This is a genomic window from Variovorax flavidus, assembly GCF_030317145.1.
GTDB lineage: Bacteria > Pseudomonadota > Gammaproteobacteria > Burkholderiales > Burkholderiaceae_C > Variovorax > Variovorax flavidus.
Genome location: NZ_JASZYE010000001.1, coordinates 224376 through 337385, shown reverse-complemented (window position 1 = coordinate 337385; position 113010 = coordinate 224376). Strand labels below are relative to the sequence as shown.

The following is a 113010-nucleotide window of genomic DNA, read 5'->3' as shown; positions in this document are numbered from 1 at the left end:
CGGCGACGTCGTCCGGCAGCCAGAAGGCGCCGTCTTCGATGCCGGGAATGCTGTTGAGGTGATGGTTGAGATAGCCCAGCGAACTGCGCCGACCCGCAACGTGGATCAGATCGTTGGCGCGGCCCAGCAGACGGAACCGGCGCGCGTCGACCAGTTCCAGCACGTCGGCCATCGGCGTCGGTTCGGGAATGAAGTCGCCTTCGAAGATGAAGCGCTCGGTGCCGGCGGCGTCGTGTTCCGCATGCACGCGGATCTCGCCGAAGGTCTCCCAGACTTCGCTTTGCGTCGGACGGCGGGTCGCGACCTGTCCGGATTCGGTGCTGCCGTAGATCTCGATCAGCGCGCCACCCATGGCCTGCTCGGCCTGGGCCGCCAACTGAGGCGAAAGCGGCGCGGTGGCCGACAGGATCAGGTCCACGGGCGGCAGATCGATGCCGGACAGCAGCAGCGTCTTCAGGTGGAACGGCGTCGTCACCAGCGCTCGCGGCTGCGGTACGGACGCCAGCGACTGCGCGACGTCGGCAGGGAAAAACGGCCGGCCGCTGTCGAAAGCGGCGCCGCCCAGCAGCGCCAGCAAGGCGGAAGACTCCAATCCATAGCTGTGCTGCACCGGCACTGTCGCCACCAGCGTCAGCCCCGCGAGCGAAGGACGCCCGAGCAGCCTGGACAGCCGCCCGACCGCCGCCGCGACGTCGCCGACCAGCGTGCCCCAGGTCTTGGCATGCGGCTGCGGTGCGCCGGTCGAGCCCGAGGTCAGCAGGCTGACGGCGTGCATGTCGCGATCGATCAGGGGCACGGCCGGGTCGGGCGCGGCGGCCGCGGCGGGCCGGCTTTCGACCAACACGCGCGGCAGGCCGGGTGTTTCGACATGCTCGTCGTCGGTGATCGCGAAGGCCGGATCGCCGATTTCATGCAGCCGGGCGAGCGTGTCGGGTCGCGCATCCGGCGGCAGGAGGCTCGTTTCGCCGCGCACCAGCGCGGCTGCAAGGCCCACGGCAAAGGCATAGCGGTCGACGCAGAGGTTGACGACCGGGCCGCCCGTGTGCAGTTCAGGCGCGAAGCGCGCGACATCGGCAAGGAATTCGCGCGCGCTCACCGGCACGCCGGCGCGCCACGCCAGGGGCTGGTCCAGATCGCGATCGGCGAGCAGCGGCAGGGAGGGTTTGAAACTCACCGTGGTGTCCGGTTCAACGCCGGGCGGTGCGATCGACCGGCGCGCTGTAGAAGGCTCGCACCGCGTCGACGAGGCGGGTGCGCTCGAATTCCGGATGCAGCCGATAGCGCACCAGGTACTCGCCGACGAAAAGCACGCCGATCATTGCCGGCGTCAGCAGGTTCGCCAGCACCGACCAGGCGGCGAAGGAGAGGTTCGCGTACACCACGACCGAGGCCACCGCCATCGTGGCGAAGTAGAGCGTCCAGACGAGCGTGACTTGCGAGGTATAGGTCAGCATGGCGGGCGACAGCGGATGCACGCGCTCGGCAAACTGGCCGATGAGCGACAGCCGCCCACCACGCAGCGAACCGCCGAACCAGCCGCAAAGCAAGACGTTGATGCCCACGTGCTGCAACATGTAGAGCCGGTTCGGATCGCCCGCGTCGCCACGCAGCACGAGCGCAAACAGGAGCACGCCCGCCACCCCGGCAAGGGCCAGACCCCAGCGGCCGAAGCGGCTACCGGCGATGCCCAGGGCGGTCAGCCACAAGGGCCCCAGCAGCACGGCCAAGGCCCACGGCTCCGCCGCGTGGTAGAGCATCATCCAGTGGGAAACACAGGCATAGGCCACCCCCGCGAGCAGCAGGAGCGCCATGCGCCATCGGGACATGGATCAGGAAGCGCCGCGATTCTGCGCGACGTGCGCCGCAAGACTGCGCAGCGACGAGAAGATCTGCTGGTTGCGCTCGTCGTCGGAGCGCAGCTGGAACCCGTACTTGCGGGAGACTTCGAGCGCCACCTCCAGGATGTCGATGGAGTCGAGTCCGAGCCCTTCGCCATAGAGAGGCGCGGTCGGCACGATGTCGGATGGCGCGACCTCCAGATTGAGCGATTCGACGAGGAGGACCGCCAATTCATTCTCGAGGGTTGACTGTTCTGACGCGTCGCCAGCGGCGGGAACGGGAGATTGAGCGGTCGATGACAAGAGAAAACTCCGGGAACGTGAGGGGAACTATCGCACGGGGTCGGAATTATAGAAGGCGGCCTTCGCTAGACTGGCTCCCCTGCCAACGAACGGAAACCCCCATGGCCGACCCTCTTCTGATCGCCCGACACGACACCATCGAGTGCAGCCTGCTGCCGGGCCTTGCCAACCGCCACGGCCTGATCACCGGCGCGACCGGTACCGGCAAGACCGTCACGCTCCAGACCATCGCCGAAAAGCTCTCGAACATCGGCGTGCCGGTGTTCATGGCCGACGTCAAGGGCGACCTCACCGGCGTCAGCCAGAAAGGCAGCATCGGCGCCAAGATGGCCGCCACGCTCAAGGAGCGCGGCCTCGAGCAGCCCGAATCCCTCGCCTGCCCCGTCACGCTGTGGGACGTGTTCGGCGAACAGGGCCACCCTGTGCGCGCCACGGTCTCCGACATGGGGCCGCTGCTGCTGGGCCGCATGCTCAACCTGAACGAAACCCAGGCCGGCGTGCTGAACCTGGTGTTCAAGATTGCGGACGACAACGGCCTCCTCCTGCTGGACCTCAAGGACCTGCGCGCGATGCTGCAGCACGTCGGCGAGAACGCCAGCCAGTTCACGACCGAGTACGGCAACGCCAGCGCCGCCAGCGTGGGCGCCATCCAGCGGGGCCTGCTCCAGATCGAGGCCCAGGGCGGCGACAAGTTCTTCGGCGAGCCGATGCTGAACATCGCCGATTTCATGCAGACCGAGGGCGGCAAGGGCGTCATCAACGTCCTGACGGCCGACAAGCTGATGAACTCGCCGCGGCTCTACGCGACCTTCCTGCTGTGGCTGCTGTCGGAACTCTTCGAGCACCTGCCCGAAATCGGCGACCCGGAGCAGCCGAAGCTGGTGTTCTTCTTCGACGAGGCGCACCTGCTGTTCAACGAGGCGCCCAAGGCGCTGGTCGAGCGCATCGAGTTGGTGGTGCGACTGGTGCGTTCCAAGGGCGTGGGCGTGTTCTTCGTGACGCAGAACCCGCTGGACATCCCGGACTCGGTGCTGGCCCAACTTGGCAACAGGGTGCAACATGCGTTGCGGGCGTTCACCCCGCGGGACCAGAAGGCGGTCAAGGCCACGGCGACCACGATGCGGCAGAAGCCGGGACTGGACATCGAGAAGGCCATCACCGAACTCGCCGTTGGCGAGGCGCTGGTGAGTTTTCTCGACGACAAGGGCCGCCCGACCATCACCGAGCGCGTGTTCGTGCTGCCGCCCGGCAGCCAGATCGGCCCGATCACGCCGGCACAGCGCCAGGCGCTGATTGCGAATTCGCTGGTCGCCGGCGTGTACGAGAAATCGGTGGACCGCGAGTCGGCCTACGAAAAGCTCAAGGGCCGGGCCGAGACGGCGCCGGACGCGCCCGTCGCGGCCGGAAAGCCGGGTACGGGCACGGCCACGCCGCAGGAATCGGGCGGCGTGATGGGCAGCCTCAACGAAATCCTGTTCGGCTCGACCGGACCACGCGGCGGCAAGCGCGACGGGCTGGCCCAGACGATGGCCAAGTCGGCGGTCCGCACCATGGGCACCACGGTGGGCAGGGAAATCCTCCGAGGCGTACTGGGCGGCATCTTCGGTTCGAAGAAGCGCTAGCCCGCCCCGGCGCCTTCAGACAAGCTCTGTCAGCGCGTTCTCGAACGCCGTGCGCGCGATGCCGGTTCGCGCGGTGGAGCGCGCATGGCAACGCTCCAGCGCAGCGGCCACCGTGGCCGAGACATCGCTGAAGATGGCGGCGTCGGAGATCTCGGCGTCGTCCTGCATCAGGAATGCAAAGGCCCGCGCCATCCCGCAATTGGCGATGAAATCCGGGATGACGGCGACCTGCGAATCCGCCTTCTCGTAGATCGGGCCATAGAAGATTTCGCGATCGGCAAAGGGCACATTGGCACCGCTCGACACGACTTCGAGCCCCCCCTTCACGAGCGCATCGACCTGCGCCTGGGTCACGAGCCTCGAACCGGCGCAAGGCAGGAAGACTTCCGCGCCCGCGCTCCAGATGAGGCTGTCGATTTCGTCGAAGCGGAGCATGTACTTGGCCGAAAGCTGGTTGCCCCTCTTCTCGAGAAACAGCTGGCGTACCTGCTCGAGACTGAAGCCGTCCGGATTCAGCAACCCGCCCTCGCGGTCGATGATGCCGACCACCCGTGCGCCGGCGTGCGCCAGGTAGTAGGCCGCCGCCGAGCCGACGTTGCCCCAGCCCTGCACGATGACGCGCTTGCCGGCGACCTGTCCGCCGTAGAGCCGGTAGTAGTGCAGCACCGATTCCGCCACGCCCCAGCCCGTGATCAGGTCGGCCACCACGTACTTGCGTGTGATGTCGGGCGAGTAGAGCCGGTCCTCGACGACCTTGGCCACGCCCATGCGGAGCTGTCCGACCTTCTGGATGCGCTCGCTGTCGCTGGGCGTGAAGTGCCCGTTGACCACGCCTTCCTGCGGGTGCCACAGGCCGTAGCTCTCGGTGATCGGAATCACCTCATGCACCTCGTCGATGTTCAGATCGCCGCCAGTGCCGTAATAGCTCTTGAGCAGCGGCGTCACCGCCTTGTACCAGCGCCGCAGCACGTCGTTCTTGCGCGGGTCGGCCGGATCGAAGTCGATGCCCGACTTGGCGCCGCCGATGGCCGGACCAGAGACGCTGAACTTGACCTCCATGGTCTTGGCCAGCGACTCGACCTCCCGCCGGTCGAGCCCCGCGCGCATGCGCGTTCCGCCGCCAGCGGCCCCGCCGCGCAGCGAATTGATGACCACCCAGCCCTTGGCCGGCGTCTCGGCGTCGTGCCACTCGAAAACGATCTCGGGTGCCTTGTTTTCAAAGCGATTCAGCAGTTCTTTCATCTCAGTCTTTCAGATTCAGGCCAGGAGCAATTTGTCGTCGTCGAGCTTTTCGCCGCGCGTCTTCTCGAACATGTGCAGGAGATCGGGCACGTCCATTCCGGCGCGCTCCTCTCCCCTCACGTCCAGGATCACGCGGCCTTCGTGCAGCATCACCGTGCGTGAGCCGTAGTCGAGCGCCTGGCGCATGCTGTGCGTGACCATCATGGCCGTGAGCTTTCCTGCCTCGACGATGCGGGCGGTCAGTTCGAGCACGAAGGCGGCAGTCTTCGGATCGAGGGCCGCCGTGTGCTCATCGAGCAGCAGGATGCGCGACGGCTGCAGCGACGCCATCAGCAGGCTGACGGCCTGCCGTTGCCCGCCGGAGAGCAAGCCCATGCGGTCGGCCAGCCGGTTTTCGAGTCCGAGGTTGAGGATGCTGAGCTTCTCGCGAAACAGTTCGCGAAGGCTGCGCGTCAGCGAGAACCCGAAGGTGCGACGCGCACCGCGCTTCCAGGCGAGCGCCATGTTTTCCTCGATCGTGAGCGCCTCGCACGTGCCGGCCATCGGGTCCTGGAAGACTCGGGCAACGAGGTTCGATCGCTCCCACGCCGGGCGGCGTGTGACGTCTTCGTCGTCGATGCGGATGGTGCCGCGATCGACCATCAGGTCCCCGCTGACGGCATTCAGGAAGGTCGACTTGCCGGCCCCGTTCGAGCCGATGACGGTGACGAACTGCCCCGTCGGGATCTTCAGGTCCAGCCCTCGCAGCACCCGGTTCTCGATCGGCGTGCCGGGGTTGAACGTGATCTCCAGGCCTTTGGCGTGCAACATCAGCGGGCCTCCTTGACCGTGGCGGCCGCGATCCGGCCGGCGCCCGGCCTGAGTGCGGCCAGCTTGCGCTTGTAGGTGGGAACGAGCAGCGCGAACGCGACCAGCACGGCGGTCACCAGGTTGAGGTCCTGGGCCTTCAGGCCGATGAAATCGCTGTTCAGCGCGAGCGCGATGAAAAAGCGGTAGAGGACCGCCCCGAGGACACAGGCCAGCGTCGTGATGACCAGGCTGCGTGCCGGCAGGATGGTCTCGCCGATGATCACCGCCGCGAGGCCGACGACGATCGTCCCGATGCCCATCGAGATGTCGGCGCCGCCCTGGCTTTGCACGAAGAGTGCGCCGGCCAGCGCAACAAGCCCGTTGGACAGCGCCAGGCCCCACACCGTCTGCCGGTCGGTCGAGATGCCCTGCGCGCGCGCCATACGCGGATTGCCGCCCGTGGCACGCATGGCCAGTCCGGCTTCCGATGCAAAGAAGAGATCGAGCAGCACCTTGGCCGCAACCACGATCACGAGCAGCACCAGCGGCTTGAGCACGTAGTCGGGCATGCCGCCGAACGCGACCATGCTGAAGACCGTCGGCTCGTCGATGAGCGCGATGTTGGGCTTGCCCATGACGCGCAGGTTCACCGAATAGAGCGCGATCATCACCAGGATGCTGGCGAGCAGCTGCATGATGCGCAGCCGCACGTTGAGCCATGCGGTGAGGTAGCCGGAGAGCGCGCCGGCCGCAATCGCCGCCGCCGTCGCGGCGAAGGGATTCCAGCCCGCCACGATCAGCGCCGCGGCAACGGCACCGCCGAGCGGGAAGCTGCCATCGACCGTCAGGTCGGGGAAGTTGATGATGCGGAACGAGAGGAAGACCCCCAGGGCCACCAGCCCGAAGATCAGCCCGATCTCGATCGCACCGAGGGAGGCAATGAGCGACATGTTGGCGACGCCCGCTTACTTGACGACGACTTGAGCGGACTTGACCAGCTCGTCCGGCAGCGTCACGCCTTGCTTCAGCGCGGCGGCCGGATTGACGTGCAGCTCGAAGGTGCTGCTGGTCTGGGAGGCGATCGTCCCAGGCGCCTGGCCCTGGAGAATGCGCACCACGATCTTGCCGGTCTGGTGGCCGATGTCGTAGTAGTTGAGGCCCAATGCCGCGACCGCGCCGCGCTTGACCGCGTCGGTGTCCGCCGCGACCACGGGAATCTTGGCCTGCTGCGCGACCTTGACGATGCCCTCGAACGCCGACATCACGTTGTTGTCCGTGGGTGCATAGATGACGTCGACCTTGCCGACCAGGCTCTGGGCCGCGCTGGCCACGTCGACGGTGCGCGCCGCGGCGCCCTCCACCAGGGTCATGCCGGCAGCCGGCATGGCCTTCTTCAGCGCCTCGATGATCGACACCGAATTGGCTTCGCCCGGGCTGTAGATCACGCCGACGCGCTTGGCGTTGGGCACGACCCGCTTGATCAGTTCCAGGTGCTTGTCCAGCGGCGAGAGATCGGACACGCCGGTGACGTTGGTGCCCGAGGCCTCCCAGCCCTTCACCAGCTTGGCGGCGACCGGGTCGGTGACCGCGCTGTAGACAACAGGGATGTCCTTGCTCGCGGCCACCACGGCCTGGGCCGACGGCGTGGCGATCGCGACGATGACGTCCGGCCGCTCGCCAACGTACTTGCGGGCGATCTGCGCCGCTGTGCCGTTGTTGCCTTGCGCGCTCTGGTATTCGTACTTCAGGTTCTTGCCGGCTTCGAAGCCGGCCGACTTCAGCTCGTCCTTGACGCCGTCGCGCACGGCGTCCAGCGCCTTGTGTTCGACGATCGAGGTGACTGCCACCGACACCGTCTTGTCGGTGGCGTGGCTGGGGGCGGCAGCGCCGGCGAGCGCAACGGCCAGCAGGGTCAGGGAAGAACGCAAGAAAGGATATTTCACTGTGGGGTCCTGATGAGAAATAGTCGGCAGGGTTCAATTTGCGACGGACACCCCGGTCGGGTGCCTGCCAGGTCCGCGGCGGTAGACCGCGTTCCAGGGGCATAAGTGTGATTTTTGGCGCGGAGAATCTGCTTTCATCGCGCGTCGGGGCGAACCCTCGGAAGAGCAACATAATTTCGCCAATCCGCCATACCAGGAGACGAACTTGCAAGACCCCGATTTCGACCGCATCGACCGCAAGATCCTTGGCTTCCTGCAGGAGCACGGACGCGCGTCCAACCTGGAGGTGGCCGCCGCGGCCGGCCTGTCACCCGCGCAGTGCCATCGCCGCCACAGGCGGCTGGAGGAGGCAGGGTTCATCGCGCGCTACGAGACGCGCCTGAACGCCGCCCGACTGGATCTGCACGTCGTCGCGTTCATCCTCATCGCCATGGAAAAGGGCCACATCCGTGACCTGACGAAGTTCACCGACGTCGTCACCGACCTGCCGGAGGTGCTGGAGTGCTACTCGATCACCGGCGACTACGACTTCGTCATCAAGGTCATCACGCGGGACCTGAAGGGCCTGTCGCAGTTCCTGATCGACAAGCTGATGCGGCTGCCGGGCGTCGACGGGGTGCGCTCGAGCGTCTGCCTCGACGAGTTCAAGTGCACCAGCGCCCTGCCCTTGCCGGACTGAGTCAGGTCAGGGGGAGAGGCCCGGGGCTACCAGCGAAGAATCCGGGGACCGATCAGGGCACCCACCAGCACCGGCAACGAAATGCCCGCGACGTACCAGACCGCCAGGAAGGGCGCGGCCAGTTCCTGGCAATGCAGGGCGTAGACGGCAGCGCCCGCTCCACCCGCCATCGCGCCCGCAGCGGCCCCCGCGAGTGCGGGCCGTGTCGGCGCGAGCCCCTTCAGTGCGACCAGGGCGGCGACGAACACCGGCAGGGAAATCATCGCGATGTTCATTGCGCAGGTGCGCCACGTCTGCCCCATGATCAGCGTCGGACGCTCGTCCGCAGGCGATGACAACAGCATCGCGGCCGCCATCACCCAGATGACGGCCAATGGCGCGACGAGCCCCAACCAGGCCCGGCGGACCGGTACGCCGGGTCGCGCCAGTCGCTGCACGATCACGAAGCCCGTGATCGCCACGCAGACCGGCAGCAGCATGCGGACCCAGAACATGGGCCAGAACATCACCTGGGCGATGTCGCGCCGCATGCCATAGACGAGCAACATCCACGCGAAGGACAGCGGCAGGCCCACCAGGAGTGCGATGGACATCCTGCGCGAAGCAGCACGCCGTGGCACCGGCTGGGCGCCGGTGGCGAGCATCGCGACAAAGTCGTCGGTCTTCACGTGGACTCCTTGATCTTCCGCGCCAGCGCCTTGAGGCCGCGGTGGATGCCCACCTTGACCGCCGACTCCGACATGCCGGTCAGTTTCGCGGTCTCCGCGACCGAGAGCCCTTCGAGTTTCACGTGCACGATGGGCAGGCGGTGGCGGTCCGGCAGCGTGTCGAGCAGGCCCGCGACGTCGCGGCGCGCATCGCTCGCTTCGGTCGCCGATTCGGCGAAGACGGCGAGGTCGTCGTCCAGCGGCTCATGCAGCGCCTCGCGGCCTGACTTGGCGCGCAGCAGGTCGATCATCTTGTAGCGCGCGATCGCATGCACCCAGGCCGTCAGCGGCTGGTCGCTCTGGTAGGTGTGGCGCTGGTTATGCATGGCGAGAAGGCATTCCTGAACGAGATCTTCCACTTCATCAGGCCAGCCGAACAGGCGCCTGGCGAGGAACGCGCGAAGGTGCGTGCTGAGCTTCTGGAGGAATGCGCGATAAGCGACCGCATCGCCGTCGAGTCCGCGCAAGAACAGGTCGTGCAACACCCGCTCCGCGTCGCTCTTCGCCATCGGGCTCCCACTGGTCATTCGTGCTTTCGAGTCGGCCGGTTACAGGCAAATCCAGAAAATGAGATCCGGCGGATTGTGCCGTCGCCCAGACTCCGCGGTGCATTACGACGAATGGCGTATGCGGTTGCTTGCCAGTTGTGGGAGCCGTCGGTACATTGCGGTTTTTGAGGGCCTGCAATGTCTGTTGACACCGTTCCGACTCCATCCTCTCCATCGCTTTCTCCCACGTCTCCCGAGCCCTCCCCTGACGTCGCGCCGCCCGAGTCGGTGTCGATCTCGCCGGTGTACCCCGGCTCATCCCCCCAACGCAGCCACATCCGCCTGACCTCGCACGCCGGCGGATTCGGCGCATTGCCGATCCAGTGGGGCGCGGCCACCCCAGCCGAGCGCGGGCCGGTGGTCGGCACCACGACCAAGCGCGCGCATCGCAACGTGATCGGCACGCACAGCGGGTCTTACAGTGTGTATCGCGCGCTGGCCGTGGCCTCGGGCGCCCTGTCGCCGCACCACAAGGCAGACCTCACCAATACTGCGCCGACCGATGCCATCGGCCCTTATCCGCAATGGAGCGAGCCCGGCAAGATCGTCTCGCTCGACCCGTGGGGCGCCGTGGTGGCGGACGTGTTCTCTGCCGAACTCGCGGCCGGCTACGACATCCGGCCGACCATCGCGATCACCAAGGCGCATGTGATCCTCCCCGAGGTCATCGAGGCCTTGCAGAAGGGCCGGCTCAAGGCCGACGGCAAGTTCCTCACGGCCGGCGGCGCGGCGATGGTCACCAAGGCCGCGATCGAGCCCGTGTGGTACCTGCCCGCGGTCGCCAAGCGCTTCGGCTGCTCCGAGACTGACCTGCGCCGGGTGCTCTTCGAGGAAACCGGCGGCATGTATCCCGAACTCGTGACACGCTCCGACCTGGAGGTGTTTCTCCCGCCCATCGGCGGCCAGACTCTGTATATCTTCGGCAACGCGCGCGACCTCGCCAACCCGGATGTCGAACTGACGGCGCGCATCCATGACGAGTGCAACGGCTCCGACGTGTTCGGCTCCGACATCTGCACCTGCCGCCCCTATCTCACGCACGCCATCGAGGAGTGCATCCAGGGCGCGCAGCGCGGCGGCGTCGGGCTCATCGCCTACTCGCGCAAGGAGGGCCGTGCGCTCGGCGAGGTGACGAAGTTCCTGGTCTACAACGCGCGCAAGCGCCAGGTGGGCGGGGACACCGCCGACCAGTACTTCGCGCGCACCGAATGCGTGGCCGGCGTGCAGGACATGCGCTTCCAGGAGCTGATGCCCGACGTGTTCCACTGGCTCGGCATCCGCAAGATCCACCGCCTGGTGTCGATGAGCAACATGAAGTTCGATGCCATCACGGGCTCGGGCATCGAGATTGGAACGCGCGTGAACATCCCCGACGAGCTGATCCCCGCCGACGCTCGCGTCGAAATGGACGCCAAGATGGCCGCCGGCTACTTCACGCCCGGCGTCGTGCCGGACGCCGAGGAACTCAAGAAGGCCAAGGGCCGGGGGCTTGATCAATGAGCAAGGACAACTACGGGCTGGACCCGGACAGGCCCACATCCAATCCTGCGGTGCGCAGCGCCGACCCCGAGGGGCATGTCGACCCGGCAGCCGAATTCGTCCAGGACACCGACCACCCGGCTGGCGCTGCCGCCTACTTGCGCACGACGCAGGCGGTGCGCAGCCGCGCCGCGGCATTGCTGGCGCGCGCGCGTGCGGGCGAATCGCAGTGGTTCACGATCGGCGCGGACGATGCCATGGAAGACACGGCGCGCACGGTGGCCGAGGTGACACGCGATCGCTACCCGTGGAGCCCCATCCCGTACCACAGCCGCTGGCGCCACTTCGAAGCGGGCGGCGTGAACCGGGTCAGGATGCTCGACGAGCTGCTGGGCAACGCGACCGCCAGCCAGCGCGCCCGCGCGCACATCGACCTCGTGCTGGTGAGCGTGCTGCTCGACGCCGGCGCCGGCCCCGACTGGCACTACATCGAGGCAGCTACAGGCCAGCGCTTCACGCGCTCAGAAGGGCTGGGCGTCGCGAGCTTCCATGCCTTCACGAGCGGCCTGTTCTCGTCGAATCCCGCGCAACCGCTGCAGGCCGACTCCGCCGGACTGCGCGCCTTGGTCACTGACCGGCTCGGCGATGCCTTCCAGGTCAACGCGGTCAATCCCCTGGTCGGGCTCACGGGCCGCGCCACGCTGCTGCGCCGGCTTGGCGAAGCGATGAGCGAACAGCCCGAAGTCTTTGGCGATGAGGGGCGGCCCGGCGGCCTGTTCGACGCGTTGGTCGGCCCTTACGGTCCGGCCGCGCCACCGACTGCCGAAGTCACGGCGCACGAAATCCTGTCACTGTTGCTCGATTCGCTCTCCGGCATCTGGCCGGCCTCCAACGCGATCGACAGCATCGCCGCCGACGGCAGCGACGCGCCCGGCGGTATCAGCACCGGCGACCCGGCGCTCGCATTGGGCGACTGCTGGCGACACAGCGGCGTGCCGGGGCCGGGGTTGACCCGGGGCTGGATGCCCTTCCACAAGCTCTCGCAGTGGCTCACCTACTCGATGCTCGAGCCCTTCGAATGGGCGGGTGTCAAGGTGCGCCATCTGGAAGCACTGACCGCGCTGCCCGAATACCGCAACGGCGGCCTGCTGATCGACAGCGGGATGATCGTGCCGAAGGACCCAGCCTTTCTCCAGCGCGACTGGAAGGTGAGCGACGAGTTCATCGTCGAATGGCGCGCTCTCACCATCGCCCTGCTCGACGAACTGGCGCCCCGGGTGCGCAAAGTGCTCGGCCGGAGCGAGGAAGACCTGCCCCTGGCGCGCGTGCTCGAAGGCGGAACCTGGGCTGCCGGGCGCGTCATGGCACAGCGCTTGCGTGATGGTGCGCCGCCCCTGCGCATCGAAAGCGACGGCACCGTCTTCTAGACTCCACCCACTTTTTCACAACGACAAGAACGCCCAGCCGCTTCTCGACCACCCATGAGCAACGTCCACCTCGTCGACCACCCCCTCGTCCAGCACAAGCTCACGCTGATGCGCCGCAAGGAGGCCAGCACCAACAGCTTCCGGCGCCTCCTCAACGAAATCAGCATGCTGATGGCCTACGAGGTCACGCGCGACATGGCGATGCAGGACATCGAGATCGAGACCCCGCTCGAGACGATGAACGCCAAGGTCATCGACGGCAAGAAGGTGGTGCTGGTGTCGATCCTGCGCGCGGGCACCGGCATCCTCGACGGCATGCTGAGCGTGATCCCGGGTGCGCGCGTCGGCCACATCGGGCTGTACCGCGATCCCAAGACGCTGACCGCGGTGGAGTACTACTTCAAGATGCCCGGCGGCATGGAGGAACGCGACGCGATCGTGGTCGATCCGATGCTGGCCACCGGCAATTCGGCGGTGGCGGCGGTCGAGCGGCTGAAGGAACTGAATCCGAAGTCGATCAAGTTCGTCTGCCTGCTCACCTGCCCCGAAGGCGTGAAGACGATGCAGGACGCGCATCCGGATGTGCCGATCTACACCGCCGCCATCGACCGCGAGTTGAACAGCCATGGCTACATCCTGCCGGGCCTCGGCGACGCTGGTGACCGCATCTTTGGCACGAAATGAACTCGCCCCCAGGCTGCGCGCACTTCGTGTCGCTTCGCCTTCCCCCTGCCGGGGGCAACGCCTGTGGCCCGGCGGAGCCGGTTCCACGGCATTTCACGAATGGGCGCGCCTGTTTTCTTGCCTTGACGAATTCATAACCTGAGGAGAAGCACTGTGATCGTTCGCCGTCAGTTGATCATTCGTTCGGTTGCCATTGCCGCGGCGTTCGCGGCGGGAGCGCCGGGTCTCGCACTGGCGCAGGCCAAGCTCAAGGTGGCGGCGGTCTACACCGTGCCTTTCGAGCAGCAATGGGTGGGGCGGATCCACAAGGCGCTGAAGGCGGCAGAGGCGCGTGGGGAGATCGAATACACGGCGACCGAGAACGTTGCCAACGCCGACTACGAGCGCGTGATGCGCGAGTACGCGACGGCGGGCAACCAGCTGATCCTGGGCGAGGTGTTCGGCGTCGAAGCGGCGGCGCGCAAGGTCGCGAAGGACTTTCCGAAGACGGCCTTCCTGATGGGATCGTCGCTCAAGCCGCAGGCGCCGAACTTCTCGGTGTTCGACAACTACATCCAGGAGCCGGCCTATCTCTCGGGCATGGTCGCCGGAGGCATGACCAAGACGAACAAGATCGGCATGGTCGGCGGCTTCCCTATCCCGGAGGTGAATCGCCTGATGAACGCCTTCATGGCCGGCGCCAAGGAAGTGAACCCGAAGGTGGAGTTCAGCGTGAGCTTCATCAACAGCTGGTTCGACCCGCCGAAGGCCAAGGAAGCGGCTTTCGCGATGATCGACAAGGGCGTAGACGTCCTCTACGCCGAGCGCTTCGGCGTGAGCGACGCGGCCAAGGAAAAAGGCAAGCTCGCGATCGGCAACGTGATCAACACGCAGGACAAGTACCCGGACACGGTGGTTGCCTCCGCACTCTGGAACTTCGAGCCTTCGGCCGACCGCGCGATCAAATTGGTCAAGGAAGGCAAGTTCACCGCCGAGGACTACGGCCAGTATTCGATGATGAAGCACAAGGGCTCCGAGTTGGCGCCGTTGGGCACTTTCGAGAGCAAGGTGCCGGCCGACATCGCCGCCAAGGTCAAGGCGAAGCAGGCGGACATCCTGTCGGGCAAGTTCACCGTGAAAGTGGACGACAGCCAGCCCAAATCCACCGCGAAGTGAAGTCCACGCCCAAGTAGCACTTCTTGGCCCAAGTCCTCGCGCTGCGCGGCATCACCAAGCGCTTCGGCGCACTGGTGGCCAATGACGGCATCTCGCTCGACCTGCAGGCGGGCGAGGTGCTGGCGCTGCTCGGCGAGAACGGCGCGGGCAAGTCGACGCTGATGTCCATCCTGTTCGGGCACTACGTGGCCGACGAAGGCAGCATCGACGTGTTCGGCCGGCCGCTCGCACCAGGCAATCCGAAGGCGGCGCTGGCCGCAGGCATCGGCATGGTGCACCAGCATTTCACGCTGGCCGACAACCTCAGCGTGCTGGACAACGTGTTGATGGGCACGGAGTCGCTGTGGCAGCCCTTCTCGCGCCGCAGCACGGCACGCGCCAAGCTGCTTGACGTGGCACAGCGCTTCGGACTGCCGGTGCAGCCGGATGCGCTGGTAGGCAGCTTGTCCGTCGGCGAGCGTCAACGCGTGGAGATCCTCAAGGCGCTTTACCGCGATGCGCGCATCCTGATCCTCGACGAACCCACGGCCGTGCTCACGCCGCAGGAGAGCGAGGCGCTGTTTCACACGCTGGCGCAGATGGTGGCGCAGGGCCTGTCGATCATCTTCATCAGCCACAAGCTGGCCGAGGTGCTGCGCGTATCGCACCGCGTCGCCGTGCTGCGCGGCGGCAGGCTGGTGGCCGAGGCGCGCACCGGCGACACCACGCAGGCGCAACTGGCGCTGTGGATGGTCGGGCACGCGATCGAAGGCACGGTGCGGCGTCCCGCCTCGCGGGTCGGGGATGCGGTCTGCGTGCTGGACCACGTGAGGACCGCCGGCGGCGGACACGATCGGCTGCAGGACGTGACACTCACCCTCAAGGCCGGCGAGATCACCGCCATTGCGGGTGTCTCCGGCAACGGGCAGGTGGCGCTGGCGGAGTTGCTGAGCGGCACGCGGCGCGCGATTGCAGGCACGGTCACGCTGATGGGGCGCGAGCTGCCCGCCTCGCCGGCCCGGCTGGTGCAACGCGGCGTGGCGCGCATCCCCGAAGACCGGCATGCGGTCGGCGTGGTGGGTGATCTGCCGGTGTGGGAGAACGCCGTTTCGGAGCGGCTGCGCAGCCGGGCGTTCTCGCGCTGGCTCTGGGTTCGGCGCGGCGCGGCGAAGGCGCATGCGCGCAGCGTGGAGAAGGCCTACGACGTGCGCGGCGCCGGGCTGGAATCGCCCGCACGCGCGCTCTCAGGCGGCAACATGCAGAAGCTCATTCTCGGGCGGGCGCTGCTTGCGCCGGCATCCGCGCCCGCGCAGCGCCGCATTCCACGGCTCATCGTCGCGCACCAGCCGACCTGGGGGCTGGACATCGGTGCGGTGGCTTACGTGCAGCAGCAACTGGTCGCGGCGCGTGACGCCGGCGCGGCGGTGCTGCTGATTTCGGACGACCTCGACGAAGTGTTGACGCTGGGCGATCGCGTCGCCGTGATGCACGGGGGCCAGTTGGGCGAGCCGCGCGCTGCGTCGGCGTGGACCCGCGAGGCGATCGGCCTGGCCATGGCAGGCGCGAAGACATGAGGCTGGAGCGTCGCCATGGCGCATCGCGTGCGGCATTGGTGCTCGCGCCGATCGGCGCGGTCGCGTTCACCTTGCTGGTCAGCGCGCTGCTCGTGCTGTGGGCCGGCGCGCCGGTGGGCCGCACTTACGCACTGCTCTTGCAAGGTGGCTTCGGCTCGGTGTTTGCCTGGAGCGAAACCCTCACTCGTGCCATCCCGCTCATCCTGACGGGGCTGGCCGCGACTGTTGCCTTCAAGGCGCGGCTCTTCAACATCGGCGCCGAAGGGCAGCTCTACGCAGGCGCGCTCGCCGCCGTGGCCGTGGGCGGCATGCATGGCGGGACGGGTTTCGAGCTGCCGCTCTGGCTGCTGTATCCGCTGATGATGCTGGCCGCAGCGACTGCAGGCGCCCTGCTGCTGCTGGGCCCGGCGCTGATGAAGAACAAGCTGGGCGTCGACGAAGTGGTGACCACGCTGCTGATCAACTTCATCGTGCTGCTCGGCGTCTCGGCCATGCTCGACGGGCCGATGAAGGACCCGACGGCGATGGGCTGGCCGCAGAGCGTGTCGCTGCAGTCGGAGCTCGAACTCGGCAAGCTCATCGCGCAGACGCGTGTGCACACCGGACTGCTGTGGGCCGGCGCACTGTCGGTGATCGTGTGGGCGCTGTTCAAGTACACGGTGATCGGCTTCGACATCCGCGCGGTGGGCGCGAACGCGCGCGCCGCGGCCTTCGCGGGCGTTCCCGTCACGCGCACCGTGGTGCTGGTGGCCTTGCTCTCGGGTGCGCTGGCCGGGCTGGCGGGCGCGATCGAGGTGGCCGGCCGCACGAGCTACGTCACCCTCGACATGTCCCCGGGCTACGGCTACAGCGGCATCGTGATCGCGATGCTGGCCGGGCTGCATCCCCTGGGCGTGCTGGCGGCGGCCGTGTTCGTGGCGGGCGTGCTGGTCGGGGCCGACACCATGAGCCGAGCGATCGGCGTGCCCACGTACATCGCGGACGTGATCGTGGCGGCCTCGCTGATCGCTGTGCTCGTCGCGACCCTGCTCACGCAGTACCGGGTTCGGCTGAAATGAGCGACGTCGCGGACATTCTTTCGAATGCCTCGTTCTGGGTGGCGGTGCTGCGCATTGCCACGCCCTTGATCTTCGGCACGCTCGGCGTGCTGCTGTGCGAGCGTGCCGGCGTGCTGAATCTCGGCATCGAGGGGATCATGGTCGCGGGAGCCTTTGCGGGCTGGCTGGCGGTGTACGCGGGTGCGCCTCTGTGGCTCGGCGTCGGCGTGGCTGCGCTGACCGGCGCGGTCTTCGGACTGCTGCATGCCTTTCTCACCGTCGGGCTGGCGCTCTCGCAGCATGTGTCCGGGCTGGGCATCACGCTGCTGGCGACGGCGCTGAGCTACTACGGCTATCGCGTGAGTTTTCCGAAAGTCAACACACCCCCCACGGTCACGCCCTTCGCACCGATGGAGTGGCTGCACATTCCGGTACTCGATGCGCAGACTCCGCTCACGCTCCTGGCGTTGCTGATGGTGCCGGTGATGGCGTATGTCCTCTACCGCACACCCGTCGGACTTGCCGTGCGCATGGTCGGCGAAAACCCGCAAGCGGCCGAGGGCCAGGGGGTCTCGGTCGCTGCGACGCGCACCGGTGCGATCGTCGCGGGCTCGGCACTGATGGGCGTGGCAGGGTCCTTCCTCACGCTGTCGGCCTTCAACGCATTCTTCTTCAACATGATCAACGGCCGCGGATGGATCTGCGTGGCGCTGGTGGTGTTCGCGTCCTGGCGGCCCGGCAAGGCACTGCTGGGCGCGTTGCTGTTCGCCTTCTTCGATGCGCTGCAATTGCGATTGCAGCAATCTGGCGACGCCGTGCTGCCCTATCAGATCTACCTGATGCTGCCCTACCTCCTGTCCATCCTCGCGCTGGTATTGGTGGCGCGCAAGGCAAGCTACCCACAGGCGCTCATGAAACCCTATCGAAAAGGAGAGAGGTGATGCTCGACCTCCTCGTACACAACGCCACCCTCCCCGACGGTCGCGCTGGCATGTCGATCGCCGTGCGGGACGGCCGCATCGAGGAAGTGACGGCCGGGCTCGACGCACCGGCCGCGGAAAAGCTCGATGCGCATGGATTCCTCGTCACGCCGCATTTCATCGACCCGCATTTCCACATGGATGCCACGCTCAGCTACGGCCTGCCACGAGTCAACGAAAGCGGCACGCTGCTGGAGGGCATCGCGCTCTGGGGCGAGCTCAAGCCGATGCTGACGGCCGAGGCATTGATCCAGCGTGCACTGGCGTACTGCGACTGGGCGGTCGCCAAGGGACTGCTCGCGATCCGCAGCCATGTCGACACAAGCGACCCCAGCCTGCTTGCGGTCGATGCGCTGCTGGAGGTCAAGCGTCGCGTGGCGCCCTACCTCGACCTTCAGCTCGTTGCTTTTCCGCAGGATGGCGTGCTGCGCTCGCCGGGTGGCGTGGAGAACCTCAAGCGCGCCCTCGACAAGGGCGTGGACGTGGTCGGCGGCATTCCGCACTTCGAGCGCACGATGGCCGACGGCGCCGCGAGCGTGAAGCTGCTGTGCGAGATCGCGGCCGAGCGCGGCAAGCTGGTCGACATGCACTGCGACGAATCGGACGATCCGCTGTCGCGCCACATCGAGACGCTGGCCTTCGAGGCGCAGCGCCTCGGAATGCAGGGTCGGGTGACGGGCTCTCACTGCACGTCGATGCATTCGATGGACAACTACTACGTGAGCAAGCTGCTGCCGCTCATCGCCGAAAGCGGCGTCGGCGTGGTGTCGAATCCGCTCATCAACATCACGCTGCAAGGCCGCCACGACACCTACCCCAAGCGCCGTGGCATGACGCGTGTGCCCGAACTGATGGCCGCAGGCGTGAACGTCGCCTTCGGCCACGACTGCGTGATGGACCCCTGGTACGGCATGGGCTCGGGCGACATGCTCGAAGTGGCGCACATGGGATTGCACGTGGCGCAGATGACCAGCCAGGACGGCATCCGCCAGTGCTTCGACGCAGTCACCGTCAACGCGGCCAAGGTGTTTCACCTCGAGGGCTACGGGCTCCAAGCCGGCTGCGATGCGAGCTTCGTGCTGCTGCAGGCGCGCGATCCGGTGGAGGCCATCCGCCTGCGCGCGACACGGCTCAAGGTGTATCGCAAAGGCCGGCTGTTGGCGGAGACGCCTGCCGCCACGGCGGCGCTCCACCTGCCCGGCCGCGCGGCGGAGACCGGCTGGATGATCCCGCGCGACTGAGGATGCAGGGCTTCAGCCCAACGATCCCACCCGGCACCACATGTGAACCTTCGAAAGGTAGGCCGAGCCCAGCGCAACAGCGAAAGGTTCCACGCCGAAGGACACGAATCCGCAATGTTCGTAGAGTGTCTGCGCGGCGGCATTGCCTTCGGTCACGGTCAGTTGGACGACCTTGACCCCTTCACGCGAGGCAGCTTGCGCCAGCGCGGCCTGCACGAGCATCCGCCCCAAGCCGCCCTGCCGGGCCGAAGGCGCGACATACATGCCGAACAGGTTGGCCTTGTGCCGCGCTTTTCCGCGCGACTCGAACTGGAGACCGGCGGCACCGACGAGCCGATCGCCATCGAAAGCACCCAGGACGATCTGGCCGGCCTGCGGCGACACGTCGAGCCGCGACTCCCACCATGACAGCGGCAACGCCGCGCGCTCCTCCGCACTGGAGGTGAATGCATCGGGATGCCGCTCGTAGCCTTCGAGCATCAGCGCACGGTAGGCAGCGGCATCGGCAGGCGCCAGGCGGCGCGCGAAGGTGGACGACATCGGGGGTTCCGGTTCAGATAGACGGTGCAATGGCTTCCGCATACTCGTACAGCGCGCCGAGAATCTGCTCCGCGCGCTCGTCCGCGGTCTCGGCCAGCGTGTCGATCTCTGCAAACAATTCGTCGACATTGCGCGCCCCGCCCTCGCCTTCGAGCAGTCGCGCGACGCGGTGCGCTTCCCAGCGCTCGGCCTCGTCGTCGTTGAGCGTCTCGACGAAGTTGCGCGCGCGGTAGCGGAACAACAGCTCTTCGAGCCGCGGATCGTCGAAGCCGGTACGTGCCTGCGCAAGCTGGGTCGGCGGCAGACTGCGCAGTTGGGTCAGTCGTCGCCGATCACCGTTGCCGACGAATCCGCCGTAGAGATCTTCATCGACGTCCGGTGTGCCTTCTCGCGGTCGTTCGTAGACCTGCGGCCAGATCGCGCTCATGTCGGGCAGCGCGGCCGCCAGTTGAGCGTTGCGCAGCGCGGCCTCCACGTCGATGCCCCAGCGCGCGGCCATGACCGGCGAAAGCGTCTTGAGATTGCCCACCACCATCGGCGATTTGTTCAGGTGCACACCCTTCACCGGCAGGCGCGCGACGCCTTCGGGCAAGTCGGCGGTGCGCGTGAAGAGGCGCAAGCGCAGCGTCGCCACGTCGAGATCGCGCAGCTCGCTCGGGTCGTGGGCCAGGTCCCAGGCGAGCAGCTCGTTCTTGTTGGAGGGATGGCTCGCCAGTGGCCACATGACGGCCAGGCAGCCGCGTTCGACCGGAAACATTCCGGAGACGTGCAGGAACGGCCGTGCAGAGTCGCGCGTGGCGGGCAACCCGAGTTCGGAGGCGACACGATCCTTCCGATGCAGCACGAACGCGAAGTCGAAGAGCTTGGGCTGCTTGTCGCGAATGAGCCGCGCCAATGCGATGGTGGCGCGCACGTCCGACAACGCATCGTGGGCGGCCTCGTGGAGCAGCCCGTTGGCGCGCGCCAGATCCTCGAGCTTGAAGCTCTGGCTGCCGTCCGCCTTCTTCGGCCATTCGATGCCGTCGGGACGCAGCGCATAGGTGAGCCGCACCACGTCGAGCAAGTCCCAGCGGCCGCAGTCGTTCTGCCATTCGCGCGCGTACGGATCGATGAGATTGCGCCAGAACAGGAAGCGCGTGACTTCGTCGTCGAAGCGGATCGTGTTGTAGCCCACGCCGATGGTGCCCGGCTGCGAGAACGCCCGTTCGATCTGTGCTGCGAATTCGTGCTCCGAGATGCCGCGCTCCAGGCATTGCTGCGGCGTGATGCCGGTGATGAGGCAGGCCTCCGGGCTCGGCAGGTAGTCGGGCGCCGGCTTGCAATAGATCATCAGCGGCTCGCCGATCTCGTTGAGTTCGGCGTCGGTGCGGATGGCGGCGAATTGTGAAGGCCTGTCGCGGCGCGGCACGGCACCGAAGGTTTCGTAGTCGTGCCAGAGGAAAGTGTGAGGGGGCATTGTCAAAGCAAGGGGGAAAACAGGCGTGCGAACGAATCGCCGAGGCGGCGCAGGAAACTCTGGTGCCGCTGGCCCCGGATCGGCGACGCACTGCGAAGATCGGTCTCGAATTGCGCGACGAGCGGCCTGGCGAGGACTGGACCGTAGATCGCGGCGCAGACTTCGAAGTTGAGCCGGAAGCTGCGGTTGTCGAAATTGGCGGTGCCGATCATCGCGCAGTTGTCATCGACGACCAAGGTCTTCGAATGGAGCATGCGCGCCTTGTACTCCCACACCTGGACGCCGGCCGCGATCAGTTCGTCGTAATAAGAGCGGGCCGCCGCGCTGACGATCAGCGAATCGCTTCGCCGTGGCACGAGGAGCCGCACGTCGACGCCTCGCAAGGCGGCACTCGTGAGCGCCATCAGTGCGGGCTCGCCCGGCACGAAATACGGTGTGGTGAGCCAGGCTCTATGCACGGACGACTGGATCGCCGCCAGGTGCATGCGATGGATGGGCTCCAGAAGGTTGTCGGGTCCGCTCGTGACGATCTGCACCGGTATCTCCCCCACGCCCTCGTGAGCGGGAAGACGCGGCAGCAGGCGCGCCATGGTCCGGTCGATCTGGCGCGGGTCTTCGCCGGTCGCGTAGGTCCAGTCCTCGAGGAACGTGGTCTGCAGCCAGCGCACCGCGCTCCCTTCGATCCGGAGATGAACGTCGTGGTACGCATCGTCGCGTGTACGGGAGTCTTCCTCGTCGGTGATGTTGACGCCGCCGGTGAAGCCCACGCGGCCATCGCACACGACGATCTTGCGGTGGGTGCGGTAGTTGGTGACCGGCCGCAGGCGCCGGCCGATGCGCGTGTCATGGAAGAGCGCGACATGGATGCCCGCCGCGTGCATCGGCGCCATGAACTTGCGGCCAACGCGCTTGGAACCCAGCGCGTCGAGCAACAGCCGGACCGCGACACCTTCGCGCGCACGTTCGATCAGCAGATCACGCAGCGCGGTCCCGATCTGGTCCGGCTCGAAGATGTAGTACTCGAGGTGCACGTGGTCGCGCGCATCGCGGATGGCCTCGAAGATGGCATCGAAGGTGCGCGCGCCACCCGAAAGCAGCTCGGCCGAAGTCGCGCTCGACACCGGCAAGCCGCAGGACGCCGTACCCAACGCGGCCATCTGGCTCAGTGCAGGCGGCGCCTGCTCGGCCGCATCCCGCAGAATCGCGAGATCCGCCGCCGACTGCGCGTTCGCGCGGCTGCGCAAGCGCTTGAGGCGCTGCTTCTTCAGCCGCTGAGGCCCCAGGAAGTAATAGATGACAAATCCGGCGAACGGCAGCAGCGCCAGCGAGAGGATCCAGCTCATCGTCGACACCGGCGCGCGCTTCTGCATCACGATCCAGACGGAAAGCACCGCGATGTAGCCGCTCCACGCAAGGGAGAGGCCGGTCTTCCATTCCTGGCTGAGCTCGGGGACGATCAAGGGCGAAAAGGATCCTGAAAAAGAAAAAGGCCGATAGCCCAATGCTACCGACCTTTATTCACACGCCAGAAATACCGCGGATCCGGCTCCGCCGGTCCGCAGGTATTGCCCCCTGCAAGGGGGTGGGCGGCCACACGAAGTGGGCAAGACTGGGGGTTAGCCAGTTACCCTGTCGCCGCTTCCTCGGCTTCCGGCTTCGCCTTGCCTTCCTTCTTGGCCACTGGCTGGATGTCAAGCTGCACTTCTTCCTTGTCGTCCAAATCGACGGTCAGGCGACCACCTTCCTGCAGGCGACCGAAGAGCAGTTCGTCGGCCAAGGCACGACGGATCGTGTCCTGGATCAGGCGTTGCATCGGGCGTGCGCCCATCAGCGGATCGAAGCCCTTCTTCGCGAGGTGCTTGCGCAGCGCATCGGTGAACGTGACGTCGACCTTCTTCTCGGCAAGCTGCGTCTCCAGTTGCAGGAGGAACTTGTCCACCACGCGCAGGATGATCTGCTCGTCGAGCGCCTTGAAGCTCACCGTCGCGTCCAGGCGGTTGCGGAACTCCGGCGTGAACAGGCGCTTGATGTCGGCCATTTCGTCGCCCGCCTGACGCGGGTTGGTGAAGCCGATCGTCGCCTTGTTCATGGTCTCGGCACCCGCATTGGTGGTCATCACGATGATCACGTTGCGGAAGTCGGCCTTGCGTCCGTTGTTGTCCGTCAGGGTGCCGTGGTCCATCACCTGCAGCAGCACGTTGAAGATGTCCGGGTGCGCCTTCTCGATTTCGTCGAGCAGCAGCACCGCGTGCGGCTTCTTCGTGATCGCTTCGGTCAGCAGACCGCCCTGGTCGAAACCAACGTAGCCCGGAGGCGCGCCGATCAGGCGGCTTACCGCATGGCGCTCCATGTACTCCGACATGTCGAAGCGGATCAGCTCGATGCCCATGATGTAGGCGAGCTGCTTGGCCGCTTCGGTCTTGCCGACGCCCGTCGGGCCGCTGAACAGGAACGAGCCGATCGGCTTGTCTTCGCGACCGAGGCCCGAACGCGCCATCTTCACTGCCGAAGCGAGCACTTCGAGGGCCTTGTCCTGGCCGAACACGACGCTCTTGAGGTCGCGCTCGATCGTCTGCAGCTTGCCGCGGTCGTCGTTGGACACGTTGGCCGGGGGAATGCGCGCAATCTTCGCGACGATTTCCTCGACCTCGGTCTTGCTGATGGTCTTCTTGCGCTTGTTCGCAGGCAGGATGCGCTGGGCGGCACCGGCTTCATCGATCACGTCGATCGCCTTGTCGGGCAGGTGACGGTCATTGATGTACTTGGCGCTCAGTTCGGCGGCGGCCTGCAGTGCGGCCACGCCGTACTTCACGCCATGGTGCTCCTCGAAGCGCGACTTCAGGCCCTTCAGGATGTCGACCGTTTCCTGCACCGTCGGCTCGACCACGTCGACCTTCTGGAAGCGACGCGACAGGGCCGCATCCTTTTCGAAGATGCCGCGGTATTCGGTGAACGTGGTGGCACCGATGCACTTGAGCTGGCCGCTCGAGAGCGCCGGCTTCAGCAGGTTGGACGCGTCGAGCGTGCCGCCCGAAGCGGCGCCGGCGCCGATCAGGGTGTGGATTTCGTCGATGAACAGGATCGCGTTCGGCTTGTCCTTGAGCGACTTGAGGACGCCCTTCAGGCGTTGCTCGAAATCACCGCGGTACTTGGTGCCGGCGAGCAGCGCGCCCATGTCGAGCGAGTACACGTTGGATTCGGCCAGGATCTCCGGCACGTCGTTCTGCGTGATGCGCCATGCGAGGCCTTCTGCGATCGCGGTCTTGCCCACGCCCGCCTCGCCCACCAGCAGCGGGTTGTTCTTGCGGCGGCGGCACAGGATCTGGATGACGCGCTCGACCTCGTACTCGCGGCCGATGAGCGGATCGATCTTGCCTTCCTTGGCAAGCTGGTTGAGGTTCTGGGTGAACTGCTCCAGCGGAGAAGACTTCTCGTTCTTCTCGCCGCCACCCTCTTCGCCTTCGCCCGACGACGCGTCGTTGTTGCCCTTTGCGGCTTCCGGCGGATCGCTCTTCTTGATGCCGTGCGCGATGAAGTTCACCACGTCGAGCCGGGTCACTCCCTGCTGATGCAGGTAGTAGACAGCATGCGAATCCTTTTCACCGAAGATCGCGACCAGCACGTTGGCGCCGGTGACTTCCTTCTTGCCGTTGCCGGTGGATTGCACATGCATGATGGCGCGCTGGATCACGCGCTGGAAACCCAGCGTGGGCTGGGTGTCGACATCGTCGGTACCCGCCACCTGGGGCGTGTTGTCCTTGATGAAGTTGGTGAGCGACGCGCGCAGGTCGTCGACGTTCGCCGAGCAGGCGCGCAGAACCTCTGCGGCACTCGGGTTGTCCAGCAAAGCGAGCAGCAGGTGCTCCACCGTGATGAACTCGTGGCGCTGCTGCCTGGCTTCGACAAAAGCCATGTGCAAGCTGACTTCCAGTTCCTGGGCAATCATGTGATTTCCTTTTGCCTTGCTGTAAATAATTTCTCAGATGGGTTGGAGCGCGATTTATTCAACCGGTTCACTGACGCATTGCAACGGGTGCCCGGCCTGATGGGCCGCTTCCATCACCTGATTGACCTTGGTCGCCGCCATGTCGCGGGAATAGACCCCGCACACGCCACGACCGTCGAGATGGATCTTGAGCATGATCTGCGTGGCGGTTTCCCGGTCCTTGTTGAAGAACTCCTGGATCACGACGATCACGAACTCCATCGGCGTGTAGTCGTCGTTCAGCATCACGACCTGGAACATCTGGGGCGGCGCGGTCTTCTGCGGCCGCCGTTCGAGAACGACCGCATCGCCGTCGTCCCGCCTCGGCTTCGTAGCCGGCGGCGTCTTGGGGGTCGAAGGGATTCTGGTAGCCATGAAAATCATTTTATAGAGCAGCCGCGTGTTGCACTTGCCGTAGTGACACAACTGGAGGCAGCTTTGTGACATTCAAGGCGGATGGGGCTGGAACTGCATGGTCGACACATGCAATCTGCGTGCCTTCCACCCTCTGCATGCCGGTCCTCGCGCGCAAGATATGCAACAAAAAAGCCCCGGCGCGTTGCGGCTCGGGGCTTTGCTGGGAAGGGGTCCGAAGACACCCCGCGCAACGGTTTACATGTTGTCGATCATCACTTGGCCGAAGCCCGAGCAGCTCACCTGGGTCGCGCCTTCCATCAGGCGCGCGAAGTCGTAGGTGACCTTCTTGCTGACAATGGATTTCTCCATCGAACTGATGATCAGGTTGGCTGCCTCGATCCAGCCCATGTGGCGCAGCATCATTTCGGCGGAAAGGATTTCGGAACCCGGATTCACGTAGTCCTTGCCGGCGTACTTCGGGGCGGTGCCGTGGGTGGCTTCGAACATGGCGACGGTGTCGCTCAGGTTCGCGCCGGGAGCGATGCCGATGCCGCCGACCTGCGCGGCCAGGGCGTCGGACACGTAGTCGCCATTGAGATTCAGGGTGGCGATGACGCTGTATTCGGCCGGACGCAGCAGGATCTGTTGCAGGAATGCATCAGCGATCGAATCCTTGACGGTAATTTCTTTGCCCGTCTTGGGGTTCTTGAGCTTCATCCAAGGGCCGCCATCGATCAGTTCGGCGCCGAATTCCTTGGCTGCCAGGCCGTAGGCCCAGTCGCGGAAGCCGCCTTCGGTGAACTTCATGATGTTGCCCTTGTGCACGATCGTGACGCTGGGCTTGTCGTTGTCGATGGCGTATTGGATCGCCTTGCGAACCAGGCGCTCGGTGCCTTCGCGCGACACGGGCTTGATGCCGATGCCCGAAGTGTTGGGAAAGCGGATCTTCTTGACGCCGAATTCGTCCTGCAGGAACTTGATGAGTTTCTTCGCCTTGTCGCTCTCGGCTTCGAACTCGATGCCGGCGTAGATGTCTTCCGAGTTCTCGCGGAAGATCACCATGTTGGTTTTTTGCGGCTCCTTCACGGGACTGGGCACGCCTTCGAAGTACTGGATGGGCCGCAGGCAGACGTACAGGTCGAGTTCCTGGCGCAGCGCGACGTTCAGCGAGCGGATGCCGCCGCCGACGGGCGTCGTCAGCGGCCCCTTGATGGAAACCACGAAGTCGCGGACGGCGTGGAGCGTTTCTTCGGGCAGCCAGACGTCGGGGCCGTAGACCTTGGTCGATTTCTCGCCGGCATAGACCTCCATCCAGTGAATCTTCTTCTTGCCGCCATACGCCTTGGCCACCGCGGCGTCCACGACCTTGAGCATCACGGGCGTGATGTCGAGGCCGGTGCCGTCACCCTCGATGAACGGAATGATCGGCTGATCAGGCACATTCAGCGAGTTGTCAGCGTTAACCGTGATCTTCTGACCTTCGGCCGGGACTTTGATGTGCTGATAGCTGGACATGAGAACAAGGACTCCGGAAGAAATGAAGGCTGGAAGACACTACGTTTCCAGCCGCCTGAATAGCCTTAGAATTTTAGACGCAACCGGAGGAGCCTGAAGGGATCTGTCAACCACAGCCGTATTGGCTCCGTTGTTGACTGACCTTCTGCTGGCCGGGAGGCGTTTTCAACCATTTCCATTGAGGAATCCGTAATGAGCAAAGTTCTCGCAGTCATGATGGCCGGCCTGTTCGCAGCTGGCGCATTCGCACAAGGCACCTCGCAAGAAGCCGCCCCCCAGACCAACACCAAGCCCCAGCAACGCGCTGTCGAGCGCCGCGCCGCCAAGCCGCAAGGCGAAGTGCGTCAGCCGACTGGCGACACGGCCAATACGCCCGAAGCGAGCGGTGGCCTCTCCCAGAACAAGGCAACCGCCGCAGGCCAAGCTCGCGCGAACACCCGCAGCGATCGCCGCCGCAACAAGGACGGCAGCGTTCGCAAGATGAATCCGCAAGGCGGCACGCCCAACTGAGTGAACCGCTCGGTTAATGGAAAAGCGTTCTCCGGAACGCTTTTTTTTCGCCTCTCCGCTCGCACTCCATCGGTCGGTCAGGCGCCGTACAGGTAATTCCCCGGAATAAGAGGTAAGCTCCGAGGCCAATTGGCCATGCCCGCATCCGCGGGCATTCTTGTTTGTGTTGCCGTCCTGAAAGTCGACCCATGTTCCAGCGTTTTTTCACCTTTTTGGCGCTATCCGCCGCATTGCTGACTTTCGCGCAGGCCCAAGAGCCGCAAAACAATCTCCAGCGTACCAAGCTCTCTGCCGGGATGTATCAAATTGATGCACAGATTGCACAGACCCCCGAGCAGCGCCAGATCGGGCTGATGTTCCGCAAGGAAATGCCCCAGGCCGAAGGCATGATCTTCGTCTTCGAGCAGCCGGCGACGCAGTGCTTCTGGATGAAGAACACCCTGCTCCCGCTGACCGCGGCGTTCGTGGCGGACGACGGGCGGATCGTGAATCTGGTGGACATGAAGCCCATGTCCGAGGATTCGCATTGCTCCAAGGAGCCGGTTCGCTTCGTTCTGGAGATGAACCAGGGGTGGTTCGCCCGCAAGAACATCAAGGAAGGCAGCAAACTCGGCGGCGAACTCTTCGCAGGTCGGCGCTGAAGCCGCCAAGCCCTCTGGAGAAGCAAAAAGCCGACCCAAGGGTCGGCTTTTTCATGGGGGAAGACTCAGATCAACCGAAGTTCTTCGCCGCGAAGTCCCAGTTCACCAGTTTCGCAAGGAAGGTCTCGACGTACTTGGGGCGCAGGTTGCGGTAGTCGATGTAATAGGCATGCTCCCAGACGTCGACCGTCAGGAGCGCCTTGTCGTCGGTCGTCAGCGGCGTGCCAGCCGCGCCGGTGTTGACGATGTCCACGGAGCCGTCGGCCTTCTTCACCAGCCACGTCCAGCCGGAGCCGAAGTTGCCCACGGCCGATTTCACGAATGCTTCCTTGAACGCAGCAAAGCTGCCCCACTTGGCATCGATCGCCTTGGCCATCGCTCCGGTGGGCTCGCCGCCGCCGGCGGGCTTCATGCAGTTCCAGAAGAAGGTGTGATTCCAGATCTGGGCCGCATTGTTGTAGATGCCGCCGCTGGACTTCTTGACGATCTCCTCGAGCGTCATGTTCTCGAACTCGGTGCCCTTTTGCAGGTTGTTCAGGTTCACGACGTAGGCATTGTGGTGCTTGCCGTAGTGATATTCGAGCGTTTCCTTCGAATACTCGGGTGCCAGCGCGTCCAACGGGTATGGCAGAGGCGGAAGAACGTGTTCCATGTTTTATCTCGCGGGTTGGTTGTGGGATGGCCGATTCTAGAAAGGAATTACGTGCCGGGCGTCGGACGTGTTCCCTTTGTCCCCGATTGCGTCACCTTGAGGTCGACCGTGCCGTCGGCAAGGCGCGCATGCACGTCGTCGCCGGCCGCCAGACTCTGCACGCTGGTGACGGCATGGCCATCCGCATTGGTGAGCCACGCATAGCCACGCTGAAGCACCAGCGCAGGATCGAGCAATTGCAGCCGCAGCCCAGCCCGATCGAGGCGCTCGTGCTGTCGGGCGAACGCCGCACGAAACCTCTGCGGCAACTCGGCTTGCAGCAGATGCTGGGTTTGCGCGAAGCGCCCCGTTCGGGATACGACGGCGTAGTGCAAGCGTTGCGCGTTGTGGGCGAGTCGGAGTTTCTGCCGCCCCACCAGCGTCGACGGACGTCCGAGTCGGCCGGCTGCGACGTCAAGGCGCTGATTCGACGCATCGACGCGCGCCGCGATCGATTCGCGCAGCCGATCGTCCAGAAGTTCAAGCGCGCCGAGCCACAAGTCCCGGGGCGCCGCGACGAGTTCGGCAGCAGCGGTCGGCGTCGGCGCTCGCACGTCGGCGCAAAAGTCGGCAATGGTGAAATCCGTCTCGTGGCCGACGCCGCTGATCACCGGCACCGGGCTCTGCACGATGGTGCGCGCCAGTTGTTCGTCATTGAACGACCACAGATCCTCGATGGATCCGCCGCCGCGCACCAGCAGGATGACGTCGACCTGCGGCTCCAGCCGGTACAGCGACTGCAGCGCGCCCGCCAGTTCGGCCGCCGCGTTGGCGCCCTGCACCGCGGCCGGCGCGACCACCACCGGAATATGCGGCACCCGCCGACGCAGGGCGGTCACAACGTCATGCAGCGCCGCCGCACCGAGCGAAGTCACCAGCCCGATGGAGCGCGGCATCGCCGGCAGCGGTCGCTTGCGCGCGCTGTCGAAGAGCCCTTCCGCCTCCAGCCGCGCCTTGCGCTGCATGAATTGCTCGAACAATGCGCCCTGACCGGCCCGGCGCAGGCTCTCGACGACCAGTTGCAGGTCGCCGCGCGGCTCGTAGACAGCCAGCCGGCCCCGCACCTCGACCTGATCGCCGTCGCGGGGCGAAAAATCGAGAAGACTCGCCGCGCGCCGGAACATGGCGCATCGCAACTGGCCGAACTCATCCTTCAGCGCGAAGTAGCAGTGGCCGCTCGCGGCGCGGGAAAAGCCGGAGATTTCCCCTCGAACGGTGACGGGGTTGAAGCGCGCATCCAGCGCATCCGCGACCGCGCGGCACAGCGCGCCAACGGCCCAGACTCGGCCTCCCGACGCAGGTGTTTGCTCACGTTCGTTCATGCCGGGATCGCTTTGCGGGCAACGATTCGTCCACAAGGGGCACCATGGACGCCACAACGGCCCCAAGGTGTGCAGCAGGAGCGCAAGTCCTCGTGCAAGTTATTGATTTGATTGAGAAAAGTGCTGCTCAATTTTCGGTCTAACCAATGAAACGCCCAGCCGGTGCGGCTCCGGGCGCGTTGCTCCGCGTGTTAATCACAAAGTTATCCACAGATTGTGTGCGTCTTCGCCTACGTGAAAGACAGGTCGGGAAGGCATGCCGGCTCGGTGGATAATCGCCGCGCATTTGCAGTCCATGGGCCGGAGGAATTCTTGTTTTCCATCATAGTTGCTGCGGGTTGGCCAATCTGGCCGCTGCTCGCTTGTTCGGTGATCGGGCTGGCGCTCGTCATCGAGAGATTCACCAGCTTGAAGACCTCCAGGGTCTTGCCCCCCAAGTTGCTCGACGAAGCCATCACGGTGTCGCGCACTTCGATTCCCGGCCCGGATGTGGTGACCAAACTCGAAAAGAATTCCGGGCTCGGCGAGGTGCTGGCCGCCGGCTTCCGCGCCCTCAACACCAACCCGCTGTCGAGCGAAGACGACCTGCGCGTCTCCATGGAGGCGGCCGGACGGGTCGTGGCCCATCGGCTCGAACGCTACCTGCCCGCGCTGGCGACCATTGCATCCGCTGCTCCCCTGCTCGGGTTGCTTGGCACCGTGATCGGCATGATCGAGATCTTCGGCTCGCAGTCGCCATCGAACGGCGCGGTCGGCTCGGGCAATCCTGCCCAGCTTGCCCACGGCATCTCGATTGCGCTCTACAACACCGCCTTCGGGCTCATCATCGCGATTCCGGCGCTGATCTTCTGGCGCTACTTCCGCAGCCGCGTTGACGAGTACCTGCTGAACCTCGAACTGGCCGGCGAACGCTTTGCGCGCCACCTGAACACGCTACGCCGATGAGAATGCATTTCCGCCACGGTTCGCGCGATGAACCGGAGATCAACCTGATCCCCTTCATCGATGTGCTGCTGGTCGTGCTGATCTTCCTGATGCTGTCGACCACCTACAGCAAGTTCACCGAAATGCAGTTGCGGCTTCCGGTGGCCGATGTGGAAGCGCAGCGGGACTACCCGAAGGAAGTGATCGTCGCCGTGTCCGCCGACGGCCGCTACTCGATCAACAAGAACGTGCTGCCGGACCGCAGCGTCGAAGCGGTCGCCGCGGCGCTGGCGGCAGCTTCCGGCGGCGCCAGGGACAACGTCGTGATCATCAGCGCCGACGCCAATGCCGCCCATCAGTCCGTGATCACGGTGATGGAAGCGGCCCGCCGGGCCGGCCTCGTGCAGATCACTTTCGCCACGCAGTCGGCCGCGCAGGCGGGACGCTAGCCTTGGCGTCGTTGCGCCAGGCCTGGCTGCAACGCGGCATGCTGGCGCGGCTGCTGTGGCCGCTGTCATTGCTGTTCGGCGCGCTGGCCGGCATCCGGCGCACGCTCTATCGAATAGGGCTGCTGCGAACCGAGCGGGTTCCCGTGCCCGTCGTTGTCGTCGGCAACGTCATCGCAGGTGGATCCGGCAAGACGCCTGTCGTGATGGCAATCGTCCGGCATCTCCAGGCTCGAGGAATCAAGGTCGGCGTCGTGTCTCGCGGCTATGGGAGAGCGACCGACGATTGCCGCGAGGTGCTCGATGATTCCGATCCGCGCGAAGTGGGCGATGAGCCCGCGCTGATCCGCCACTCGACCCAGGCACCCGTCTTCGTCGCACGAAAGCGAATCGAAGCGGCTCGCGCACTGCTCGCTCGGTATCCAGACATTCAGGTCATCGTGAGCGACGATGGACTCCAGCACCTTGCGCTCGCACGCGATATCGAGATCTGCGTCTTCGACGATCGCGGTGTGGGCAATGGCTGGCTGCTGCCGGCGGGCATGTTGCGTGAACACTGGCCGCGCCACTGCGATCTGGTGATCCATACGGGCACGCAGCCCGCGTTCGACGGCTTCACCGTGCGAAAAACGCTTGCCGACTACGCATTGCGCCGCGACGGCGCACGGGTGCCGCTCGAAACGCTGATCGACCAAGAACTCGTTGCCGTCGCCGCTATCGCGAAGCCCGAAGCCTTCTTCCGGATGCTGCAAGAACGATCCCTGGTTCCGACGCGATGCATTGCACTGCCCGACCATCACGATTTCGAGGACTGGTCGCTGCCTGCGGAGAGCAGCCGGACCTTGCTCTGCACCGAAAAAGACGCACTGAAACTGTGGCGCAAGGCACCCGATGCCCTGGCTGTGCCGCTGGTCTTCGAACCCTCCGCCGCCTTCTTCGCTGCGCTCGATGCAAAGCTATCATCGCTTGATGGACACCAAGCTGCTTGAACTGCTCGTCTGCCCCGTGACCAAGGGGCCGCTCACCTGGAACGCCGAAAAGCAGGAGCTTTCGTCGCGCAGCGCCCGCCTGGCCTACCCCGTGCGCGACGGCATTCCGGTGCTGCTCGAAACCGAAGCGCGCACGCTCACTGACGAAGAGTTGGGCCTTTGAACACATCCTTCACCGTCCTGATCCCCGCGCGGCTCGCTTCGACGCGTCTGCCCGACAAGCCCCTGGCCGACATCGCAGGCCTGCCGATGGTGGTGCGGGTTGCCCAGCGCGCCATGGAATCCGGCGCCGAGCGCGTCGTGGTGGCGGGCGACGATCCCCGCATCGTGGCCGCGTGCGAGGCGCACGGCGTCCAGGTGCTGCTCACCCGCACCGATCACGCCAGCGGCAGTGATCGGCTCGCCGAAGCCTGCACGCAGCTTGGGCTCGCAGACGAGGCGATCATCGTGAACGTGCAAGGCGACGAACCGCTGATAGAGCCCGGCCTGATCGACGCCGTGGCGCAAACGCTGGCGGAACATCCGGACGCCGCCATGAGCACGGCCGCACACGCGATCGATTCGCCCGAAGAGTTTGCCAACCCGAATGTCGTGAAGACGGTGCTCGACGCGAACGGCAACGCGCTCTATTTCAGCCGCGCGCCGATCCCCTGGTGGCGCGACGGCTTCGCGGAAAAGGGCTTGAAAGCCGTGCCGACCTCGCCGCCAGCCCTACGGCACATCGGCATCTACGGCTATCGCGCCGGCTTTGTCCGCGCGTTTCCCGATCTGCCGCCGGCGCCCATCGAGGCGACCGAAGCCCTGGAACAACTCCGCGCACTATGGCATGGCCACCGGATCGCCGTGCACGTCAGTTCGCACGCGCCCGGGCCCGGCATCGACACGCCGGAAGACCTCGCCCGCGTTCGCGCATTGCTCGCAGCAGCCTAGTTTCAGCCCGCGCCCAGGCCCGAATGCCTTCGGAGCGCATGCTATCCTCGAAGCAACTCCGCCCTGTGGCGACCCTCGGGGCGTCCATGGCGTGACAGAAAATCAAAGAACCTTCCGAGGACACCATGAGACTGATTTTGTTGGGCGCCCCCGGGGCAGGCAAAGGCACGCAGGCGGCCTTCATTTGCCAGAAGTACGGCATTCCCCAGATTTCCACCGGTGACATGCTGCGCGCCGCCGTCAAGGCCGGTACGCCGCTCGGGCTTCAGGCCCAAGCCGTCATGGCATCGGGCGCCCTTGTGAGCGACGACCTGATCATCAACCTCGTCAAGGAACGCATCGGGCTGCCGGATTGTGCCCAGGGCTTTCTCTTCGACGGCTTTCCCCGCACCATTCCGCAAGCAGAAGCCATGCGCGCGGCCGGCGTCAAGCTCGACTACGTGCTCGAGATCGACGTGCCCTTCTCCGACATCATCGAACGCATGAGCGGCCGCCGCTCGCATCCGGCGTCGGGGCGCATCTATCACGTGAAGTTCAATCCGCCGAAGGCCGACGGCAAGGACGACCTCACCGGCGAAGACCTGATCCAGCGGGAAGACGACAAGGAAGAGACCGTGCGCAAGCGCCTCGAGGTCTACAGCCAACAGACCCGGCCGCTGGTCGACTACTACTCCGACTGGGCAAAGGCCGATGCCTCCGCCGCGCCGAAATACCGTGCCATCAGCGGTGTCGGCACCGTCGACGAAATTACCCAGCGGGCGTTCGCGGCGCTGAGTAGCTGATCAGGCCGGGCTGGATCGCAGCCCGTAGACCTTGCCGTCGACGAACAGGTACTCGACGCGCATCACGGCATCCCCCTTCTCGTCCTTGGAAGTGAAGCCCACGGCGGAGACGCGGGTGCCGGGCTTGATCTCCTGGACTTTCCAGGCCTCCATGCGCGTGAGCGGCGCCAGTTCGAGTTCCCATTGGCGATCGTTCCGGCGAGGCACGGTCGCCTTGGCAAGCAGGCCCGGGCCGTCGACTGGCGCACTCTGTGCGGGCAACGGGCGCTTGGCGAGGTCCGCCGGCACTTTGAGATCGGGGGGCAACTCGATCATCAATTCGGCATGCGGGTTCTGCCAACGCGCGCTCACGACACGGCCCTCCAGGTAGATCGGGCGTTCCTGATCAAAGCTGCTCCAGCCGTGGTGCGCCCAGGCTGGCGGCACCGCGACGGCAGTCGAGGCGGCGGCCCATAGGAAGCTGCGACGTTTCATGCTGAAAGCTCCTTTCAGTAGGCGATCCACCGGCCGCAGAAGATCACGGCCAGCCAGATCGCAGTGGACGACAACATCTGTACCCGCGCCATCAGATCGAGTTTGAGCAACGAGCCACGCGCATGAAACCACACGGCGTTGCAGCCGGCCACCAGCAGCAACCCCATCTTGATCAGGAATGCCTGGTTGGCGAGCAACTCCGCCGGCTGCATGGCGAACATCAAGGATCCACTGACCGCCGCCAGCGCGAAGCCGGACAAGGCAATGGTCAACGACAGCTTGGCGAGGCCACGCACGGGCAGGATGGCGACGCGTCCGAAAACGCGCATTTCGAGCGCGACCAGATTTCCCACCAGTAGCGCGATCCCGACGATGTGCACGACCTCCAGCGCCGGATAGGCCCAGGGAGTCGATTGCAGCGCGCCGAACATGATTCAGGCACGGCGCTCGGACAGCAGTTCCAGCATCAGTGCAATGCGCGCCTTGACCGGCGTGAGGGCTCCCGCGTCGCGCAAGACTTCCTTTGGCCTTGGGAGGATGTGCCCCTGCGAGCACCGCGTCGCACGGACCACCGCCACACCCTCGGCTTGCGCACGCAGCGCGGCACCTTCGAGCGCGTGGTGCAACGTGCCGTTCCCCGTTGCAGCAAGCACGAGCCCCTGGACTGAGTTCGCGCCGCCGCTGTGCTTGCGCTCCAGCAGCAGCGCATCCACGATCTCGCCCCGCGCCTCGGCATGGCTCATCAGTATTTCCACGCGAGGCCATGACGTGGCCCCCGCCATTCGCTCGAAGGCGTGACTTGCGACGCCTGCCGGCGTCGGCCAGTTTCTGATTTCCCGAAGTGCCCCTTCCTCCACGTACGCCACCGGCCCCGCATCACCCGAGTCGAATGCATCGAGCCTGTATGTGTGGACCTTCTGAACATCGAATGCGCTGTGCACCGTGCCTGCACAAACGGCGACAACCCCTTGCGCGCCTGGCGTCGATGCCACGACGATGGCATCCCGCACATTCTGGGGGCCGTCAGGCGCCAGCGCGGTGGCGGGCCGCATGGCGCAGGTCAGCACCACAGGCTTCGACGGGGCCAGCACCGACTGGAGGAAGAAAGCCGTCTCTTCGAGGGTGTCGGTGCCATGGGTGATGACAATGCCTGCCACGCCGGGCTCTGCGAGCCAGTGCGCACAGCGCAGAGCAAGCGCCTGCCAGATGGCAAAGGACATGTCCTTGCTGTCGATCTGCGCCACCTGCTCCGCCAGCAATGAAATTCCCGGTGGCGGCTCGATGCCGCCCAGCAGTTCTGCCACGCCCACTTCGCCGGCGGTGTAACCGATGTTGTCGCCTGCGGCCGAAGCGCGGCCCGCGATCGTGCCCCCCGTGCCCAGGACGATCACGCGGCGCCCGCCTTTTCCAATGCTTTCGGCCATCGCTTGCCAACTTCCAGAAACTGGTTAAAAATACAGGTACTGGATATTCAGCCAGTGCCCATCAGGAGCCAACATGCAGTTCGCCGTGAAGCTTACCGCCCGTCAGCAGCAGATTCTGGACTTGATCCAGAGCGCCATCGCGCGTACCGGAGCCCCTCCTACGCGCGCCGAGATCGCCGCCGAGCTCGGCTTCAAGTCGGCCAATGCTGCAGAGGAACACTTGCAGGCACTGGCACGCAAAGGTGTCATCGAGCTCGTCAGCGGCACCTCCCGAGGCATCCGGCTCAAGGGCGACGCATTGCGCTCCCTCAACGAGTCCCGCAATAACCAGTTCTCCCTGTCGCTGCCCGGCATGGCGCAACTCGCACTGCCCTTGATCGGCCGCGTGGCCGCCGGTTCGCCCATCCTCGCGCAGGAGCATGTCGACCAGACCTACTACGTCGAGAACACCCTGTTCCAGCGCCAGCCTGACTATCTCCTCAAGGTGCGCGGCATGTCGATGCGCGACGCCGGCATCATGGACGGCGACCTGCTCGCGGTTCAGGCCACCAAGGAAGCCCGCAACGGCCAGATCGTCGTGGCCCGTCTGGGCGACGAAGTCACCGTCAAGCGCCTGAAACGCAACAAGCAAGTCATCGAGCTGCACGCGGAAAACCCCGACTACCCCACCATCGTCGTCCAACCGGGCGAGCCCTTCGAAATCGAAGGCCTGGCGGTCGGTCTGATCCGCAACACCATGCTGATGTGAGTCTTTGAATCACCCGGCCGCGACAGGTGGCGGGCGTATGGCGAAGAGCCATCACCCTGTCGAGGCCAATGAAAGCAATCCTGCCTATGTTCAATCTCTGACCTTTGGAGTTCACATGGGAATCGCCCTGCTCAGCATCGTTGATTTGTTCACGCCGTTGCAATCGCTGGCCAGCCGCTGGATACCGGCGCGCAGCTCGCGTCGCGTCAGTTCTTCGGGTTTGCGCTATGTCGGCGTTCGTCCGAGCTGCGCCGCACGGCAGGCGACTACCACGCAGGCCACTGCGCCCACCGCGCGCCCGCTGCGCGTGGTGCGCATGGTCGATGCGCAGCAGCCTGGCTGCCACCAGAGCCGCGTCGTGATTTCGGGCCGGATGGCCGATGTCTGCGCCGAGCTCGACAGGCTGGTGGCACTCGAAGCGGCCGGCACCGCACCGCGGTCATCCCGCACGCATTGAATACCCCGGCCCTCCCGCGCTGAACGGGCGCGTTGCCTGCTGCTGCGGCTCGTTGACGACCGCAACGTTTGTCGCGTGCGACAGCAAATCAACGCTCCAGCACAGCATGTCGATGGTGCGAGGCACAATGGCACGCCATGAACATTGTGATCCTCGACGACTATCAGGATGCGGTGCGCAAATTGCAGTGCGCTGCCAAGCTCGATGCGTATGCCGCCAAGGTCTACACCAACACGGTCAAGGGCATCGGACAGCTGTCGGTGCGGCTCAAGGACGCCGACGTGATCGTGCTGATCCGTGAGCGCACCCACATCTCCCGGCAACTCATCGAGAAGCTGCCCAAGCTCAAGCTCATCTCGCAGACCGGCCGGGTCGGCGGCCACATCGACGTGAATGCCTGCACGGAACAGGGCATTGCGGTGGCGGAAGGCACGGGGTCGCCGTTGGCGCCTGCCGAGCTGACCTGGGCATTGATCATGGCGGCCATGCGTCGCCTGCCGCAATACATCAGCAACCTCAAGCACGGCGCGTGGCAGCAATCGGGCCTCAAGTCGGCATCGATGCCACCGAACTTCGGACTCGGCTCGGTGCTCAAGGGCAAGACGTTGTGCATCTGGGGCTACGGGCGCATCGGCCAGTTGGTCGCACGCTACGGTCAGGCGTTCGGAATGCAGGTGGTGATCTGGGGCCGCGAACAAAGCTGCGCCAGGGCGAGGTCCGACGGATTCCAGATTGCTCCGAACCGGGAGGCCTTTTTCGCTGCAGCCGATGTGATGTCCGTGCATCTGCGGCTCACCGAGGAAACGCGCGGACTGGTCACGCTAGAGGATCTTTCCCGGATGAAGCCGACCTCGCTGTTCGTGAACACGTCGCGTGCCGAGCTGGTCGAGCAGGACGCTCTTCTCGCGGCGCTCAATCGCGGCCGGCCCGGTCTGGCGGCGGTCGACGTCTTCGAGAGCGAACCACCGCTGCAGGGCCACGCCCTGCTCCGGCTCGAGAACTGCATCTGCACCCCGCACATCGGCTACGTCGAGCAGGACAGCTACGAGATGTACTTCGGTCAGGCTTTCGACAATGTCGTCAGCTTCATCAAGGGCAACCCGACCAACATCGTCAATCCCGGCGCACTGCAGGTACGCCGTTGAAACGGCCAGCGCTGCCGGCGGCGCTCTGGGCCCTGCTGGCAGGCAACTTCGTGATCGGCACGGGCGTGATGGTCGTGCCCGGCACGCTCAACGAACTCAGCACATCGTTGGAGGTCAGCGCGGCGACGGCCGGCCAGTTGATCACGGCTGGCGCGATCGTCATGTGCCTGGGCGCCCCCTTGCTCGCCGCCGTGGTCGCCGGCTGGGATCGCCGGGTCCTGCTGGCCTGCACGATGCTGTGGTACGGCGCCGGACACCTTGTCGCAACGCTGATGCCAAATTTCGGCGGCTTGCTGCTGGTCCGCATGTTGACGGTGGTGGCGCCGGCGATCTTCACTCCGCAGGCGGCCGCATGCGTCGGCTTGCTGGTGCCGCCGGAGCAGCGCGGACGCGCGGTCACCTTCGTCTTTCTCGGATGGTCGATGGCCTCCGTGCTGGGCCTTCCGATCGGCGCCGTGATCGGCGGCCATTTCGGATGGCGGGCGGCGTTCGCGGCGATCACGGTCCTGTCAGCCATCAGCGCGGCCTGGATCTGGTTCAAGCTTCCCACCGGCATCCGGCCTGCGGCCTTGTCGCGCGAGGCCTGGGGGCGCGTGCTCAAGAGTCCTCTGCTGATGGGCGTCGTCTCGGTCACGGCGCTGCAGGGCGCCGGCCAGTTCGTGTTGTTCAGCTATTTCGCGCCCATCCTGAAACAGACGCTGGGCGCAAGCGCGACCGAACTGGGCCTCATGTGGGCGTGGTTCGGCGCCTGCGGCCTCGTGGGCAACATGCTGGTGAGCCGGCACATCGACCGGGTGGGCGCACCGCGCATGGTGCTGCTCACCACCTCGCTGATCGCACTGAGCCTGCTCCTGTGGCCGCTGGGTGTCACGCTGGTCTGGCTGGCGCTTCTGCTCACCCCCTGGGGCCTGGGCTGCTTTGCGACCAATTCGGCCCAGCAGGCGCGGCTGGTGGCGCTTTCGCCTGCACTCGCGCCGGGATCGGTGGCGCTGAACAGTTCCGGCATCTATATCGGCCAAGCCGTGGGCGCTGCGGCGGGCGGCTGGCTGCTGGCCCATGACGCGACCGCCTGGATGAACTGGGTCGGACTGGCTACCGTCCTCATTGCCCTGGGCCTCAGCGTGGCAGTGGACAGGGGACAGCGCCGCGCGCCCGCATTCAGCGCTTGATGATCGGTCGCGGTGCGATCTCGGCCTCGGTGCTCGGATCGAACAGCTCGAAGTCGATCACGTGTGGATCGGTCGAAGGCGCGGGCGGCGGCTTGGGTGACTCGATCGGCGTCGGCATGGTCTCGTAGGCCGTCTTGTCGAAATCGGCGAAATCCAGTTCCAGATCGGGTTTGGCGCGCGGTGGTGCCTCGTCCGCGGAGGGCATTGGGGCCGGTGCGTCCGGAACCATCACCGTGTCGTGATGCAAGCCGTCGTCGATCGAGCCGTAGATCGAGGGCGGCATCACGAGACCGTCGTGCATGGCCGGTGGCTGGGTGTCGATCTCGAGGGGCGCGGTCGCCGTCGGCATCTCGTCGTGCGTGTCGACGAACGAATGCGGTGTGACTGGCGCGGGCGGCGCGCTGTCCGGATCGATCACCTCTTTCGCCACGGCGTACAGGAGCAGCAGTTCCTGGTAGGCGGCGAGATCGAACGCGCCATCCTCGTGGACGCCAGGCTTGCGGAATATCAGTTCCTCGATCAGCGCCAGGGTGCCCGGCGCGGGCCATTGCGATTCGATGCGCGCGAGGGCGCCGCGATAGTGCTCCAGCCCCCTGCCCGCTTCGGTGAAATGTTCGAAGGCCGGGACGTCGGCGTTGAAGGCACGTTCGAACTCTTCCGCGAGCCGCGCATAGTCTTCCTTGCGATCGAGCGAATGGAAGATGCGCAACAGGTCGAGGTAGGCCAACGCGCTGGTACCGGGGTTGGCGGCGATGTGCTCGCGCAGCACCGCGATCGCCTGGTCATGCTGGCCCAGCGAAAGAAAGAAATCCGATTGCTGCTGCACATCGAACAGCTCTTCGGTGTTGACCGGCCGCACCGGGGCGTTGTCGAAAGTGCGCACCGGATGCGCCGCGGGCTCGTCGAAGCCGCTGTCGAGCGCATTGGGCTCGAGCGGCGCAAACGGTGTCGGCACGAAGGTCCGGCCGGTGCTGGCACTGCGTCGCGGAGGGCGCACTTCCGGCTCGGAGTCCAGGTCCATCTCGTCGTCCAGGAGGCCTCGCTGCGGCTGGAGGCGCTTGCGCGCGCCCTCGCCCCTCGCAGGAGGCGCCTCGCCCCACCACGCCGGCGCGCTTGGACGTCGCGCCAGACGCCACAGCAGCAACATGCCGATGAGCGCCAGCAGCAGCAACGCGATCAAGGCATAGACGAACGGATTGCGGTACTGGTCTTCGCGCGCCTGGGCCAGTTCACTGCGCAGCTCGTTCAGGGCGCGCTGGTTCTGCGCCGTCTGCTCGCGCAAAGCGGCGAGCGTGGCATCCATGTCCTTCGCGCGCTGGGCCTCCCGTTGCGCCTCCTGCGGCTGCGGATTCATCGCGTTCCAGAGGGCCGCTGCGGCGGCGCGCCGCCCGAGATCCTCGGCAGGAGGCAGCGACAGTTCCGTCGTGGTCTTGAGGCCGGCTTCCTTGGTGGATTGGGGCTCCAGCGCCTCCACGCGAAGCCGCGATGCGCCTGTCGCCGGTTCTGGCTTGGGCGCTTGCGCAGGGGATACCGGCGTCGCCGCCGCGACCTTCGGCGCAGCGGGTGGCCGGGCAACGGGCGTTCGCCGTGGCGCGGCAGGTGCGACGATGGCAGGTGCCCGGCGCGGTGCCTGCGTTTCGGCACCAGGGGCCGATGCTTCGTCTCGCGGAGGGATGCTGCGCTGTGCCGTCCTGGTACTGGGGCCGTCCGATGAGGACGCCCCGCCGCTCGCACTGCGCGGGACTGCACGCGCAGCAGGCCGCGCGACCGGTGCCGTATCCGACGAAGAGCGAGCCGAGGGCGCAACGACGCCCGGCAGCGCGACGTCGGTGGGCACATCGGCCAGCAGTACATAGCTGCGCGTCGATTTCATGTCACAGCCTGCCCGCACCGTGACGGTGACCACCGGTTCCTCCATCGGAACGGTGGAGCGAACGCGCATGTTGGGATTGCCGGGACCCGCGCCGGGATCGAGCGATACAGTCACACGGCGATCGGGGACAGGGGTATCGCCTTGGAGAACAGTGGCCTCCAGGCACAAGGACCCGCCCGCCTCCGCGGGATCGACCGTGAGTGGGATCACCACGTCCATCGGCTTGCCGATCCAGACGGCGCCCTGCGGCCGACCGATCGTCAACGCGGATGATTCGAGGGCCAGCCCAAGTAGAAAGAGGCTCGCCGCTAAGCGTGGGGACTGCAAAATGGGCTGCAATGGCAATCTAAAGTTGACACATTCTGACATGAGGGTCAGAGCCGATCTTTCAGAGAGAGACAATTATCAAATGACTGTGAACTTTTCCAACATAGGTGTGATCGGCGCTGGCGCCATGGGCCGGGGAATTGCGCAAATCGCAGCGCAGGCCGGAAGCGAGGTTTTGCTGCTCGACAGCTTCGACGGCGCGGCAGCACGTGGACGCGATGCCGTCCTCGCCCAATGGCAAAAACAGCAAGAGAAAGGCAAGCTGGACGCCGCGCAGCGCGATGCGCTGTCGGCGCGCATCCGCGCGGTGGATTCGATGGAGGCGCTGGCCGGCTGCGACCTGGTGATCGAGGCGGTGGTCGAGGATCTGGAGGTCAAGCGCAAGCTCTTCAAGGAACTGGAGGCGGTCGTTTCGCCTTCGGCCACGCTGGCCACCAATACGTCGTCGCTGTCCGTCACCGCCATTGCGGCGGCGATGAAGCATCCCGGGCGCATGGCGGGCTTCCATTTCTTCAATCCCGTGCCGCTGATGAAGGTCGTGGAGGTCGTGGCTGGCTTCAAGACGGACGCCGAGGTCTGCAAGCGGCTCGCCGGCTATGCCACGCAGATGGGCCACAGCGCGGTGCAGGCGAAGGACACGCCCGGCTTCATCGTGAATCACGCGGGGCGCGGCTACGGCACCGAGGCACTGCGCATCGCCGGCGAAGGCGTGGCGGACTTCGCGACCATCGACCGCATCCTGAAGGACCAGGCCGGCTTCCGGCTCGGACCCTTCGAATTGCTCGACCTGACGGCGCTCGACGTATCGCACCCGGTGATGGAATCCATCTACCGCCAGTATTACGAGGAGCCGCGCTACCGCCCCAGCGTGATCACCGCGCAGCGCCTGGCCGCCGGCGCACTGGGCCGCAAGACAGGCGAAGGCTTCTACCGCTACCCGGACGGGGCGATGCAGCAGATCCCGGAGCCGCCAGTGCCGACGGTCGAATCGATCCCCTCGGTCTGGGTCTCGCCGCGTGCGGCACGCCGGCCCGAACTGCTTCGGCTCGTGCACGCCCTCGGCGCCCAGCTCGAAAGCGGCGCGACGCCTTCGAGCGCGGCGCTGATCGTGGTCGCCCCGCTTGGCTTCGACGTCACGACCGTGGCCGCAGTCGAGCGACTCGACGCAACGCGCACGGTTGGCATCGACATGATGGCCGACGACGCGGCGACCAAGCGCCGCGTGCTGGCCACCAACCCCGCCACCCGGCGCGACATGCGCGACGCGGCGCATGCGCTGTTCGCGCGCGACGGCAAAGCCGTCAGCGTGATCCGAGACAGCGGCGGCTTCGTGACCCAGCGCGTCGTCGCGACCATCGTGAACATCGCCTGCGACATGTGCCAGCAAGGCGTCTGCTCGCCGGCCGACCTCGACACGGCCGTGCGCCTCGGGCTCGGCTATCCGCAAGGGCCGTTGGCCATGGGCGACCTTTACGGCCCGACCAACATGCTCGAAGTGTTGTTCAACCTCCAGACCGTCTACGGCGATCCTCGCTATCGCCCGAGTCCGTGGCTGCGCCGCCGCGGCGCCCTCGGCCTGAGCCTCACCCATGAAGAAGAGTAAGTGACACCCATGACCGCAGAACTGAAAAGCACGACCGAGGGCAGCACGATGGTGCTCACCCTCTCCAATCCTTCACAGCGCAACGCGCTGGGCCCCGAGATGTACGCGGCCGGCATCGAGGCGCTCAACGGCGCAGAGAACAGCGACGAGATCCGCAGCGTCATCCTTGTCGGCGAAGGCAAATGGTTCTGCGCCGGCGGCTCGCTGCAGCGCCTGTCCGCCAACCGGGACCGCGAGCCCTCGGTGCAGGCCGAGAGCATCGAGGCGTTGCACACCTGGGTCGATTCGATCCGCACCTTTCCGAAGCCCGTCATCGCGGCGGTCGAAGGCGCAGCGGCCGGCGCGGGCTTCTCGCTGGCATTGGCCTGTGATTTCGTCGTCTCGGCGCGCGACGCGGTGTTCGCCGCCTCGTACAGCAATGTGGCGCTTTCACCGGACGGTGGCCTGAGCTGGCATCTCGGACAGGCCCTGCCGCGCCAGTTGGCCAGCGAATGGCTCATGCTCGGCGAACGACTCGATGCAACGCGCCTGCATGCGCTCGGACTGGTCAACGAGATCACCGAGAGCGGCCAGGCCCTCGCCGCCGCACTCGCGATCGCCGGCAAGCTCAACGCCCGCGCGCCGAACGCGCTGGCCAGCATCAAGGAATTGCTCAGCGAAGCGCGGGGCGCGACCCTGGTTTCGCAGCTGTCGCAGGAGCGCGATCACTTCGTGCGCAATCTTCACCACGCCAACGCCGGCATCGGCATCGCGGCGTTCCTCTCCAAACAGACCCCGCGCTACGAATGAGGGCGCGTCGCTCCGGCGACAACCCTCAGCTTTTCAGTCACCGACAGGACAGTCCATGGACGACCCCATTCTTACCATCGAAGAACGTGAAGCGATCAACGGTGGTCGCTGGTTTTCTTCTCTTTCCCCATCTCTGCGCCACGACATCCTCCGATGTGCATTCGTCAAACGCTACAAGGACGGCGAGCTGATCGCCGCTCGCGGCGATCCGCCGGAGCAGTGGATCGCCTGCGCGAAGGGCGCGGTACGCGTGAGTTCGACGGCCGTGTCGGGCAAGCAGGTGACGCTGACCTACGTCGAGCCGGGCATCTGGTTCGGCGACGTGGCGATGTTCGATGGGGACCGGCGCACGCACGATGCATACGCGCATGGCGACTCCACGATCCTCTGCGTGGCGCGTGCGGACTTCCAGAAGATCCTCGCGAACCACGTCGAGCTCTACGAGGCGCTGATGCGTCTGCAGGCGCGGCGCATCCGCCAGTTGTTCGGGCTGGTGGAGGATCTCAACACCCTGCCCTTGCGCGCACGGCTCGCGAAGCAGCTGATCCATCTGGTTCGCAGCTACGGCGTGCCAAACCTCGCGGATGGCAGCCAGATGCGCATCGGCCTGCATCTCGCGCAGGAAGAACTCGCGCAATTGCTCGGCGCCTCGCGCCAGCGCGTCAACCAGGAACTGAAGGCCATGGAACGCGAGGAAGCGATCCGCATCGAGCCGGGCGGCCTGGTGGTGCTGGACCGCGCCGCACTGATGCGCATCTCGGAAGCCGACGACCAATAAATCCAGAGATATCGAGAGACATGACCCAGGACTTCGACAAATTCGTCGGCACGCGTGCCGTTTCCCCGCAGCACCTCGTCGACATCGATGCGCTGACCGCATGGCTCGAAACCAACCTCGAGGGCTTCAAGGGACCGCTCACGGTCGAGATGTTCAAGGGCGGGCAGTCCAACCCGACCTACAAGCTCATCACGCCATCGCAGAGCTACGTGATGCGCGCCAAGCCGGGTCCGGTCGCCAAGCTGCTGCCTTCCGCGCACGCGGTCGAGCGCGAGTTCAAGGTCATGAGCGGCCTCGCCGGCACCGACGTGCCGGTGCCGCGGATGTACTGCCTGTGCGAAGACGAGGCCGTGATCGGCCGTGCCTTCTACGTGATGGAGTTCATGGCAGGCCGCGTGCTGTGGGACCAATCCCTCCCCGGCACGGACAACGCCGGGCGCGCAGCCATCTACGACGAGATGAACCGCGTCATCGCGGCACTGCACACGGTGAAGTTCGCCGAGCGCGGCCTCGCCGACTACGGCAAGCCCGGCAACTACTTCGAGCGCCAGATCGGCCGCTGGAGCAAGCAGTACGTCGCATCGGTCACGCAGCCGATTCCCGAAATGGATCGCCTCATGGAATGGCTGCCGGCGCACATTCCGGCCAGCGCACGCGACGAGAAAATGATCTCGATCGTGCACGGCGACTTCCGCCTGGACAACCTGATGTTCCACGCCACGGAGCCGCGCGCGATCGCCGTGCTCGACTGGGAGCTGTCGACGCTGGGCCACCCTCTTGCGGACTTCAGCTACCACTGCATGGCCTGGCACATCCCGCACGCGATGTCGCGCGGCATCGGCGGCCTCGACCTGAAGAGCCTCGGCATTCCGACAGAGAGCGAATACATCCAGCGCTACTGCGACCGCACCGGCCTCACGACGCCCGAGGCGCTGGCGCCGGACTGGAACTTCTACCTGGCCTACAACATGTTCCGCATCGCGGCGATCCTGCAAGGTATCGCCAAGCGGGTCGAGGCCGGCACCGCATCGAGCGAACAAGCCGTGGCCTCGGGCCGCGGTGCGCGTCCGATGGCCGAAATGGCCTGGCAATTCGCCAAGAAAGCATGATCGGCGCGGCAGCGGCCGCCTGACACCTCACCCACCTGGAGACGACATGGACTTCGAATACTCGGCCAAAACCAAAGAGCTTCAAAAGCGCGTCAGCGCCTTCATGGAAGACCACATCTACCCCGCAGAGGCTGCGTACTCGGCGGAACTGGCCGCCAATACCGCCGCTGGCAAGCGCTGGACCGCGCTCGATACGGTCGAGAAGCTCAAGGTCAAGGCGAAGGCCCAGGGTCTGTGGAACCTGTTCCTTCCGGTCGACAGCGCTGCCGCGTCGGGCTACGAAGGCGCCGGCCTCACCAACCAGGAATACGCACCGCTGGCCGAGATCATGGGGCGGGTGCCATGGGCGAGCGAAGCCTTCAACTGCTCGGCGCCCGACACCGGCAACATGGAAACCATTGCCCGCTACGGCTCCGACGAGATCAAGTCGCGCTGGCTCAAGCCGCTGCTCGAAGGCGAGATCCGCTCCGCCTTCGCGATGACCGAGCCCGACGTGGCTTCCAGCGATGCGACCAACATCTCGACCCGCATCGAACGCCAGGGTGACGAGTACGTGATCAATGGCCGCAAGTGGTGGATTTCCGGCGCGGCCGATCCGCGCTGCAAGGTCTTCATCACGATGGGCAAGTCGGAACCCGACGCGCCCCGCCATTCCCAGCAGAGCATGGTCATCGTGCCGGCCGACACCAAGGGCATCCGCATCGTGCGACCGCTCAACGTGCTGGGCTATGACGACGCGCCGCACGGCCACGTCGAGATGTTCTTCGAGAACGTCCGTGTGCCCGTAGGCAACATCCTGCTGGGCGAAGGCCGCGGCTTCGAGATCGCCCAGGGCCGCCTCGGCCCGGGACGCATCCACCACTGCATGCGCCTGATCGGCCTGGCGGAACGCGCGCTCGAACTGATGTGCAAGCGCGCCTCCTCGCGCGTGGCCTTCGGCAAGACCGTCGCATCGCAGACCGTGACGCAGGAACGCATCGCCGAAGCGCGCTGCAAGATCGACATGGCGCGCCTGCTGACGCTGAAGGCCGCGTGGCTGATGGACGTGGCCGGCAACAAGGTCGCCAAGACCGAGATCGCGATGATCAAGGTGGTCGCACCGAGCATGGCTTGCCAGGTCATCGACTGGGCCATGCAGGTGCACGGCGGCGGCGGAATGTGCGACGACTTCCCGCTCGCCTATGCCTATGCAGGCGCCCGCACGTTGCGCTTCGCGGATGGCCCGGACGAAGTGCACCGCAATGCGATCGCGAAGTGGGAACTGGGCAAGTACGCGCCGGCCAAGAGCGACGACGCGATGCCCGTCACTCGTTTCTGATTCCGGCTTCCCGATGAAGGCCGCCGCACCGGAAGGTGCCGGCGGCTTTTTTCCTACAGCTTCTTCTGCATGAACATGGCCGATCCGAAGGCCGGATCGAGCTGGTAATTGCCGAAGCCTTCGCGCTCGTACGCCCGCAGCGCGCTCCGGTTGCCTGACAGCACTTCGAGCGTGAGCTTGCAGGCCCCTCTGGCGCGGGCCTCGGACTCCACGCGGTCCAGCATGCGCTGCGTCACCCGCTTCCCCCGATGACTGGCCAGCACGACAACATCGTGGACGTTGACCAGCGGCTTGCAGGCGAAGGTCGAGAAACCTTCGATGCAATTGATCAGCCCGACGGGCTGCTCGCCGTCGTATGCGAGCACGCTGAAGGCTTGCGGCCGCGCGGCGAGCGCCTCGGGCAACCCCGCCGTCACGTCGGCCGGCAGAGGCGCGCCGCCGCCTGCGGGATCGCGGGCATAGGCGTCCAGCAGGTCGACCAGCGCCCGCGCATGCGCGGGATTGCGGTAGTCCGCCATCACGACATCGATCATCGCGCTCAACCTTCCTGGACGGCCGCGACGAGGCGCCGCGCACAAGCCTCGGCTTGCGCCGCGTCACGCGCCTCGACCATGACGCGCAGCAGCGGCTCGGTGCCGCTTGCGCGAATCAACACACGCCCGGCGTCGCCGAGTTCGGCCTCGGCGCGCCGCGTTTCAGCAGCCAGTGAGGCGTTGGACTTCCAATCCTGTCCCTCCGCCAGACGCACGTTGATGAGCGTCTGCGGAAACAGCGTCACTTCGGCGAGCAACTCGGCCACGCTGCGGCCGCTTCGCACGCAGGCCTGCAGCACCTGCAGAGCGCTCACGATGCCGTCGCCCGTCGTGTGGCGATCGAGCGCGAGCAGGTGGCCGGAGCCTTCGCCGCCCAGCAGCCACCGGCGCTTCTCGAGTTCTTCCAGGACATAGCGATCGCCAACCCGGGCACGCACGAACTCGATGCCCTGCCCCTTCAGCGCCACCTCGACAGCCTTGTTCGTCATCAGGGTGCCAACCACGCCGGCAGGCTTCTCGCCGCGGGCGATGCGTTCCATTGCCATCAGGTACAGAAGTTCGTCGCCGTTGAACAGGCGACCGCTCGCGTCGACCAGCTGCAGCCGGTCGGCATCTCCATCGAGTGCGATGCCGTACTCGGCGCCTTGGGCCTTGACCGCATCGATCAGCGCCTGCGGATGGGTGGCACCGAAGCCCTTGTTGATGTTGAGCCCGTCGGGCGCACAGCCGATGCTCGACACCTCCGCGCCGAGTTCGTGGAAGACGGACGGTGCCACCTGGTAGGCCGCACCGTGCGCCGCATCGACAACGAGCTTGTGGCCGCGCAAGGTCAGGTCATTGGCGAAGGTGCTCTTGCAGAACTCGATGTAGCGCCCCGGCGCATCGTTGAGGCGTCGCGCCTTGCCGAGCGTCTTGGAGTCGACCCAGACCGGGGGCTCCTTGAGGGCAGCCTCGACGGCCAGTTCCCACTCGTCGCTGAGCTTGGTGCCGTGGGCGCTGAAGAACTTGATGCCGTTGTCCGGATAGGCGTTGTGGCTCGCACTGATCACGACGCCCAGGCTCGCGCGTTGCGCTCGCGTCAGGTACGCCACGCCCGGCGTCGGCAGCGGGCCGAGCAGCACCACATCCACGCCCGCGGAGTTGAAGCCCGACTCGAGCGCCGATTCCAGCATGTAGCCGGAAATGCGCGTGTCCTTGCCGATCAGCACCGTCGGACGCGACTCCGTCTTCTTGAGCACACGGCCTACGGCGTGCGCGAGGCGCAGCACGAAATCGGGTGTGATGGGGGGTTGCCCGACCGTTCCGCGAATGCCGTCGGTGCCGAAATATTCTCTTGTCATTGATCTAGTACCTTTCCCTGTTGTTGTCGTTTCATGGCGCGCCATACCGCCAGCGCCGCCACGGTTTCGCGCACATCATGCACACGCACGATCGCCGCGCCGTGCTCGACGGCCAGCACGGCCGCGGCCACACTGGGCGCCATGCGCTCTCCCGCTGTCTCGATGCCAGTGACGGCGCCCAGCGAGGACTTGCGCGACCACCCGGCCAGCACGGGCCAGCCCGAGACCAGCAGTTCGCGCTGGCGCGCAAGCAAGTCGAAATTCTGTGCCACTGTCTTCCCGAAGCCGATGCCGGGGTCGAGCACGATACGGGACGCATCGACGCCCAGGGCCAGCAATGCCTTTGCCTGCGCTTCCAGGAAGGCGCGCACCGCCGGCACCACATCACCCTCCATCGGGGCCGTCTGCATGGTCTGCGGATCGCGGTGCATGTGCATCAGGCAGACGCCACATGCAGGATGGGCGGCGACCGCGTTCAGGGCGCCCGGCTGGCGCAGCGCCCAGATGTCGTTGACGATGTCCGCACCGAGCCCCAACACTGCACGCATCACTTCGGGCTTGTAGGTGTCGATGGAGATGGGCACCTGGAGCTTCACGGCCTCGCGCACCACCGGCAGGACCCGCGCCAGTTCGGCGTCGAGCGGGACCGCCGGGCTCCCCGGACGTGTCGATTCGCCGCCGATGTCCAGGATGTCCGCGCCCTCCTCGACCAGTTGTGCGCAATGGCGCACTGCGGCCTCGGTGGAGGCATGCGAGCCTCCGTCGGAAAAGGAATCGGGGGTGACGTTGACGATGCCCATCACCCGCGGCTCGGCCAGGTCGATGGCAAAGCGCGCCGTCTGCCAAACCGCCGTCATACCGCTTCCCCATGAAAAAACGGGGCCAGCGGCCCCGTTGATTGCCAAAGCGTCATGCTCAGGCTGCGGTCGGCGCCGGATCGGGATTCACCGCCGGCGTACCACCGCTGCCGCCACCACTGCCCGAAGGCGGAATGCGCGGAGTCCAATCCTTGGGCGGACGCGGTGCGCGGCCAGCCATGATGTCGTCGAGCTGCTCGGTATCGATGGTTTCCCATTCGAGCAAGGCCTTGGCCATCGCGTGCATCTTGTCGCTGTTTTCCTCGATCAGCCGGCGCGCCAGGGCGTACTGCTCGTCGATGATGCGACGCACTTCCGCATCGACCTTCTGCATGGTCGATTCGCTCATGTTGGTGGTCTTGGTGACCGAGCGGCCCAGGAACACTTCGCCTTCGTTCTCGGCATAGACCATCGGGCCCAGCGATTCCGTCATGCCGTAGCGCATCACCATGTCGCGGGCGATCTGCGTGGCACGCTCGAAGTCATTGCTGGCGCCAGTGGTCATCTGGTGCATGAACACCTCTTCGGCGATGCGGCCGCCGAACAGCATGCTGATCTGGTTCAGCATGTATTCGCGGTCGTAGCTGTAGCGGTCCTGCGCGGGGAGGCTCATGGTCACGCCAAGCGCGCGGCCACGCGGGATGATCGTCACCTTGTGGACCGGATCGCACTTGGGCAGCAGCTTGCCGATGAGCGCGTGTCCGGACTCGTGGTAGGCCGTGTTGCGGCGCTCTTCCTCGGGCATCACCATGCTCTTGCGCTCGGGGCCCATGAAGATCTTGTCCTTGGCCTTCTCGAAGTCCTGCATCTCGACGACGCGCGCGTTGCGGCGAGCCGCCATCAGCGCAGCCTCGTTGCACAGGTTGGCCAGGTCGGCACCCGACATGCCCGGCGTGCCGCGAGCAATGATGCTCGGGTTCACGTCCTGGCCCAGCGGCACCTTGCGCATGTGGACGTTGAGGATCTGTTCGCGCCCGCGGATGTCCGGCAGCGTCACGTAGACCTGGCGGTCGAAGCGGCCCGGGCGCAGCAGCGCAGCGTCGAGGATGTCCGGGCGGTTGGTCGCGGCCACCACGATCACGCCGAGATTGGTTTCGAAACCGTCCATCTCGACCAGCATCTGGTTGAGGGTCTGCTCGCGCTCGTCGTTGCCGCCGCCGAGGCCGGCGCCACGCTGACGACCGACCGCATCGATTTCGTCGATGAAGATGATGCAGGGAGCGTTCTTCTTGGCGTTCTCGAACATGTCGCGCACACGGGCAGCGCCCACGCCGACGAACATTTCGACGAAGTCCGAACCGGAGATCGAGAAGAACGGAACCTTGGCTTCGCCGGCGATGCTCTTTGCGAGCAAGGTCTTGCCGGTGCCGGGGGGGCCGACCAGCAGCAGGCCACGCGGAATACGCCCGCCGAGCTTCTGGAACTTGGCCGGATCCTTCAGGAAGTCGACGACTTCCTTCACTTCTTCCTTGGCCTCGTCGCAGCCCGCGACGTCGGCGAAGGTCACCTGGTTGTTGTTCTCGTCGAGCATGCGGGCCTTGCTCTTGCCGAAGCTGAAGGCGCCGCCCTTGCCGCCGCCCTGCATCTGCCGCATGAAGTAGACCCAGACACCGATCAGCAGCAGCATCGGTCCCCAGCTCACGAGCAGCGTCATGAGGAGCGAGCCCTCTTCGCGCGGCTTGACATCGAACTTGACGTTGTTGGCGATCAGGTCGCCGACCAGGCCGCGGTCGAGGTAGGTCGCCGTCGTCCGGATCTTGCGGTCGTCATTGGTGATGGCGACGATCTCGCTGCCGCCCTGGCCTTCCTGGATCGTGGCACTCTTGATGCGGTTGTTGCGAACTTCCTCGAGGAAATCGGAATAGCCGATGTTGCCTGCCCCAGCGACGCCGCGGGTGTCGAACTGCTTGAACACAGTGAACAACACCATCGCAATGACGAGCCAGACGGCAACTTTGGAAAACCACTGATTGTTCAAACGAAGCTCCAGTCGATAGCGCGTGGTATGAAAACAAAAACGCGCAGAGGGCACGCAATTGGCGCCCATTTTAGGCTTTTCAACCCGCGAAACACCCTGATTTCCCTATAGCAGCCATAGGGCACAAGCGGTTTTAGGTCGCGAGGACCGCGGCGCAGCGAGTATCAATTCGTATCCGATGCTTTGAGCCCGATCCCCACCATGAAGGTTTCGGACGATTTGTCGCGCGAAGCCTTCGGCTTGATCGGCTTCACGATGCGGAAATTGTCCTTGAAAAGCTTCGTCAGTTCGCTGTAGCCGCTACCGTGGAACAGCTTGGCGACCAGCGCGCCTTCGGGCTTCATGTGGTGGTGCGCGAAGTCGATCGCAAGCTCGATCAGGTGCGAGATGCGCGCGGCGTCCGCGGATGCGATGCCGGACAGGTTGGGCGCCATGTCGGACACGACCACGTCGGCCAGCCGCCCACCCATCGCCTGGGTCAGCCGCTCCAGCACGTCGGCTTCGCGGAAATCGCCCTGGAGGAAGGTCACGCCCTCGATCGGCTCCATGGGCAGGATGTCGAGCGCGATGATGGTGCCCGCCAGTTCGCCCGAGGCGGCACCACCGGGCGACATGCGGCGCCGGACGTACTGGCTCCAGGCGCCGGGCGTCGAGCCGAGGTCGACGACCAGATGGCCGGGCTTGATCAGCCCCAGCGTTTCGTCGATTTCCTTCAATTTGTAGGCGGCCCGGGCTCGATAACCCTCCCGTGTGGCCAGCTTGACGTACGGGTCGTTGATGTGGTCGTGCAGCCACGCCTTGTTGACCTTCTTGCTTTTCGGTTTGGAATTCATTGACGCTCGATAATACGGGGATGCCCGCCATTCAACTTACCCCTGCGCAGCGCAAGGTGCACCGCTCCGAAGCGCACCATCTGGACCCGATCGTCATGATCGGCGGAGACGGGCTGACGCCGGCCGTCAAGAAGGAAGCCGACGCCGCGCTCAAGGCCCATGGCCTGATCAAGGTGCGCGTGTTTTCCGACGACCGCACCGCCCGCGAAGCCATGCTCCAGACACTGGCCGACGAACTGGACGCCGCGCCGATCCAGCACATCGGCAAGCTGCTCGTCCTCTGGCGGCCCATTCCTGAGAAGGAGCGGGAAATCGACGAAGACCGCATGCCCGGTCCGCGAGATGTCAAGGTCATCAAATACAGCAAGCGTGCCGGGCAGCGCCCCGAGATCAAGACCTTGCGCGTCCTCGGCAACCAGCGCCTGACGCCCGGCGGCACGATCAAGCGAGCCAAGGCCCGGAAGCCGCTGTCGGTCAAGAAGCGGCGCCAGGCGGATTGAGGATGCCGAGCGAGACAGCGGCCGGACCGCAACAGCGGCACATCCTGTGCATGAAGTGGGGCACCAAGTACGGGCCCGACTACGTCAATCGCCTCTACGCCATGGTCCGCCGCCACCTGAGCGGCGACTTCAAGTTCGTGTGCCTGACCGATGACAGCAAGGGCATCCGCAGCGAGGTGGAGTGCTTTCCGATCCCGCCCCTGGCCCTGGAACTGGCGCCGGGGCAAGTCGACCGTGCCTGGAAGAAGCTGACCACCTTCGAGCAGGATCTTCATGGCCTGCGCGGCACGGCCCTCTTTGTCGATCTCGACGTGGTGGTGGTGGGCAGCCTGGACGAATTCTTCGAGTACCCGGGCGAATTCCTGATCATTCACGACTACGAGCGCCCCTGGCGGCGCCGGCGCATCACCGGCAACTCGTCGGTGTACCGCTTTGAACTGGGTGCGCACCCCGACGTGCTCGCCTATTTCCGGCAGAACATGGATGCCGTGCAGGCCGAGTTCCGGAACGAGCAGACCTACCTCTCGGACTTCATGTACCGCAAGGGCACGCTCGCCTACTGGCCCGAGGCATGGTGCCCGAGCTTCAAGTACCACGGGATTCCAACCTGGCCGACCAACTACTGGCGCGAGCCCTTCGTTCCGGAAGGCGCGAAGATCATGGTGTTCCACGGGGAATGCAACCCGCCGGACGCGTTGGCGGGGCGGCGCAACCGGCGCTTCCGGTTCATTCGGCCGGCGCGCTGGATCACGCAGTTCTGGAAGGCCTGATCAGGCCTGCCGGCGTCCCATGCGCCAGAGCAGGACGCCGGCGCACACCCACTGACCGAGGTACATGGCGCTCCCCAGCGAGTGCCAGAGCTTGAGGTTCTCGCGCGCCAGGATGCGCGGCGAGACGGCATATTGCTGGAGCAGTGCCAGCAACAGGGCCATGATGATCAGAAAAATCGCGGTCCGCGCCGGCCCTTCGACCCGATCGCCACCTTGCGCGCGGAAGTGAACCAGAAGCACCAGACCGCAACCCAGGGCCACCCAGGTCTGCGCCGCGAACAACTGCCCGGCAAAATTGCCGGCGACCGCCGGATTGCCGAGCCGGGCGAAAAGCATCGGCACCACGAGGAATCCGATCGTCGTCAGGCTGCCCCACCAGAAGGCGGCCAGCAACAGGGCGATGCGGTCCTTCATCGGGCCTTCCGGATCAGAGATAGCTGACGGCGACGATCTCGTAGCGCTTGATGCCACCGGGCGCCTGCACTTCGGCGGTATCGCCCTCTTCCTTGCCGATCAACGCACGCGCGATGGGGCTGGAGACGTTGATCAGGCCCAGCTTCAAGTCGGCTTCATCCTCGCCGACGATCTGGTATTTGACAGCTTCGCCCGTCTTCTCGTCCTCGAGTTCGACCGTGGAGCCGAACACGACCTTGCCGCCCGCATCGAGCGCGGTCGGATCGATGATCTGCGCCGCCGAGAGCTTGCCCTCGATGTCCTGGATACGCCCTTCGATGAAGCCCTGGCGATCCTTGGCCGCTTCGTACTCGGCGTTTTCGCTCAGGTCGCCTTGTGCGCGGGCCTCGGCGATCGAATTGATGACCCACGGGCGGTCGACTGTCTTGAGTCGTTGCAGTTCTTCGCGCAGCTTTTCTGCGCCACGCTTGGTGATGGGAATGGTAGCCACGTTGTTGCTCCAGAAAGCGAAACCGCCGAACGCTGCCGTTCGGCGGTCGATGGGAGAGAAAAGATCAGACGAGATCGCGTCCGGTCAGCCGGCTCAGAATGGCGAGCGGGCTCGAATCGGGATTGTATTGCCTTGCAGCAGGCAGATGCAGGGTCTGCTCGAGCATGTACTGGCCCGACATCACGGCGTGCGAGGTCTGGTCGGAAAAGCAGACCCACACGGATCCGGCCGGGAACGGCACGGTCTGCTGATCGGCATTCTTCTGGTAGTCCAGGTCGGATTTCATGCCGTCGTGCAGCTGCAGCATGAGGTGGTCGTACTCGCTGCGCAGCGACTTGGTGACGCGGAGCGTCCGCAGCATGTGCGCCTGCCAGCGCGAATACGGCTTGGCGCGTGGCAGGAAGCGCCGTGCGACGGTCTCGAAAGGCTCGCCGACGCGCCACACGCGCGGCGCGCCTTCGGGGTTGGCGTTGGTGAACACGCGCAGGATCCGCTCGCCGTAGTTGGGCCGCGAGGGAAAGGCGTCGACATGCAAGCGCCGGTCGTCGGCCCGCCATGACTGGACGCGGGTTTCGACCTGCGCCGGCCGGTAGCTGGTCGGCGCCAGCCGCAGCGCGGGCGTGTAGTGCGGCAGCAGGCCATGGATCAGCTGCTGCGCCTGCGTGCGAAACCGCCCGACCATCGCTGCGACGGCACGCTGGCGCTCTTCGTCTCCCGCCACGCCCTTGATGCGCCCGTTCGCGTCGAGGCTGATGTTGCGGACATCGGGAGACAGCACCGCTGGCGACAGCAAGGCCCGCTCTTCCGGCAGCAGGTCGAACCCGAGACGCGGGAAGTACAGCACCTTGCCGGCCTCCAGCGCGGCGATCCATGCCTCGTTTGGCACGGCGCCGCCCCAGTCGGCCAGGTCGAGTTCGACGAGCTGCGTTTCCATGGGGGCCTCTCGTGTCGTCAGGCCAGCGCGAGTTGCGCGTGCATTTCCTGGATCGAGATCACGTCGAGCTCATCCATGTGCCGCATGCCCTCGACGGCCGCTTCGGCGCCGAAGATCGTCGTGAAGGTGGTCACACGGGCCAACAGCGCCGAGGTGCGGATCTGGCGCGAATCGGCGATGGCGTTGCGACGCTCTTCCACCGTGTTGATGACCAGCGCAATCTCGTTGTTCTTGATCATGTCGACGATGTGCGGACGGCCTTCGGTGACCTTGTTGACCACGGCGCAGGCGATGCCCGCGGCCTGGATGGCCGCCGCGGTGCCCTTGGTCGCGATGAGCTCGAAGCCCAGGGCCGCCAGGCCACGCGCCACTTCCACCGCACGCGGCTTGTCGTTGTTCTTCACCGAGATGAACACCCGGCCGGACTTCGGCAGGTGCGTGCCCGCGCCCAGTTGCGACTTCACGAAGGCTTCGCCGAAGGTCTTTCCCACGCCCATCACTTCGCCGGTCGACTTCATCTCAGGGCCGAGGATGGTGTCGACGCCCGGGAATTTGACGAACGGGAACACCGCTTCCTTGACGCTGAAGTACGGCGGCGTGACTTCCTTCGTGACGCCCTGCGAGGTCAGCGACTGGCCGGCCATGCAGCGCGCAGCCACCTTGGCGAGCTGGATGCCCGTCGCCTTGCTCACGTAAGGCACCGTGCGCGATGCGCGCGGGTTCACTTCAAGCACGTAGATGACGTCCTGGCCGTCCTTCTCCTGGATCGCGAACTGCACGTTCATGAGACCGACCACGTTCAGCGCCTTGGCCATGGCGGCACTCTGGCGCTTGAGTTCGGCGATCGTCTCGGCCTTGAGGCTGTACGGCGGCAGCGAGCAGGCGGAATCGCCCGAGTGCACGCCGGCCTGTTCGATGTGCTCCATCACGCCGCCGATGAGCGTGTTGCCCTCGGCGTCGCGCAGGCAGTCGACATCGCACTCGACGGCGTCGTTCAGGAAGCGGTCCAGCAGCACCGGCGAATCGTTGCTGACCTTGACGGCTTCGCGCATGTAGCGCTCCAGGTCGCGCTGCTCGTGCACGATTTCCATCGCGCGGCCACCCAGCACGTAGCTCGGGCGCACCACCAGGGGATAGCCCAGTTCGGCCGCCTTTTCGAGCGCCTCGGCCTCGGTGCGCGCGGTCGCGTTCGGCGGCTGGCGCAGCTTCAGTTCGTGCAGCAGCTTCTGGAAGCGTTCGCGGTCTTCGGCGGCATCGATCATGTCGGGGCTGGTACCGATGATCGGCACGCCATTGGCCTCCAGGTCGAGCGCGAGCTTGAGCGGCGTCTGGCCGCCGTACTGCACGATCACGCCGGTCGGCTTTTCCTTGTCGACGATTTCGAGCACGTCTTCGAGCGTGAGCGGCTCGAAGTACAGGCGGTCGCTGGTGTCGTAGTCGGTCGAGACCGTTTCGGGATTGCAGTTGACCATGATGGTCTCGTAGCCGTCCTCGCGCATCGCGAGTGCGGCATGCACGCAGCAATAGTCGAACTCGATACCCTGGCCGATGCGGTTGGGACCGCCGCCGAGCACCATGATCTTCTTCTTGTTGGTCGGCTCGGCCTCGCACTCGTCCTCGTAGGTCGAGTACATGTAGGCGGTGTTCGTGGCGAACTCGGCCGCACAAGTGTCGACGCGCTTGTAGACCGGGCGCACGCCCAGGGCACGGCGCTTCTCGCGGATCGCGGTGTCGGTGGTCTTCAGCTGGCGCGCGAGGCGGCGGTCGGAGAAGCCCTTCTTCTTGAGCGCCAGCAGCGTGTCGCGGTCGATGTCGTCGAGGGACTTGGTTTCGAGTTCGAGTTCGATCTTCACGATCTCCTCGATCTGCACCAGGAACCACGGGTCGATCTTGGTCAGCGCGAAGACTTCGTCGACGCTCAGGCCCATGGCGAAGGCGTCGCCGACATACCAGATGCGGTCCGGGCCGGGCTCGCCGAGTTCCTTTTCGAGGACTTCGCGGTCCTGTGTCTTCTCGTTGAGGCCGTCCACGCCGACTTCCAGGCCCCGCAGTGCTTTCTGGAAAGATTCCTGGAAGGTGCGGCCCATGGCCATCACCTCGCCAACCGACTTCATCTGCGTCGTCAGCCGCGAATCGGCCTGCGGGAATTTCTCGAAAGCGAAACGCGGGATCTTCGTGACCACGTAGTCGATGCTGGGCTCGAAGCTCGCCGGCGTTGCGCCGCCGGTGATCTCGTTGCGCAATTCGTCGAGCGTGTAGCCGACAGCCAGCTTGGCTGCGACCTTGGCGATCGGGAAACCGGTGGCCTTGGAGGCCAGCGCGGACGAACGCGAGACGCGCGGATTCATCTCGATGACGACCATGCGGCCGTCCTTCGGATTGATGGAGAACTGGACGTTCGAACCACCCGTGTCCACACCGATCTCGCGCAGCACCGCCAGCGATGCGTTCCGCAGGATCTGGTATTCCTTGTCCGACAGCGTCTGCGCGGGCGCGACGGTGATCGAATCACCGGTGTGCACGCCCATCGGGTCGAGGTTTTCGATCGAGCAGACGATGATGCAGTTGTCGGCCTTGTCGCGCACGACTTCCATCTCGTACTCTTTCCAGCCGAGCAACGACTCTTCGATGAGCAGCTCGTTGGTGGGCGAGGCTTCCAGGCCGCGCTTGCAGATGGTCTCGAACTCTTCGGGGTTGTAGGCAATGCCGCCGCCCGTGCCGCCGAGCGTGAAGCTCGGGCGGATCACCACCGGGAAGCCCACGGTCTTCTGGACCGCCCAGGCCTCGTCGAGCGAATGGGCGATGCCCGAACGCGCCGAGCCCAGTCCGATCTTGGTCATCGCGTCCTTGAACTTCAGGCGGTCCTCGGCCTTGTCGATGGCTTCGGGCGTGGCGCCGATCAGCTCGACCTTGTACTTGTCGAGCACGCCATTGCGCCACAGATCGAGTGCGCAGTTGAGCGCGGTCTGTCCACCCATCGTCGGCAGGATCGCGTCGGGACGCTCCTTGGCGATGATCTTCTCGACCGTCGGCCAGGTGATCGGCTCGATGTAGATGACGTCGGCCGTGGCCGGGTCGGTCATGATCGTCGCGGGATTGCTGTTGATCAGGATGACCTTGTAGCCCTCCTCGCGCAGCGCCTTGCAGGCTTGCACGCCGGAATAGTCGAACTCGCAGGCCTGGCCGATGATGATCGGGCCCGCGCCGATGATGAGGATGCTCTTGAGGTCTGTGCGCTTAGGCATTCTTCTGTCCTTCTTTGTGACTTTGCATGAGTGCCGTGAAGCGGTCGAACAGGTAGCCGATGTCGTGCGGGCCGGGCGATGCTTCCGGGTGGCCCTGGAAGCAGAAGGCCGGCTTGTCGGTGCGTGCGAGGCCTTGCAGCGTGTTGTCGAACAGGCTGATGTGCGTGGGCCGCAGGTTGGCGGGCAAGGTCTTTTCGTCGACGGCAAAGCCGTGGTTCTGGCTGGTGATGCTCACGCGGCCGTTGTCGAGGTCCTTCACGGGATGGTTCGCGCCGTGGTGGCCGAACTTCATCTTGAAGGTCTTTGCGCCCGAGGCGAGCGCCATGATCTGGTGGCCGAGGCAGATGCCGAAGACCGGGATACCCGTTTCGATCAGCTGGCGCGTGGCCTCGATCGCGTAGTCGCATGGCTCCGGGTCACCGGGGCCGTTGGCGAGGAAGATGCCATCGGGCCGCAGCTTCAGCACGTCGGCCGCCGGCGTCTGCGCCGGCACGACGGTGATGCACGCGCCACGCTGCGCAATCATGCGCAGGATGTTCTTTTTGACGCCGTAGTCGAAGGCCACGACGTGGAACTTCGGCGTGATCTGCACGCCGTAGCCGGAACCGAGCTTCCACTCGGTCTGCGTCCATTCGTAGGTTTCCTTGACCGACACGACCTTGGCGAGGTCCAGGCCCGCCATGCTGGGCGCTGCCTTGGCCGCGGCCACGGCCTTGTCGATGACGGCCTGGGTCACCTTTTCGCCCTCGGCCAGGCCGAGGATGCAGCCGTTCTGGGCTCCGTGGGTGCGCAGGTGGCGGGTGAGCTTGCGAGTGTCGATATTGGCAATGGCGACCGTCTTGCCGCGCACGAGGTATTCGTTCAGCGTGGCGGTCTTGCGGAAGTTGGACGCGACGAGGGGCAGGTCCTTGATGATCAGGCCTGCGGCATGGATCTTGTCGGCCTCGATGTCTTCCTCGTTGACGCCGTAGTTGCCGATGTGCGGGTACGTGAGCGTCACGATCTGCTGGCAATAGCTCGGGTCGGTCAGGATTTCCTGGTAACCGGACATCGCGGTGTTGAACACCACTTCGCCAGTTGTGACGCCGGTGGCGCCGATCGAGTTGCCGAGAAAGACCGTGCCGTCTGCAAGCGCCAGGATGGCGGGCGGGAATTTTCCCTTGAGAGACAAAAGCACTGGGATCTCCGGATGGATGACGCCCAAAGCGAACCCAAGATATGACTTTGGGCTGCGACTCTCGTCGAGGAGTTGGCTTGCGTGCGCTGAGGGCGGGGTGTGAGCGGGAAAGCCCTTGATTATAGCCGCCGAAGGCTCACGTTCCGGCTCCTGCCACGCTTGCATGCAAGCAGATTGCCGCCGCCGCCGCGACGTTGAGCGATTCTTCGCCGCCCGGCTGGGCAATGCGCACGTGCCGGGACGCGCGCGCCTCCAGCGCGGCGGAAACGCCCTGCCCTTCGTGCCCCAGCAGCCAGGCACAGGGGTGGGGCAAGCTGGTGCGGTGCAGCAAATCGCCGCGGTGCGAGCTGGTGGCGATCCAGGGAATGGTGAGGGCGTCCAGCGCGTCCATTTCGACGCCTTCTATCAGCCGCAGGCCGAAGTGGGCCCCCATCCCCGCGCGCAGCACCTTGGGCGCCCACAGCGCCGCCGTGCCCTTGAGCGCGATGACCTGAGTGAAGCCGAACGCCGCCGCGCTGCGCAGGATCGAGCCGACATTGCCGGCATCCTGAAGGCGATCGAGAACGACGGTCGGCGCTGCCGGCTCGACCGTCGGGCGCGCGGGCAGATCCAGCACGAAACCCATGGGCGCCGGCGACTCCAGGCCGCTCACACCGGCCAGCAACGCATCCGCCAGCACGACCGTCTTGGCTGCCGCATTGGCCCATTCATGACGCGCAGAAGGCCACAACGATTCGGCAAAGATCGCGACGGCCGGCCGAACCCCACGCTCGCGCGCGGCGCGGCAAAGGTGGTCGCCTTCGAGCCAGACGCGGCCCGCCTTGCGGTATGCGCCCGGATCATGGGCCAGCTTGCGCAGCTCCTTGAGGAGCGGGTTGTTGCGGGATGTGACGTGGCTGACGTCGTCGGAAGTCACGGTGAAACCCGCATTTCGATGGAATTCGTCTGGATCACCATGGATTCCACCACCATGGCAGCAGGCTCCACCTGGCTCGCCGTCCTCGAAAGGGCCGCGGCCACAGGACTGAAGGATCTGCGATGGTGGACGCAGGCGCCATGGCGCAGCAGTGCTTCGAGGTGCTCGGGCGTACCGTAGCCTTTGTGCCCGGCAAAACCGTAATGCGGAAACTCCGCGTGCAACTGCTCGCAGAGTCGGTCTCGATGCACTTTCGCCAGGATCGAAGCCGCGGAAATCGCCTTGACGCGGGCATCGCCCTTGACGATGGCCTCCGCCAGCACGTCCAGCGTCGGCAGCCGGTTGCCGTCGACCAGCACCTTGGCCGGCTTCAGGCGCAGGCCTTCGACCGCCCGTCGCATGGCCAGCATCGTGGCCTGAAGGATGTTGTGGGTGTCGATCTCCTCCACGCTCGCCTGTGCGACCGAGCAGCACAGGGCCTTGGCCAGAATCTGGTCGTTGAGTCGCTCGCGCTGCAACGCCGTGAGCGTCTTCGAATCGGCTAGGCCGCGGATGGGGCGTTGGTCGTCCAGGATGACAGCCGCGGCAACGACCGGCCCCGCCAGCGGCCCGCGACCGGCCTCATCGACTCCCGCCACGAGGCCTGGCGCGTCCCAGACGAGCGTGGCCTGTTCAGCCTTCAAGAACTTTCTGGATCGCATCGGCGCACAGTGTCGGCGTATCGCGCAGCAATTCGGTGTGCAGCGCGCAAAAACGTTGTTGCAAGGCGTGAACCTTGTCGGGAGCGTCAAGCCACTCCAGGGTGGCGGCAGCGAGCGCTTGCGGAGTCGCGGCGTCCTGTAGCACTTCGGGAACGACGAATTCTCCGGAGAGGATGTTCGGCAGGCCGACCCAGGGCTGCAATTGCTTGTGGCGCATCACCAGATTCCAGGTCAGCGAATTCATGTGATACGAGATGACCATGGGCCGCTTGAAGAGCGCCGCCTCCAGCGTGGCGGTGCCGCTCGCAATCAAGGTGACGTCGCAAGCGGCCAGCGCTGCGTGCGAGCGGCCATCGAGCAGCGTCACGCGACCAGTCATTCCTGCGGCTTGCAGCGCTTGCTCCACGTCAGCCCGGAGGTTCGGCAGCACTGGCGAGATGAACCGGAGCGAGGGCTGCGCCTTCAACATCAGCGCAGCCGCCGCAAAGAACCTCGGAGCGATGTGCCGCACCTCGGAACGCCGGCTGCCGGGAAGCAGTGCCACGACCTTCGCGTCGCCGTCGATGCCAAGCTCGGCACGGGCGGCTGCCTGGTCCGGCGCCATCGGGATCAAATTGGCCAGCGGGTGGCCGACATAGCTGGCTGCGATGCCATGCTTTGCCAGCAAATCGGGCTCGAAGGGAAAGATGCAAAGTACGTGGTCGGCTGCTGCCCGCAGCTTTTCGACGCGCTCCGGACGCCACGCCCAGATGGATGGGCAGACGAAATGGGCCGTCTTGATGCCGCGGCTCCGCAGCCCGGCTTCGAGATCCAGGTTGAAATCCGGTGCGTCGACGCCGATGAAGATGTCCGGCGACTCGCGAAGAAGCCGCGCCTTGAGCTGCCTCCGGATGCCGGCGATTTCCGCATAGTGGCGCAGCACTTCGACGTAGCCACGCACAGCGAGCTTCTCTTGCGGCCACCAGCTTTCAAAGCCGCGAGAAAGCATTTGAGGCCCCCCGATGCCGGCCGCCTTCATGGTGGGCCAACGCGCCTGCAGCCCGTCGAGCATCAGGCCCGCCAGCAGGTCGCCCGAGGCCTCGCCGGCGACCAGCGAGAACTGCCGCTGCGTTTCAGACATGGGACAGCTCAGCGCGCGATGCCGCGCGTGGCACCGGCGAGAAATTCACTCATCATCGCGACGTCAGCCGCCGACTCTGGCACTTCGGTAGCGAGTGCCTCGATCGCGGTGCGCGCCTCGTCCAGGGTCTTGCCCTGGCGGTACAGAAACCGGTGCATCTGCTTCACGGCCGCAATGCGGCTCGGCGAGAACTCGCGGCGGCGCAAGCCGACCGCGTTGAATCCGCGCACGGCGAGAGGATTGCCGTCCACCAGCATGAAGGGCGGCACGTCCTGCGTGACGGCGCTGGCAAACCCGAGCATGGCGTGGGCGCCGACCGACACGAACTGGTGGATACCGGTCAGCCCGCCCACTGTCACCCAATCGGCCAGGTGCACGTGGCCGGCCAGCGTCGTGTTGTTGGCGAGCGTGGTGTGATCGTCCACACGGCAGTCATGCGCGATGTGCGTGTAGGCCATGATCCAGTTGTCATTACCCACCCGCGTGACGCCTCCCGCGCCGGGCACGCCGATGTTGAAGGTGCAGAACTCGCGGATCGTGTTGCGATCGCCGATCAGCAGTTCGGTCGGCTCGCCGGCGTATTTCTTGTCCTGCGGCACCGCACCCAGCGATGCAAACTGGAAGATCCGGTTGTCGCGGCCGACGGTGGTCCTGCCCTCGATCACGCAGTGCGCGCCAATCGTGGTGCCCGCGCCGACCCGGACGTGCGGACCGATCACGGCGTAGGGACCGACACTCACCGTCGGGTCGAGTTCGGCCTGGGGGTCGACGATGGCCGTCGAATGAATCTGGGTCATGCCAGCAGGTTCAGTTGATCTGGCGCATGGCGCACATCAACGTCGCTTCGCAGGCCAGTTCGGCACCGACCAGCGCGCGCCCCTTGAACTTGGAAATGCCAGCCTTCATGCGCTCGATTTCGACTTCGAGCGTCAGCTGGTCGCCGGGTTCCACGGGGCGCTTGAAACGCGCGCCGTCGATGGCTGCGAAGTAGTAGACGGTGTTGTCGTCCGGAACGATGTCGAGCGAATGGAAGGACAGCAGCGCTGCAGCCTGCGCCATCGCTTCCAGCATCAGCACGCCCGGCATGACCGGGCGGTGCGGGAAATGGCCGTTGAAGAACGGCTCATTCATGGTCACGTTCTTGAGCGCGGTGATGCGCTTGCCCTTTTCCATCTCGAGCACACGGTCCACCAGAAGGAACGGGTAACGGTGGGGCAGCAGCTTCAGGATTTGATGGATATCGAGCGTCGTCGTCATGATTTCTTGTCCTGCATCGTCATTTTTTCCAGCGCCTTCAGGCGCTCGCGAAGACCGTGCAGTTGCTTGAGCGTGGCTGCATTCTTTTCCCAGGCGGCATTGTCGTCGATGGGGAACACGCCAGTGTAGTGGCCAGGCTTGTGAATGGACCGGGTGACCAGGGAGGTAGACGAAATGTGCACGTGGTCGGCGATCGTCAGGTGTCCCAGGACACCGGCACGGCCACCGATTGTGCAATACGCGCCGATGGTCGCACTGCCCGCCACGGCGGCACAACCCGCCATCGCGGTGTGCTTGCCGATGCGTACGTTGTGACCGATCTGGATCAGGTTGTCGAGCTTCACGCCGTCTTCGATCACGGTGTCTTCCAGGGCGCCCCGATCGATGCAGGTGTTGGCGCCGATTTCCACGTCGTCACCGATGCGCACGGCGCCGAGTTGCTCGATCTTGACCCAAGCGCCTTCGTGCGGCGCGAGTCCGAAGCCATCGGCGCCGATCACGACCCCGGGATGCAGCAGGCAGCGCGCGCCGATGACGCAGTCCTCGCTGACCGTCACGCCGGACTTGAGGACTGTGTCGGCGCCGATTCGCGCGCCGCGCTCGATGACGCACAGGGCGCCAATGCGGGCGGTCGGGTCGATCGAAGCGTCAGGATCGATCACGGCGCTGGGGTGGATCCGGGCCGTTTCAGGCCTGGCGTGGGCCTTCTTCCAGAGCTGCGTCAGCCGTGCGAAGTACAGATAGGGATCGGGGGCCACGATGAACGCGCCACGCTCGGCCGCGGCCTCCTTCATGGCGGGCGACACGATGACGCACCCGGCCCGCGAATCCGCGAGTTCCTTGCGGTATTTCGGGTTGCTCAGGAAGCTGATCGCATCGGGCTGCGCCGTCGAAAGCGGCGCCAGCCGCTCTATCGACAGGGCAGCATCGCCCTGAAGCTCGCCCCCCAGGGCCTCGATGATTGCGCCTAGCCGCAGTGCCACGCCGTTTCGCGGCGCTACTTGCCGCCGGCAGAAGTCGACGCGTTCAGCGCCTTGATCACCTTCTCGGTGATGTCGTGCTTCGGGTTGATGTAGATCGCTTCCTGCAGGATCGCGTCGTACTTTTCAGCCTCAGCCACCTGCTTGACCACCCGGTTGGCACGCTCGTAGACCTGCTGGAGCTCTTCGTTCTTGCGTGCGTTCAGGTCTTCCTGGAACTCCCGGCGACGGCGCTGGAAGTCGCGATCCTGGTCAACCAGGGCACGCTGGCGCGCAACGCGCTGCGTTTCCGAAAGCGTCGGCGCCTCGCGCTCGAACCGCTCCGAAGCAGCCTTCAGCGCCTCGCCCTGCGCGGTCAGGTCCTTCTCACGCTTGAGGAACTCAGCCTCCAGCTTGGCTTGCGCAGCCTTCGCGGGCTGGGCTTCACGCAATACGCGATCCGGATTGACGAAGCCGATGCGGAAGGTTTCCTGCGCGTGGGCGGGCACACCCGCAGCCAGGAACGCGGGAATCAGCAACGCACCGGCGACGCGGAGCAATGGGGTCATTAGAAAGAGGTTCCGATCTGGAATTGCAGGCGTTGAATTCTATCCTTCGTGATGGGACTCGCCGGATCGCTGAAGTCTTCCTTCTGGTACACCACCGGGAACGCATAGGCCAGCCGCAGCGGTCCCAGCGGTGAAATCCAGCTGATGCCGATACCGACGGAAGCCCGCAGCTTCTTGATCGCATCCCACTGTTTGTCAGTCGAGAAGGCGTCGCGATCGCCGAACACGTTACCCACGTCGAAGAAGCCGTAGAGGCGAAGCGTCCGGTCATTGCCGGCGCCTGGGAACGGGGTGCTCAATTCGGCGTTGAAAACGGCCTTCTTCGTGCCACCGATGGCGGCACCCTCGATCTGGCCCAGCAGCGGAACGTCGCGCGGACCGAGCGAGTTCTGCTCGAAGCCGCGCACGGAGCCCAAGCCGCCGGCGTAGAAGTTCTTGAAGATCGGGTACGGTTTGCCGCCGTAGGCCTTGGCATAACCCAGTTCGCCATTGACCGCAAAGGTGTACTGCTTGTTGATGGGGAAGAACTGCTGGTATTGGTAGCCGCCCTTGTAGTACTTCATGTCGCCGCCCACCCCGATTTCGAGGTTGGCGCGCTGCAAACGGCCACGCGTCGGGATCAGCGCGCTGTCGCGATCGTCGCGCGCCCATCCGATGGTCAGCGGAACGCCCCACACCGAATCGTCCTGGCAAGCGACATAGCCCAATTCGTTGGGGTTGCAATTGAAATACGTGCGATAGGACTGCGGCGTCAGGCCAGACAGGTTGCTGCCAGGGCTGAAGCTGTAGCGCTCGAGGCCGGCACCGAAGAAGACCGTATCGACCTCGCTGAACGGGACGCCGAAACGAATGGTCCCGCCTTCGTTGACGAGCTTGTAGTCGCCATCCTGCGAGTAGTACGGCCGGGTCGTCGTGCTGTACAGGCTGAAGCTGCGCGAGATGCCCTCTTTCGTGAAATAGGGATCCGTCGTGGTCAGCGAAAGCGTGCGGTTGTACTTGCTGGTATTGACCTGCACGCCGAGGTAGTTGCCCGAGCCGAACACGTTTTCCTGCGAGATGCCGAAGGTCAGGCTCACCTTGTCGGCACTGGAGAAGCCCGCGCCGAGTTGCAGCGATCCGGTCGGCTTTTCAGTCACATTGACCGTGAGGTCGACCTGGTCCGGTGTGCCGGGCACTTCCTGCGTATCGACATTCACTTCTGTGAAGAAGCCGAGGCGGTCGACGCGATCGCGAGACAGCTTGATCTTGTCACTGTCGTACCACGAAGCTTCGTACTGGCGGAACTCGCGCCGGATCACTTCGTCGCGCGTGCGGTTGTTGCCACCCACCGCGATGCGGCGCACATAGACGCGACGGCCAGGGTCCCCGGTGATGGTCAGCGCAACGCGATTGTTGGTGCGATCGACCTCCGTATCGGCCGCCACGCGCGCGAAGGCAAAGCCGAAGGAGCCGAAATAGTCGGTGAAGGCCCGGATCGTCTCCGATATCTGTTCGCCGTTGTAGGGCTCCCCCGGCCTGATCGTCACGAGCGACTTGAACTCGTCTTCGCGCCCAAGGAAATTGCCGCTGAGCTTGACGCCCGAGACAACGAACTTCTCGCCTTCCGTGATGTTCACGGTCACGGACAGGTCTTGCCGGTCGGGCGAGATGGCAACTTGCGTCGAATCGATGTGGAACTCGAGGTAGCCGCGCGTGAGGTAGTACGAGCGCAGCGTCTCCAGGTCGGCATTGAGCTTGGCGCGCGAGTATTGGTTGGACTTGGTGTACCAGCTGAGCCAGCCGCCGCTGTCCTGGTCGAAAAGACTGAGCAGCGTGGACTCGCTGAAATCCTTGTTGCCGACGATGTGGACCTCGCGAATGCGCGCAGGCTCGCCTTCGGTCACGGTGAAGGTCAGGTTGACGCGGTTGCGCTCGATCGGCGTGACCGTGGTCACCACCTGCGCGTTGTAGAGACTACGGCTCACGTACTGGCGCTTGAGCTCCTGCTCCGCGCGGTCGGCCAGCGCCTTGTCGTAAGGCCGGCCGTCAGCAAGACCGACTTCGCGCAATGCCTTCTGCAGCGCCGCCTTGTCGAATTCCTTGGTGCCGACAAAATCGACATCGGCAATGGTGGGCCGCTCCTCGACGATCACCACCAGCACATTGCCGTTGACGTCGATGCGCACATCCTTGAAAAGTCCCAGATCGAACAGTGCCCGGATCGCAGCCGAACCGCGCTCGTCGCTGTAGGTATCGCCCACACGGAAAGGCAGCGAGGCGAAGATCGTTCCCGGCTCCACGCGCTGAAGGCCTTCGACCCGAATGTCGCGAACCGTGAAAGGCTCGACGGCCCAGGCTGCCGTGGCTGCAAGTGCGCTAACCACTACCGCGGCGACGCTGCGCAGGCGAAAGCGACTGAATGTTGTGTTCATCTGTGAATTGAGCCGGCGCGGAAGGGGCCGGAGAAAGTTAACCAAAGAGCCGCGTGACGTCGTTGAAGAGTGCGATCGACATCATGACCAGCAATAGCGCGACACCGCCGCGCTGAAGCCTTTCCATCCATGCATCGGAGACGCTCTTGCCAGTCAGGCCCTCCCAAAGATAATACATCAGGTGTCCTCCATCGAGGACCGGCAGCGGCATGAGGTTCAGCACGCCGAGGCTCACGCTGATGAGTGCAAGGAACACCAGGTATTGAGTGATCCCCATGCTCGCGGACTTGCCCGCGTAGTCGGCAATCGTCAGGGGCCCGCTCAGGTTCTTGAGCGAAGCCTCGCCGATCAACATCTTGCCCATCATGCGCACGGTGAGCGCCGACACTTCCCAGGTCCGGACCACGCCACGCCAGGCGCCTTCGATGACACTTTGTCGAACCAGCACCATCTCGGGCGGCGCGCCAACGTAGGCACCGATGCGCCCGACCTTGGCCGCGCCATCGTCGCGCACGTCGGGCGTGACTTCGATACCCACGGTCTGGCCGCCCCGCTCGACTTGCCATGACTGCGTGAGCGGCTGCCCGTCATCGACCGACGCGCGGATCACTTCGCGCAATTGCTGGCCATCGACGATCGCCGTGGCACCGACCGAACGAACGACGTCGCCTGCGCGCAAGCCGGAACGCTCCGCCGCGCCCTGAGGCATCACCTCGCCGATCTCGGGACGCGTCAGCGGCGTGATGAGCCCGATCTTCCGGAACATCTGCGCATCGGCGTCCTTGGCTTCGATCTGGCTCAGCGGCAGAACGACTTCCCGAGCGGGCCGACCGCCCTCGCCTGCGATCTCCAGCGTGAGGTCGCGCCCATCGAGCGCGCCGCGCGTCATGCGCCAGCGCAGATCTTCAAAAGATTCCACCGGCTCCAGTTCGCCGCCGAACCCCGCACGCGTGATGTGTTCGCCGCCTGTGAGGCCTGCACGCTCAGCCAGGGAGGCTGCGACCGGACGCGCGAGCTTGGCGACAGGCTCCTGCACGCCGATCCAATTGACGACCGTGTAGAGCAGCACCGCCAGCAGCAGGTTCGCAATCGGGCCGGCCGCGACGATGGCCGCGCGCGAACGCAAGGGCTGCGTATTGAAGGCGCGATGACGTTCTTCTGGCGCGACCGGACCTTCGCGCTCGTCGAGCATCTTCACGTAGCCGCCGAGCGGGAAGGCACCGATGACGAACTCGGTGTTTTGCCCCGGGTGCTGGCGCTTCGGCTGCCAGCGATAGAGCGTCTTGCCGAAGCCGACCGAGAAGCGCAAAACCTTCACCCCGCACGCCACGGCAACGCGGTAGTGGCCGTATTCATGCACGGCAATCAACAAACCGAGCGCAACGATGAAGGCAACGACGGTGAGCATCGGGTGGTCCGGAAGTTGAGGGCGTCAGGCTGCGAAGCGAAGCGCCGCCGCATTGGCGGCCGCACGGGCGCTCGCATCCAGCGCAAGCAGGTCCGCGAGCGATGCCGGATTGGAGGGACGCACAACCTCCAAAGTTTCCATGTTGACCGCATGAATTCGATCGAAGCGCAGCCGGCGATCCAGGAAGGCTTCGACGGCGACTTCATTCGCTGCATTCAGGACCGCGGTGGTTCCCGGCGCTGCGTGCAACGCGTGCCAGGCCAGGCCAAGGCCAGGGAAGAGCGCGGCGTCCGGCGCATCGAAGGTCAATGCGGCCATCTGGCGGAAATCGAGCCGGCCAGCACCGCTGTCGATGCGCTCGGGCCATGCGAGCCCCACGGCGATGGGGACTCTCATGTCGGGCGTGCCCAGTTGCGCGATCACCGAAGCATCGGTGAACTGCACCATCGAATGCACCACGCTCTGCGGGTGGATCACGACCTCGATCTGCTCCGGCCTGACGCCGAACAGATGGCGAGCCTCGATCACTTCGAGGGCCTTGTTCATCATCGTCGCGGAATCCACCGAGATCTTGCGGCCCATGACCCAATTGGGATGGGCGCAGGCCTGCTCGGGCGTGACGGTCGACAGCGTTTCCGGAGCGCGCGTCCGAAACGGCCCCCCGGAAGCAGTCAGGATGATCTTGTCGATGCGACGCGACCAGGTCGCCGGGTCTTCGGGCAACGACTGGAAGATGGCGGAGTGTTCGCTGTCGATCGGCAGCAGGGTCGCCCCGCCCTCGCGCACGGTGCGCATGAACAGCTCCCCGCCAACAACCAACGCTTCCTTGTTGGCGAGCAGCAGGCGCTTGCCGGCGCGAGCTGCCGCGAGGCAAGGACCCAGTCCGGCCGCGCCGACGATCGCGGCCATGACCGCATCGGCCTCTTCGTGCGAAGCGATGGATTCGATCGCCCCTTCGCCGCTCAGCACCCGCGTGGACAGGCCGTTCTGCTTCAGCTTTTCAGCCAGCAGCGTGGCGTGCGGGGCACTGGCCATGACCGCGAACTTCGGCGAGAAACGGGCGCACTGGGCGAGCATGTCGTCGACCTTCGTCGCGGCCGACAAGGCGAAGACCTCGAAGCGCTCGGGATGTCTCGCGATCACGTCGAGCGTGCTGACGCCGACGGATCCTGTCGAGCCGAGCACCGTGATGCGTTGTTTGGGAGCGTTCACAGAAATGCCAACATCATTGCAATAGGCAGCGTGGGAAGGAGCGCGTCAATTCGGTCGAGTACGCCGCCATGACCGGGCAACAGGCCGCTGCTGTCCTTGGCGCCCGCGCTGCGCTTGATCAGGGATTCGACCAGATCGCCGACCACGCTCATGGCCGAGAGAAACACCACGCTGATCAGCAGCAGCCACCAGCCGCGCTCGGTCAGTCGCGTGTAGAGGCTGGGATCGGAAGCCTGCGCTGCCGAATCGGCCCAGACCCATGCGAGCGCCAGAACGATCACGCCGGCCATGCCGCCCCAGACGCCTTCCCAGCTCTTGCCGGGACTGATGGTGGGCGCGAGCTTGTTCCGGGTGAACCTGAGGCCGAAGGCCCGACCGGTGAAATACGCGAAAACGTCGGCAACCCACACGAGAACCAGAATCGACAGCAGGAAATTGATCCCCACCATGCGTGCCTGCACCGCAGCCAGCCAGGCCACCCACAAAGCCAGCAAGCCGCCGACCAGACGCAGGCCCTTGGGCACGCGCGGCCAGCCGGGCACGGCGACGCGCAGCAGCGCGGCGCCCCCCAGAACCCATGCGGCACTGGCGACAATCCAGACGGCCAGCAACGGCACCTGGAGCAGGCCCAACCACCAGGTCAGCCCGCAAAGCAGGATCATTTCGGCGCCGAGAAACAGCGACAGGCGCGGACCGTAGTCGTTCAGGCGCCCCCATTCCCAGGCTGCGGCGCCGATCAGCGCCAGCATGACCCAGGCGAAAGGCACGTACGAAGGATAGAAGAGCGCGGGCAGCAGGATCGCCAGCAAGACGACCGCAGTGATGATTCGTTGTTTGAGCATGCGCTCAGGCTACTTGCTGATCGGGCTGCGCGCTGGCGCCGAGCTGCGCGGAAGTCTGGCCAAACCGGCGCTCGCGGAGCTGAAAGGCGGCAATCGCATCGTCCAGCGCGGCCTCGTCGAACTCAGGCCACAGGCGATCACTGAAGTACAACTCGGCGTAGGCGCTCTGCCAGAGAAGGAAATTGGAGAGCCGCTGCTCCCCGCCGGTGCGGATGAACAGGTCGGGATCGGGCACGTGCGACAGGGCCATGGCCGCATCGAGATTGGCCTCGGTGAGCGCCTCGCCACGCGCAACGATCTGTGCTGCAGCCCTGGCGATATCCCATCGGCCGCCATAGTTGAAGCAGACGTTCAGCACGAGGCGGCTGTTGTGCGCCGTCGCGGCCTCGGCCTGGACTAGGCCTGCGATGATCTTTTCGGACAACCCGCCGCGCTCCCCGACGAAATGCAACCGCACGCCGTCATGGCTCAACTTCGGCACTTCCCTTCCGAGCGCTCCGACCATCAGGTCCATCAACCCCGAAACTTCCTCGACGGGTCGATTCCAGTTCTCGGACGAAAAAGCAAACACCGTCAGGACGCCGACGCCTCGGGCCACGCAGGCCTTGACGCAACGCCGCAGGGACTCGACGCCCTGCTTGTGCCCCGCGACGCGAGGCAGGAAGCGGCGCGTGGCCCACCGTCCATTGCCATCCATGACGATGGCAATGTGATGGGGGATGACACGCGCGGGCTTCACGTCAAACCGCCATGATCTCGGCTTCCTTGGCCGCCACGAGCCGATCGATCTCGGCGATGTGGCGATCGGTCACCTTCTGGATCTCGGCTTCGGCACGCTTTTGATCGTCCTCGGAAGCGAGCTTGTCCTTGACCAGTTTCTTGATCGCGTCGTTGGCATCGCGGCGGAGGTTGCGCGTCGCGATCTTGGCGCTCTCGCCTTCATTGCGAACGAGCTTGGTCATTTCCTTGCGGCGCTCTTCGCTCATCGGCGGCAGCGGCACACGGATCAGGTCGCCCATCGACGCGGGGTTCAGCCCGAGGTCGCTTTCGCGGATCGCCTTTTCGATCTTGGCGCCCATGCCCTTTTCCCAGGGCTGAACGCTGATGGTGCGCGAGTCGAGCAGCGCGACATTCGCGACTTGCGAGAGCGGAACCGAAGAGCCGTAATAGTCGACGTGGATCGAATCCAGCAGCGCCGGATTGGCGCGACCCGTACGGATCTTGGTGAGGTTGTTCTGGAACGCAGCGAGCGATTGGTTCATCTTCGCGTCGGTTGCGTTGCGGATATCTGCAATGGTGGTCATCTCTACGATTCCTTGGATCCCGGACGATGATTCTTTCAGGCGTGCACCAGCGTGCCTTCGTCCTCGCCCATCACGACGCGCTTGAGCGCGCCATTCTTGAAGATCGAGAACACCTTGATGGGCAGATTCTGGTCGCGGCACAGCGCAAAGGCGGTGGCGTCCATGATGCCAAGATTCTGTGCAATGGCTTCGTCGAAGCTCAGCCGGGCGTAACGGGTGGCGCTCAGATCCTTCTTGGGATCCGCGGTATAGACGCCATCGACCTTCGTCGCCTTGAGCACGAGTTCGGCGCCGATCTCGGCGCCACGCAGCGCGGCGGCCGTATCCGTCGTGAAGAACGGATTGCCGGTGCCGGCGGCAAAAATCACAACCTTGCCTTCCTCCAGGTACTGGAGGGCCTTGGGACGCACATAGGGCTCGACCACCTGTTCGATGGCGATGGCCGACATCACGCGGGCGATCAGGCCTTGCTTGTTCATCGCGTCGGCCAAGGCGAGTGCATTCATGACGGTCGCCAGCATGCCCATGTAGTCGGCAGTGGCGCGGTCCATGCCCACGGAGCCTCCCGCGACACCGCGAAAGATATTGCCGCCGCCGATCACGACGGCCACCTCGACGCCCATGTTCACCACTTCCGCCACCTCGCCGACCATGCGAACGATGGTCGCGCGATTGATGCCGAAAGCATCGTCCCCCATCAATGCCTCACCCGACAGCTTCAACAAGATTCGCTTGTGGGCTGGGCGGGCTTCATGCATGGATCGTTCCTTTGGAGGGGTTGGCGGGGCGAGTGTAAAACGTGACAGTAAGGATCGGCAGCGCACCATGCGCCGCCGATCCGGGCGGCGTGACTTACGCCGCAGCCTTGGCGGCGGCGACCTGCGCAGCCACTTCGGCCGCGAAGTCGTCAACCTTCTTTTCGATGCCTTCGCCCACCACGTAGAGCGTGAAGCCCTTGATGGACGTGTTGGCCGCCTTGAGCATCTGCTCCACGGTCTGCTTGTCGTTCTTCACGAAAGCCTGGTTGTGCAGCGACACTTCCTTCAGGTACTTCTGCACGCCGCCTTCGATGCGCTTGGCAACGATGTCGGCAGGCTGCGGCTTCTTGCCTTCGGCTTCGGCCGTCTTGCGGTCTTCCTCGGCCTTGCCGGCTGCGACCGCACGTTCCTTCTCGATCAGGTCGGCGGGAACGTCAGCGCTGGAGATAGCGACCGGCTTCATGGCGGCGATGTGCATGGCGACGTCCTTGGCCGAGGCGTCGTCGCCTTCGAATTCGACCATCACGCCGATGCGCGTGCCGTGCAGGTACGAGGCCAGCTTGCCGTTGCCGGCGAAGCGCTTGAAGCGGCGGAAGCTCATGTTTTCGCCGATCTTGCCGATCAGACCCTTGCGCACGTCTTCGAGCGTGGGGCCGAAGCCGTCCTGCTCATACGCCAGCGCGCCCAGCGCGGCGAGGTCGGCGGGGTTGTGCTTGGCGACCAGCATGGCGGCAGCGTTCGCCATTGCAAGGAAGCTGTCGTTCTTGGTGACGAAGTCGGTTTCACAGTTGATCTCGATCATCGCGCCGGCATCGCCGTCGACGAACGCCGTGACCACGCCTTCGGCCGTGATGCGACCGGAAGCCTTGCCAGCCTTGTTGCCCAGCTTGATGCGCAGGAGCTCTTCGGCCTTGTCCATGTTGCCGTCGGCTTCGGTCAGGGCCTTCTTGCATTCCATCATCGGGGCGTCGGTCTTTGCGCGCAGTTCGCCGACCATGCTTGCGGTGATTGTTGCCATGTGTGTTCTCCGTTCGGTTTGTCAGTTGTGGCGACCCGCACCGGGCGCCACGAAAATCAGATTAAAAAAAAGGGGCAACAAAGCCCCTTCTTCAGGCTCGTGCGAGCGCAAATCAGGCGGAAGCGCCCTCTTCGACCTCGACGAACTCATCGGAATTGCCTTCGGACACGGCCTTCACCACGTCGCTGACAGCGCTGGAACGGCCTTCGATGATCGCGTCGGCGATGCCGCGGGCGTACAACGTGACAGCCTTGGACGAGTCGTCGTTGCCAGGGATCACGTAGTCGATGCCTTCGGGCGAGTGGTTGGAGTCCACCACACCAATCAGCGGGATGCCCAGCTTCTTGGCTTCGGCAACGGCGATCTTGTGGAAGCCCACGTCGATCACGAAGATGGCATCGGGCAGCGCGGTCATGTCCTGGATGCCGCCGATGTCCTTCTCGAGCTTCTCGATTTCGCGCGTGAAGGTGAGCTGTTCTTTCTTGCTCAGGCTGTCGAGGCCGGCTTCGAGCTGGGCCTTCATGTCCTTCAGGCGCTTGATCGAGGTCTTGACGGTCTTGAAGTTGGTCAGCATGCCGCCGAGCCAACGGGTGTCAACGTAGGGAACGCCAGCACGACGGGCTTCAGCCGCGACGATTTCGCGGGCCTGGCGCTTGGTGCCGACCATCAGGATCGTGCCGCGGTTGGCGGTGAGCTGCTTGGCGTACTTCATCGCGTCCTGGAACATCGGAAGCGACTTTTCCAGGTTGATGATGTGAATCTTGTTGCGATGGCCGAAGATGAACGGGGCCATCTTGGGGTTCCAGAAGCGGGTTTGGTGACCAAAGTGGACACCGGCTTCCAGCATTTCGCGCATGGTGGTCGACATAGGAATAACTCCAAAGGTTGGGTCTAAAATCCAGCCCGTTTTGTGTGCCATTCATTCGAATTTCTTCGATGGAATGGAGATCACAACACCTTGAATGGGCTGGTTTGCGGATGCGTCTCGCAGCGGGAAAGTACCCGGGGCGAAACCCAAAGAGTATAGCACGCACCACCCTCCCCTCCCCCCACATTTCCCAGCACCAGACCATGCGCCCAGACTTGCACGCCACCCGCCTCGCCCTGCTGGCCGGCAGTTCCGACGCGCGCACCAAAATGGAGCAGGCCATTGCGGTTGCCGAATCGGCTGCATGCGATCAGGTCTTCACGCGAAAGCTGTTCGACGAAGCCCGTCATGCCGCTGCCGCCGCAGATCCCCGGCAGCCGCTGGCCGGTCTGGCCTTTTCGGTCAAGGATCTGTTCGATGTCGCCGGCCAGCCAACGCCCGCGGGCTCCGTGGTGCTGGCCCATGCGCCGGCCGCCAAGGCGGACGCGGCGGCGGTCGCCCGGTTGCGCGCGGCGGGCGGCGCCCTGCTCGGCCGCACCAACATGACGGAGTTCGCCTTTTCGGGCGTGGGCGTGAATCCGCATCACGGAACGCCGGCAAACCCGAACGACCCGGCCACGCCCCGCATTCCTGGCGGATCCTCCTCGGGCGCCGCGGTGTCGGTGGCGACCGGCGCGGCATTCATCGGGCTCGGGTCGGACACCGGCGGCTCGATCCGCATCCCTGCGGCCCTGAACGGCATCGTCGGCTTCAAGAACACGGCGCGACTGGTACCGACGGAGGGCGCCGTCCCGCTGTCCACCACCCTCGACACCGTCTGCGCCATGACGCGGTCAGTACGCGATGCGATCACGGCGCATGAAATCCTCGCCGCCCGCCGGGTCACGGCCGGCTCAGCGCCATTGGCGGCCTACCGCCTCGCGGTCGTCAAGGACCTCTTCCTGGATGAACTCGACCCCGTCGTCGCAAAGGCCTTCGAGCGAACCCTGACGAAACTGCGCAGCGCCGGCGCCCGCGTCGAGGAAATCGGCCTCTCGGAGCTTGCCGACCTGCCTTCGATCAACTCGACCGGGGGTTTTTCGGCCGCCGAGGCCTACGCCTGGCATCGCCTGCTGATGGAGCGCAGCGGCGCCGGCTACGACCCGCGCGTCGCGCAACGCATCCTCAAGGGCGCGACCATGAAGGCGCACGAATACATCGAGCTCGGCAATGCCCGCCGCGGCTGGATCGCGCGCATGGAGCGCTCGCTCGCCCCGTTCGACGCGGTGCTGTCGCCCACGGTGCCGATCACCGCACCGACGATCGCGAGCGTTGCGCCCGGCGAGGAGCGCGACGCCGAATTCTTCCGCGTCAATGCGCTGTTGCTGCGCAATCCCTCCGTCGTCAACATGCTCGACGGCTGCGCCATCTCGATCCCGTGCCAGGTTGCGGGCGAACTGCCCGTTGGCCTCATGCTCTGGCATGCTGCACTGCACGACGACGCGGTACTAGCCGTCGCGCTGCAGGCCGAGCACGCTCTGCAGGAGCGATGATTGCCGGGCGCCACGGAGGCGCCGAAGAATAAATTTCACCGCAAAGAAACGAATGAAAATCGCGATCGTGGGAGCCGGAATCATCGGCGTCACCACTGCATGGGAGTTGGCGTCCGATGGCCACGAGGTCGTCGTTTTCGAGCGCCGCGGCGCTGCCGCCGAAGAATCGAGTTTTGCCAACGCCGGTGTCGTTGCGCCCGGCTACGTGACGCCGTGGGCCGGCCCTGGCATGCGTGGCAAGGTGCTGCGTTCGTTGCTGTCCACTCACGGGGCCATCAAGCTGCGCTGGCCGCTGTCCGCCCGTGACGTCGGATGGATGGCACGCTGGCAACGCGCCTGCAAGCTCGAAACCTATCTGGCCAATCGCGCGCGCATGCAGCGCCTGGCCTTCTACAGCCGCACCCGACTGCACACGATCACCGAGGCTTGCGATCTCGATTACGAGCGCAGCGACGGCTACCTCGTGCTGCTGCGCTCCAAACGCGAGAAGAAGCTGGTTCAGGCTGGTCTCGATGTCCTGCGTCAGGCCGGGAGCACCTTCCGTGAAGTCGATGCCGACGAAGCGCGAAAGATCGAGCCGGCGCTCAGCACGGACACGCCCCTCGCCGGTGCCATTCATCTGCCCGACGACGAAGTTGCGAATTGCAGGCAGTTCGCCCTGCTGCTCAAGTGGGAAGCCGAGGCCCTGGGTGCGCAGTTTCATTTCAACTGCGACCTGGCACCGCTGAGCCGCGCCGCGCCGACCGAACTGTCGCTGGCGAGCGGCTCCGAGGGCCACCGCTTCGATGCGGTCGTGGTGTGCGCGGGGGTTGCGTCCGCCCGATTGCTCCGGCCCCTGGGCCTGCACATTCCCCTGGCACCGGTCTACGGCCATTCGATCAGCGCGAGCATCCGCGAACCGCTCAACGCGCCGCGCAGCGCGGTGATGGACGAACGGTACAAGGTCGCGATCTCCAGGCTGGGCCTGCGCGTGCGGGTGGCGGGCAGCGCCGAACTGGGTGGCTCGCCGGGAACGTTGAATCCCGCGTCGCTCAAGACGCTGTACAAGGTGTTGCAAGACTGGTTCCCAGGCGCAGTCACCCTGCAAGCCGGCGTCCAGCAATGGAAGGGTGCGCGCCCGATGATGCCGGACGGCCCACCGATCATCGGGCCGAGCGGCATTCCAGGTGTCTGGCTGAATCTCGGCCACGGCTCCAGCGGCTGGGCGTTGTCCTGCGGAAGCGCACGCGTCCTGGCAGATCTCATGGGCGGGCGTGACGCCGGCATCGATCTCGAAGGGCTCGGCATCGAGCGATTGCTGCAACACTGACGCCCCAAGCGTCAAATTCCATGCAACGCATCACATCCGCCAGCGCCGCGCCCTTGTTCGACATCGCGGCCACACGCCGGATGGAGCAAGCGGCGGCGGCCACCCTGGCGCCTCACACGCTGATGCAGCGCGCAGGTCTCGCGGTGGCACGGCTGGCGATGGCGACGGCGCCCCATGCGCGCACGATCTGGGTGGCCTGCGGGCCCGGCAACAACGGCGGTGACGGGTTCGAAGCGGCGGCACAACTCCAGCGTCGGGGCTTCGCGACGGTCGTCACGCGCATCGGCGATGACAGTCGCCTGCCGGAAGACGCGCGCGCGTCGCTGCAGAAAGCGCGAGAAGCCGGCGTGCAGTTTTCGGACGCGCCGCCGGAACATCCCGATCTCGCCATCGATGCACTCCTGGGGATTGGCAGCACGCGGCCGCCCAGCGGTCAGATGTTGGACTGGCTGCAGCGGATGCACGCCTCTCGCGCACCCGTGTTGAGCGTCGATACGCCATCGGGGCTGAATGCAGATACCGGCACGCTCTCGGCAGACTTCCTTGCGACGCTTCAGCCCAGCAGCAACGTCTCGCGACGCGTATGCGTCAGCCTGCTGACCCTCAAGCCCGGCCTCTTCACCGCACAGGGCCGTGATGCCGCGGGCGACGTATGGTTCGACGACCTTGGCGTTGCCGCGGGCAACGAAGCGCCCGTGGCCCGGTTGCATGGCGCCTCGCCGGCGCCCGCCCGGTGGCAGGCATCGCACAAGGGGAGCTATGGCGATGTCGCCGTGATCGGCGGTGCGCCCGGAATGGCAGGCGCCGCCTTGCTGGCCGCTTCGGCCGCCCTGAACGCAGGCGCGGGGCGTGTGTTTGCTGCGCCTCTGGACACGGACATTGCGCCGCTCGACCTCGTTCAACCGGAACTGATGTTCCGACGCCGCGAGACACTGGATCTCGGTGCGATGACGGTCGTTTGCGGCTGTGGCGGTGGTTCGGCAGTGCTCGAAGCGCTCCCGCTGGTGTTGGAAACGGCTCACGCACTGGTGCTCGATGCGGATGCGCTGAACGCCATTGCCGGCGACAGCACCCTGCAGGGCCTCCTGAAAACCCGATCCCAAACCGGACGATCCACCGTGCTGACGCCGCATCCGCTGGAAGCAGCTCGCTTGTTGGGCGCTACCACCCGGGAGGTACAAAGCGATCGGCTTGGCGCGGCGAGCCGCCTTGCCGAGCGCTATGGCGCCGTGGTGGTGCTCAAGGGCTCCGGCACGGTCATCGCCAATGCAGGCGAAGTTCCGGTGATCAATTCCAGCGGCAATGCGCGCCTGGCGACCGCGGGCACCGGCGACGTCCTCGCCGGCATGGTGGGCGCAACATTGGCCGCAGGTCGCCCGGCGATGAGCGCCGCGTGCGAAGCCGTCTGGCGACACGGAGATCTGGCCGATCGCTGGCCGACCCATATCCCCCTGACGGCGAGCGCACTGGCTCGCGGCCTGCCCGCCGCGCCCTGACGCCGCAGAGCGCCCTCTACCCGCGACCGACGAAGGGCATCTTGGTGGCCATCACCGTGTGGAAGAGCACATTCGCCTCCAGCGGCAAGTTGGCCATGTAGAGCACCGACTGGCCGACGATGGACACATCCATCACCGGCTCGATCGCGATTTCGCCGTTGGCCTGCGGCACGCCCTTGGCCATGCGCGCGGCGAGTTCCGTCAGCGCATTGCCGACATCGATCTGACCCACTGCGATGTCGTGCTTGCGCCCATCCAGCGACGCCGTCTTGGTGAGCCCCTCGACCGCATGCTTGGTCGACGTGTAGGCGATCGAGTTGGGTCGCGGAGCGGTCGCGGAAATCGATCCGTTATTGATGATGCGACCGCCCTGCGGCGTTTGCGCCTTCATCGTGCGAAATGCCTGCTGGATGCAATAGAACATGCCGCTCAGGTTGATGTCGACGACGCCGCGCCACTGCTCGGGCGTCCAATCCTCGAACGGCCCGGGCGGGTTGCCCACGCCGGCGTTGTTGAAGAGCAGGTCCACGCGACCGAAGCGCTCGACCGCCGCAGCGAACAGCGCCTGCACGGACTCCGGATTGGCGACATCGGTCGGCACCGCGAAGGCGCGCGCGCCAGCGCCCGATTCCTCTGCCACCTGCTCCAACGGCTCCAGGCGGCGGCCCGCCAGCACAACGCTCCAGCCATCGCCGAGCAACGCCAGCGCGGCAGAACGGCCAATACCGGTGCCCGCGCCCGTGACGATCGCGATGCGACCCTTCTTCTCAACGCTCATTCGTATCTCCTTTGATCAACGGCGCGGCTTGCGCCCCTTCATCTTGTTCGCAGCCTTCTTGACCGCTGTCCTGAAGGCCTGCATCGCCGATTGTGGCGCGCCCGCAGCAGCACGATCGGGCCGCTCGACCGCGGCCTCGGGCTTGTTTCGCGCGCTGCGCTTGGCCGAGGCCTTCGCAGGTACGCCGGTCGGTGCAGCGCCCTTGTCCTTCATGGCCCGCGTGCTCAATTCCTCGCCTTCGCGCACCAGGCGGAAATCGATCTTGCGGCCGTCCAGGTCGACGCGGCTCACCTGCACGCGCACACGTGTTCCGATGGCATAGCGAATGCCGGTGCGCTCGCCGCGCAGTTCCTGGCGCTGCTCGTCGAACTTGAAGTACTCGCCCCCGAGTTCGGTGATGTGAACCAGTCCTTCGACGTACATCGCGTCGAGCGTGACGAAGATACCGAAGGTGGTGGCCGCTGTGACCACACCGCCGTACTCCTCGCCGAGATGCTCGCGCATGTACTTGCACTTGAGCCATGCCTCGACGTCGCGGCTGGCCTCGTCGGCGCGCCGCTCGTTGGCGCTGCAATGCAGGCCGGCGGCTTCCCATGCCAGCACTTCCTTGCTCGGCGCAACGGTGGCCTTTTGCGGCTTGGACGTGGGCGACTTGACGCGCGAAGCGAGCCGCTTCGCCAGCTTGGCATGCGCCTCGCCGGGTGTCGGCAGCATCGGCAGCTGGTACTTGGTCCTGCCCAGGATGGCCTTGATCACGCGATGCACGAGCAGGTCGGGATAGCGCCTGATCGGGCTCGTGAAATGGGTGTAGGCCTCGTACGCAAGTCCGAAGTGGCCGCTGTTGATGGGCGTGTAGATCGCCTGCTGCATCGAGCGCAGCAGCATGGTGTGGATCTGCTGCGCATCCGGACGCTCCTTGGTCGCGTCGGCAATGGCCTGGAACTCCCCAGGCTTGGGGTCGTCCGTGATCGAGAGGCCCACGCCCATGGCCTTGAGATAGCCGCGCAGGATCTCCTTCTTCTCGGGCGTCGGGCCTTCGTGCACGCGGTACAGGCCCGGATGCTTGCCCTCTGCGATGAAATCGGCGCTGCAGACATTGGCTGCCAACATCGCTTCCTCGATCAGGCGGTGCGCTTCATTGCGGGTGCGCGGCACGATCTTCTCGATGCGCCCGGCATCGTCGCAGATGATCTGCGTCTCGGTGGTCTCGAAGTCGACCGCACCGCGCTTCGACCGCTGCTTGAGCAGCGCACGATAGACATCGGCCAGGTTCAACAGGTCCTTCACGCGCTCCTTGCGCTTCAGCGCCTCAGGCCCGCGCGTGTTGCCGAGGATGGCGGCCACCTCGGTGTACGTGAAGCGCGCGTGGCTCCGCATCACCGCGGGATAGAACTGGTAGGCGTAGATCTCGCCATCTGCAGCCACCAGCATGTCGCACACCATGCACAGGCGTTCGACCTCGGGATTGAGCGAGCACAAGCCGTTCGACAGCTTTTCCGGCAGCATCGGAATCACGCGACGCGGGAAGTACACGCTGGTCGCGCGGTCGTAGGCATCGATGTCGATCGCGGAGCCGGTCTGCACATAGGCGCTGACGTCGGCAATCGCGACCAGCAGCCGCCAGCCCTTGCCGCGACCGACCTTGGCAGGCTCGCAGTACACGGCATCGTCGAAGTCGCGTGCGTCTTCGCCGTCGATGGTCACCAACGGAATGTCGGTCAGGTCGATGCGGCCCTTCTTGTCGGCAGGGCGCACCTTGTCCGGCAGCGCCTTCGCTTCGGCAAGGCATGCCTCGGAGAACTCGTGCGGCACACCGTACTTGCGCACCGCGATCTCGATCTCCATGCCGGGATCGTCGATCTCGCCGAGCACTTCCGTCACGCGTCCGACCGGCTGGCCGAACAGTGCGGGAGGCTCGGTCAACTGCACGACCACGACCTGGCCCACCTTCGCGGTGCCGGTCGCACCCTTGGGAATCAGGACATCCTGTCCATAGCGCTTGTCCTCGGGCGCCACAAGCCAGACGCCGCCTTCGTGCAGCAGCCGGCCAATGATGGGCTGCTCGGGTCGCTCGACGATCTCGACCACGCGGCCCTCAGGACGACCACGTCGGTCCTGGCGCACCACGCGCGCCTTGACGCGGTCCTTGTGCAGCACCGCGCGCATCTCGTTGGGGGGTAAATAGATGTCGGCTTCACCGTCGTCCCGCTGCACGAAACCGTGTCCGTCGCGATGTCCTTGGACCGTGCCTTCAACTTCATCCAGCAAGCCGCTGGTATGGCCTATGTTTTTGATGATATGATCTCTTTCTTTCCTGAAATTCAAAACATAACTGCTTCGGCAGGTATGTGGGCCCAGATGGCGGAATTGGTAGACGCACTAGTTTCAGGTACTAGCGAGTAACATCGTGGAGGTTCGAGTCCTCTTCTGGGCACCAAGTTTATATACACCCTTCCAGGGTCTTTCGATTCAAGCCACCGGTCTCCGGTGGCTTTTTTCTTGGCCGTCTGATTTGTCGACGGCATCAGATGGGCAAGGCGATCAGGTCGTGTCCCTCTGCACCCACGATGCGAGCACGCGTGAACTCGCCGACCTTCAGCGTCTTGCTGATCTTTTCGGGCGGCAGCAGACGAACGATGCCGTCGATCTCCGGAGCGTCGGCGTAAGTGCGACCCACGCCTCCCTTGCGCCCCATGCCGGGCGCCGAATCCACCAGCACCTGCATCGTCGCGCCGATGCGCTTGCGCAGCTTCGCGATCGACACGGCCTCCGCGACTTCCATGAAGCGCGCGCGCCGGGCCTCCCGCTCGGCCTCGGGCAGCATGCCAGGAATGTCGTTCGCGGCCGCGCCCTGGACCGGGCTGTAGGCAAAACAGCCTGCACGATCGATTTCCGCCTCGCGGATGAAGTCAAGCAGGTGCTCGAACTCTTCCTCCGTCTCACCGGGAAAGCCGGCGATGAAGGTGCTTCGGATCACGAGTTCCGGGCACACCTCGCGCCAGCGCGCGATGCGCTCCAGGTTCTTCTGGCCGCTCGCAGGCCTCTTCATGCGCCGGAGCACATCGGGGTGGCTGTGCTGCAGCGGCACGTCGAGATAAGGCAGCACCTGGCCGCTGGCCATCAGCGGGATGACTTCGTCGACGCTCGGATAGGGATACACGTAGTGCAACCGCACCCAGGCGCCGTAGGGTTCGGCGATCTCGCCCAGCGTACGCACGAGTTCGAGCATCCGCGTCTTGACCGGCTTGCCGTCCCAGAAGCCTGTGCGGTACTTCACGTCCACCCCGTAGGCGGAAGTATCCTGGCTGATCACCAGCAGTTCCTTCACGCCGCCTTCGAACAGCGCCTTGGCTTCCGACAGCACATCGCCGACCGGACGCGACACGAGGTCACCGCGCATCGACGGGATGATGCAGAAGGTGCAACGGTGATTGCAGCCCTCGCTGATCTTCAAATAGGCGTAGTGGCGCGGCGTGAGCTTCAGGCCGGCAATGCCGAAGGCCTGCGGCACCAGGTCGATGAAGGGATCGTGCGGTTTCGGCAGATTCGCATGGACCGCGTCCATCACTTCCTGCGTCGCATGCGGCCCGGTGACGGCGAGCACGCTGGGGTGCATCTGGCGGACCAGATTACCCCCCTCCTCGCCCGTCTTGGCGCCGAGGCAGCCGGTCACGATCACGCGGCCATTGCCCGCGAGGGCTTCGCCGATCGTATCGAGGCTTTCCTTGACGGCATCGTCAATGAAGCCGCAGGTGTTCACGATCACGAGGTCGGCACCCTCGAAAGTCTTGGAGGTTTCGTAGCCCTCGGCACTCAGTTGGGTCAGGATCAGTTCGGAATCGGTCAATGCCTTGGGACAGCCCAGGCTCACAAAGCCGACTTTGGGGGCTGCCGGCGCGGCAATTCGTTCGGGGGAGGCAACTTCGCTCATATCCCCCTATTGTCCCAGCTATCGGCCACCGTGCCCGGTTTCAGGGTCGCTTGATGCCAAATGCGCCCAGAACCTGCTCGGTGTTCTTCTGCATCTGCTCCTGCATCTGCAGGAAGACGTTCTTGGACTGCTCGACGTAGTTGCCCATCAATCCTTGCAGCATCGGGGACTGCATCGTCATGAACTTCGACCACATTTCGGGGGTGATGCCTTCGGATTTTTCGGCAAGTTGCGCCTGCACCTCGGCCATCGCCTGGATGTTCTTCTCCAGATAGGGGCCCATGTAGCTCTGCATCGTCTGGCCGTAGAACCGGATGATGCTGGCCAGGACCTGTTCGGTGAACATCGGCGCCCCGCCGGCCTCTTCCTCGAGAATGACCTGCAGCAGGATGCTGCGGGTCAGGTCGTCGCCGGTCTTGGCATCGCGGACCACGAACGACGCCTTGTTCATGACGAGCTGCTTCACCTCGGCAAGGGTGATGTAGCTGGAGGTTTCCGTGTCGTAGAGCCTTCGGTTCGGATACTTCTTGATCACCCGCTGGACCGGCTTGGCACCGGACTTCTTGCTCTGCACTAGGGACTCCTTGAGATTTCGCACCATGGACGCGCGAGCAATTCTAGGGAGCGGTTTTGTTACACCGCGCCAAGGTTTACCCTGACCGGCGAAGCGCGTCAGTCCAGCGAGGTTGCGTACTCGGCGCCACAGACCTTGCAAGAGCCCGATTCGGGGCGCTCGCCGGTCGCTTCGCGGTATTGCAATGGGCTCTTGGTGCCGTTGAATACCCAGCAGCGGGGGCAATGCTCCTGACCCGCCAGCGGCAGGTAGGCTCGGGCCCGCTGCTCGGCGCGCTCGCGCGTGACGGGAACGCCTTGGCGCTCCGTGCGCGCGACGTCTTCCGCCGCCATCGTGCCCGCCCGGCCATTCGCGCGATCGTTCAGCCCGTAGACCACGCGCGCAAATTCGAGGGGCGCCTGTCGAACCAGCGCTGCGATGCGAAGCTCTTCCAGCGAAGGATCAATCTCGACTGCCGGAGTATTCATCGGTTCCCTGAGTCAGATGCTTGAACGTGACGAATTGTCAAGTTACCACAACTGAAGGTCGAACCGCCAGCGGCCGAAGGCCATAGCACCGAGGAGGGAGCTATGCCGAATTACTGGGGTTTGGAAGGTTTTTGATCCGCTGCGCGTCCGGTGGTTAAGCGGACGCTGGATCAAAGAAAATTGGTAGGCGCGATTGGACTCGAACCAACGACCCCCACCATGTCAAGGTGGTGCTCTAACCAGCTGAGCTACGCGCCTAAGGATGTGTCCGAGAAGCCGCAATTGTAGCAGGATGCGGGACCACTTTTCAGCGGCGTCGCGCAGAACGCACACCGGTCACTGCCGCGACGACCGCGAGTACCTGTTTGAGACGCGTCGCATCGGCGATCTCGATGGTGAATGTCATCCACGCGGTGCCCTTCACCGACTGCGTCTGCACGCCGATCACATTCATCTTCTCGCGTGCGAACACGTCGGAGATATCGCGCAGCAGACCTTGCCTGTCGGCCGCCTCGACAGCGACATCGACCGCATAGACAGAGCCCGCGTCGCCCTTCTGCGCGCCCCACTCCACATCGATGACACGCTCGGCATTGCGGCTCGCCATCGTGCGGAAATTGCTGCAGTCCGAACGATGGATGCTCACGCCGTGGCCCTTGGTCACGAAGCCGCGGATGGCATCGGGCGGCGCAGGCCTGCAGCACTTGGCGAGTTGCGTCATGAGCGACGAAACGCCGACGACCAGCACGCCACCGCGGCCCGACTGCTCGCTGCCGCGTGCCTTCTTGATGATGACGCCGTCGTCCGGTCCCGGTGCGGGTTCGGGCGGACGCAGCAGCATCTCGATGTTGCGAAGCGAAAACTCGTCCTTGCCCACCACTTCGAACAAGTTGTCCGCCGACTTGAAGCCCAGCTGCGAAGCGAGGTCCTCGAGCTTCAACGCTGTCTTGCCTTCACGCTGAAGCAGCTTTTCGACCGCCTCGCGCCCGCGCGCCACGGTCTCGTGCGTGATCTGTGCGTTGAACCAGGCCCGCACCTTGGCACGCGCCCGATGGCTTGCAAGGTAGCCCAGTTCGGCATTGAGCCAGTCACGCGAAGGACCGCCTTCCTTCGCAGCGATGATCTCGACGGTCTGGCCGTTCTGCAGCGGCGTGTTGAGGGGCACCATCGCGCCGTCGACGCGAGCCCCGCGACAGCGGTGGCCCAGACTCGTGTGCACCGTGTAGGCAAAGTCCACCGCCGTCGCGCCCTGCGGCAACTCGACGATCGCGGCATCGGGCGTCAGCACATAGATGCGGTCGTCGAAAAGGCCCTGCCCCTGCTGGCCGCCAGATAGATCGCGCTCCCACGCGAGGAGTTGCCGAAGCACGGCGATCTTGGCGTCGTACTCACCGGTCGCCCAGACACCCGCATAGCCCTTGTGGCCCGCTTCCTTGTACGCCCAGTGCGCAGCCACGCCGTGCTCGGCGTGGTCGTGCATTTCCTCGGTGCGGATCTGGATCTCGATCGGCTTGCCGGCATGCCCGTCGACCACTTCGCGCACCACGGTGTGGAGCGACTGGTAGCCATTGGGTTTCGGCCTGGCGATGTAGTCGTCGAACTCTTCGTCGATCGGCTGGAAATGCGAATGCACCCACGCGAGCGCCGCATAGCAGTCCTTGACGTCGGCGACCACGACGCGCAGCGCCATGATGTCGAAGACCTGCGCGAAGTCGAGCGACTTCCCGCGCATCTTCTTGACGATGCTGTAGATGTTCTTCGGCCGCCCCTGCACCGTGGCCTTGATGCCTTCGGCTGCCAGTTCGCGTTCGAGGCGCGTACGCAACTGCTCGACGTAGCCTTCGCGCTCGATGCGCTTCTCGTCGAGTAGACGGGCGATGAGCTTGTAGGTCTCCGGCTCGAGGAAGCGGAACGAAAGATCCTCGATCTCCCACTTGACCTGCCAGATGCCGAGCCGGTTCGCCAGGGGCGCGAACACCTGAAGCGACTCGCGTGCGACGTTTTCGGGTGGAGGCCGCTTGCTCGCCGCCGCATGCCGCAGCGTCTGAAGACGCGAAGCGAGCCGAAGCATCACGACGCGCAAGTCGCGCGAGAACGCGAGCAGCATCTTGCGCACGTTCTCCGTCTGCGTGCCGGCGCCGTCCGCCAGATGCGCATGCGCCGTGGCAGAACGCGCCTGCTTCTGAACATGCACCAGCTTGGTGGTCTCGACCGCGAGCGCGGCGAAGTTGTCGCCAAACACCTTGGCGATCACCTCCTCCGGCCGATTCAGGTGCTGGCACGAATAGACCAGATAGCTGGCCGCCTGCATGGCCTCCGACCCACCCATCGACGCGACGATGGCGGCGACCGCATCGGCATGCGCGAGCGTGTTCTCGCCCGTGTCCAGCGTTTCGTCGGCGATCAGCGGCTCGGCGAAAGCGCGCGCACGCGCCAACATGTTCTCCATGACCGGCGTGCGCTCGGCCGTCGCTGCCGACAACGGATAGTCGACCACGAGCTGTTCCGACGAGGAAGGCACGTGCAGGTTGGTCTGTTCGCGCTTCACTGTGTCGAATGCCGGATGAATGACCGCCGCCCTGTCGCCTGCTTGCAAGCCTCGCGCGGGGCGTTTGAAAGGGCAAGCTCGGTCATGGAAAAAGCGGGGTCGCGATGAAGATAATTCTCTCGTTGCATCCTAATTCATTCGGAGACTGTCATCATGCTCAAAGGCAAAACCGCGCTTGTCACGGGGTCCACCAGTGGTATCGGACTGGGTATCGCAAAAGCGCTCGCACAACATGGCGCGAACATCGTTCTCAACGGCTTCGGCGACGTGGAGGGAGCGAAGGCTGAAATTGCCGCGCTCGACGTCCAGGTCGACTATCACGGCGCCGACATGAGCAAACCTGCGCAGATCGAGGACATGATGAAGTTTGCGGCCACTCGCTTCGGGCGTGTCGATGTGCTCGTGAACAACGCAGGCATCCAGCACGTCGCGAACGTGGAGGACTTCCCGGTCGAGCGCTGGGACGCCGTGATTGCCATCAATCTCAGCAGCGCCTTCCACACGACCCGCCTCGCGATCCCCGCGATGCGCGAGGCCAATTGGGGACGCGTCATCAACATCGCATCGGCACACGGCCTGGTCGCGTCGTCGCAGAAGTCCGCGTACGTCGCGGCCAAGCACGGCATCGTCGGGTTCACCAAGTCGGTTGCGCTCGAAACAGCGACCACGGGCATCACCAGCAACGCGATCTGCCCCGGCTGGGTGCTGACACCCCTGGTGCAGAAGCAGATCAACGACCGTTCAGAGCGCGAAGGCATTTCGCTCGCGCAGGCTCAGAAGGACCTGCTGGGCGAGAAACAGCCCTCGCTTCAATTCACGACGGTGGAACAGCTGGGCGGCCTCGCGGTATTCCTGTGCTCGCCCGCCGCGGAGCAGGTCCGCGGCGTCGCGTGGCAGGTCGACGGCGGCTGGACCGCCCAGTAGCGCTCGCCTACTTGCCTACTTGAGTTGCACCGAGCCGGACACGTTGACCATCACGGTCGTCTTGCCGGCCTCGATCGGCACCGGGGCATCGGAAGTGGCCGCCTTTGCCTCCATCGCCATCATCCGGGGCTGGAAGGGCGCGCCCAGGTTGGCATTGACCGACACCTCGCGCAGCGTATAGCCGCTGAAGCCAAAGCGCTTGGCGAGTTCGTCCGCGCGCTGCTTGAAGTTGTCGATCGCCACGCCCTGCGCCTCGGTCTCCGCCTTGGCCTGCTGTTCACGGCTCAGGCTGAACCCGATGTTCCTGATCGTCATGGTGGAGATGCGGCCGGCCGTCTGCGCGATGCGCGGGAAGTCCCGGCCTTCGAGCACGAGTTCAGCCGTGCCCTGCCATCCGGTCAGCGTGCCATCGCGGTTGCGGCGCGGGGACAGGTGGAAGTTGCCGGTGCGCACGTCCATCTGGCCCGGCTGGGCGTTCTTGCGCGCCTCGGTCAACGCGGCATCGAGCGCCGTCTTGAGCTGCGTCTGCACCGTCGCCGCATCGGCGGCATCGCGCGAGGTGGCGAGCGTCATGCTCAGCTGGTCCTGCAGGACCTCGACCGTCGAATTGGCCGACAGCTGAAGTACGTTCTGCGGCTGAGGCAGGGCCACGGTCTGGGCCGATACGGCGCCCGCGGTCATCAATACGGCGCAGGCCGCAATCCATCTGGCGTTGTTCAAGGCAGCAAATCCTCAAGTGGAAAAGAAAGAGAAAAGTGGCGTCCGCGTGGCACGCCGCTCAGAGGCGCTGGCGGCGCGGCGCGGCCAGCGCGCCGGCGTTCGTCACCGCGCGGGAGGCATTGCGCGCTCGGCCGCCTGTGGTTCCGCGGACGACTGAAGGACATCATGCCGGGGCGACCACTGCTGGCGCACCTGCTGCCGTAATTCGGCCAGCTCGGCGGGCGTCAGTCGACGGCCGGCGGCGGCTTCTTCACGGCGAACCTCGTCCCGCGTGGCAGCGCGGTGGGCTTCGACCGCACCGCGCAATTCGGTGCGCCTCTGGTCGCCCACCATCACGAAACCGGGCGACCCGGCCAAGGCCGGCAGGCAGCTGCCGGCGAGCAGCAAGGAGAGTGTCAGTGCGTTGATTTTCATAGGTTGCGTGAGACAGCAAGGTCACTGTGCCATCGCTTGGCAAGGCACAAGCGTCCGGACGGCTAGCGCCCGCAAGTTTTGTAACTTTGTGTCAATCCGACGTGTAAAGCACCTCAATGGGGCTTCAACACCCTCAGAATTGGCGCTGTTACAAATTCAGCGTTGTAGAAATGAATCAAACTCCCGCTCGCACAGACAAGATCGTGATCGTCGACGACGACGCCCGCATCCGCGACCTGCTGCGCCGCTACCTGACCCAGGAAGGCTTCGAGGTCATCGTGGCGGAAGACGGCAAGGCCCTGAACCGCATCCTGCTTCGCGACACGGTCGACCTGATCGTGCTCGACCTGATGATGCCCGGTGAGGACGGCTTGTCCGTCTGCCGACGCCTGCGCGCCGCCAACGACCGCACCCCCATCATCATGCTCACCGCCAAGGGCGAGGACGTGGACCGCATCGTCGGCCTGGAAGTCGGCGCCGATGACTACCTGGGCAAACCATTCAACCCGCGCGAACTCCTGGCCCGCGTGCACGCAGTGCTTCGTCGTCGTCCGCCGCTGGAGGCGCCGGGCGCCCCGTCGACCGACAACGAAACCGTGAACTTCGGCCCGTTCAGCTTCGATCTCGGCTCCCGGACGCTCAAGAAGGATGGCGAAGAACTCTCGCTGACCACCGGCGAGTTTGCGATGCTCAAGGCGCTGGTGCGCCACCCGAGACAGCCTCTGTCGCGCGAAAAGCTGGCCCAACTGGCGCGCGGCCGCGAGTTCGAGCCCTTCGACCGCAGCCTGGACGTGCAGATCTCGCGCCTGCGCAAGCTGGTCGAGTCCGACGCCGCGGCGCCGCGCTACATCCAGACGGTCTGGGGCGTCGGCTACGTGTTCGTGCCGGACGGCACAACCTGAAGCGCTGACCGTGGCCGCATCGATCGGCCCCAAGACGACTCAGCCGAGCCCCCTCGCCGAGGACAGCACCCAGGCCACCTTGCCCAGCCCGCTGGAGGGCATCGGTTCCCGGCGGCGCCGCTCCCGGATTCAGCTGGGCCTGAGTCTCTTCTGGCGGACCTTCTTCCTGCTGGTGCTGCTCCTGGTCGGCTGTACGGTCGCCTGGCTGCAGACCTTTCGCGCGCTCGAATACGAGCCGCGCGCGATCCAGACCGCGCACCAGATCGCCTCCCTGGTGAACCTCACGCGCGCGGCGCTGGTGTATTCGGACGCCATCACCCGCGTCTCGCTGATCAAGACGCTTGCCGACCAGGAGGGCGTGCGCATCCTGCCGCGCGAGCCGGGCGACCGCTTCTTGCCCTACACCAGCGGTGCGCTGGACCAGCGGGTGACAGAGGAGTTGATCGCCCGCCTCGGTGAAGGCACGACCGTGGCGAGCCGGGTCAACGACGAGCCCGGACTGTGGATCGGCTTCACCATCGAGAGCGACACCTACTGGCTGCTGGTCGACCCCACGCGCTTCAGCCGCCTCGACCGGCGCACCTGGCTGATCTGGCTGGCGACGACCATGGCGCTTTCGTTGGCTGGCGCGGCGCTGATCACCCGGCTCATCAACCGGCCGCTCAAGCAGCTTTCGCAAGCCACGTTGCAGGTGCGCGAGGGTGAATACGAGGCACACCGGCTCGACGAACGCGCCCGAACCAACGAGATCCGGGCGGTGAACGTCGGCTTCAATCGCATGGCCGACCAGCTCGCCAAGATCGAGCAGGACCGGGCGGTCATGCTGGCCGGTATTTCGCACGACCTGCGCACGCCCCTCGCCCGACTGCGGCTCGAAACCGAGATGAGCGTGGCCGACGAAGACGCGCGCGACCACATGGCCGCCGACATTGCCCAGCTCGACGCGATCATCGACAAGTTTCTCGACTACGCGCGGCCCGACCATGTCGATTTCAAGCCGGTGCTGCTGCGCGACGTGATCGATGCCTGCACCTATGCGGTTCAGGATCACGAGGACATCAAGATCACAGTCGACGTGCCGCCCGATCTGCGGGTCATGGCGGACGACGTGGAACTCCAGCGCGTGATCTCCAACCTAGTCGAGAACGCACGCCGCTACGGCAAGACGCCCTCCACCGGCGTTGCCGACATCACCATCCAGGCGCAGGCCCACAACGACGCGGTGCTGATCAAGGTGCGCGACCACGGCGCAGGCGTCGCGCCCGCGATGCTGTCGCAGCTGAGCAAACCCTTCTTCCGCGGCGACGTCGCGCGCACGTCGGCCGCCGGCGCCGGCCTTGGACTGTCCATCGTGACCAAGAACATCGAGCGCATGGGCGGCACCTTCGCCCTCACAAGCACGCCAGGCCGAGGATTGGCCGCACATATCCGCATGCCGCGCGCCGCTTCAGCCAAGTCCGACGCCCCGCAGCCCAAGGAAAAAGACAAGGAAAAATAGGCAGAGGGGGATCCCCTCTCAAACCCGGGAATCCCGCGGAACCGGCTCCGCCGGTCCGCCGGGATTGCCCCCTGCAAGGGGGTGGGCGAAGCGACACGACGTGCGCGCAGCCTGGGGGTTATCTATGGACTATTGCGATGGCCCGCGCTTCCATCGCCCGTCCCTCGCCCACCGGCCCGAGCTTCTCTGCCGTCTTCGCCTTCACGTTGACCTGTTCGACCCCCAGGCCGAGCGTCGCGGCGATTCGCTCGCACATCGCCGGAATATGTGGCGCGAGCTTCGGCGCCTGCGCGATAACCGTGCTGTCGATGTTGCCGATCTGCCATCCCGCCGCGCGCACGCGGCGCGCGGCCTCGGCGAGCAGCACGGACGAGTCCGCGCCACGGAACTGCGGATCGGTGTCGGGGAAATGCCGGCCGATGTCACCGAGGCCCGCCGCGCCGAGCAAGGCATCGGTAATGGCATGCAAGAGGACGTCGGCATCCGAATGGCCGAGCAGTCCCGTGGTGTGGGGCACTTCGACGCCGCCCAGGATGAGCTTTCGGCCCCCCACCAGTTGGTGGACGTCCCAACCCTCGCCGACACGCAAATTGAAAGCAGTCATGGTTCGGTACGCCGGCTGCGCAGGAGCGCCTCCGCCAAGGCGAAATCCTCTGGATAAGTGAGCTTGAAATTCTGCGCGCTGCCCGGCACCAGCAGGGGCGCGAGGCCGATCGCCTCGATCGCGCTGGCCTCGTCGGTCACCGCATCGCCCGCGCGCTCCAGGGCGTCGAGCAGCATGCCGATGCGGAACATCTGCGGCGTCTGGGCCAGCCACTTGTCGGCGCGGGTCGTTGTCCGGACGACGCGGCCCTCGGGCGATGCAACCTTGAGCGTGTCTGCCAGCCGATGGGCCAGCAGGCCGCCGACGGCATCGTGCTCGCAGGCGGCGATCAGGGCCTCGATCTGCGTCGGCGTGACCAGACAGCGCGCCGCATCGTGAACCAGCACCCAGTCGTGCGGGCCGGCGCCGGCATTGCGCAAGGCACGCAGGCCGTTGCGCACCGTCGCGGCCCGGGTCGGGCCGCCCACGCGCAGCAGGTGCTCGCCCGCGCCCGGAAAGCGCGGCAGCAAGATCCCTACATCCGCGTCATCCGGCGAGACCACGAGCGCAATCCCCTCGAAGCGGCCGACGAGCGAGCGGAAGGCTTCCAGCGTGTGCTCGACCATGGGCCGGCCGCCAATCCGCTGGTATTGCTTGGGCCCGACGCTTCCGGCGCGACTGCCCGAACCTGCACAGGGGATCAACACGAAAAGACGGGAAGCGGACATGGGTGCAACGGCGGCCAGCGACAAAGGGGCAGCCATTCTAGAATCGCCCTTCACACCCCTCGCCGGCCGGCGCGGGGTGTTCTGCATTTCCCAGGCACTCCATGGACCTCCCCCATCTCACGGCGGGCAAGCGCTTCACGCTGCCGCGTCCTCCCCTGTCCGCCGATGCGCTGCTGCTGGCGCAACTGGCCGAACGCGAGAAAGCGGCCGGCCGTGCAACGGCCGTGTTCACCGCCGATGCGAACGATGCCCAGCGGTTGATCGACGAGGTCGCCTTCTTCGCGCCCGAACTGCGCTGCGCGCTGTTCCCGGACTGGGAGACGCTGCCCTACGACAGCTTCTCGCCGCACCAGGACCTGATCAGCGAACGCCTCGCCACCCTCTGGCGCATCAGCCAGAAGGAGGCCGACGTGGTGCTCGTGCCCGCAACCACCGCGCTCTACCGGCTGGCGCCGCCGGGCTTCCTGGCCGGCTACACCTTCCAGTTCAAGAGCGGGCAGAAGCTGCAGGAGTCGAAGCTCAAGGCCCAGCTCACGCTTGCGGGCTACAGCCACGTGACGCAGGTTGTCAGCCCAGGCGAGTACGCGGTGCGCGGCAGCCTGATCGACCTGTTTCCGATGGGTTCGCCCGTGCCCTTCCGTGTCGACCTGTTCGACGACGAGATCGACTCGATCCGCACCTTCGACCCCGACACGCAGCGCAGCCTCTACCCGGTGCCCGAAGTGCGCCTGTTGCCGGGGCGCGAATTTCCGATGGACGACGACGCCCGCGCGCGTTTCCGCAGCCGTTGGCGCGAACTGCTCGAAGGCGACCCGACGCGCAGCCGCATCTACAAGGACATGGGCAACGGCGTCGCCACCGCGGGCATCGAGTACTACCTGCCGCTCTTCTTCGAGGAAACGGCAACCGTGTTCGACTACCTGGGCACCGACACCACCGTGGTGCTGCATGGCGAACTCGAACCCGCCTTCCAGCATTTCTGGCAGGACGCCGCCGAACGCTACCGGCTCGTGCGCGGCGACCCCGAGCGGCCGGCGCTGCCACCCGAGACGCTGTTCCTCAATGCCGAGCAGTTCTATCAGCGTGCCAAGCCCCACGCTCAACTCGCAATCCGGGGTGACGCGGCCGCCGATGCACCGCCCTACGCGGAATTCGACACCCTGCCCCCCTTCGCCGTCGTTCGCGGCGCCGACGATCCGCTGGTCAAGCTCAAGGAGCACATCCGCACCACGCCGCACCGCGTGCTGGTGATTGCCGAAAGCGATGGCCGGCGCGAGAGCCTGCTCGACTTCCTGCGCGCCAGCGGCGTGGGTCCGCCCGCCTTCGACTCGCTCGCCGAATTCGAGGCTTCGCCGGACGAGAAGATCGGCATCGCGACCGCTGCACTGGTCGCCGGCTTTGCCTGGCGCGAACAGGGTATCGATTTCGTCACCGAGACCGAACTCTTCGCCACCGCGCCGGCCACCCGCCGGCGCAACAAGAAGCAGGAACAGGTCAGCGACGTCGAAGCGCTGATCAAGGACCTGAGTGAACTCGCCATCGGTGACCCGATCGTGCATTCCGCGCACGGCATCGGGCGCTATCGCGGGCTGGTCAACATGGACCTCGGCCAGGGCGTGGGCGCGGACGGCAAGCCGCTGATGCAGGAAATGCTGCACCTGGAATACGCCGACAAGGCCACGTTGTACGTGCCGGTGTCGCAGTTGCACCTGATCAGCCGCTACACCGGCGTGAGCGCCGACGAGGCGCCGCTGCACAAGCTCGGCTCCGGCCAGTGGGAAAAGGCCAAGCGCAAGGCTGCCGAGCAGGTGCGCGACTCCGCCGCCGAGCTCCTCAACATCTACGCCCGCCGCGCGGCGCGCGAAGGCCACGCCTTCCGCTTCTCGGCTGCGGACTATGAAGTGTTCGCCAACGACTTTGGCTTCGACGAGACGGCCGACCAGAAGGCCGCGATCCACGCCGTCATCCAGGACATGATCTCGCCGCAGCCGATGGACCGCCTGGTCTGCGGCGACGTCGGCTTCGGCAAGACCGAGGTGGCCCTGCGCGCCGCCTTCATCGCGGTGACGGGCGGCAAGCAGGTCGCCTTTCTCGCACCGACCACGCTGCTGGCCGAACAGCACTACCAGACCCTGGTCGATCGCTTCGCGAAGTGGCCGGTCAAGGTGGCCGAGATGAGCCGCTTCCGCTCCACCAAGGAAATCACCACCGCGGCCAAGGGGCTGGCCGACGGCACCGTGGACATCGTGGTGGGCACGCACAAGCTGCTCTCGCAGTCGGTCAAGTTCAAGAACCTGGGCCTTCTCATCATCGACGAGGAGCACCGCTTCGGCGTGCGCCACAAGGAGGCGATGAAGGCGATGCGCGCCGAGGTCGACGTGCTCACGCTCACCGCCACGCCGATTCCGCGCACGCTGGGCATGGCGCTCGAAGGCCTGCGCGATCTCAGCGTGATCGCCACCGCGCCGCAGCGACGGCTCGCCATCAAGACCTTCGTGCGCAACGAGGGCACGGGCGTGATCCGCGAGGCAGTGCTGCGCGAACTGAAGCGTGGCGGCCAGGTCTATTTCCTGCACAACGAAGTCGAGACCATCGAGAACCGGCGCCAGAAGCTGGAGGAGATCCTGCCCGAAGCACGCATTGCGGTGGCGCACGGCCAGATGCCCGAGCGCGAGCTGGAGCGCGTGATGCGCGATTTCGTGGCCCAGCGCTACAACATGCTGTTGTGCTCGACCATCATCGAGACCGGCATCGACGTGCCGACCGCCAACACCATCGTGATGAGCCGCGCCGACAAGTTCGGCCTCGCGCAGCTGCACCAGCTGCGCGGGCGCGTCGGCCGCAGCCACCACCAGGCCTACGCCTACCTGATGGTGCCCGACATCGACGGCCTGACCAAGCAGGCCGCGCAACGGCTCGACGCCATCCAGCAGATGGAAGAACTCGGCTCCGGCTTCTACCTCGCGATGCACGACCTGGAGATCCGCGGCGCCGGCGAGGTGCTGGGCGAGAACCAGAGCGGCAACATGATGGAGATCGGCTTCCAGCTCTACAACGAGATGCTGGCCGAAGCCGTGCGCTCGCTGAAGGCCGGCCAGGAGCCAGACTTGCTCGCGCCGCTTAGCGTGACGACCGAAATCAATCTCCACGCCCCTGCCCTGCTGCCCGACGACTACTGCGGCGACGTGCACCTGCGCCTGTCGTTCTACAAGAAGCTCGCGACGGCCAAGACACCCGATCAGATCGACACGCTGCTCGAGGAAATCGTCGACCGCTTCGGCAAGCTGCCGCCGCAGGCACAGACCCTGATCGACGTGCACCGGCTGCGCGTGCTCGCACGACCCTACGGCGTGGTCAAGGTGGACGCGGCGCCGGGTGTCATCCACATCACGTTCAAGAAAGACCCGCCGATCGATTCGATGAACATCATCCACCTGATCCAGAAGAACAAGCACATCAAGCTCGCGGGCAACGAAAAGCTGCGCATCGAACGCGAGCTGAAAGAGCCCAAGGACCGTGCCCAGATGGTGCGCGACATTCTTCGCAGCCTGGGCCAACCCAAAGTACAGGAAGCCACACCGGTATGACCGCCAAGGAAATCTCTCCCGGCCTGATCGTCCAGCGGTTCACGCCGCCACTCGCGCTCGCCGATTTCAAGCTGATCGCGTTCGACATGGATTCGACGCTGATCAACATCGAATGCATCGATGAAATCGCCGATGCGGTCGGCAAGAAGGCCGAGGTGGCCGCCATCACCGAAGCCACGATGCGCGGCGAGATCAAGGACTTCAAGGAAAGCCTGCGGCGCCGCGTCGCGCTGCTGAAGGGCGTGCCGGTCGCGGCGCTGCAACAGGTCTACGACGAGCGCCTGCACCTCAATCCGGGCGCCGAGCAGCTGGTTGCGGCCTGCAAGACCGCCGGGCTGAAGGTGCTGCTGGTCTCCGGCGGATTCACCTTCTTCGCCAACCGGGTCAAAGACCGGCTCGGCATCGACTTCGCACGCTCCAACCTGCTGGATGAAGCCGACGGACAACTCACCGGCAATGTCGTGCAGCAGTCATGGGGCGACATCTGCGACGGCGCGGAAAAGCGCCGCACGCTGCTGGAAGTGGCTTCGCTGCTCGGCATCTCGCCGGGCGAAACCATCGCCGTCGGCGACGGCGCGAACGATCTGCCGATGATGGGCGAGGCGGGTCTTTCCGTGGCCTATCACGCCAAGCCGAAGGTGCGCGAGCAGGCCATGGTCGCGATCAACCAGGGCGGGCTCGATCGCCTGCTCGACATCGTGAGGTGAAATCATGAGCGACGCCGACAAGGGCCAGGGCCTGCCGGTCACATCGGACACGGTGCATGGCGACCGGCGCTTCGGCGTCGAGCACGGCAGCATCCACAAGCCGATCCACACCTCGGTGCAGTACGGCTACGAGCGGGTGGAGGACCTGATCGGCGTGTTCCAGGGCACGCTCAAGAACAGCTTCAGCTACGCGCGCCAGGGCACGCCGACGACCGCGGCGCTCGAAGCCAAGATCAGCCAGCTCGAACAGGGCATCGGCACCGTCTGCTTTTCCACCGGCATGGCGGCGCTCAGCGCGATCTTCCTGACGTTGCTGCGCTCCGGCGACCACGTCGTGTCGAGCCAGTTCGTCTTCGGCAACACCAACAGCCTGTTCGGCACGCTCAACGATCTCGGGGTCGCGGTCAGCAAGGTCGATGCGGGGTCGGTGGAAACGGTTCGGGATGCCCTGCTCCCGACCACGCGAATGGTCTTCGTGGAGACGATCGCCAACCCCGGCACGCAGGTTCCCGACCTCGAAGCCATCGGTGCGCTGTGCCGAGAGCGCGGGCTGCTTTACGTCGTGGACAACACCATCACCTCCCCCGCGCTCTTTCGTCCGAAGACGGTCGGCGCGGGCCTGGTCGTCAATTCGCTCACCAAGACCATTGCAGGACACGGCGCAGCACTCGGCGGTGCCGTGACCGACACGGGCCTGTTCGATTGGGCAAGCTACCCGAACATCTCGCCAAGCTATCGCAGCCTCGATATGCGCCAGCAAGGCCTGCAGCAATTGCGGAAGAAGGGCCTGCGCGACATGGGCGCGACCCTGTCGCCGGAGCAGGCCCACCGCATCAGCCTAGGCGCCGAGACCCTCGGGTTGCGCGTGGCGCAGACCAGTGCCACGGCCTTGTCCCTGGCGCGCTTTCTGCAGGGCCATCCGGCGGTATCCGCGGTTCACTATCCGATGCTCGAAAGCCACCCGCAGCACGCGCTGGCCGAGCAGCACTTCAAGGCGGGCTCGTGGCTGCTGGCCTTCGAACTGCGTGACAGCGCCAATGTCCTCGCCATGCTCAATCGGCTGCGACTTCCGATCAAGGCCACCGGCCTCGGGGACAACCGCACGCTGGTCATCCCGGTGGCGCCCACGATCTACTGGGAAGCGGGGCCGGCGGTGCGCGCCCAGATGGGCATCGCCGACGGGCTGGTGCGGGTTTCAGTCGGACTGGAATCGGCGGACGAGCTGATCGAGGACTTCCGCCGGGCACTGAGTTAGCGGCTGGTCAAGGCGGGGGCAACCCCTATCGCGCGGAACGATCGCGCCGGGACAATTCGGCACACCATCGAGTCCCGGAGGTCCCATGTACCCAGGCAAGTACGCGCAGCAATACGCCAACCGCCCTGCTTTCATCATGGCCGGCAGCGGCGAGGCCGTGACATATGCGGTCCTGGAGGCGCGCAGCAATCGCCTGGCGCACCTGTTGCGCGCGCAAGGCCTGAAGCGGCTGGATCACTACGCCGTGTTCATGGAGAACAACCGCTACTTCCTCGAGTCTTGCGTGGCGGGCGAGCGTTCGGGGCTCTACTACACCTGCGTCAACGCCTACCTTGCGCCGGAGGAAATGGCGTACGTCGTCAACAACAGCGAGTCGACGGTGCTGATCACCTCGGCCGAGAAGCTCCCCGTCGCGCGGCAGGCGCTGGCCGATTGTCCGAAGGTCAAGCTGTGCCTCGTGGCGGGCGGCGGCCCCGGCGTCGCGGGGCAAGTCGGCTCGGCACGAGTGGTGGACTTCGATGAAGCCGTGGGCGGCATGCCCGACACGCCGATCGAGGACGAGTGGCTGGGCACTGCGATGCTTTACTCATCGGGCACCACCGGCCGTCCCAAGGGCGTGCTGCGGCCGCTGCCCGACAACCCGCCGAGCCAGCCGCTGGCACTCTTCAATTTCCTGAACAAGCTGTGGCAGTGCGAGGAAGGGATGATCTATCTCTCGCCTGCCCCCCTGTACCACTCGGCGCCCCTGGCCAACGTGTCGCTGGCGATCCGCAATGGCGGCACCGTGATCATCATGGAGCACTTCGATCCGCAGCAGTACCTGGCGCTGATCCCGAAGTACCGGATCACGCACACCCAGCTCGTGCCGACGATGTTCTCGCGCATGCTCAAGCTGCCGCCCGAAGAACGAGCCGGGGCCGACCTGTCGACACTGAAGATCGCGATTCACGCCGCCGCGCCCTGCCCCGCGCAGGTGAAGGAACAGATGATCGACTGGTGGGGCCCCATCATCCACGAGTACTACGGCGCCACCGAGGGTCTCGGATTCACCGCCTGCGATTCACCTGAATGGCTGGCGCATCGCGGCACGGTGGGCAAGGTGTTGCTCGGCGACATCCACATCTTCGACGAGCAGATGCAGCCGGTGCCCAAGGGCCAGTCGGGCGAGATCTGGTTCAAGACCGCATCGCCCTTCGTCTACTTCAACGACCCGGAACGCACGGCGCTCACGCGCTCGCCGGATGGCACGATGAGCACGGTCGGCGACATGGGCTACCTCGATGACGACGGCTTTCTCTATCTCACCGACCGCTCGACCTTCATGATCATCTCGGGCGGCGTCAACATCTATCCGCAGGAGTGCGAGAACCTGCTGATCACCCATCCCAAAGTGGCTGACGCGGCGGTGTTCGGTGTGCCCAACAGCGACCTGGGCGAGGAAGTGAAGGCCGTCGTGCAGACGCTGCCGGGCGTGGCTCACACGCCCGAACTGGCGGCCGAGTTGATCGAGTTCTGCCGCTTGCACCTTGCACACATGAAGTGCCCGAAGACCGTGGACTTCACCGACCAGCTGCCACGTCTTCCCACCGGCAAGCTCTACAAGCGCACCCTGCGCGAAGCGTTCTGGGTGGGGCACGCCAGCCGCATCGTCTGACGCGGCTGTCCGCTCAGAGCGCTGCGCCGAGGCGCGCGATGCCCTCCCGGATCTTCTCGACGTTGGCCGTGGCGAAGCTCAGGCGCAGTGTCGCAACGTCCGGCTTCTCGGCGAAGAAAGGCGCGCCGGGCACGAAGGCCACGAGCTTCTCGATGGCGCGCTTCGCGAACACATTGGCGTCGGCCACCTTGCCGTTCGCGCCGGTCAGGCGCGCCCAGAAGAACAGACCGCCGCCCGGCTGCGTGAAGGTGATGGCATCGCCCAGCTCTTTCTGCAGCGCTGCACCCATGGCCTGCGCACGTTCGGCGTAGACCTTGCGCACATTGGCCAGCGTGGCCGGCATGCGGCCGCTCTTGAGGTACTGCGCCGCCGTCGCCTGGGCGAAGGTGCTGGTGTGCGCATCGCTGAACTGCTTGCACATGGTTGCCTTCGCAAGCAGCTCTGCCGGGCCGATCATCCAACCGATACGCAGACCGGGGCTCAGCACCTTGCTCAGGCTGCCGCAGTGCACGACGAGTTCGCGGCTGCCAGGCACATCCCGGGTCAACGACATGATCGACGGCGGCGGCGGCTGGTCGAAGTAGAGGTCGCCGTAGGGATCGTCTTCCACGATCAGGGTCTGGTGCTTCACCGCCATCTCGAGCACCTTCTTTCGCCGCTCCAGGCTCAGCATGGCGCCGCTCGGGTTGCCGAAGGTCGGGATGAGGTAGACGAACTTCGGCTTGTGCTCGGCGATCAGTTTCTCGAGTTCGTCCGTGCGTACGCCGTCGGCGTCGATCGGCGCGCTGATGAGTTGCGCACCGTACAGCCGGAAGCACTGGATGGTCGCGAGAAACGTCGGGCCTTCGACGATCACCTTGTCGCCGGGCGAGATGAGCGTCTTGCCGAGCAGGTCCAGCGCCTGCTGGCTGCCGGTGGTGACGATGAGGCCGCTGGGGTCGACGTCGACGCCCTTGGTCTTCATGAAGGCGCTGAGTTGCGTGCGCAGCGGCTCGTAGCCTTCGGTCGCACCGTACTGCAGTGCACCGCCGGCCTCTTCCGCCAGCGCCTTGGCACTGGCTTCCTTCAGTCCTTCGACGTCGAACATCGCGCTGTCCGGAAAGCCGCCTGCAAAGCTGATGATGCCGGGCGTGCCGAGCAGCTTGAAGAGTTCGCGGATGGCGGAGGTTTCGACGTTGTCGAGGCGGGAGGCGAATTGCATAGGAACTTTCTGTCGGAGAGTTGCAGCCCTCCATTGTCGCAGCCGACGGCGGTGGCCGTAGGCCTCCCCGGTGCCACCGGACACCGGCCTAAACTCCCGGCCACGATGAAAAAATCAGCAATCGAGTCGTTCTTTGCCACGCTGCAGGCTGCCAACCCGACGCCCGAAACCGAACTCGAATACAGCACGCCCTTCGAACTCCTCGCCGCCGTCCTGCTGTCTGCGCAGGCCACCGACGTCGGCGTCAACAAGGCCACGCGCAAGCTGTTTCCGGTCGCGAACACGCCGCAGGCGATCCTGGGCCTCGGCGTCGAAGGTCTGGAAAGCTACATCAAGACCATCGGTCTCTACCGCAGCAAGGCCAAGCACCTGATCGAGGCGTGCCGCATGCTGGTCGAGCAGCACGGCGGCGAGGTGCCCAGGACACGCGCCGAACTCGAAGCCCTGCCGGGCGTCGGCCGGAAGACCGCCAACGTGGTGCTCAACGTTGCCTTCGGCGACCCAACGATGGCGGTCGACACGCACATCTTCCGAGTCGGCAACCGCACCGGCCTGGCACCGGGCAAGACGCCGCTGGAGGTCGAACTGAAGCTCGAGAAGCGCGTGCCCGAGGCCTACCGGTTGCATGCGCACCATTGGCTGATCGTGCACGGGCGCTACGTCTGCGTGGCACGCAAGCCCCTGTGCTACCAGTGCGCGGTCGCGCCCTATTGCGACTACAAGCCCAAGACGCCGGCACCCTGATCAACTAGGCTTCGATCGTCACGCATTCGCCGAACGCGATCGGCTGCGCCGGCCACTGGTCGCCCCGCTCCACTGAACGCACGCCATCGCGCAGCAGCCAGACGGCGCGGATCACGCCTGCGTGCGTGACCCAGATCGCGTCGCGTCCGCCGGCGCGCCATTCGTCGAAGGCCTCGCCGACCCGCTGCATGAACTGGCGCGTGCTTTCGCCGCTGCCGCCGGCGCGCGTGTCGGCGAAATCGCGGGTCCAGGCTTCGAACTCGGCGCGATCGATCGACGACCATGGCCGCTCTTCCCACGCGCCGAGATCCATCTCGGCGATGCGCGGGTCCGGGCGGGCGCGAAGGTCAGGCCGCAGCGCGGAGATGGCTTGCGCGAGGTCGGCACACCGCGCCAGGGGGGAACAAGCCATCTCGACACCATGGGGCAACACCGGCACCACGCGCTCGGCCGCGGCAAGAGTCAGCTCGGGAAGCACGGGAACATCGGTGCGGCCATAGCACTGCCCTTCTGCCGCAGTGGTCTGCGCGTGCCGAACGAGCAAGAGCTTCATACGTGCCACGCGAGCGCGAGATAGATCGCGAGTTCGCAGACCTGTTGCGTCGCACCCAGCCCGTCTCCGGTGAAGCCCTGGAGGCGGCGCATGAAGAGCCGCGCCATGCACGACGCCGCCAGCGCGCATAGCAGGACGGCCGCCAATCCGTGCCACGCGCCGTGCGACCACACAAGCAGCACGGCCGCGGGAATCGACCACGCGACGCCGACCATCAATGCGCCATTGCCGATCGCATCGGCCAAGGGCTTGGACTTGCTCGCGGCGTTCTCATCGCCGACATAGGGCAACCAGCGGATCAGAAACAGCGGCGCGAGCCGCGAAAGCACATGGGCGCTCACGAGCGCCAGCGCCGCGGCAGGTGCGCCCTGCCCGATCAACGCTGCCAACAACGCGACCTTCAGACCCAGCGCCAACACCAGTGCCATCGCACCGAAAGCACCGATCCGCGAGTCTTTCATGATCTCGAGCGCGCGCGCGCGGTCGGCCGACCCGCCGAGGCCATCCGCGACGTCGGCCAGTCCATCTTCATGGAAGCAACCCGTCATCCACACGGTCGCAATGGTCGACAGCATTGCCGCCGCCAGCGCGCCGGCGAGACCCGGGAGCCCGGCTTGCGCGAGCCACAATACGCCCGCACCCACCGCGCCGACGAGCCAACCCACGCCGGGAAAATGCGCAGCGCTGGCGCGCAGCATCGCGGGACTGAAGCCCACCCAGCCAGCCAGCGGGCCCGTGACCGGGACGCGCGTGAAGAACTGCAGCGCCAGCAGGAAGTGGCGCACACCGTTCATGGCTTGTCCTGCTTCGACACGCCTGCCGATTCGAAGCTGGCCATCTCGCCCAGGATGCGGCACGCCGATTCGAGCAGCGGCCAGGCAAGCGCGGCGCCGGAGCCCTCGCCAAGCCGCAGGTCGAGTTGCAACAAGGGTGCAAGCCCCAGGAAGTTCAGCAACAGGCGATGCCCGGGCTCGACCGATTCGTGCGCGGCGATGCAGCGCTGCACGACCTGCGGCCGCAGGGCCTGCGCGACGAGCACCGCGGCACTGGCGATGAATCCATCGAGCACGATCACGCGGCGCTCGTGAGCCGCCTGAAGCACCACGCCGACCAGCGTGGCAATCTCGAAGCCGCCCAGGGCGGCCAGCGCGTCGAGCGGCGCCGTGGCGTCGGCGTGCCGTTCGAGCACTTGGCGCAGCACCTTGCGCTTGTGGGCACGGCCGGTCGAGTCCAGCCCGGTTCCCGCGCCCGTGCAGGCATCGATGTCCTGCCCGGCGATACGTGCCAGCAGCATCGACGCGGCGGACGAATTGCCGATGCCCATTTCGCCGAGCAACACGGCATTGCCCGGCAGGCCGCGCAAGAGGGTCATGCCATTGGCAATGGCTGTCCGGCACTGGTCTGCCGTCATGGCCGGTTCGACAGAAGCGTCCGCCGTGCCGGCTGCCACCTTGCGAATCAGCAGGCCGCCGCGCGGCGCGAAGTCATGGCACACGCCGCAATCGACCACCGTCAATGCCAGGCCGTGCTGGCGTGCCAGTACGCTCACGGCCGCACCGCCGGCGAGGAAGTTCTCGACCATCTGCCAGGTCACATCGCTCGGATAGGCCGACACGCCGCGCGCAGCCAGTCCATGGTCGGCTGCGCAGACAACCATCTGCGGTGCCTTGAGCAATGGCGAGTCGGTGCCGAGGATGGCGCCCAGCCGCAGGGCCAGTGCCTCCAGTCGACCCAGCGCGCCGACCGGCTTGGTCTTGCCATCGAGCAGGTGTTGCAGGCGCGCCGAAAGGGCCGCGTCGTCGAGGTCGGGGACCGAGGGGATTTCCAATGTCATTCGATCAGTGAGCGCAGCACGCCCGGTTCAAAGTGAGAGTCGATGTGGTCGGCCAGTCCGTCGAACACGGCGTCCAGCGTGCGTGCAGCGACGCCGAAGAGTGCGTGCAGCACGGCAGGGTCTTCGAAGAGACCATGAAGGTAGAGCCCGAGGACGTTGCCCGCGTTGTTCTGCCAGGCCAGTTCATCGGGCATCACGGCGGTAGCCCGGTCACCGGCTGCTGCCATCGCGGCATGCTCCGCAGTCTGGCCATGGTGGATTTCGTAGCCGTGCACATTGACGCCCGACAGCGCGGCCCAGGGCCCCGTGAGCGACAGGAAGGCGGCCTCCCGGTGACGCACCGTCTTGTCCGCTGCGAACACGGTCACCAGCGGAAGGAGCCCGAGCCCCGGCCCATTGCCGTCGACGCCGTGCGGGTCGATCAGCGCTTCGCCCAGCATCTGCAGACCGCCGCAGATACCGAGCACCATGCCGCCACGCGATGCGTGCGCAGCCACGGCGCGGTCCAGCCCTTGCGCGCGCATCCACGCCAGGTCGCTGCTGGTGTGCTTCGAGCCCGGCAGGATGATCCAGTCCGCGCCAGCGACGTCAGCCGGACTGCGCGCCCAGCGCAGGCGAAGACCCGCAATGTTCTTCAGCGGCTGGAATTCGTCGAGGTTGCTGATGCGCGGATAGGCGACGACCGCGACGGTTCGCGTGACTTCGCCGCTCGACACGCTGCGATCGTCGAAAACGCCATCCTCCTCCGGCAAGCCGTGCTGCCACCACATCGGCAGGGTCGCGACGGTGGGCACGCCGGTCAGTTCCTGCAGTTGCTGCGGTGCCGGCGCCAGCAGCGCCGCGTCGCCTCGGAACTTGTTGAGCACGAAGCCGGAGAGCATGTCCCGATCTGCCGCCGGCATCAGTGCCCAGGTGCCGTAGAGATGGGCGAAGGCGCCGCCCCGGTCGATGTCGGTGACCAGCAGGCAGCGCGCGCCAGCGTGCCGTGCGACACGAAGGTTGACGATGTCGCTCGCCATCAGGTTGATCTCGGCCGGCGAGCCTGCGCCCTCGATCACCACCACATCGTTGTCGTCGCAAAGTTCGTCGAGCGCCTGGGCAATCCGGGGCCATACCCTCTCGCTGCGTCCACGCCAGGGCAGTTCCGACAGTTCGTTGCTCACCTGCCCCATCAGGATCACCTGGCTGTGGGTGTCGCGTTCGGGCTTGAGGAGCAAGGGATTCATGCGTACGTCAGGCGCGGCCCGTGCGGCCAGCGCCTGGAAATACTGCGCGCTGCCGATTTCACCGCCCGCGACGACGCGTGCGTTGTTGCTCATGTTCTGCGCCTTGAACGGAGCGACGCGGAGACCCTGCCGCGCATACCAGCGGCACAGCGCGGTAGCCAGCCAGCTCTTGCCGGCGCCACTGGTGGTGCCAAGGACCATGACGCAGCGGGCTCGGCCGCGTACCACATTGGGATTCATGAGTGCGATTGTCCTTTACGTGAAGTTCGTCACGCTTCGGGACGCGGCCTTCAATGAGGTCAAAACTATTCATTCGATTCGCCCGTAGCTTCAAGACTTGTTCAGAAAGGGAGCCCCGGCGAATGCCAGCTTTACGAGATATCGCGCTCACGGTGGAGGAGCGTGGACAGAATCAATTCTTCTGGGTCCTCCTGGAGGCCTTCAACAGCGACGCCGTCGAAACGATCCACTATCAGCGGATACATACCGCGTCCGTGGCGCAGACCAGCTATTCCAGCGCCCTGGTGATGGGCGCGAATGCGCTGCGCAGGCTGGTCGACTCGAATTCGACGCGGCTCGACACCGGCTTCTAGCGACAAAAAAAAGCCGCCCGGCGACGGCTCGCCGGGCGGCTTTCTCTGTCTCAGCGTCAGTTGCCGGCTTTTTGCGAATAGACCTTTTCGCCAGCCAGCCAGGTTTCAAGCACCTTCGTCTTCCACAGGTCGGCCGGCTTGATCTTGAACGGGTCCTGGTCGACCACGATGAAGTCGGCCCACTTGCCGGGTTCGAGCGACCCGATGACCTTTTCCTGGTGCTGCGCATACGCCGCGTCGAGCGTGAAGGCACGGAATGCCTGCGGCAGCGTCATCGCTTCTTCAGGATGCCAGCCCTCGATCGGCTTGCCTTCATGGTCGGTACGCGTCACGGCGGCATGCAGGCCGAAGAAGGGGTTGGCAGACTCCACCGGGAAGTCCGACCCGCCGGCGATCACGGTGCCCTGCTTCAGGATCGTGCGCCATGCGTAGGCGCCTTTGATGCGCTCCTTGCCAACGCGGTCTTCCGCCATGTTCATGTCGCTCGTGGCATGCGTGGGCTGCATCGAGGCGATCAGGCCCAGGGTCTTGAAGCGCGGGATGTCCGACAGCGCGACCACTTGCGCGTGCTCGATGCGGTTGCGCTGCTCGATGCCGCCACCGTCCTTGTACGAGGCCTCGAAGGCATTCAGGATCTGGCGGTTGGCCGCATCGCCGATGGCGTGCACGTTGACCTGGTAGCCGGCCTTGAACGCGGTCTTCATCTTGGCCTGGACCGTGGCATCGTCCATGAACAGCAGGCCCTTGTTGCTGTGGTCGTCCGAATAGGGTTCGAGCAGCGCCGCACCGCGGCTGCCCAGCGCGCCGTCGGCATAGAGCTTGACTGCACGCAGGTTGAAGCGGTCGTCCGCGTAGCCCTTCAGCGGGCCGTTGGCGGACAGCACCTTGAAGTCGTCGGCCACGTCGCCGATCATGGCGTAGACACGGGTCGTGAGCTTCTTCTGGTCGGCGAACTCGCGGTAGATCTTCACCTCGTTGGCTGTCACGCCGGCATCGCCGACGCCCGTGAGACCCAGCGAGCCGAAGTGGCGCAGTGCGGAGTCGAGCGCGATGCGGCGTTCATCGTCCGAGTACGGAGGCATCACCTTCACGAGCAGGGCCTGCGCCTTGTCGACCAGCACGCCGCTCGGGTTGCCGTTGGCGTCGCGTTCGATGCGGCCGCCGGCGGGATCGGGCGTGTCGCGCGTGATACCGGCAAGTTGCAGCGCCTTGGTGTTGGCCCAGGTCGCATGGCCGTCCACACGGCGGAGCGTCGCGGGGCGATCGGCGATGGCGGCATCGAGTTCGGCAGCAGTCGGGAAGCGGCCGAGCTTCCAGATCACCTGGTTCCAGCCCTGGCCCATGATCCACTGGCGCACCGGGTTGGCTTCGGCGTAGGCCTTGATGCGGGCTTGCGCTTCCTGCAGCGACTGGGTGCCCGTGACCGCGACTTCGCTCGTGCGGAAGCCGATGCGGAACACGTGGCCGTGCGCATCGATCAGGCCCGGCAGCAAGGTCTTGCCCTGGCCGTCGACTCGGCGGGCGTCAGGGTACTGCTTGGCCAACTCGGCCGCATCGCCGACGCCGAGCACCTTGCCCTGGTCGAAGACCAGGCCGGTAAAAGACGTCAGCTTGTCCTGGCTGAAGGTGTAGCCCTGCACGTGGTCCACCAGCGTCGGCGCGGCCTGGGCCGAACCGGCCGCGAGGGCCGCGGCGGCAGCGAGCGCCGCCAGGGGTTGCAAGAGGTATTTTTTCATTGGAGTTCTCCTTGGTTATTGGATTTGCGAACCGGGCGTTGTCGGTCGCGGGAAATACATGTCGGCATAGGCCACGATGCGGGTCTTTCGGACCACGCGATAGCCCAGCCACATCGCCAGAAAGATCGGAATGCCGATGTAGGTCGCCAGCACGGCGATCCAGTCGATGCGCCCGCCCATGAAGGCTGCGTAGTTCTGTCCCAGCGTCACGATCAGGCACAGCCCGAATGCGAACAGGGGACCGTACGGAAAGAACGGCGAGCGGTACGGCAGCATCGCCAGGTCAAGGCCCTGCGCCATGAAGCCCTTGCGAAACCGGTAGTGGCTGATGGCAATGCCCAGCCAGGCGATGAAGCCCGTCATGCCCGAGAGGTTGAGCAGCCACAGGTAGACGCTCTGGCTTTCGAACAGCGAGGTCAGGAAGCACAGCGCGCCCACGAGAGCCGTCGCCAGCAAGGCATAGAGCGGCACGCCGCTGCGGGTCAGTCGCGAGAAGCAGCGCGGGGCGCGCCCGTCGACGGCGAGGTTGAAGAGCATCCGGGTCGACGCATACATGCCCGAATTGCCCGCCGACAATACGGCCGACAGGATCACCGCATTCATCACGCTCGCCGCGAAGGCCATGCCCGCACGCTGGAACACCAGCGTGAAAGGGCTCACGCTGACGGCGCCGATATCGGTCTTGATCAGGTTCGGGTCGGTGTACGGGATCAGGATGCCGATGACCAGGATGGCCAGCACGTAGAACAGCAGGATGCGCCAGAACACCTGCCGCATTGCTCGCGGGATGGTCCGGCCAGGATCCTTGGATTCGCCTGCAGCCACGCCGATCAGCTCGGTCCCCTGGAAGGAGAAGCCCGCGATCATCGCGACACCGATCATGGCCGGCAGCCCGCCCACGAAGGGCGCGTCGCCCACGGTGAAATTCGAGAGCCCCGGGGAGCGCTCGCCGTTCATGATGCCGAAGATCATCAGCGTGCCGATCGCGATGAAGGCCACGACCGCCACGACCTTGATCAACGCGAACCAGAATTCCGCCTCGCCGAAGCCGCGCACGGAGATCGCGTTGAGCAGGAACATCACCGAGAGAAACAGCGCGCTCCACATCACGCCCGACGTGCCCGGAAACCAGTACTGCATGACCAGCTGGGCAGCGGCCAGTTCGACGGCGATCGTGACCGCCCAGTTGTACCAATAGTTCCACCCCAGCGCGAAGCCGAAGCCTTCGTCCACATAGAGCGCGCCGTAGGTGGCGAACGACCCGGAGACCGGCATGTAGGCCGCGAGTTCGCCGAGGCTGGTCATGAGGAAGAACACCATCGCGCCGATGAGCAGATAAGCCATCAGCGCCCCACCCGGTCCCGCCTGCGACACGCTGGCGCCCGATGCGACGAACAACCCCGTGCCGATCGACCCGCCGATCGCGATCATCGTCAGGTGCCGCGCACCCAAGGCCCGCTGCAACTTTGGCGCGGCGTTTTTGTCAAGGGAATCGGAGGTCGCCGGCGCTGATGTCGTTTGCATACGCAATTTTCTGTTTGATGCTCCGGACACCGATGGCATCAAACCCGACGATCAGCGCGAAAGCGCCGGGAGTCTATCAGGCCGCCCGAAGCCGATTTCGGGCGGCCGCGCACATACCTCTTATTCCAAACTGATCAGCCGAGTGGCCGCGACCTGCGCCTTGCCCGTCGCGCCGTCGGCCACCGGCGCGGTGTCCCAGCTTCCGCCGATCGCACGGATCAGGCCGACCGTCGACTGGTATTGAGCCGACCTCACCTGCAGCGCCTGACGACGGTTCTGCAGCTCCTGCCGGCGGGCGTCGAGCAGGTCCAGTTGGCTGACCAGCCCGTTGCGGTAGCGCGAATCGGACAAGGTCGTCGCCCTGCTGGCCGATGCCACCGCTTTCGCCTGCACGCCCGATTGCTGTTCGAGGATGCGCAGCGACGAGAGCTGGTCCTCCACCTCCTTGAACGCAACGAGAACTTGCGACCGGTAGTTCGCCAATGCTCCGTCGAGTTGCGCCGAAGCGTTCTGCACACCCGCCTCGCGGCGTCCGCCATCGAAGATCGGCAGCGCGAGCAACGCACCGATGCCCCACGAGCGTGCAGACCACTTGACGAGATCGCCGATGTCCGACGATGCATAGCCGCCGCCCGCCGTCAATGCGATGTCGGGAAACCAGGCCGCCTGCGCAACGCCGACGCGCGCCTGCGCCGCCAGCACCGCCTTCTGGGCGGCCGAGATGTCCGGCCGACGCGTGAGCACCGTCGCCGGCACACCCGCCGGGATCGTGGGCAAGGCGGTCGACCATTCGTCCGTGCCCACACCGAAGTCCGACGCCACATCGCCCGCGAGCACGGCCAGTGCGTGTTCCAGTTCGGCACGGCGCCGGTCCAGCGTCAACGCATCGGATTCGGTGGATGCGACTTCGGTCTCCACGCGCGCCACGTCGAGTTCTGCCACGTCCCCTGCCCGCTGACGGCTCTGCGTGAGCTTGAGCGTGTCGCGGTAGGCCTCGACTGTGTCCCTCACCAGCGCACGCTCGGCATCGAGTGCTCGCAAGGCGAGATAGGTCTGCGCCACCTCGGCCTCGACCAGCAGGCGTGTGCTCTGCAGCAGTCCGTCGCGGGACTCGGCATCGAGCCGTGCCGCATCGCTGGCGCGAGACAGCTTGCCGAAGAGATCCAGCTCATACGAGAGTTCGAGTCCGGCCGTGAACAGCGACGACGGCCTGGGCGTGAGATTGCGGTCCAGGCCGGCACTGCGCACGCCGCCCGCGACGGCATTGACCTGCGGTGAGCGATCCGCATCGGCATTGCGCGCCAACGCCCGGGCCTCGGCAAGCCGTGCCGCCGCGGCCTGGATGCTGGTGTTGCGGGCATCGGCACTCGCGACCAGCTTGTCGAGAAGCGGATCGTTGAACGCGCGCCACCATTCGCCGCGCGGCTGCGCTTCGGCAGGTTGGGCACGCGTCCATGCACCTTCCGGCGCGGCTGCGGGCTGCTCCTTGAATTGCGCGGGCGGCGTGAACGCGGGAAGCTCCGCCGGCGCCGTCGCGCAGCCTGCGAGGACCAACGCTGCCAGCAAAGGCACCAGCGCAGCGTGCCACCGCAACGTCCGGGATGGAGATATCTGATTCATGATGAACTTTCTTGAGGTTCTGGAAGCGGGCCGAAGCCCCTACTCGATCGCCCTGAGAGGCGCCGCCGGCGATGGGCGCAGCGGCCCGCCTCCGGCAGCACCGGCTGGTGGTGTCGCCACGGGTTGATCCGCGGACACGAAGGCGTCGCCATGCGGCACTTCGCCATGCAGCTTGAGCGGACGATTGCCGGTCATGCGACGCAACAGCACGTAGAACACCGGCGTGAGGAACAGGCCGAAGGCCGTCACGCCGATCATTCCGGAGAACACCGCGATGCCCATCGCCTTGCGCATCTCGGCGCCTGCGCCGGTGGAAAGCACCAGCGGCAACACACCCATCACGAAGGCCATCGAGGTCATCAGGATCGGACGCAGCCGCAGCCGGCTCGCCTCGATGGCCGCCTGGATCGGCGTTCGACCGGCGAACTC

Annotated in this window: 107 protein-coding genes and 2 tRNA genes (2 of these 109 running past the window's edge); 42 read left to right on the top strand and 67 right to left on the bottom strand. The window is 65.5% G+C overall.

Going from position 1 to position 113010, the window contains the following annotated elements; genetic code table 11:
• The 3 genes in view from QTH90_RS01630 to QTH90_RS01620 are tightly spaced (at most 18 nt apart) and all read right to left on the bottom strand, a layout consistent with a single transcriptional unit that may run on beyond the window.
• On the bottom strand, positions 1–1174 hold the 5' portion of the coding sequence (locus QTH90_RS01630; RefSeq protein ID WP_286662792.1) for an AMP-binding protein. Its footprint begins 530 nt before the window's first position; 1174 of the gene's 1704 nt are visible here — the first part of the coding sequence; the start codon lies at positions 1172–1174; its stop codon lies off the left edge, out of view.
• A gap of 13 nt (positions 1175–1187) precedes the next feature.
• On the bottom strand, positions 1188–1811 hold the full coding sequence (locus tag QTH90_RS01625; protein WP_286662791.1) for a COG4648 family protein: 624 nt from the start codon (positions 1809–1811) through the stop codon (positions 1188–1190).
• Between the two features lie 18 nt (positions 1812–1829).
• Complete coding sequence (locus QTH90_RS01620; protein ID WP_286662790.1) at positions 1830–2141, bottom strand: phosphopantetheine-binding protein; 312 nt, start codon at positions 2139–2141, stop codon at positions 1830–1832.
• Between the two features lie 101 nt (positions 2142–2242).
• Between QTH90_RS01620 and QTH90_RS01615 the strand changes: the two genes are divergently transcribed.
• Positions 2243–3763: a helicase HerA-like domain-containing protein gene (locus QTH90_RS01615; RefSeq protein WP_286662789.1), complete on the top strand. Its 1521-nt coding sequence runs from the start codon at positions 2243–2245 to the stop codon at positions 3761–3763.
• Between the two features lie 15 nt (positions 3764–3778).
• On the opposite strand, the gene QTH90_RS01610 is transcribed toward QTH90_RS01615, so the two are convergent.
• From QTH90_RS01610 to QTH90_RS01595, 4 genes are read right to left on the bottom strand one after another with little or no spacing between them, the layout of a single operon-like run.
• Positions 3779–5005 carry a Glu/Leu/Phe/Val dehydrogenase dimerization domain-containing protein gene (locus QTH90_RS01610; RefSeq protein ID WP_286662788.1) on the bottom strand — a complete coding sequence of 409 codons (1227 nt, stop codon included), beginning with the start codon at positions 5003–5005 and terminating at the stop codon, positions 3779–3781.
• A gap of 15 nt (positions 5006–5020) precedes the next feature.
• Positions 5021–5815 carry an ABC transporter ATP-binding protein gene (locus tag QTH90_RS01605; protein ID WP_286662787.1) on the bottom strand — a complete coding sequence of 265 codons (795 nt, stop codon included), beginning with the start codon at positions 5813–5815 and terminating at the stop codon, positions 5021–5023.
• On the bottom strand, positions 5815–6744 hold the full coding sequence (locus tag QTH90_RS01600; protein ID WP_286662786.1) for an ABC transporter permease: 930 nt from the start codon (positions 6742–6744) through the stop codon (positions 5815–5817). The genes QTH90_RS01605 and QTH90_RS01600 overlap by 1 nt, the downstream gene beginning before the upstream one ends.
• Positions 6745–6759: 15 nt before the next feature.
• Positions 6760–7737, bottom strand: a complete 978-nt coding sequence (locus tag QTH90_RS01595; RefSeq protein WP_286662785.1) for an ABC transporter substrate-binding protein — start codon at positions 7735–7737, stop codon at positions 6760–6762.
• 205 nt (positions 7738–7942) lie between these two features.
• Here QTH90_RS01595 and QTH90_RS01590 point away from each other — a divergent pair, with 205 nt between their 5' ends.
• Positions 7943–8416 carry an Lrp/AsnC family transcriptional regulator gene (locus QTH90_RS01590; protein WP_286662784.1) on the top strand — a complete coding sequence of 158 codons (474 nt, stop codon included), beginning with the start codon at positions 7943–7945 and terminating at the stop codon, positions 8414–8416.
• Positions 8417–8442: 26 nt separating this feature from the next.
• Here QTH90_RS01590 and QTH90_RS01585 read toward each other — a convergent pair whose 3' ends face one another.
• Both QTH90_RS01585 and QTH90_RS01580 read right to left on the bottom strand, forming a co-directional pair.
• Positions 8443–9084 (bottom strand): DUF1109 domain-containing protein, encoded by a 642-nt coding sequence (locus tag QTH90_RS01585; RefSeq protein WP_286662783.1) that lies wholly within the window; start codon positions 9082–9084, stop codon positions 8443–8445.
• Positions 9081–9650 (bottom strand): sigma-70 family RNA polymerase sigma factor, encoded by a 570-nt coding sequence (locus tag QTH90_RS01580; protein ID WP_286662782.1) that lies wholly within the window; start codon positions 9648–9650, stop codon positions 9081–9083. Before QTH90_RS01580 ends, QTH90_RS01585 begins: the two co-directional genes overlap by 4 nt.
• A 159-nt stretch (positions 9651–9809) precedes the next feature.
• On the opposite strand from QTH90_RS01580, the gene QTH90_RS01575 reads away from it, so the two are divergent.
• The 8 genes from QTH90_RS01575 (at position 9810) to QTH90_RS01540 (ending at position 19227) form a co-directional block, all read left to right on the top strand.
• The gene (locus QTH90_RS01575; protein ID WP_286662781.1) at positions 9810–11171 is read left to right on the top strand and encodes a GTP cyclohydrolase II; all 1362 of its coding nucleotides are present in this window, start codon (positions 9810–9812) and stop codon (positions 11169–11171) included.
• Positions 11168–12577: a URC4/urg3 family protein gene (locus QTH90_RS01570; RefSeq protein ID WP_286662780.1), complete on the top strand. Its 1410-nt coding sequence runs from the start codon at positions 11168–11170 to the stop codon at positions 12575–12577. The genes QTH90_RS01575 and QTH90_RS01570 overlap by 4 nt, the downstream gene beginning before the upstream one ends.
• A 54-nt stretch (positions 12578–12631) precedes the next feature.
• A complete protein-coding gene (gene upp, locus QTH90_RS01565; RefSeq protein ID WP_286598958.1) occupies positions 12632–13261 on the top strand; it encodes a uracil phosphoribosyltransferase in 630 nt (209 codons plus the stop codon).
• Between the two features lie 153 nt (positions 13262–13414).
• Entirely contained in the window at positions 13415–14416 is a 1002-nt protein-coding gene (locus tag QTH90_RS01560) for a BMP family protein (RefSeq protein ID WP_286662779.1), read from the top strand.
• A gap of 23 nt (positions 14417–14439) precedes the next feature.
• Positions 14440–15969 (top strand): ABC transporter ATP-binding protein, encoded by a 1530-nt coding sequence (locus tag QTH90_RS01555; protein WP_286662778.1) that lies wholly within the window; start codon positions 14440–14442, stop codon positions 15967–15969.
• Positions 15966–17027 carry an ABC transporter permease gene (locus QTH90_RS01550; protein ID WP_286662777.1) on the top strand — a complete coding sequence of 354 codons (1062 nt, stop codon included), beginning with the start codon at positions 15966–15968 and terminating at the stop codon, positions 17025–17027. Before QTH90_RS01555 ends, QTH90_RS01550 begins: the two co-directional genes overlap by 4 nt.
• Positions 17024–17947: an ABC transporter permease gene (locus tag QTH90_RS01545; RefSeq protein WP_286662776.1), complete on the top strand. Its 924-nt coding sequence runs from the start codon at positions 17024–17026 to the stop codon at positions 17945–17947. The genes QTH90_RS01550 and QTH90_RS01545 overlap by 4 nt, the downstream gene beginning before the upstream one ends.
• Positions 17947–19227 (top strand): amidohydrolase family protein, encoded by a 1281-nt coding sequence (locus QTH90_RS01540; protein WP_286662775.1) that lies wholly within the window; start codon positions 17947–17949, stop codon positions 19225–19227. The genes QTH90_RS01545 and QTH90_RS01540 overlap by 1 nt, the downstream gene beginning before the upstream one ends.
• A gap of 12 nt (positions 19228–19239) precedes the next feature.
• Here QTH90_RS01540 and QTH90_RS01535 read toward each other — a convergent pair whose 3' ends face one another.
• The 6 genes from QTH90_RS01535 to icd all read right to left on the bottom strand — a co-directional run bounded on the left by QTH90_RS01535 (position 19240) and on the right by icd (position 27080).
• The gene (locus QTH90_RS01535) at positions 19240–19767 is read right to left on the bottom strand and encodes a GNAT family N-acetyltransferase (RefSeq protein WP_286662774.1); all 528 of its coding nucleotides are present in this window, start codon (positions 19765–19767) and stop codon (positions 19240–19242) included.
• A gap of 13 nt (positions 19768–19780) precedes the next feature.
• On the bottom strand, positions 19781–21223 hold the full coding sequence (sbcB, locus tag QTH90_RS01530; RefSeq protein WP_286662773.1) for an exodeoxyribonuclease I: 1443 nt from the start codon (positions 21221–21223) through the stop codon (positions 19781–19783).
• A gap of 2 nt (positions 21224–21225) precedes the next feature.
• On the bottom strand, positions 21226–22683 hold the full coding sequence (gene cls, locus QTH90_RS01525; RefSeq protein WP_286662772.1) for a cardiolipin synthase: 1458 nt from the start codon (positions 22681–22683) through the stop codon (positions 21226–21228).
• A gap of 164 nt (positions 22684–22847) precedes the next feature.
• Positions 22848–25169 (bottom strand): ATP-dependent Clp protease ATP-binding subunit ClpA, encoded by a 2322-nt coding sequence (gene clpA / locus QTH90_RS01520; protein WP_286662771.1) that lies wholly within the window; start codon positions 25167–25169, stop codon positions 22848–22850.
• A 54-nt stretch (positions 25170–25223) separates the two neighbouring features.
• Entirely contained in the window at positions 25224–25583 is a 360-nt protein-coding gene (gene clpS / locus QTH90_RS01515) for an ATP-dependent Clp protease adapter ClpS (protein WP_286566361.1), read from the bottom strand.
• A 237-nt stretch (positions 25584–25820) separates the two neighbouring features.
• The gene (gene icd / locus QTH90_RS01510; RefSeq protein WP_286662770.1) at positions 25821–27080 is read right to left on the bottom strand and encodes an NADP-dependent isocitrate dehydrogenase; all 1260 of its coding nucleotides are present in this window, start codon (positions 27078–27080) and stop codon (positions 25821–25823) included.
• 192 nt (positions 27081–27272) lie between these two features.
• Between icd and QTH90_RS01505 the strand changes: the two genes are divergently transcribed.
• Together QTH90_RS01505 and QTH90_RS01500 are read left to right on the top strand one after the other, a co-directional pair.
• Entirely contained in the window at positions 27273–27590 is a 318-nt protein-coding gene (locus QTH90_RS01505; RefSeq protein WP_286662769.1) for a cell envelope biogenesis protein TolA, read from the top strand.
• Between the two features lie 188 nt (positions 27591–27778).
• Positions 27779–28231, top strand: a complete 453-nt coding sequence (locus tag QTH90_RS01500) for a DUF192 domain-containing protein (RefSeq protein WP_286662768.1) — start codon at positions 27779–27781, stop codon at positions 28229–28231.
• A 70-nt stretch (positions 28232–28301) separates the two neighbouring features.
• Here the strand turns inward: QTH90_RS01500 and QTH90_RS01495 are convergent, their stop codons facing one another.
• Positions 28302–28883 (bottom strand): superoxide dismutase, encoded by a 582-nt coding sequence (locus tag QTH90_RS01495; RefSeq protein WP_286662767.1) that lies wholly within the window; start codon positions 28881–28883, stop codon positions 28302–28304.
• A gap of 47 nt (positions 28884–28930) precedes the next feature.
• Entirely contained in the window at positions 28931–30244 is a 1314-nt protein-coding gene (xseA, locus tag QTH90_RS01490; RefSeq protein ID WP_286662766.1) for an exodeoxyribonuclease VII large subunit, read from the bottom strand.
• Positions 30245–30556: 312 nt separating this feature from the next.
• Here xseA and QTH90_RS01485 point away from each other — a divergent pair, with 312 nt between their 5' ends.
• From QTH90_RS01485 to adk, 6 genes are all read left to right on the top strand, one after another.
• Positions 30557–31189: a MotA/TolQ/ExbB proton channel family protein gene (locus QTH90_RS01485; protein WP_286599285.1), complete on the top strand. Its 633-nt coding sequence runs from the start codon at positions 30557–30559 to the stop codon at positions 31187–31189.
• Between the two features lie 2 nt (positions 31190–31191).
• On the top strand, positions 31192–31617 hold the full coding sequence (locus tag QTH90_RS01480; protein WP_286664441.1) for an ExbD/TolR family protein: 426 nt from the start codon (positions 31192–31194) through the stop codon (positions 31615–31617).
• Positions 31618–31655: 38 nt separating this feature from the next.
• Entirely contained in the window at positions 31656–32603 is a 948-nt protein-coding gene (lpxK, locus tag QTH90_RS01475; protein WP_286664440.1) for a tetraacyldisaccharide 4'-kinase, read from the top strand.
• The gene (locus QTH90_RS01470) at positions 32584–32766 is read left to right on the top strand and encodes a Trm112 family protein (RefSeq protein ID WP_286566403.1); all 183 of its coding nucleotides are present in this window, start codon (positions 32584–32586) and stop codon (positions 32764–32766) included. The genes lpxK and QTH90_RS01470 overlap by 20 nt, the downstream gene beginning before the upstream one ends.
• Positions 32763–33533: a 3-deoxy-manno-octulosonate cytidylyltransferase gene (kdsB, locus tag QTH90_RS01465; RefSeq protein ID WP_286662765.1), complete on the top strand. Its 771-nt coding sequence runs from the start codon at positions 32763–32765 to the stop codon at positions 33531–33533. The genes QTH90_RS01470 and kdsB overlap by 4 nt, the downstream gene beginning before the upstream one ends.
• 125 nt (positions 33534–33658) lie before the next feature.
• On the top strand, positions 33659–34315 hold the full coding sequence (gene adk, locus QTH90_RS01460; RefSeq protein ID WP_286662764.1) for an adenylate kinase: 657 nt from the start codon (positions 33659–33661) through the stop codon (positions 34313–34315).
• Here the strand turns inward: adk and QTH90_RS01455 are convergent, their stop codons facing one another.
• The 3 genes from QTH90_RS01455 to QTH90_RS01445 are packed head-to-tail and all read right to left on the bottom strand — an operon-like array spanning position 34316 to position 36213.
• On the bottom strand, positions 34316–34789 hold the full coding sequence (locus QTH90_RS01455) for a DUF6152 family protein (RefSeq protein WP_286662763.1): 474 nt from the start codon (positions 34787–34789) through the stop codon (positions 34316–34318). It abuts the gene before it with no gap.
• 14 nt (positions 34790–34803) lie between these two features.
• The gene (locus tag QTH90_RS01450; protein WP_286662762.1) at positions 34804–35220 is read right to left on the bottom strand and encodes a hypothetical protein; all 417 of its coding nucleotides are present in this window, start codon (positions 35218–35220) and stop codon (positions 34804–34806) included.
• A gap of 3 nt (positions 35221–35223) precedes the next feature.
• A complete protein-coding gene (locus QTH90_RS01445) occupies positions 35224–36213 on the bottom strand; it encodes an asparaginase (protein ID WP_286662761.1) in 990 nt (329 codons plus the stop codon).
• 73 nt (positions 36214–36286) lie between these two features.
• Here QTH90_RS01445 and lexA point away from each other — a divergent pair, with 73 nt between their 5' ends.
• From lexA to QTH90_RS01425, 4 genes are all read left to right on the top strand, one after another.
• Positions 36287–36961: a transcriptional repressor LexA gene (lexA, locus tag QTH90_RS01440; protein WP_093107767.1), complete on the top strand. Its 675-nt coding sequence runs from the start codon at positions 36287–36289 to the stop codon at positions 36959–36961.
• A gap of 115 nt (positions 36962–37076) precedes the next feature.
• Entirely contained in the window at positions 37077–37418 is a 342-nt protein-coding gene (locus QTH90_RS01435; protein ID WP_286662760.1) for a hypothetical protein, read from the top strand.
• 137 nt (positions 37419–37555) lie between these two features.
• A complete protein-coding gene (locus QTH90_RS01430; RefSeq protein ID WP_286662759.1) occupies positions 37556–38563 on the top strand; it encodes a D-2-hydroxyacid dehydrogenase family protein in 1008 nt (335 codons plus the stop codon).
• On the top strand, positions 38560–39732 hold the full coding sequence (locus QTH90_RS01425) for an MFS transporter (protein WP_286662758.1): 1173 nt from the start codon (positions 38560–38562) through the stop codon (positions 39730–39732). The genes QTH90_RS01430 and QTH90_RS01425 overlap by 4 nt, the downstream gene beginning before the upstream one ends.
• On the opposite strand, the gene QTH90_RS01420 is transcribed toward QTH90_RS01425, so the two are convergent.
• A complete protein-coding gene (locus QTH90_RS01420; protein ID WP_286662757.1) occupies positions 39722–41869 on the bottom strand; it encodes a tetratricopeptide repeat protein in 2148 nt (715 codons plus the stop codon). The two genes, QTH90_RS01425 and QTH90_RS01420, sit on opposite strands and share 11 nt — an antisense overlap.
• Positions 41870–42014: 145 nt before the next feature.
• Here QTH90_RS01420 and QTH90_RS01415 point away from each other — a divergent pair, with 145 nt between their 5' ends.
• Genes QTH90_RS01415 through QTH90_RS01395 form a run of 5 tightly spaced genes read left to right on the top strand, consistent with a single transcriptional unit; the run spans position 42015 to position 47529 of the window.
• Positions 42015–43535, top strand: a complete 1521-nt coding sequence (locus QTH90_RS01415; protein WP_286662756.1) for a 3-hydroxyacyl-CoA dehydrogenase — start codon at positions 42015–42017, stop codon at positions 43533–43535.
• A 9-nt stretch (positions 43536–43544) separates the two neighbouring features.
• Positions 43545–44324, top strand: coding sequence for an oxepin-CoA hydrolase, alternative type (locus QTH90_RS01410; RefSeq protein WP_286662755.1), 780 nt, complete (start codon positions 43545–43547; stop codon positions 44322–44324).
• Between the two features lie 55 nt (positions 44325–44379).
• The gene (locus tag QTH90_RS01405; protein ID WP_286566417.1) at positions 44380–45102 is read left to right on the top strand and encodes a Crp/Fnr family transcriptional regulator; all 723 of its coding nucleotides are present in this window, start codon (positions 44380–44382) and stop codon (positions 45100–45102) included.
• A 20-nt stretch (positions 45103–45122) separates the two neighbouring features.
• Entirely contained in the window at positions 45123–46211 is a 1089-nt protein-coding gene (locus tag QTH90_RS01400; protein WP_286662754.1) for a phosphotransferase, read from the top strand.
• A 46-nt stretch (positions 46212–46257) separates the two neighbouring features.
• Positions 46258–47529, top strand: a complete 1272-nt coding sequence (locus tag QTH90_RS01395; protein ID WP_286662753.1) for an acyl-CoA dehydrogenase family protein — start codon at positions 46258–46260, stop codon at positions 47527–47529.
• A gap of 53 nt (positions 47530–47582) precedes the next feature.
• Here the strand turns inward: QTH90_RS01395 and QTH90_RS01390 are convergent, their stop codons facing one another.
• The 5 genes from QTH90_RS01390 to QTH90_RS01370 all read right to left on the bottom strand — a co-directional run bounded on the left by QTH90_RS01390 (position 47583) and on the right by QTH90_RS01370 (position 53070).
• Positions 47583–48062, bottom strand: a complete 480-nt coding sequence (locus tag QTH90_RS01390; RefSeq protein ID WP_286662752.1) for a GNAT family N-acetyltransferase — start codon at positions 48060–48062, stop codon at positions 47583–47585.
• A 5-nt stretch (positions 48063–48067) separates the two neighbouring features.
• The gene (glmM, locus tag QTH90_RS01385; RefSeq protein ID WP_286662751.1) at positions 48068–49402 is read right to left on the bottom strand and encodes a phosphoglucosamine mutase; all 1335 of its coding nucleotides are present in this window, start codon (positions 49400–49402) and stop codon (positions 48068–48070) included.
• A complete protein-coding gene (gene folP, locus QTH90_RS01380; RefSeq protein WP_286662750.1) occupies positions 49399–50259 on the bottom strand; it encodes a dihydropteroate synthase in 861 nt (286 codons plus the stop codon). Before folP ends, glmM begins: the two co-directional genes overlap by 4 nt.
• A gap of 58 nt (positions 50260–50317) precedes the next feature.
• Positions 50318–52237, bottom strand: a complete 1920-nt coding sequence (ftsH, locus tag QTH90_RS01375) for an ATP-dependent zinc metalloprotease FtsH (protein WP_286566424.1) — start codon at positions 52235–52237, stop codon at positions 50318–50320.
• A gap of 164 nt (positions 52238–52401) precedes the next feature.
• A complete protein-coding gene (locus QTH90_RS01370) occupies positions 52402–53070 on the bottom strand; it encodes an RlmE family RNA methyltransferase (protein WP_286662749.1) in 669 nt (222 codons plus the stop codon).
• 20 nt (positions 53071–53090) lie between these two features.
• On the opposite strand from QTH90_RS01370, the gene QTH90_RS01365 reads away from it, so the two are divergent.
• Both QTH90_RS01365 and QTH90_RS01360 read left to right on the top strand, forming a co-directional pair.
• Positions 53091–53570, top strand: coding sequence for a YhbY family RNA-binding protein (locus tag QTH90_RS01365; RefSeq protein WP_286566427.1), 480 nt, complete (start codon positions 53091–53093; stop codon positions 53568–53570).
• Positions 53571–53572: 2 nt separating this feature from the next.
• Complete coding sequence (locus QTH90_RS01360) at positions 53573–54340, top strand: glycosyltransferase (RefSeq protein ID WP_286662748.1); 768 nt, start codon at positions 53573–53575, stop codon at positions 54338–54340.
• On the opposite strand, the gene QTH90_RS01355 is transcribed toward QTH90_RS01360, so the two are convergent.
• The 21 genes from QTH90_RS01355 to rpsB form a co-directional block, all read right to left on the bottom strand.
• Positions 54341–54754: a DUF4149 domain-containing protein gene (locus QTH90_RS01355; protein ID WP_286662747.1), complete on the bottom strand. Its 414-nt coding sequence runs from the start codon at positions 54752–54754 to the stop codon at positions 54341–54343.
• Positions 54755–54767: 13 nt separating this feature from the next.
• Complete coding sequence (greA, locus tag QTH90_RS01350; protein ID WP_286662746.1) at positions 54768–55244, bottom strand: transcription elongation factor GreA; 477 nt, start codon at positions 55242–55244, stop codon at positions 54768–54770.
• A gap of 64 nt (positions 55245–55308) precedes the next feature.
• Positions 55309–56178 carry a Kdo hydroxylase KdoO gene (kdoO, locus tag QTH90_RS01345; RefSeq protein ID WP_286662745.1) on the bottom strand — a complete coding sequence of 290 codons (870 nt, stop codon included), beginning with the start codon at positions 56176–56178 and terminating at the stop codon, positions 55309–55311.
• A 17-nt stretch (positions 56179–56195) separates the two neighbouring features.
• The gene (carB, locus tag QTH90_RS01340) at positions 56196–59423 is read right to left on the bottom strand and encodes a carbamoyl-phosphate synthase large subunit (RefSeq protein ID WP_286662744.1); all 3228 of its coding nucleotides are present in this window, start codon (positions 59421–59423) and stop codon (positions 56196–56198) included.
• Positions 59416–60600 carry a glutamine-hydrolyzing carbamoyl-phosphate synthase small subunit gene (gene carA / locus QTH90_RS01335; protein WP_286662743.1) on the bottom strand — a complete coding sequence of 395 codons (1185 nt, stop codon included), beginning with the start codon at positions 60598–60600 and terminating at the stop codon, positions 59416–59418. The genes carB and carA overlap by 8 nt, the downstream gene beginning before the upstream one ends.
• 136 nt (positions 60601–60736) lie before the next feature.
• Positions 60737–61516, bottom strand: coding sequence for a TrmH family RNA methyltransferase (locus QTH90_RS01330; RefSeq protein ID WP_286662742.1), 780 nt, complete (start codon positions 61514–61516; stop codon positions 60737–60739).
• On the bottom strand, positions 61513–62217 hold the full coding sequence (gene rnhB / locus QTH90_RS01325; protein WP_286662741.1) for a ribonuclease HII: 705 nt from the start codon (positions 62215–62217) through the stop codon (positions 61513–61515). Before rnhB ends, QTH90_RS01330 begins: the two co-directional genes overlap by 4 nt.
• Positions 62189–63337, bottom strand: a complete 1149-nt coding sequence (lpxB, locus tag QTH90_RS01320) for a lipid-A-disaccharide synthase (RefSeq protein WP_286662740.1) — start codon at positions 63335–63337, stop codon at positions 62189–62191. Before lpxB ends, rnhB begins: the two co-directional genes overlap by 29 nt.
• An 8-nt stretch (positions 63338–63345) precedes the next feature.
• A complete protein-coding gene (gene lpxA, locus QTH90_RS01315) occupies positions 63346–64134 on the bottom strand; it encodes an acyl-ACP--UDP-N-acetylglucosamine O-acyltransferase (RefSeq protein ID WP_286662739.1) in 789 nt (262 codons plus the stop codon).
• Positions 64135–64144: 10 nt separating this feature from the next.
• Positions 64145–64594, bottom strand: coding sequence for a 3-hydroxyacyl-ACP dehydratase FabZ (gene fabZ, locus QTH90_RS01310; protein WP_286662738.1), 450 nt, complete (start codon positions 64592–64594; stop codon positions 64145–64147).
• Positions 64591–65577, bottom strand: coding sequence for a UDP-3-O-(3-hydroxymyristoyl)glucosamine N-acyltransferase (gene lpxD / locus QTH90_RS01305; protein WP_286662737.1), 987 nt, complete (start codon positions 65575–65577; stop codon positions 64591–64593). The genes fabZ and lpxD overlap by 4 nt, the downstream gene beginning before the upstream one ends.
• A 14-nt stretch (positions 65578–65591) precedes the next feature.
• Positions 65592–66122, bottom strand: a complete 531-nt coding sequence (locus tag QTH90_RS01300) for an OmpH/Skp family outer membrane protein (RefSeq protein WP_286662736.1) — start codon at positions 66120–66122, stop codon at positions 65592–65594.
• Positions 66122–68533: an outer membrane protein assembly factor BamA gene (gene bamA / locus QTH90_RS01295; protein WP_286662735.1), complete on the bottom strand. Its 2412-nt coding sequence runs from the start codon at positions 68531–68533 to the stop codon at positions 66122–66124. The genes QTH90_RS01300 and bamA overlap by 1 nt, the downstream gene beginning before the upstream one ends.
• Positions 68534–68570: 37 nt before the next feature.
• The gene (rseP, locus tag QTH90_RS01290) at positions 68571–69941 is read right to left on the bottom strand and encodes an RIP metalloprotease RseP (RefSeq protein ID WP_286662734.1); all 1371 of its coding nucleotides are present in this window, start codon (positions 69939–69941) and stop codon (positions 68571–68573) included.
• Between the two features lie 24 nt (positions 69942–69965).
• Positions 69966–71153: a 1-deoxy-D-xylulose-5-phosphate reductoisomerase gene (ispC, locus tag QTH90_RS01285; RefSeq protein WP_286662733.1), complete on the bottom strand. Its 1188-nt coding sequence runs from the start codon at positions 71151–71153 to the stop codon at positions 69966–69968.
• A complete protein-coding gene (locus tag QTH90_RS01280; RefSeq protein ID WP_286662732.1) occupies positions 71150–71995 on the bottom strand; it encodes a phosphatidate cytidylyltransferase in 846 nt (281 codons plus the stop codon). Before QTH90_RS01280 ends, ispC begins: the two co-directional genes overlap by 4 nt.
• Positions 71996–71999: 4 nt before the next feature.
• Positions 72000–72734 carry a polyprenyl diphosphate synthase gene (uppS, locus tag QTH90_RS01275; RefSeq protein ID WP_286662731.1) on the bottom strand — a complete coding sequence of 245 codons (735 nt, stop codon included), beginning with the start codon at positions 72732–72734 and terminating at the stop codon, positions 72000–72002.
• 1 nt (position 72735) lies between these two features.
• Positions 72736–73299, bottom strand: coding sequence for a ribosome recycling factor (frr, locus tag QTH90_RS01270; protein WP_286662730.1), 564 nt, complete (start codon positions 73297–73299; stop codon positions 72736–72738).
• 35 nt (positions 73300–73334) lie between these two features.
• The gene (gene pyrH, locus QTH90_RS01265) at positions 73335–74057 is read right to left on the bottom strand and encodes a UMP kinase (RefSeq protein WP_286662729.1); all 723 of its coding nucleotides are present in this window, start codon (positions 74055–74057) and stop codon (positions 73335–73337) included.
• A 94-nt stretch (positions 74058–74151) separates the two neighbouring features.
• Positions 74152–75075, bottom strand: a complete 924-nt coding sequence (tsf, locus tag QTH90_RS01260; RefSeq protein ID WP_286662728.1) for a translation elongation factor Ts — start codon at positions 75073–75075, stop codon at positions 74152–74154.
• A 112-nt stretch (positions 75076–75187) separates the two neighbouring features.
• Positions 75188–75943: a 30S ribosomal protein S2 gene (gene rpsB, locus QTH90_RS01255; protein ID WP_286662727.1), complete on the bottom strand. Its 756-nt coding sequence runs from the start codon at positions 75941–75943 to the stop codon at positions 75188–75190.
• Positions 75944–76146: 203 nt separating this feature from the next.
• Between rpsB and QTH90_RS01250 the strand changes: the two genes are divergently transcribed.
• Genes QTH90_RS01250 through QTH90_RS01240 form a run of 3 tightly spaced genes read left to right on the top strand, consistent with a single transcriptional unit; the run spans position 76147 to position 80280 of the window.
• Positions 76147–77475 carry an amidase gene (locus QTH90_RS01250; protein WP_286662726.1) on the top strand — a complete coding sequence of 443 codons (1329 nt, stop codon included), beginning with the start codon at positions 76147–76149 and terminating at the stop codon, positions 77473–77475.
• Between the two features lie 52 nt (positions 77476–77527).
• Positions 77528–78784: a D-amino acid dehydrogenase gene (locus QTH90_RS01245; protein WP_286662725.1), complete on the top strand. Its 1257-nt coding sequence runs from the start codon at positions 77528–77530 to the stop codon at positions 78782–78784.
• A gap of 20 nt (positions 78785–78804) precedes the next feature.
• Positions 78805–80280 (top strand): NAD(P)H-hydrate dehydratase, encoded by a 1476-nt coding sequence (locus tag QTH90_RS01240; RefSeq protein WP_286662724.1) that lies wholly within the window; start codon positions 78805–78807, stop codon positions 80278–80280.
• A 16-nt stretch (positions 80281–80296) separates the two neighbouring features.
• On the opposite strand, the gene QTH90_RS01235 is transcribed toward QTH90_RS01240, so the two are convergent.
• Together QTH90_RS01235 and rnr are read right to left on the bottom strand one after the other, a co-directional pair.
• Positions 80297–81058 (bottom strand): SDR family oxidoreductase, encoded by a 762-nt coding sequence (locus QTH90_RS01235; RefSeq protein ID WP_286662723.1) that lies wholly within the window; start codon positions 81056–81058, stop codon positions 80297–80299.
• Positions 81059–81073: 15 nt separating this feature from the next.
• Positions 81074–83326, bottom strand: coding sequence for a ribonuclease R (gene rnr, locus QTH90_RS01230; protein ID WP_286662722.1), 2253 nt, complete (start codon positions 83324–83326; stop codon positions 81074–81076).
• Between the two features lie 84 nt (positions 83327–83410).
• Between rnr and QTH90_RS01225 the strand changes: the two genes are divergently transcribed.
• Positions 83411–83495 (top strand) — tRNA-Leu (locus QTH90_RS01225).
• A gap of 87 nt (positions 83496–83582) precedes the next feature.
• On the opposite strand, the gene rimO is transcribed toward QTH90_RS01225, so the two are convergent.
• The 5 genes from rimO to QTH90_RS01200 all read right to left on the bottom strand — a co-directional run bounded on the left by rimO (position 83583) and on the right by QTH90_RS01200 (position 88479).
• Positions 83583–84989, bottom strand: coding sequence for a 30S ribosomal protein S12 methylthiotransferase RimO (rimO, locus tag QTH90_RS01220; protein WP_286662721.1), 1407 nt, complete (start codon positions 84987–84989; stop codon positions 83583–83585).
• A 40-nt stretch (positions 84990–85029) separates the two neighbouring features.
• Positions 85030–85590, bottom strand: coding sequence for a polyhydroxyalkanoate synthesis repressor PhaR (gene phaR / locus QTH90_RS01215; protein WP_286662720.1), 561 nt, complete (start codon positions 85588–85590; stop codon positions 85030–85032).
• A gap of 71 nt (positions 85591–85661) precedes the next feature.
• A complete protein-coding gene (locus QTH90_RS01210; protein WP_286662719.1) occupies positions 85662–86030 on the bottom strand; it encodes a hypothetical protein in 369 nt (122 codons plus the stop codon).
• Positions 86031–86211: 181 nt separating this feature from the next.
• Positions 86212–86288: transfer RNA gene (locus QTH90_RS01205), tRNA-Val, on the bottom strand.
• 49 nt (positions 86289–86337) lie between these two features.
• On the bottom strand, positions 86338–88479 hold the full coding sequence (locus tag QTH90_RS01200) for a RelA/SpoT family protein (RefSeq protein ID WP_286664439.1): 2142 nt from the start codon (positions 88477–88479) through the stop codon (positions 86338–86340).
• Positions 88480–88731: 252 nt separating this feature from the next.
• Here QTH90_RS01200 and QTH90_RS01195 point away from each other — a divergent pair, with 252 nt between their 5' ends.
• Complete coding sequence (locus tag QTH90_RS01195) at positions 88732–89502, top strand: 3-hydroxybutyrate dehydrogenase (RefSeq protein ID WP_286662718.1); 771 nt, start codon at positions 88732–88734, stop codon at positions 89500–89502.
• A gap of 15 nt (positions 89503–89517) precedes the next feature.
• Here QTH90_RS01195 and QTH90_RS01190 read toward each other — a convergent pair whose 3' ends face one another.
• On the bottom strand, positions 89518–90183 hold the full coding sequence (locus QTH90_RS01190; RefSeq protein WP_286664438.1) for an SIMPL domain-containing protein: 666 nt from the start codon (positions 90181–90183) through the stop codon (positions 89518–89520).
• A 141-nt stretch (positions 90184–90324) separates the two neighbouring features.
• Complete coding sequence (locus QTH90_RS01185; protein ID WP_286662717.1) at positions 90325–90636, bottom strand: hypothetical protein; 312 nt, start codon at positions 90634–90636, stop codon at positions 90325–90327.
• Between the two features lie 170 nt (positions 90637–90806).
• Here QTH90_RS01185 and ompR point away from each other — a divergent pair, with 170 nt between their 5' ends.
• The gene (gene ompR / locus QTH90_RS01180; protein ID WP_088956805.1) at positions 90807–91538 is read left to right on the top strand and encodes an osmolarity response regulator transcription factor OmpR; all 732 of its coding nucleotides are present in this window, start codon (positions 90807–90809) and stop codon (positions 91536–91538) included.
• Positions 91539–91617: 79 nt separating this feature from the next.
• Positions 91618–93036 carry a sensor histidine kinase family protein gene (locus QTH90_RS01175; RefSeq protein ID WP_286664437.1) on the top strand — a complete coding sequence of 473 codons (1419 nt, stop codon included), beginning with the start codon at positions 91618–91620 and terminating at the stop codon, positions 93034–93036.
• Between the two features lie 118 nt (positions 93037–93154).
• Here QTH90_RS01175 and ispF read toward each other — a convergent pair whose 3' ends face one another.
• Together ispF and ispD are read right to left on the bottom strand one after the other, a co-directional pair.
• Positions 93155–93640: a 2-C-methyl-D-erythritol 2,4-cyclodiphosphate synthase gene (gene ispF / locus QTH90_RS01170; protein WP_286662716.1), complete on the bottom strand. Its 486-nt coding sequence runs from the start codon at positions 93638–93640 to the stop codon at positions 93155–93157.
• Entirely contained in the window at positions 93637–94347 is a 711-nt protein-coding gene (gene ispD, locus QTH90_RS01165) for a 2-C-methyl-D-erythritol 4-phosphate cytidylyltransferase (protein ID WP_444814702.1), read from the bottom strand. The genes ispF and ispD overlap by 4 nt, the downstream gene beginning before the upstream one ends.
• A 101-nt stretch (positions 94348–94448) precedes the next feature.
• Here ispD and mfd point away from each other — a divergent pair, with 101 nt between their 5' ends.
• The 4 genes from mfd to QTH90_RS01145 all read left to right on the top strand — a co-directional run bounded on the left by mfd (position 94449) and on the right by QTH90_RS01145 (position 101550).
• A complete protein-coding gene (gene mfd, locus QTH90_RS01160) occupies positions 94449–97934 on the top strand; it encodes a transcription-repair coupling factor (protein WP_286662714.1) in 3486 nt (1161 codons plus the stop codon).
• On the top strand, positions 97931–98641 hold the full coding sequence (gene serB / locus QTH90_RS01155; protein WP_286662713.1) for a phosphoserine phosphatase SerB: 711 nt from the start codon (positions 97931–97933) through the stop codon (positions 98639–98641). The genes mfd and serB overlap by 4 nt, the downstream gene beginning before the upstream one ends.
• Positions 98642–98645: 4 nt before the next feature.
• Entirely contained in the window at positions 98646–99896 is a 1251-nt protein-coding gene (locus QTH90_RS01150) for a cystathionine gamma-synthase family protein (RefSeq protein ID WP_286662712.1), read from the top strand.
• 85 nt (positions 99897–99981) lie between these two features.
• Positions 99982–101550 (top strand): AMP-binding protein, encoded by a 1569-nt coding sequence (locus tag QTH90_RS01145; RefSeq protein WP_286662711.1) that lies wholly within the window; start codon positions 99982–99984, stop codon positions 101548–101550.
• Positions 101551–101563: 13 nt separating this feature from the next.
• Here QTH90_RS01145 and QTH90_RS01140 read toward each other — a convergent pair whose 3' ends face one another.
• Complete coding sequence (locus QTH90_RS01140; protein ID WP_286662710.1) at positions 101564–102751, bottom strand: aminotransferase-like domain-containing protein; 1188 nt, start codon at positions 102749–102751, stop codon at positions 101564–101566.
• Positions 102752–102856: 105 nt separating this feature from the next.
• Between QTH90_RS01140 and nth the strand changes: the two genes are divergently transcribed.
• A complete protein-coding gene (gene nth, locus QTH90_RS01135) occupies positions 102857–103495 on the top strand; it encodes an endonuclease III (protein ID WP_286662709.1) in 639 nt (212 codons plus the stop codon).
• 4 nt (positions 103496–103499) lie between these two features.
• Here the strand turns inward: nth and QTH90_RS01130 are convergent, their stop codons facing one another.
• The 4 genes from QTH90_RS01130 to QTH90_RS01115 are packed head-to-tail and all read right to left on the bottom strand — an operon-like array spanning position 103500 to position 107348.
• Positions 103500–104048 (bottom strand): histidine phosphatase family protein, encoded by a 549-nt coding sequence (locus tag QTH90_RS01130; RefSeq protein ID WP_286662708.1) that lies wholly within the window; start codon positions 104046–104048, stop codon positions 103500–103502.
• Positions 104045–104842 carry an adenosylcobinamide-GDP ribazoletransferase gene (locus QTH90_RS01125; protein WP_286662707.1) on the bottom strand — a complete coding sequence of 266 codons (798 nt, stop codon included), beginning with the start codon at positions 104840–104842 and terminating at the stop codon, positions 104045–104047. The genes QTH90_RS01130 and QTH90_RS01125 overlap by 4 nt, the downstream gene beginning before the upstream one ends.
• Positions 104839–105882: a nicotinate-nucleotide--dimethylbenzimidazole phosphoribosyltransferase gene (gene cobT / locus QTH90_RS01120; protein ID WP_286662706.1), complete on the bottom strand. Its 1044-nt coding sequence runs from the start codon at positions 105880–105882 to the stop codon at positions 104839–104841. Before cobT ends, QTH90_RS01125 begins: the two co-directional genes overlap by 4 nt.
• A complete protein-coding gene (locus QTH90_RS01115) occupies positions 105879–107348 on the bottom strand; it encodes a cobyric acid synthase (RefSeq protein ID WP_286662705.1) in 1470 nt (489 codons plus the stop codon). Before QTH90_RS01115 ends, cobT begins: the two co-directional genes overlap by 4 nt.
• Before the next feature lie 122 nt (positions 107349–107470).
• Between QTH90_RS01115 and QTH90_RS01110 the strand changes: the two genes are divergently transcribed.
• Positions 107471–107701, top strand: coding sequence for a hypothetical protein (locus QTH90_RS01110; RefSeq protein ID WP_286662704.1), 231 nt, complete (start codon positions 107471–107473; stop codon positions 107699–107701).
• A 56-nt stretch (positions 107702–107757) separates the two neighbouring features.
• Here QTH90_RS01110 and QTH90_RS01105 read toward each other — a convergent pair whose 3' ends face one another.
• The 4 genes from QTH90_RS01105 to QTH90_RS01090 form a co-directional block, all read right to left on the bottom strand.
• Positions 107758–109437, bottom strand: coding sequence for an amidohydrolase (locus tag QTH90_RS01105; RefSeq protein ID WP_286662703.1), 1680 nt, complete (start codon positions 109435–109437; stop codon positions 107758–107760).
• Positions 109438–109452: 15 nt separating this feature from the next.
• On the bottom strand, positions 109453–110961 hold the full coding sequence (locus QTH90_RS01100) for an amino acid permease (protein ID WP_286662702.1): 1509 nt from the start codon (positions 110959–110961) through the stop codon (positions 109453–109455).
• A 120-nt stretch (positions 110962–111081) separates the two neighbouring features.
• Entirely contained in the window at positions 111082–112581 is a 1500-nt protein-coding gene (locus QTH90_RS01095; RefSeq protein WP_286662701.1) for an efflux transporter outer membrane subunit, read from the bottom strand.
• A 39-nt stretch (positions 112582–112620) separates the two neighbouring features.
• Positions 112621–113010, bottom strand: the end of a protein-coding gene (locus QTH90_RS01090) for an efflux RND transporter permease subunit (protein WP_286662700.1). Its footprint extends 2880 nt past the window's final position; only the last 390 of its 3270 coding nucleotides appear in the window; its start codon lies off the right edge, out of view; its stop codon occupies positions 112621–112623.

Excerpts from the sequence above, each read along its gene's own strand:
- nth (WP_286662709.1), top strand. The coding sequence starts at position 102,857 with ATGAAAAAATCAGCAATCGAGTCGTTCTTTGCCACGCTGCAGGCTGCC.
- QTH90_RS01130 (WP_286662708.1), bottom strand. The coding sequence starts at position 104,048 with ATGAAGCTCTTGCTCGTTCGGCACGCGCAGACCACTGCGGCAGAAGGG.
- QTH90_RS01570 (WP_286662780.1), top strand. The coding sequence starts at position 11,168 with ATGAGCAAGGACAACTACGGGCTGGACCCGGACAGGCCCACATCCAAT.
- QTH90_RS01550 (WP_286662777.1), top strand. The coding sequence starts at position 15,966 with ATGAGGCTGGAGCGTCGCCATGGCGCATCGCGTGCGGCATTGGTGCTC.
- QTH90_RS01505 (WP_286662769.1), top strand. The coding sequence starts at position 27,273 with ATGAGCAAAGTTCTCGCAGTCATGATGGCCGGCCTGTTCGCAGCTGGC.
- QTH90_RS01540 (WP_286662775.1), top strand. The coding sequence starts at position 17,947 with ATGCTCGACCTCCTCGTACACAACGCCACCCTCCCCGACGGTCGCGCT.
- QTH90_RS01415 (WP_286662756.1), top strand. The coding sequence starts at position 42,015 with ATGACTGTGAACTTTTCCAACATAGGTGTGATCGGCGCTGGCGCCATG.
- glmM (WP_286662751.1), bottom strand. The coding sequence starts at position 49,402 with ATGACAAGAGAATATTTCGGCACCGACGGCATTCGCGGAACGGTCGGG.
- QTH90_RS01365 (WP_286566427.1), top strand. The coding sequence starts at position 53,091 with ATGCCCGCCATTCAACTTACCCCTGCGCAGCGCAAGGTGCACCGCTCC.
- QTH90_RS01115 (WP_286662705.1), bottom strand. The coding sequence starts at position 107,348 with ATGAATCCCAATGTGGTACGCGGCCGAGCCCGCTGCGTCATGGTCCTT.
- QTH90_RS01280 (WP_286662732.1), bottom strand. The coding sequence starts at position 71,995 with ATGCTCAAACAACGAATCATCACTGCGGTCGTCTTGCTGGCGATCCTG.
- QTH90_RS01095 (WP_286662701.1), bottom strand. The coding sequence starts at position 112,581 with ATGAATCAGATATCTCCATCCCGGACGTTGCGGTGGCACGCTGCGCTG.
- frr (WP_286662730.1), bottom strand. The coding sequence starts at position 73,299 with ATGACCACCATTGCAGATATCCGCAACGCAACCGACGCGAAGATGAAC.
- QTH90_RS01245 (WP_286662725.1), top strand. The coding sequence starts at position 77,528 with ATGAAAATCGCGATCGTGGGAGCCGGAATCATCGGCGTCACCACTGCA.
- rimO (WP_286662721.1), bottom strand. The coding sequence starts at position 84,989 with ATGAGCGAAGTTGCCTCCCCCGAACGAATTGCCGCGCCGGCAGCCCCC.
- QTH90_RS01575 (WP_286662781.1), top strand. The coding sequence starts at position 9,810 with ATGTCTGTTGACACCGTTCCGACTCCATCCTCTCCATCGCTTTCTCCC.
- ispF (WP_286662716.1), bottom strand. The coding sequence starts at position 93,640 with ATGACTGCTTTCAATTTGCGTGTCGGCGAGGGTTGGGACGTCCACCAA.
- QTH90_RS01210 (WP_286662719.1), bottom strand. The coding sequence starts at position 86,030 with ATGAATACTCCGGCAGTCGAGATTGATCCTTCGCTGGAAGAGCTTCGC.
- QTH90_RS01185 (WP_286662717.1), bottom strand. The coding sequence starts at position 90,636 with ATGAAAATCAACGCACTGACACTCTCCTTGCTGCTCGCCGGCAGCTGC.
- QTH90_RS01410 (WP_286662755.1), top strand. The coding sequence starts at position 43,545 with ATGACCGCAGAACTGAAAAGCACGACCGAGGGCAGCACGATGGTGCTC.
- QTH90_RS01125 (WP_286662707.1), bottom strand. The coding sequence starts at position 104,842 with ATGAACGGTGTGCGCCACTTCCTGCTGGCGCTGCAGTTCTTCACGCGC.
- QTH90_RS01140 (WP_286662710.1), bottom strand. The coding sequence starts at position 102,751 with ATGCAATTCGCCTCCCGCCTCGACAACGTCGAAACCTCCGCCATCCGC.
- QTH90_RS01190 (WP_286664438.1), bottom strand. The coding sequence starts at position 90,183 with ATGACCGCGGGCGCCGTATCGGCCCAGACCGTGGCCCTGCCTCAGCCG.
- QTH90_RS01535 (WP_286662774.1), bottom strand. The coding sequence starts at position 19,767 with ATGTCGTCCACCTTCGCGCGCCGCCTGGCGCCTGCCGATGCCGCTGCC.
- QTH90_RS01605 (WP_286662787.1), bottom strand. The coding sequence starts at position 5,815 with ATGTTGCACGCCAAAGGCCTGGAGATCACGTTCAACCCCGGCACGCCG.
- QTH90_RS01235 (WP_286662723.1), bottom strand. The coding sequence starts at position 81,058 with ATGAGCGTTGAGAAGAAGGGTCGCATCGCGATCGTCACGGGCGCGGGC.
- lpxK (WP_286664440.1), top strand. The coding sequence starts at position 31,656 with ATGCTGGCGCGGCTGCTGTGGCCGCTGTCATTGCTGTTCGGCGCGCTG.
- QTH90_RS01625 (WP_286662791.1), bottom strand. The coding sequence starts at position 1,811 with ATGGCGCTCCTGCTGCTCGCGGGGGTGGCCTATGCCTGTGTTTCCCAC.
- QTH90_RS01615 (WP_286662789.1), top strand. The coding sequence starts at position 2,243 with ATGGCCGACCCTCTTCTGATCGCCCGACACGACACCATCGAGTGCAGC.
- QTH90_RS01370 (WP_286662749.1), bottom strand. The coding sequence starts at position 53,070 with ATGAATTCCAAACCGAAAAGCAAGAAGGTCAACAAGGCGTGGCTGCAC.
- upp (WP_286598958.1), top strand. The coding sequence starts at position 12,632 with ATGAGCAACGTCCACCTCGTCGACCACCCCCTCGTCCAGCACAAGCTC.
- lexA (WP_093107767.1), top strand. The coding sequence starts at position 36,287 with ATGCAGTTCGCCGTGAAGCTTACCGCCCGTCAGCAGCAGATTCTGGAC.
- folP (WP_286662750.1), bottom strand. The coding sequence starts at position 50,259 with ATGACGGCGGTTTGGCAGACGGCGCGCTTTGCCATCGACCTGGCCGAG.
- mfd (WP_286662714.1), top strand. The coding sequence starts at position 94,449 with ATGGACCTCCCCCATCTCACGGCGGGCAAGCGCTTCACGCTGCCGCGT.
- QTH90_RS01600 (WP_286662786.1), bottom strand. The coding sequence starts at position 6,744 with ATGTCGCTCATTGCCTCCCTCGGTGCGATCGAGATCGGGCTGATCTTC.
- carB (WP_286662744.1), bottom strand. The coding sequence starts at position 59,423 with ATGCCTAAGCGCACAGACCTCAAGAGCATCCTCATCATCGGCGCGGGC.
- tsf (WP_286662728.1), bottom strand. The coding sequence starts at position 75,075 with ATGGCAACAATCACCGCAAGCATGGTCGGCGAACTGCGCGCAAAGACC.
- clpS (WP_286566361.1), bottom strand. The coding sequence starts at position 25,583 with ATGGCTACCAGAATCCCTTCGACCCCCAAGACGCCGCCGGCTACGAAG.
- QTH90_RS01300 (WP_286662736.1), bottom strand. The coding sequence starts at position 66,122 with ATGACCCCATTGCTCCGCGTCGCCGGTGCGTTGCTGATTCCCGCGTTC.
- QTH90_RS01455 (WP_286662763.1), bottom strand. The coding sequence starts at position 34,789 with ATGAAACGTCGCAGCTTCCTATGGGCCGCCGCCTCGACTGCCGTCGCG.
- rseP (WP_286662734.1), bottom strand. The coding sequence starts at position 69,941 with ATGCTCACCGTCGTTGCCTTCATCGTTGCGCTCGGTTTGTTGATTGCC.
- ispD (WP_444814702.1), bottom strand. The coding sequence starts at position 94,347 with ATGTCCGCTTCCCGTCTTTTCGTGTTGATCCCCTGTGCAGGTTCGGGC.
- kdoO (WP_286662745.1), bottom strand. The coding sequence starts at position 56,178 with ATGGAAACGCAGCTCGTCGAACTCGACCTGGCCGACTGGGGCGGCGCC.
- QTH90_RS01240 (WP_286662724.1), top strand. The coding sequence starts at position 78,805 with ATGCAACGCATCACATCCGCCAGCGCCGCGCCCTTGTTCGACATCGCG.
- lpxA (WP_286662739.1), bottom strand. The coding sequence starts at position 64,134 with ATGACCCAGATTCATTCGACGGCCATCGTCGACCCCCAGGCCGAACTC.
- QTH90_RS01390 (WP_286662752.1), bottom strand. The coding sequence starts at position 48,062 with ATGATCGATGTCGTGATGGCGGACTACCGCAATCCCGCGCATGCGCGG.
- QTH90_RS01195 (WP_286662718.1), top strand. The coding sequence starts at position 88,732 with ATGCTCAAAGGCAAAACCGCGCTTGTCACGGGGTCCACCAGTGGTATC.
- ompR (WP_088956805.1), top strand. The coding sequence starts at position 90,807 with ATGAATCAAACTCCCGCTCGCACAGACAAGATCGTGATCGTCGACGAC.
- rnhB (WP_286662741.1), bottom strand. The coding sequence starts at position 62,217 with ATGCGATCCAGAAAGTTCTTGAAGGCTGAACAGGCCACGCTCGTCTGG.
- adk (WP_286662764.1), top strand. The coding sequence starts at position 33,659 with ATGAGACTGATTTTGTTGGGCGCCCCCGGGGCAGGCAAAGGCACGCAG.
- QTH90_RS01405 (WP_286566417.1), top strand. The coding sequence starts at position 44,380 with ATGGACGACCCCATTCTTACCATCGAAGAACGTGAAGCGATCAACGGT.
- QTH90_RS01145 (WP_286662711.1), top strand. The coding sequence starts at position 99,982 with ATGTACCCAGGCAAGTACGCGCAGCAATACGCCAACCGCCCTGCTTTC.
- clpA (WP_286662771.1), bottom strand. The coding sequence starts at position 25,169 with ATGATTGCCCAGGAACTGGAAGTCAGCTTGCACATGGCTTTTGTCGAA.
- QTH90_RS01110 (WP_286662704.1), top strand. The coding sequence starts at position 107,471 with ATGCCAGCTTTACGAGATATCGCGCTCACGGTGGAGGAGCGTGGACAG.
- serB (WP_286662713.1), top strand. The coding sequence starts at position 97,931 with ATGACCGCCAAGGAAATCTCTCCCGGCCTGATCGTCCAGCGGTTCACG.
- lpxB (WP_286662740.1), bottom strand. The coding sequence starts at position 63,337 with ATGTCTGAAACGCAGCGGCAGTTCTCGCTGGTCGCCGGCGAGGCCTCG.
- QTH90_RS01445 (WP_286662761.1), bottom strand. The coding sequence starts at position 36,213 with ATGGCCGAAAGCATTGGAAAAGGCGGGCGCCGCGTGATCGTCCTGGGC.
- icd (WP_286662770.1), bottom strand. The coding sequence starts at position 27,080 with ATGTCCAGCTATCAGCACATCAAAGTCCCGGCCGAAGGTCAGAAGATC.
- bamA (WP_286662735.1), bottom strand. The coding sequence starts at position 68,533 with ATGAACACAACATTCAGTCGCTTTCGCCTGCGCAGCGTCGCCGCGGTA.
- QTH90_RS01250 (WP_286662726.1), top strand. The coding sequence starts at position 76,147 with ATGCGCCCAGACTTGCACGCCACCCGCCTCGCCCTGCTGGCCGGCAGT.
- rpsB (WP_286662727.1), bottom strand. The coding sequence starts at position 75,943 with ATGTCGACCACCATGCGCGAAATGCTGGAAGCCGGTGTCCACTTTGGT.
- QTH90_RS01200 (WP_286664439.1), bottom strand. The coding sequence starts at position 88,479 with ATGGAGAACATGTTGGCGCGTGCGCGCGCTTTCGCCGAGCCGCTGATC.
- fabZ (WP_286662738.1), bottom strand. The coding sequence starts at position 64,594 with ATGACGACGACGCTCGATATCCATCAAATCCTGAAGCTGCTGCCCCAC.
- QTH90_RS01495 (WP_286662767.1), bottom strand. The coding sequence starts at position 28,883 with ATGGAACACGTTCTTCCGCCTCTGCCATACCCGTTGGACGCGCTGGCA.
- QTH90_RS01105 (WP_286662703.1), bottom strand. The coding sequence starts at position 109,437 with ATGAAAAAATACCTCTTGCAACCCCTGGCGGCGCTCGCTGCCGCCGCG.
- QTH90_RS01150 (WP_286662712.1), top strand. The coding sequence starts at position 98,646 with ATGAGCGACGCCGACAAGGGCCAGGGCCTGCCGGTCACATCGGACACG.
- QTH90_RS01480 (WP_286664441.1), top strand. The coding sequence starts at position 31,192 with ATGCATTTCCGCCACGGTTCGCGCGATGAACCGGAGATCAACCTGATC.
- QTH90_RS01395 (WP_286662753.1), top strand. The coding sequence starts at position 46,258 with ATGGACTTCGAATACTCGGCCAAAACCAAAGAGCTTCAAAAGCGCGTC.
- QTH90_RS01100 (WP_286662702.1), bottom strand. The coding sequence starts at position 110,961 with ATGCAAACGACATCAGCGCCGGCGACCTCCGATTCCCTTGACAAAAAC.
- QTH90_RS01470 (WP_286566403.1), top strand. The coding sequence starts at position 32,584 with ATGGACACCAAGCTGCTTGAACTGCTCGTCTGCCCCGTGACCAAGGGG.
- phaR (WP_286662720.1), bottom strand. The coding sequence starts at position 85,590 with ATGGTGCGAAATCTCAAGGAGTCCCTAGTGCAGAGCAAGAAGTCCGGT.
- QTH90_RS01430 (WP_286662759.1), top strand. The coding sequence starts at position 37,556 with ATGAACATTGTGATCCTCGACGACTATCAGGATGCGGTGCGCAAATTG.
- QTH90_RS01355 (WP_286662747.1), bottom strand. The coding sequence starts at position 54,754 with ATGAAGGACCGCATCGCCCTGTTGCTGGCCGCCTTCTGGTGGGGCAGC.
- QTH90_RS01400 (WP_286662754.1), top strand. The coding sequence starts at position 45,123 with ATGACCCAGGACTTCGACAAATTCGTCGGCACGCGTGCCGTTTCCCCG.
- QTH90_RS01435 (WP_286662760.1), top strand. The coding sequence starts at position 37,077 with ATGGGAATCGCCCTGCTCAGCATCGTTGATTTGTTCACGCCGTTGCAA.
- QTH90_RS01545 (WP_286662776.1), top strand. The coding sequence starts at position 17,024 with ATGAGCGACGTCGCGGACATTCTTTCGAATGCCTCGTTCTGGGTGGCG.
- QTH90_RS01360 (WP_286662748.1), top strand. The coding sequence starts at position 53,573 with ATGCCGAGCGAGACAGCGGCCGGACCGCAACAGCGGCACATCCTGTGC.
- QTH90_RS01500 (WP_286662768.1), top strand. The coding sequence starts at position 27,779 with ATGTTCCAGCGTTTTTTCACCTTTTTGGCGCTATCCGCCGCATTGCTG.
- cobT (WP_286662706.1), bottom strand. The coding sequence starts at position 105,882 with ATGACATTGGAAATCCCCTCGGTCCCCGACCTCGACGACGCGGCCCTT.
- sbcB (WP_286662773.1), bottom strand. The coding sequence starts at position 21,223 with ATGCCCCCTCACACTTTCCTCTGGCACGACTACGAAACCTTCGGTGCC.
- QTH90_RS01580 (WP_286662782.1), bottom strand. The coding sequence starts at position 9,650 with ATGACCAGTGGGAGCCCGATGGCGAAGAGCGACGCGGAGCGGGTGTTG.
- xseA (WP_286662766.1), bottom strand. The coding sequence starts at position 30,244 with ATGAACGAACGTGAGCAAACACCTGCGTCGGGAGGCCGAGTCTGGGCC.
- pyrH (WP_286662729.1), bottom strand. The coding sequence starts at position 74,057 with ATGCATGAAGCCCGCCCAGCCCACAAGCGAATCTTGTTGAAGCTGTCG.
- QTH90_RS01610 (WP_286662788.1), bottom strand. The coding sequence starts at position 5,005 with ATGAAAGAACTGCTGAATCGCTTTGAAAACAAGGCACCCGAGATCGTT.
- QTH90_RS01450 (WP_286662762.1), bottom strand. The coding sequence starts at position 35,220 with ATGTTCGGCGCGCTGCAATCGACTCCCTGGGCCTATCCGGCGCTGGAG.